This is a genomic window from Pseudarthrobacter sp. PH31-O2 (genome assembly GCF_030063265.1).
In the GTDB taxonomy this organism is placed as follows: domain Bacteria; phylum Actinomycetota; class Actinomycetes; order Actinomycetales; family Micrococcaceae; genus Arthrobacter.
In genome coordinates, this window is record NZ_JASIST010000005.1 from 226,479 (window position 1) to 307,565 (window position 81,087).

At 66.1% G+C, this 81,087-nt stretch carries 66 protein-coding genes, 4 tRNA genes, 2 pseudogenes and 1 riboswitch (1 of these 73 cut by a window edge); of the genes and pseudogenes, 37 read left to right on the plus strand and 35 right to left on the minus strand.

Annotated elements, in window-relative coordinates; translation table 11 throughout:
• On the minus strand, positions 1-257 hold the 5' portion of the coding sequence (locus tag QMG72_RS10185; protein WP_226773685.1) for a nucleoside deaminase. It extends 247 nt beyond the left edge of the window; the window shows 257 of its 504 coding nt (coding positions 1-257); its start codon is at positions 255-257; the stop codon falls past the left edge of the window.
• A gap of 71 nt (positions 258-328) precedes the next feature.
• Here QMG72_RS10185 and QMG72_RS10190 point away from each other — a divergent pair, with 71 nt between their 5' ends.
• From QMG72_RS10190 to QMG72_RS10200, 4 genes and pseudogenes are all read left to right on the plus strand, one after another.
• Complete coding sequence (locus QMG72_RS10190) at positions 329-1,171, plus strand: phosphatase PAP2 family protein (RefSeq protein ID WP_396021225.1); 843 nt, start codon at positions 329-331, stop codon at positions 1,169-1,171.
• 12 nt (positions 1,172-1,183) lie between these two features.
• On the plus strand, positions 1,184-1,819 hold the full coding sequence (gene upp, locus QMG72_RS10195; RefSeq protein ID WP_226773684.1) for a uracil phosphoribosyltransferase: 636 nt from the start codon (positions 1,184-1,186) through the stop codon (positions 1,817-1,819).
• Between the two features lie 93 nt (positions 1,820-1,912).
• A pseudogene (locus QMG72_RS17770) lies at positions 1,913-2,189 on the plus strand (VOC family protein); the annotation flags it as partial.
• Positions 2,190-2,243: 54 nt separating this feature from the next.
• The gene (locus QMG72_RS10200) at positions 2,244-2,927 is read left to right on the plus strand and encodes an HAD-IA family hydrolase (protein WP_226773703.1); all 684 of its coding nucleotides are present in this window, start codon (positions 2,244-2,246) and stop codon (positions 2,925-2,927) included.
• Positions 2,928-2,969: 42 nt separating this feature from the next.
• Here QMG72_RS10200 and QMG72_RS10205 read toward each other — a convergent pair whose 3' ends face one another.
• The 3 genes from QMG72_RS10205 to QMG72_RS10215 all read right to left on the minus strand — a co-directional run bounded on the left by QMG72_RS10205 (position 2,970) and on the right by QMG72_RS10215 (position 6,376).
• Positions 2,970-3,704 (minus strand): aggregation-promoting factor C-terminal-like domain-containing protein, encoded by a 735-nt coding sequence (locus tag QMG72_RS10205; protein WP_283480404.1) that lies wholly within the window; start codon positions 3,702-3,704, stop codon positions 2,970-2,972.
• A riboswitch (cyclic di-AMP (ydaO/yuaA leader) is annotated at positions 3,703-3,863 on the minus strand. It overlaps the preceding gene by 2 nt.
• A gap of 137 nt (positions 3,864-4,000) precedes the next feature.
• Positions 4,001-5,632: a sensor histidine kinase gene (locus tag QMG72_RS10210; protein WP_283480405.1), complete on the minus strand. Its 1,632-nt coding sequence runs from the start codon at positions 5,630-5,632 to the stop codon at positions 4,001-4,003.
• 3 nt (positions 5,633-5,635) lie between these two features.
• On the minus strand, positions 5,636-6,376 hold the full coding sequence (locus QMG72_RS10215) for a response regulator transcription factor (RefSeq protein ID WP_283480406.1): 741 nt from the start codon (positions 6,374-6,376) through the stop codon (positions 5,636-5,638).
• A gap of 683 nt (positions 6,377-7,059) precedes the next feature.
• Between QMG72_RS10215 and QMG72_RS10220 the strand changes: the two genes are divergently transcribed.
• The 5 genes from QMG72_RS10220 (at position 7,060) to QMG72_RS10240 (ending at position 11,303) form a co-directional block, all read left to right on the plus strand.
• Positions 7,060-7,923, plus strand: a complete 864-nt coding sequence (locus tag QMG72_RS10220; protein ID WP_226773680.1) for a winged helix-turn-helix domain-containing protein — start codon at positions 7,060-7,062, stop codon at positions 7,921-7,923.
• Between the two features lie 110 nt (positions 7,924-8,033).
• Positions 8,034-8,561 carry a SixA phosphatase family protein gene (locus QMG72_RS10225; protein WP_226773679.1) on the plus strand — a complete coding sequence of 176 codons (528 nt, stop codon included), beginning with the start codon at positions 8,034-8,036 and terminating at the stop codon, positions 8,559-8,561.
• A 168-nt stretch (positions 8,562-8,729) separates the two neighbouring features.
• A complete protein-coding gene (gene heR, locus QMG72_RS10230; protein ID WP_226773678.1) occupies positions 8,730-9,530 on the plus strand; it encodes a heliorhodopsin HeR in 801 nt (266 codons plus the stop codon).
• A gap of 239 nt (positions 9,531-9,769) precedes the next feature.
• Positions 9,770-10,882, plus strand: a complete 1,113-nt coding sequence (locus QMG72_RS10235) for a TerC family protein (protein WP_282468075.1) — start codon at positions 9,770-9,772, stop codon at positions 10,880-10,882.
• 73 nt (positions 10,883-10,955) lie between these two features.
• Complete coding sequence (locus QMG72_RS10240; protein ID WP_396021224.1) at positions 10,956-11,303, plus strand: winged helix-turn-helix domain-containing protein; 348 nt, start codon at positions 10,956-10,958, stop codon at positions 11,301-11,303.
• A 169-nt stretch (positions 11,304-11,472) separates the two neighbouring features.
• Here QMG72_RS10240 and QMG72_RS10245 read toward each other — a convergent pair whose 3' ends face one another.
• The 6 genes from QMG72_RS10245 to QMG72_RS10270 all read right to left on the minus strand — a co-directional run bounded on the left by QMG72_RS10245 (position 11,473) and on the right by QMG72_RS10270 (position 17,350).
• Positions 11,473-12,141 (minus strand): hypothetical protein, encoded by a 669-nt coding sequence (locus QMG72_RS10245; protein ID WP_226773676.1) that lies wholly within the window; start codon positions 12,139-12,141, stop codon positions 11,473-11,475.
• A 33-nt stretch (positions 12,142-12,174) separates the two neighbouring features.
• Positions 12,175-12,792, minus strand: a complete 618-nt coding sequence (locus QMG72_RS10250; protein WP_226773675.1) for a TetR/AcrR family transcriptional regulator — start codon at positions 12,790-12,792, stop codon at positions 12,175-12,177.
• Entirely contained in the window at positions 12,789-14,837 is a 2,049-nt protein-coding gene (locus QMG72_RS10255; protein ID WP_226773674.1) for a YhgE/Pip domain-containing protein, read from the minus strand. Before QMG72_RS10255 ends, QMG72_RS10250 begins: the two co-directional genes overlap by 4 nt.
• Positions 14,834-15,610, minus strand: coding sequence for an ATP-binding cassette domain-containing protein (locus tag QMG72_RS10260; protein WP_226773673.1), 777 nt, complete (start codon positions 15,608-15,610; stop codon positions 14,834-14,836). Before QMG72_RS10260 ends, QMG72_RS10255 begins: the two co-directional genes overlap by 4 nt.
• 85 nt (positions 15,611-15,695) lie before the next feature.
• On the minus strand, positions 15,696-17,153 hold the full coding sequence (locus tag QMG72_RS10265) for a dihydrolipoyl dehydrogenase family protein (RefSeq protein WP_283480407.1): 1,458 nt from the start codon (positions 17,151-17,153) through the stop codon (positions 15,696-15,698).
• Positions 17,154-17,276: 123 nt separating this feature from the next.
• Positions 17,277-17,350, minus strand: a tRNA-Arg gene (locus tag QMG72_RS10270).
• Between the two features lie 275 nt (positions 17,351-17,625).
• Here QMG72_RS10270 and QMG72_RS10275 point away from each other — a divergent pair.
• Complete coding sequence (locus QMG72_RS10275) at positions 17,626-19,458, plus strand: phosphoenolpyruvate carboxykinase (GTP) (protein ID WP_226773671.1); 1,833 nt, start codon at positions 17,626-17,628, stop codon at positions 19,456-19,458.
• A 99-nt stretch (positions 19,459-19,557) separates the two neighbouring features.
• Here the strand turns inward: QMG72_RS10275 and QMG72_RS10280 are convergent, their stop codons facing one another.
• The 4 genes from QMG72_RS10280 to QMG72_RS10295 all read right to left on the minus strand — a co-directional run bounded on the left by QMG72_RS10280 (position 19,558) and on the right by QMG72_RS10295 (position 23,277).
• Positions 19,558-20,718, minus strand: a complete 1,161-nt coding sequence (locus tag QMG72_RS10280; protein WP_226773670.1) for a globin domain-containing protein — start codon at positions 20,716-20,718, stop codon at positions 19,558-19,560.
• Between the two features lie 171 nt (positions 20,719-20,889).
• The gene (locus tag QMG72_RS10285) at positions 20,890-21,339 is read right to left on the minus strand and encodes an RrF2 family transcriptional regulator (RefSeq protein WP_226773715.1); all 450 of its coding nucleotides are present in this window, start codon (positions 21,337-21,339) and stop codon (positions 20,890-20,892) included.
• A 20-nt stretch (positions 21,340-21,359) separates the two neighbouring features.
• A complete protein-coding gene (locus tag QMG72_RS10290) occupies positions 21,360-21,854 on the minus strand; it encodes a hypothetical protein (RefSeq protein WP_226773716.1) in 495 nt (164 codons plus the stop codon).
• Between the two features lie 4 nt (positions 21,855-21,858).
• Positions 21,859-23,277, minus strand: a complete 1,419-nt coding sequence (locus tag QMG72_RS10295; protein WP_226773717.1) for a phosphomannomutase/phosphoglucomutase — start codon at positions 23,275-23,277, stop codon at positions 21,859-21,861.
• 149 nt (positions 23,278-23,426) lie between these two features.
• On the opposite strand from QMG72_RS10295, the gene QMG72_RS10300 reads away from it, so the two are divergent.
• Complete coding sequence (locus tag QMG72_RS10300; protein ID WP_283480409.1) at positions 23,427-25,616, plus strand: RecQ family ATP-dependent DNA helicase; 2,190 nt, start codon at positions 23,427-23,429, stop codon at positions 25,614-25,616.
• On the opposite strand, the pseudogene QMG72_RS10305 reads toward QMG72_RS10300, so the two are convergent.
• From QMG72_RS10305 to QMG72_RS10320, 4 genes and pseudogenes are all read right to left on the minus strand, one after another.
• A pseudogene (locus QMG72_RS10305) lies at positions 25,561-26,840 on the minus strand (MFS transporter). The gene QMG72_RS10300 and the pseudogene QMG72_RS10305 overlap by 56 nt on opposite strands.
• On the minus strand, positions 26,837-28,549 hold the full coding sequence (locus tag QMG72_RS10310; RefSeq protein WP_283480410.1) for a phytoene desaturase family protein: 1,713 nt from the start codon (positions 28,547-28,549) through the stop codon (positions 26,837-26,839). The pseudogene QMG72_RS10305 and the gene QMG72_RS10310 overlap by 4 nt, the downstream one beginning before the upstream one ends.
• A 149-nt stretch (positions 28,550-28,698) precedes the next feature.
• Positions 28,699-28,786 (minus strand) — tRNA-Ser (locus tag QMG72_RS10315).
• A gap of 85 nt (positions 28,787-28,871) precedes the next feature.
• On the minus strand, positions 28,872-31,112 hold the full coding sequence (locus QMG72_RS10320; protein WP_283480411.1) for a prolyl oligopeptidase family serine peptidase: 2,241 nt from the start codon (positions 31,110-31,112) through the stop codon (positions 28,872-28,874).
• A gap of 132 nt (positions 31,113-31,244) precedes the next feature.
• On the opposite strand from QMG72_RS10320, the gene QMG72_RS10325 reads away from it, so the two are divergent.
• Complete coding sequence (locus tag QMG72_RS10325; protein ID WP_283480412.1) at positions 31,245-33,224, plus strand: FAD/NAD(P)-binding protein; 1,980 nt, start codon at positions 31,245-31,247, stop codon at positions 33,222-33,224.
• A 147-nt stretch (positions 33,225-33,371) separates the two neighbouring features.
• On the opposite strand, the gene QMG72_RS10330 is transcribed toward QMG72_RS10325, so the two are convergent.
• The 3 genes from QMG72_RS10330 to QMG72_RS10340 all read right to left on the minus strand — a co-directional run bounded on the left by QMG72_RS10330 (position 33,372) and on the right by QMG72_RS10340 (position 39,484).
• Positions 33,372-37,937: an ExeM/NucH family extracellular endonuclease gene (locus tag QMG72_RS10330; protein ID WP_283480413.1), complete on the minus strand. Its 4,566-nt coding sequence runs from the start codon at positions 37,935-37,937 to the stop codon at positions 33,372-33,374.
• A 424-nt stretch (positions 37,938-38,361) separates the two neighbouring features.
• Positions 38,362-39,141, minus strand: coding sequence for a VOC family protein (locus QMG72_RS10335; RefSeq protein ID WP_283480415.1), 780 nt, complete (start codon positions 39,139-39,141; stop codon positions 38,362-38,364).
• 255 nt (positions 39,142-39,396) lie between these two features.
• Positions 39,397-39,484 (minus strand) — tRNA-Ser (locus QMG72_RS10340).
• A 169-nt stretch (positions 39,485-39,653) separates the two neighbouring features.
• On the opposite strand from QMG72_RS10340, the gene QMG72_RS10345 reads away from it, so the two are divergent.
• The 4 genes from QMG72_RS10345 to QMG72_RS10360 all read left to right on the plus strand — a co-directional run bounded on the left by QMG72_RS10345 (position 39,654) and on the right by QMG72_RS10360 (position 43,996).
• Positions 39,654-40,637: an NAD(P)H-quinone oxidoreductase gene (locus tag QMG72_RS10345; protein ID WP_226773725.1), complete on the plus strand. Its 984-nt coding sequence runs from the start codon at positions 39,654-39,656 to the stop codon at positions 40,635-40,637.
• A 166-nt stretch (positions 40,638-40,803) separates the two neighbouring features.
• Positions 40,804-41,340: a PadR family transcriptional regulator gene (locus tag QMG72_RS10350; protein ID WP_226773726.1), complete on the plus strand. Its 537-nt coding sequence runs from the start codon at positions 40,804-40,806 to the stop codon at positions 41,338-41,340.
• Positions 41,341-41,490: 150 nt separating this feature from the next.
• On the plus strand, positions 41,491-43,791 hold the full coding sequence (locus QMG72_RS10355; RefSeq protein ID WP_502934656.1) for a carbon starvation CstA family protein: 2,301 nt from the start codon (positions 41,491-41,493) through the stop codon (positions 43,789-43,791).
• A gap of 13 nt (positions 43,792-43,804) precedes the next feature.
• Entirely contained in the window at positions 43,805-43,996 is a 192-nt protein-coding gene (locus QMG72_RS10360; protein WP_226773727.1) for a YbdD/YjiX family protein, read from the plus strand.
• 104 nt (positions 43,997-44,100) lie between these two features.
• Here the strand turns inward: QMG72_RS10360 and QMG72_RS10365 are convergent, their stop codons facing one another.
• Together QMG72_RS10365 and QMG72_RS10370 are read right to left on the minus strand one after the other, a co-directional pair.
• Positions 44,101-44,568, minus strand: a complete 468-nt coding sequence (locus tag QMG72_RS10365; protein ID WP_283480418.1) for a hypothetical protein — start codon at positions 44,566-44,568, stop codon at positions 44,101-44,103.
• On the minus strand, positions 44,561-44,719 hold the full coding sequence (locus QMG72_RS10370) for a hypothetical protein (RefSeq protein ID WP_226773729.1): 159 nt from the start codon (positions 44,717-44,719) through the stop codon (positions 44,561-44,563). Before QMG72_RS10370 ends, QMG72_RS10365 begins: the two co-directional genes overlap by 8 nt.
• On the opposite strand from QMG72_RS10370, the gene QMG72_RS10375 reads away from it, so the two are divergent.
• The 3 genes from QMG72_RS10375 (at position 44,718) to QMG72_RS10385 (ending at position 46,824) form a co-directional block, all read left to right on the plus strand.
• On the plus strand, positions 44,718-45,410 hold the full coding sequence (locus QMG72_RS10375) for a bacterial proteasome activator family protein (RefSeq protein ID WP_283480420.1): 693 nt from the start codon (positions 44,718-44,720) through the stop codon (positions 45,408-45,410). The two genes, QMG72_RS10370 and QMG72_RS10375, sit on opposite strands and share 2 nt — an antisense overlap.
• A 6-nt stretch (positions 45,411-45,416) precedes the next feature.
• Complete coding sequence (locus tag QMG72_RS10380) at positions 45,417-45,872, plus strand: hypothetical protein (RefSeq protein WP_226773731.1); 456 nt, start codon at positions 45,417-45,419, stop codon at positions 45,870-45,872.
• Positions 45,873-45,978: 106 nt separating this feature from the next.
• On the plus strand, positions 45,979-46,824 hold the full coding sequence (locus QMG72_RS10385; protein WP_226773732.1) for an aldo/keto reductase: 846 nt from the start codon (positions 45,979-45,981) through the stop codon (positions 46,822-46,824).
• A 98-nt stretch (positions 46,825-46,922) separates the two neighbouring features.
• Here QMG72_RS10385 and QMG72_RS10390 read toward each other — a convergent pair whose 3' ends face one another.
• The gene (locus QMG72_RS10390) at positions 46,923-47,102 is read right to left on the minus strand and encodes a hypothetical protein (protein ID WP_226773733.1); all 180 of its coding nucleotides are present in this window, start codon (positions 47,100-47,102) and stop codon (positions 46,923-46,925) included.
• A gap of 39 nt (positions 47,103-47,141) precedes the next feature.
• The gene (locus tag QMG72_RS10395; RefSeq protein ID WP_283480423.1) at positions 47,142-48,137 is read right to left on the minus strand and encodes an NADH-quinone oxidoreductase subunit E; all 996 of its coding nucleotides are present in this window, start codon (positions 48,135-48,137) and stop codon (positions 47,142-47,144) included.
• A 72-nt stretch (positions 48,138-48,209) separates the two neighbouring features.
• Here QMG72_RS10395 and QMG72_RS10400 point away from each other — a divergent pair, with 72 nt between their 5' ends.
• The gene (locus QMG72_RS10400) at positions 48,210-48,683 is read left to right on the plus strand and encodes a hypothetical protein (RefSeq protein ID WP_226773735.1); all 474 of its coding nucleotides are present in this window, start codon (positions 48,210-48,212) and stop codon (positions 48,681-48,683) included.
• 34 nt (positions 48,684-48,717) lie between these two features.
• Here QMG72_RS10400 and QMG72_RS10405 read toward each other — a convergent pair whose 3' ends face one another.
• The 5 genes from QMG72_RS10405 to tmk form a co-directional block, all read right to left on the minus strand.
• A complete protein-coding gene (locus QMG72_RS10405; protein ID WP_283480425.1) occupies positions 48,718-49,989 on the minus strand; it encodes an MFS transporter in 1,272 nt (423 codons plus the stop codon).
• A 150-nt stretch (positions 49,990-50,139) separates the two neighbouring features.
• A tRNA-Thr gene (locus QMG72_RS10410) sits at positions 50,140-50,212 on the minus strand.
• A gap of 83 nt (positions 50,213-50,295) precedes the next feature.
• Positions 50,296-51,876 (minus strand): alpha/beta hydrolase, encoded by a 1,581-nt coding sequence (locus QMG72_RS10415; protein ID WP_283480426.1) that lies wholly within the window; start codon positions 51,874-51,876, stop codon positions 50,296-50,298.
• A gap of 64 nt (positions 51,877-51,940) precedes the next feature.
• Positions 51,941-53,083, minus strand: a complete 1,143-nt coding sequence (locus QMG72_RS10420; RefSeq protein ID WP_283480428.1) for a DNA polymerase III subunit delta' — start codon at positions 53,081-53,083, stop codon at positions 51,941-51,943.
• Positions 53,080-53,736: a dTMP kinase gene (tmk, locus tag QMG72_RS10425; RefSeq protein ID WP_283480430.1), complete on the minus strand. Its 657-nt coding sequence runs from the start codon at positions 53,734-53,736 to the stop codon at positions 53,080-53,082. Before tmk ends, QMG72_RS10420 begins: the two co-directional genes overlap by 4 nt.
• Positions 53,737-53,824: 88 nt before the next feature.
• Between tmk and QMG72_RS10430 the strand changes: the two genes are divergently transcribed.
• Entirely contained in the window at positions 53,825-55,021 is a 1,197-nt protein-coding gene (locus tag QMG72_RS10430) for a trans-sulfuration enzyme family protein (protein ID WP_226773740.1), read from the plus strand.
• Positions 55,022-55,030: 9 nt separating this feature from the next.
• Entirely contained in the window at positions 55,031-55,387 is a 357-nt protein-coding gene (locus tag QMG72_RS10435; RefSeq protein ID WP_226773741.1) for a DUF2516 family protein, read from the plus strand.
• Between the two features lie 21 nt (positions 55,388-55,408).
• Here QMG72_RS10435 and QMG72_RS10440 read toward each other — a convergent pair whose 3' ends face one another.
• A complete protein-coding gene (locus QMG72_RS10440; protein ID WP_226773742.1) occupies positions 55,409-56,257 on the minus strand; it encodes a class I SAM-dependent methyltransferase in 849 nt (282 codons plus the stop codon).
• 148 nt (positions 56,258-56,405) lie between these two features.
• Here QMG72_RS10440 and QMG72_RS10445 point away from each other — a divergent pair, with 148 nt between their 5' ends.
• The gene (locus tag QMG72_RS10445) at positions 56,406-57,152 is read left to right on the plus strand and encodes a phosphoglyceromutase (RefSeq protein WP_226773743.1); all 747 of its coding nucleotides are present in this window, start codon (positions 56,406-56,408) and stop codon (positions 57,150-57,152) included.
• Between the two features lie 95 nt (positions 57,153-57,247).
• Here the strand turns inward: QMG72_RS10445 and phoU are convergent, their stop codons facing one another.
• Entirely contained in the window at positions 57,248-57,910 is a 663-nt protein-coding gene (phoU, locus tag QMG72_RS10450; protein WP_226773744.1) for a phosphate signaling complex protein PhoU, read from the minus strand.
• 207 nt (positions 57,911-58,117) lie between these two features.
• Here phoU and QMG72_RS10455 point away from each other — a divergent pair, with 207 nt between their 5' ends.
• Complete coding sequence (locus tag QMG72_RS10455; RefSeq protein ID WP_226773762.1) at positions 58,118-59,374, plus strand: sensor histidine kinase; 1,257 nt, start codon at positions 58,118-58,120, stop codon at positions 59,372-59,374.
• Positions 59,371-60,051 carry a response regulator gene (locus QMG72_RS10460; protein ID WP_226773745.1) on the plus strand — a complete coding sequence of 227 codons (681 nt, stop codon included), beginning with the start codon at positions 59,371-59,373 and terminating at the stop codon, positions 60,049-60,051. Before QMG72_RS10455 ends, QMG72_RS10460 begins: the two co-directional genes overlap by 4 nt.
• A 91-nt stretch (positions 60,052-60,142) precedes the next feature.
• Here the strand turns inward: QMG72_RS10460 and QMG72_RS10465 are convergent, their stop codons facing one another.
• Positions 60,143-60,730, minus strand: a complete 588-nt coding sequence (locus tag QMG72_RS10465) for a hypothetical protein (RefSeq protein ID WP_226773746.1) — start codon at positions 60,728-60,730, stop codon at positions 60,143-60,145.
• Positions 60,731-61,030: 300 nt separating this feature from the next.
• Between QMG72_RS10465 and QMG72_RS10470 the strand changes: the two genes are divergently transcribed.
• The 6 genes from QMG72_RS10470 (at position 61,031) to rlmB (ending at position 65,991) form a co-directional block, all read left to right on the plus strand.
• Entirely contained in the window at positions 61,031-61,513 is a 483-nt protein-coding gene (locus tag QMG72_RS10470; protein WP_024367191.1) for a CarD family transcriptional regulator, read from the plus strand.
• Between the two features lie 116 nt (positions 61,514-61,629).
• Positions 61,630-62,448 carry a 2-C-methyl-D-erythritol 4-phosphate cytidylyltransferase gene (ispD, locus tag QMG72_RS10475; RefSeq protein WP_282360565.1) on the plus strand — a complete coding sequence of 273 codons (819 nt, stop codon included), beginning with the start codon at positions 61,630-61,632 and terminating at the stop codon, positions 62,446-62,448.
• Between the two features lie 2 nt (positions 62,449-62,450).
• Positions 62,451-62,987, plus strand: coding sequence for a 2-C-methyl-D-erythritol 2,4-cyclodiphosphate synthase (ispF, locus tag QMG72_RS10480; protein WP_226773748.1), 537 nt, complete (start codon positions 62,451-62,453; stop codon positions 62,985-62,987).
• Positions 62,988-63,029: 42 nt separating this feature from the next.
• Positions 63,030-63,359, plus strand: a complete 330-nt coding sequence (locus QMG72_RS10485) for a hypothetical protein (RefSeq protein WP_226773749.1) — start codon at positions 63,030-63,032, stop codon at positions 63,357-63,359.
• A gap of 56 nt (positions 63,360-63,415) precedes the next feature.
• Entirely contained in the window at positions 63,416-64,870 is a 1,455-nt protein-coding gene (gene cysS / locus QMG72_RS10490; RefSeq protein ID WP_283480440.1) for a cysteine--tRNA ligase, read from the plus strand.
• Positions 64,871-65,004: 134 nt separating this feature from the next.
• Entirely contained in the window at positions 65,005-65,991 is a 987-nt protein-coding gene (rlmB, locus tag QMG72_RS10495) for a 23S rRNA (guanosine(2251)-2'-O)-methyltransferase RlmB (RefSeq protein ID WP_283480442.1), read from the plus strand.
• A gap of 264 nt (positions 65,992-66,255) precedes the next feature.
• Here the strand turns inward: rlmB and QMG72_RS10500 are convergent, their stop codons facing one another.
• Positions 66,256-67,059, minus strand: a complete 804-nt coding sequence (locus QMG72_RS10500; RefSeq protein WP_283480444.1) for a carbon-nitrogen hydrolase family protein — start codon at positions 67,057-67,059, stop codon at positions 66,256-66,258.
• Positions 67,060-67,174: 115 nt separating this feature from the next.
• Here QMG72_RS10500 and glgX point away from each other — a divergent pair, with 115 nt between their 5' ends.
• Genes glgX through QMG72_RS10515 form a run of 3 tightly spaced genes read left to right on the plus strand, consistent with a single transcriptional unit; the run spans position 67,175 to position 70,184 of the window.
• Complete coding sequence (gene glgX, locus QMG72_RS10505) at positions 67,175-69,289, plus strand: glycogen debranching protein GlgX (protein ID WP_226773753.1); 2,115 nt, start codon at positions 67,175-67,177, stop codon at positions 69,287-69,289.
• Positions 69,290-69,323: 34 nt separating this feature from the next.
• Positions 69,324-69,821, plus strand: a complete 498-nt coding sequence (locus QMG72_RS10510; RefSeq protein WP_282468076.1) for a guanyl-specific ribonuclease — start codon at positions 69,324-69,326, stop codon at positions 69,819-69,821.
• Between the two features lie 6 nt (positions 69,822-69,827).
• On the plus strand, positions 69,828-70,184 hold the full coding sequence (locus QMG72_RS10515) for a barstar family protein (RefSeq protein WP_283480447.1): 357 nt from the start codon (positions 69,828-69,830) through the stop codon (positions 70,182-70,184).
• A 46-nt stretch (positions 70,185-70,230) separates the two neighbouring features.
• Here the strand turns inward: QMG72_RS10515 and glgP are convergent, their stop codons facing one another.
• Positions 70,231-72,849 (minus strand): alpha-glucan family phosphorylase, encoded by a 2,619-nt coding sequence (gene glgP / locus QMG72_RS10520; RefSeq protein WP_283480449.1) that lies wholly within the window; start codon positions 72,847-72,849, stop codon positions 70,231-70,233.
• Positions 72,850-73,019: 170 nt separating this feature from the next.
• Between glgP and QMG72_RS10525 the strand changes: the two genes are divergently transcribed.
• From QMG72_RS10525 to QMG72_RS10535, 3 genes are read left to right on the plus strand one after another with little or no spacing between them, the layout of a single operon-like run.
• Positions 73,020-75,074: an alpha-1,4-glucan--maltose-1-phosphate maltosyltransferase gene (locus QMG72_RS10525; RefSeq protein WP_283480450.1), complete on the plus strand. Its 2,055-nt coding sequence runs from the start codon at positions 73,020-73,022 to the stop codon at positions 75,072-75,074.
• Positions 75,071-76,867: a maltose alpha-D-glucosyltransferase gene (gene treS / locus QMG72_RS10530; RefSeq protein ID WP_226773758.1), complete on the plus strand. Its 1,797-nt coding sequence runs from the start codon at positions 75,071-75,073 to the stop codon at positions 76,865-76,867. The genes QMG72_RS10525 and treS overlap by 4 nt, the downstream gene beginning before the upstream one ends.
• A 1-nt stretch (position 76,868) precedes the next feature.
• Positions 76,869-80,567 carry a 1,4-alpha-glucan branching enzyme gene (locus QMG72_RS10535; RefSeq protein WP_283480451.1) on the plus strand — a complete coding sequence of 1,233 codons (3,699 nt, stop codon included), beginning with the start codon at positions 76,869-76,871 and terminating at the stop codon, positions 80,565-80,567.
• The last annotated feature ends 520 nt before the right edge of the window (positions 80,568-81,087 follow it).

Genomic DNA, 81,087 nt, shown 5'->3' on the forward strand with positions numbered 1-81,087 from the left:
CGCCAGCCGTCCCCGCCGTTCCGGCCCCGCGAATCAGGCTCCTGCAGCCGCGCGGCAGCCGCCCGGATGGCTACCATCTCGGCGTGCGCCGTCGGGTCCCCGAGGGCCTCGCGTTCATTGCGGCCGCGGCCGAGCACCGTACCGTCCGGACCGATGACAACGGCGCCGATCGGTACGTCCGCAGTGGCCAGTGCGGCACGAGCGTCCTCAAGGGCCAGGCCCATCCAATCGGCATGGCGGGGGTGCGGGGAAGTCATGGCTCAATGATAGTTTCGACAGTAAGCAAGCTGTGCAGCCCGGCTGCCCGGCACGACATTCGGGAGAAACCGTGAAGACCGGGACAGAGCGCTGGTTGACCCGCCGTTGGGGTAAATGGGTGGTGCCCTACGCGGCGCTGTGGGCCACGATGCTGATCGGCGGTGTGGTGGTGCTGGTCCTGGCCCTGCTAAGCGCCGAGGTCTACGACAACGTGGTGGACGACGCCGGCCTGGCCAACCTGGACAAGCCCACCCTCGGGATGATGGAACAGTTGCGCAGTCCCGCCCTCGACTCGTTCGTCACGGGATTCACCAATATCGGCGGCGGGATCGGGATGCCCATCCTGGCCAGCCTGCTTACGGCGGCGCTCATCTGGGCCAGCCGGACCTGGCGGCCGCTGATCCTGATCGGAGGCGCCGCCGCGGTCTCTGTGACGGCAACCGCCATCGGCAAGAAACTGATCGGCCGGACCCGCCCGGACCACACCGACGCCGTGCCGCCTTATGAGTCATCGCCGTCGTTCCCCAGCGGCCACACGCTCAATACCACTGTGGTGATCGGCCTGGTGGTGTACCTCGCATGCCTGCAGATCACACGCACCATCGCCCGGGTGGGCCTGATAGCGGCCGGCGCGGTCTTCATCTTCGCGATGGGAATGAGCCGGGTCTATCTGGGCCACCACTGGATGACCGATGTAATCTTCGGCTGGATTCTGGGCCTGGCATGGGTCGGGATAGTGATCCTGGCCCACCGGCTCTTCCACGTCCTGCGGCACCGCGAACAGGCCGGTCCAGCCCCGACGTTTGACAACGAGGTCCACCTTAACGCCGACGCCACCGGCGGCAGCACTGCGGGTGAGGAGCGCGACGCCGGCGCCCCCGGTCCCACGGGCAGGACCCCATCCGCCGGGTGATAGTTTTGACCCATGCGCACTTTCGTTGTGGACCACCCGCTGGTCGCCCATAAACTCACCGTTCTGCGGGACAAAAACACCCCGTCCCCGGTCTTCCGCCAGCTCACCGAGGAGCTCGTCACGCTCCTGGCGTATGAGGCCACCCGCGATGTCCGCACCCAACCGGTGACCATCGAGACGCCGGTCAGCACCACAGTTGGCACCGCCTTCACCAAACCGACTCCGTTGGTTGTCCCCATCCTGCGAGCCGGCCTCGGCATGCTCGAGGGCATGACCAAGCTGGTCCCCACCGCTGAGGTCGGTTTCCTGGGCATGGCCCGCGACGAAGAAACCCTGGACATCATCACGTACGCCGAGCGCCTCCCCGAGGACCTCACGGACCGGCAGATCTTCGTCCTGGACCCCATGCTTGCCACCGGCGGGACGTTGCGCGAGGCCATCAAGTTCCTCTTCAAACGCGGCGCCTCCGATGTCACCTGCATCTGCCTGCTGGCCGCGCCGGAAGGCCTGGCGAAGCTGGAAGAAGAGCTGGCTGACGCCAACGTCACGATCGTGCTTGCTTCGATCGACGAGAAGCTCAACGAGAAGTCCTATATCGTCCCGGGTCTGGGCGACGCCGGCGACCGTCTCTACGGTGTGGCCGGCTGAGCCAGCGCCCGGCAGCAACACCGGCGCGGCGGACCTTCCCACCAGTGGGGGCCCGGCCTGCCGGGAAACTCAACACGGGACTGGCCTGAGCCCATGGACTGGAAACTCGAACTCATTTTAATTCCCGTATCCGATGCCGGGCTCGGGCTGCTCGATCGCGTTCGGTGAGGGCCCCAGCGATGCACCGCCGGGTACGGCACCGACCCTGCAACTCGTGGTCAGCGACATTCAGGCCGCCCACAAGCAGCTCAAGGACAACGGCGTGGACGGCAGCGGCGTCGATGTCCAGGACTGGGGACATTTCCTCTACTTTGCCGATCCCGACGGCAACAAGTGGGCGGTGCAACAGCTCACGGCACGGTCAACCGGCTCCGGACAGCCAAGGGATCCGGAACATCCGGTTGGTACGCGGCAAGATGGGACGATGACTTCAGTTACCGGCACCGCGCTTCCGACCGCCTTCACCGTCCGGGCGGTGCTTTTTGACATGGACGGGACTCTCGTTGATTCCACCGCAGCGGTGGAACAGGTCTGGGGGGAGTTTGCTGCCCGCTATGGTCTGGACCTTGCCGAGATCCTGCGCACCTCCCATGGCGTTCAGGCAGCGGACACGGTGCGGCGCTTCGCGCCGGCGGGAGCCGACGTCGCGGCCCTCACCGCGGAACTGGGTGCCATGGAACGCGCCAGGACTGCCGGCATCGTGGCATTGCCGGGCGCTGCCGGGTTGCTGCGCCTGCTGCCGGCGGACGCCGTCGCCCTGGTGACATCGGCGGACCGGCTGCTGGCAGACATTCGGATGGCCGCCGCCGGTCTTGCCTTGCCCGCCACCGCCGTGACAGCAGATCTCGTCGGCCGCGGTAAGCCACACCCGGAAGGCTACCTGCGCGCGGCCGAACTGCTCGGAGTGGACCCGGCGGACGCCGTGGTTTTCGAGGACGCGCCGGCCGGCATCGCCGCCGGCCTGGCTGCCGGGATGCGGACGGTGGCGGTAGGCCCGAACCCCGGCGAACTGCCCGACGGCGTTCTGCGCATCGCCGATTACTCAGCCGTCTTGTGCGAGGTCGGGGTCGACGACGCCGGCCGCAGCATCATCTCTTTCCGGCTGTGAAACCGTGGCCCCGTTTCGAAGGGCCGGTGCCTCCGCCGCAGCTCAGTACCAGTTGTTCGCGTAGTGGAAGTTCAGCGCCCCGCACGGTGAGCCGTAGCGTTCCTGGACGTAGTTCAGTCCCCAGTTGATCTGCGTCCGGTAATTCGTGAGGTAGTCGGCGCCTGCGCTGGCCATCTTCTCGGCCGGGAGGGACTGAACCACGCCGTAGGCGCCGCTGCTCGGGTTGGTGGCAGTAGTCTTCCAGTCAGACTCCTTGGTCCAGAGTTTGACCAGGCACTGCATCTGGCCGGCGTCCCAGCCGTGGGCACCCAGTTGGCTGGCCGCATAAGCCTGCGCTCCGGCGGGATCGTCAACGGCAACAGGAACCGGCGCGGGCTCCGGCGCCGGTGCGGCGGCGGGGGCCGGTAACTCGGCAGGCTTAACCTCGGCGACCGGGGCCGGGGCATCGGCCGGCGGGCTAACGGTCTGGTTCGCCACCAGGACGCGTTCAAAGTCGAGGTGCTGCAGCGGATCCGCGCTGACTGCCGATTTTGTGGCGCTGCTGGCGCTGCTGGCGTTGCGGGTGGCTGTCTCCGACGCCTGGCCGGCGGCGCCGGCTCCCACGAGCACTGCACACGCCGCTGCGACAACTGCCGCCCGGCGGCCGGTGGAGCCCAGGCCGGTGGTGAACCGGGACAGGGCCGACGCCGGTTTGGCGGGCTCGGCGCGGTGTCGCGACGGCTTGGAGCGCCTCTTTACATCGCCCTCAGGGCGTGTTTGTACCGTGAATTCAGTCATGGTCGCCTCTCAACGCCTGCGGAGTTAGCTGTCGGGTTCGGATGAGGTCACCCGGCCGCACGGAATCTCACGTGACGGCTTCACCCCAAGGGCGCAATGTGCAGAAATGCCCGGGAACTCTGGGTCCCCCGCCTCTGCCTAATCCAGCGGAATCCGGGAGGCGGCAGAGTTTGGCGTGCATCCGGATATGCGGTCCGAGTGATGACCGCACGCTAAAAACGGTACAGGACCGGAACGCCAATGTCACATTTCGATAACAGGAGCGGCGGGTTCGGCGCGGCGGATTGCTTCGCGGATTAGCTGGAGCGGCGGGGTGTCCGGTCCTCGGCCGGAGCGTCCGGCAGCCGAACGGTGAACTCGGTCCGGCCCGGCACCGACGTTACGCTGACAGTGCCGCCATGGGCTTCCACAATCGACTGCACAATTGACAATCCCAGCCCGCTGGTGCCCTCAGACGACGCGGCAGTTCGGGCCGGGCCGGCAGCCGCGGCGGCGAGGGGTGAGTCCGCACCCGGTGCGGACGGCAGCCGGTGTGCGCGCAGCGGCACGAGCGGGCGAGGCCGGCCGGACACCGGCGTTGTACCGGTTGCAGGATTCCTGCGCGACGCATCCGCGCGCGTAAACCTCGAAAAGACCCGGTCCACGAACTCCGGGGCGATCCCGGGGCCGTTGTCCGTTACGGTCATCACGGCGGTGCCGTCGGGAGCCCGCTGCACAGCTGTCACCACGGTGGTGCCGGTTCCAGTGTGCTTGCGTGCGTTGGAGAGCAGGTTGGCCAGAACCTGGTGGAGCTGGGTCGTGTCGCCGCGGACCACCACCGGCTCCGCCGGGAGCTCCAAGTGCCATACCCGGTCCGGTGCCATCACTTTTTCGTCGCTCACCGTCTCGATGGCCAGCTGGGTGAGGTCCACGTCGCTGAGGCGGAGCGGCCGGCCCTCGTCCAGCCGGGCAAGCAGGAGCAGATCCTCCACCAGGGTGGTCATCCGCTCGGACTGGCTCTGCACCCGGGCCAGGGACTTCTCGCCGTCTGGGGTGAAGTGTTCGGTCATCCGCATCAGATCGGTGTACCCGCGGATCGCCGTCAGGGGTGTGCGCAGCTCGTGCGAGGCGTCTGCGACAAACTGGCGGACCTTCATTTCGCTCTTCTGCCGGGCTTCGAGTGCGCTGGACACATTGTCCAGCATCAGGTTCAGGGCGTGGCCAACACTGCCCACCTCGGTGCCGGGATGTGCTGCGGATGCGGGCACCCGCATGGCAAGTCCGACTTCTCCGGCGTCGAGGGGAAGGCGGGACACTTTCGTGGCCACCTCGGAGAGCTGATCGAGCGGCTTCATGGTGCGGCGAATCAACGCCGTGCCGGCGAGGCCAATGACAACAAGGCCGCCCGCAGAGACAAGCACCATAGTCCAAACCAAAGAGGCCAGCGTGTTCAATTTCTCGGCGAGCGGCAGCCCGGTCACGATCACGCCGCCGTCCGGGGCCGTGAAAGCTACCAGCCGATAGGCCCCGGCGGAAAGAGACCGGTTGACCGGCTCGCTGCTCGCAGGGAGCGACAGGAGAGCTGCGTTGTCCTCCCTGGTCAGGGACTTTCGGGTGGCGTCTTCGGCGAGGAAACCGGCGCCGCGTACCGAGCCGGCCACGATCCTGGCGTTAAGGGTCCCGATTCCCTGGCCCCGGGCCTCAAGGGGGTCGGCGCGGCCGCCGGTGCGGCCAAACTCGCGGGCACGGTCCGCGGCTTGCTCGAGTTGTGTGTCGAGCTGCCTGGTCAGGAAGGAATCCATCGAGGCGTAACTGACTAGGCCGACAGCACCGCAGATCGCCACCAGAAGGGCCATGGCAACCAGAACAAGCCGGGTGCGCAGGTGCCAGCTGGAAGGGGTGTGCCACACGGGTCCGGCGGGGCCGGCCCTGCCGGAACGGACAGGCACGATTCAGTCCGCCGGCTTCAGGACATAGCCGGCGCCGCGGACCGTGTGGATCATCGGCGGGTGGACGGCGTCGACCTTCTTGCGGAGGTAGGAGATGTAGAGCTCCACGATGTTGGCCTGCCCGCCAAAGTCGTAGTCCCAGACACGGTCCAGGATTTGGGCTTTGCTGACGACCCGTTTCGGGTTCTCCATGAGGTAGCGCAGCAGCTCGAACTGGGTGGCCGTGAGGTGGAGCTCGTCACCTGCGCGCCGCACTTCCCGTGTGTCGATGTTCAAGACAAGGTCCCCGACGACGAGTTCGGCCGTATCCATTGCTGCCACCCCGGACCGCTGGACCAGCCGGTGCAGGCGGAGCAACACTTCCTCCATGCTGAACGGCTTAGTCACGTAGTCGTCGCCGCCGGCAGCCAGCCCGGTGATGCGGTCCTGGACGTCGTCCTTTGCCGTCAGGAACAATGCCGGTACCTCCGGCGCGAAGGCCCGGATCCTGCCGAGGAGCTCGACGCCGTCGAACCCGGGCAGCATCACGTCGAGCACCAGGACGTCGGGCCGGAATTCCCGGGCGAGCTTCATGGCCTCCGGTCCGTCGGCGGCGACAGCCACCGACCAGCCCGCCATTCGCAGGCCCATGCTCATCAGCTCGGAGAGGCTCGGTTCATCGTCCACTACCAGGGCGCGGATGGGGGAGCCGTCCGGATGGCTCAGCTGCGGGAGGTTGTTGGTCATGGAGTGCGAGGTGGCCATGGGACAACTCTCCGATCTGCCGGTTAGCTACGCCTTTGGTGATCCTGTGCGGCACCTGTGAATCCCACCCTAGCGAGCTGGAGAGGAGACTGCCCACGGCAGCGTCCTGCTGATGCGGTCGCCAAGATAAGCCGCTGGGCGGTCGCCAAGCTGCGTGATCCCGGGTCCGGGCGCTTCCCGGCAGCAGGATGACCACCAGGTGGGACGGCAGCCCCGCGTGGAGTGGCGGCCCAGTAGTCACTCAACTCGCCAGCAAAGAATTATGCATGCTCGTTGTCTCGATTTGCCGAATAGGATTCGCAAAAGGCGGCATTTGCTTGCTGATCGTAAAATCTGTTGCTCGACTCGCCCTCTTGGCCGAAGCGTGATCCGCACCACATTGTGAATATTCGTCTCAGAATGTGGAATCCAGGAGCCTTTGTTACTTGCAAGTTTTCATTGTTACGTTGCACACTTCAATTGTGAACAAGAACTCAACAGCACCTGCAGCCGCAGTTTCCTGGATCAGCGCACCCGCTGACGCAGGGAAGCGCTGTTGTCGAATGCACGCCTAACCTTTACACCCCAAAGGTTTCTAGGCATTCGCCCCAGCCCAGTGTCGGGCGCCCCTCCCCAGTATTCATTGCGGGGAAAAGTAGCATTCGAGCCGCGATGACGGCCATTCACATTGAGGTAAGCAATCCATGTCAGTTGCATCCGGATACGTCCACATCTCCGTCCGTAACGCCGGCAAAGCCGGCCAGACCTCCGGTATTCGCCAAGGCTTCGGCGACAGGGCATCCTTCGCGCCCGCCGGCTCCGGAAACAGCTTCCCCACTCCGGGTTTTGCACCCCAGGGCTACAACCCCAACTCCTATGGACAGCTCCGGGCTGTTCCGCCGGCACCGGCCACTGCGCCGACGCCCGTGATTGCCCCTGCCGGCGGCAGCCCCCTCCGCCCCGTCCCGGTTGACAACGTCGCCCGGGGTTTTGTGCTCTACATGGGTATCGATGAGGAGACAGCAGCGGCTGCCGGCACCTCCATTGCCAAGCTGGCCCAGGAAATCCGGGCCTACGCCCAGTCGCTGGTATCCGGTGCCGAAAGCTACGCCGCCGTCGCCGTCGCACCGGCCAGCGCGCCGGGCTCCGCCCTCGACGTCGTCCGTTCCACCTTCGGCGACCCCACAGTGGGCTCCCGCCAGCGGTCCGAGAGCGCCCGCCTGCAGCAGCCGCAGGATCCCCGCCCGTCCGGTGTGCTGATCGACCTTGCCCGCCGTGAAGTGGCACTCGACGGCGAATCCCTGAACCTTACGTTCAAGGAGTTCGAGCTGCTCAACTACCTCGTTGAGAACGGCACCCGTACCGTAGGCCGTGATGAATTGCTGGAGGGCCTGTGGCGCAATGCCGAAGAAGTGCCCAACGAGCGGACCATCGACGTCCACATCCGCCGCCTGCGCTCCAAGCTCGGCCGCCTCGCCAACACGGTGCGGACGGTCCGCGGCCAGGGTTACCGGTTCTATGAGCACCCGGAAGTTGTGGTCTGGGCCGCACCGGAGTACTCGATCTAGCGTTGGGCCCACACGCCCCACGCGAAAGCGTCCGTCCTTTGAACCGGGGCGGGCGCTTTTGCGTTTCCGGATTGCGCGGACCGGGTGATACCCCGCACTAGGATTGATCCATGAGCGCGCATCACATCAAACGGCTGGTGATCATGCGCCATGCCAAGGCGGATTGGCCCGGCGGCGTAGCGGACCATGACCGGCCGCTGGAAGAGCGCGGTCACCGTGATGCTCCGCAGGCCGGTAAGTGGCTGCTGAAACATGGTGTGGTCCCGGACTTTATTCTTTGCTCCAGCGCCCTGCGCACGCGGCAGACCTGCACTTGGGTTTGCAGCGAATTAGGCGACAAGGCACCGACGCCGAAACTTGAGCACGGACTTTACGCCGCCTCGGCGTCGCGGATGCTGACAGTCATCAACCACGTCCCGGATACCGTTACCACCCTGATGGTGATCTCGCACATGCCCGGAGTGCAGGACCTCGCGATGCACCTCGCGTCCCGGGACTCGAGCCACGATGCCTATATGGATGCCGCCACGCGATACCCCACCAGTGCGCTGACCGTTATGGAGACGGAGAAGTCCTGGGCCGAACTGGACGGCCAGGACGCGAGGCTCACGCACTTTAAGGTTCCCAGGGCTACATAATCCCCGGCCGACGTCGTCTCAGCGGTCCGGCAGCCTGGAAACAGGCCCGAACTGCCGGCCGGATCGATGCCGGCGCAGCCCATCAGCGGTGTGTGCTTCAGCTCGACGGGTTCCTCTGCGCCTGCGTCCCTGCTAGTGTCTGCCTCATCCACTCTGAAGGAGTTCCTGATGGCACGGAAAGTACGCACTGCCGATCAGAAGATCTCCCGGCTGAGGGCATACAACATCGTGGCCGGCTCCCTGCATCTGGTGCAGGCCCTCGGCTTCGCCTACGTACTGACCCTGCTGGGCAGCCAGGTCACCTTCGCGGTCACGGCCGACTACCTCAGCGGTCCTCCAGGTGTTCCGCTGCCGCCTGAGCGGGTAACTTTGTTCGATGTGAACGTGGGTCTGGGAGTAGTGGCGTTCCTGGCGTTGTCTGCCGTGTTCCATTTCCTCATCTCATCGCCGTGGTTCTTTCCCCGCTACGCGGCCGGCTTGAAGGCGAATCACAACTACTTCCGCTGGGTCGAGTACTCGCTAAGTTCGTCGATCATGATCTGGCTGATCGCCCAGATTACCGGCATCACGGATATCGCGGCGCTGTTCTCGATCTTCGCCGTCAACGCGGCGATGATTATGTTCGGGGCCCTGCAGGAAAAGTACGAAACACCCGGCAACGGAAGGTTCCTGCCGTTTGTCTTTGGCTCGATCGCGGGCGTGGTGCCGTGGATCGTGATCATCATTTACTTCTTGGCTCCGGGCTCCACCACGGAGGCCTCCCCGCCGGCCTTTGTCTACGGGATCATCATTTCGCTGTTCCTGTTCTTCAACACGTTCGCAATAAACCAGCTGCTGCAGTACCGGCAGGTCGGCGGCTGGCGGGACTATCTGCGCGGCGAGCGGGCCTACATTACGCTGAGCCTTGTCGCCAAGACCGCGCTGGCCTGGCAGGTTTTTTCGGGCGCGATTATCCCGGCACTCACCTAGCCGAGCGGCCGAGGGAACGCCCGGCGGGCCACCAGCGGGCGGCGGTCACTTCCGGATACCGGGAAATCCACCGGCCATTGCCGCAACAGGTGAAATGTGTTTCACTGTTCGTGGAGGGGAGTATCCCCTGGATGTTTCGTCGTCAGCCCGGCCGCCCCTGAGCGGCCCGGCGGAGCAGGCCCCCTTTGGGCCGGGAAAGACCTCCGGTTGGTTAGAGCTGACTGGAAGCGGGTATCCCCATGAATGTTCCCTTTTGGGCTTGGCTGGCTGTGCTTGGCGGCATCGTCCTGATGCTTGCGGTCGACCTGTTTGCCCACCGCCGCGCACACGTGATCCGTGTCCGGGAAGCGGCCCTATGGTCCGCGGTCTGGGTTGTTGTCGGGGTTGGTTTCGGCGCCCTGATCTGGCAGATTTACGGCCAGGAGTTTGGCCAGCAATACTTCGCCGGCTACCTGATCGAGAAATCCCTCGCCGTCGATAACGTGTTCATCTGGGCAATTATCTTCACGTACTTCGCGGTACCCCGCGAATACCAGCACCGGGTCCTGTTCTTCGGGGTCCTCGGCGCGCTGGTCTTCCGTGGCGTTTTCATCGCCGCGGGCGCGGTAATCATCGCCAGTGCCGAATGGGTGCTGTACCTCTTTGCAGCGTTCCTGCTCATCACCGGCTACCGGATGATCCGCCACCGCAACGACGTGCTTGACCCGGAAAAGTCCCGGGCACTGAAACTTTTCCGCCGGCGTGTGCCCATGACGGACGACTTCCACGGCCAGCGCTTCCTGATCCGCAAGGACGGCGTCCTGCTGGCCACCCCGCTGCTCGCGGTGCTGGCCCTCATTGAGGTCACCGACATCATTTTCGCCGTGGACTCCATCCCCGCGATCTTCGCCGTCACCGACGAAGTGTTCCTGGTCTTCACCGCCAACGCGTTCGCCATCCTGGGCCTGCGGGCAATGTACTTCCTACTCTCTGACATGATCCACCGCTTCATCTACCTCAAAATCGGACTCGCGCTCGTCCTGATCTGGGTAGGCATCAAAATGTTCCTTAAGATCGACCTCTACTACATCCCCACACCGCTGTCTCTGGCCGTCATCGCCACTATCCTGGCGGTGTCCATCGGAATCAGCCTCTGGGCCACCCGGGGCCAAGAACGCACGGTTCCCGAGGCGCCGGCATCCTCCCCGTTCGGAACCGCCTCGGCTGCGGAGATCGCCGAGCTGGAACCACTGTGGGGACGCGCGCGCCAGCGCACGGAAGCAACAACCACGGCCACCGCCGATGCCCCCGGCAACGGTGACACCGGCGGTTCCGCGGACGCGCCGGGTCCGGGTCCGGGTGAACGCAGATGAGCGGACACGAACTATTGCTTATGCCGCATCCGCAATCCGATCCCGCCAGCGCACACGTCAGCCAGGAGCAACCATGACCGTTCCGCCCAGCAGACCAGTCACGATCCTGAATCAAATGATCCGCGCCGAGCCGGCCGCATCCCCACGCCCGGCCTGGACCTTCCTCACGAACCACGGACATGTCCTTTTGGCCGTGGCGACGGATCCGCGGCTGCGGGTCACTGACATCGCCGAACGAGTCGGCATAACGCCACGTGCAGCCCTGCAGATCCTCAAGGACCTGGAAACCGGAGGGTACCTGCACCGCACCCGCGTCGGACGGCGCACCCAGTACGCCATCGAACCCCATCAGCACTTCCGCCACCCCACCACCGCGGCCCGGGAAATCGACGGACTCATCGAGCTATTCTCCGAACCGTGAGCCGCGACCCGGGCCAAGCCATCCCACAATTCTTCCGGACGGGATGGTCACGAGCCGGGCAGACGATCCCGCCGGGCATGCCCGGCGGCCGGCGCTGAGCCGGGGTATGCCCGCCCGGGGGCCGGCGCTGAGCCGGGGTATGCCCGGCGGGGGGCCGGCGCACCGAAGTTCAGCGGCGCGTCGACGACCGTGCCGGGGTGCGTTCCACTGATTTGGCGGGGCCTTTGGCAACGGACTTTGTGCCGGTGGTTCGCCCGGCGGACGGGGCCGGACGCCTGGCTCCCGGGGCTGCAGGCCGCGGGGCAGGAGCGCGTGCCGGCGGCGCTGCGGACCGTGGTGCCGGCCGCTGGCTGGCAGTCCGGGAGGGTGCGCGGCGGCCGGCCGGGGCTTTGGAAGCGGTGCCCCGCGCGGCCGTCGGACGGCGGCCGGGAACGGAACCGCGGGGCCGCGGTTGCCTGCCCCGCCCCGGGAGGACGGTTCCGGCAACCAGCAGCAGCAGGGTAGCTGCGCCGGCCGCGGCGGCGAGGTAGAAGTACAGGTCCGGGTGGTCCGAATCCACCGGAGCCGACATCGCATCCGGATCAGCGTTGAAGGCCAATCCCCACTGTCGCAGGAACGCTATGCCGAAGGCGATAAACAGCATGCTCCCGATCCCGCTGGCTGCCAGCGTCCGGTGCCGCCGGCGGATGACCACCTCGGAAACGCAGGCCACATAGGCTGCCCCGGCGGCCGCCAGGAACCACAGGAACACCGTTTCGTGGAGTGTGATGCCAGCCAACGCCAGAAGCGCCAGGGCGGCGAGGAACGCACCGATGGCAAACTTGCCGCTGTTACTCATGTGGCCCATGTGAATCATCATCCCCGAGCGGGGCTACTTTGCAACGTAGCCGCGCATGGAGGTCATAATGGCGCCGACGCTTTGCTCGCGGGTCCGCTCCGGGTTGTAGGCCTGCCGGTCCAGGCCAACTACGAAGCAGGCCCCCAGGATGGCGGTCTCCAGGCTGCCGCGGGACACGGCAGGATCCACCGGGTAGACGGCCGCCACCGCATCGATCGCCGCTCCGACTACTTCCAGCAGCCGTCCGCGGAGCTCGGCGAACGTCTCCTGCCATTCACTTGGGGTACGCCAGTTCTCGCTGACCCACAGCCTCGCGAAGGAGGGGTATTCAGCCATAAAGTCCATGGCCCGGCCGATCATAACGTCCATTTGTTCCAACGGATCCCCGGATTCATCCCGAACGCTGAGCAGCCCGGTCAGCAGGATGTCCACGCCGTAGCGGAGCAACTGGGCAATCAGATCGGACTTGCTGCCGAAGTTGTAGTACACGGTTCCTTTGGAAACGCCGGCCGCCGCAGCAATCTCATCCACCGTGACGCCGGCGGCCCCGCGTTCACCGATCAGCTCCATCGAGGCCTCGAACAGCTTCTGCTTGGTGGCGTTGGTCCGTCCGGGGCGGAGCTTCTTGTCGCCGGACTCCACTTCGCTCATACTGTGATCTCCGGTTTCAGGGTCTTGAGGGTCCAGAACTTGTGCTTGTGAACGGCCAGCGTGGACAGCGCCGCCCCCAGCACGGTGTAACCAAGCAGGCCCGCCGCCGTGGGCACGATCATTGACAGGTCGGCGCCGTAGATCAGGTGCCGCATTCCGGACACCACGTATCCCATTGGCAGGACCTCGTGGACAACGTGCAGCGGCGGGGGAGTGGTCTGCCAGGGGAAAGTTCCGCCGGAGGAGACCAGCTGCAGGACCAGAAGGACAAGAACCACAAATTTCCCCGGAGTTCCCAGCAGTGCCACCACACCCTGGATGATGGCGGTGAAGGCCATCGCGGCAGCCAGCATAAACAACCACATCAGGACGGGGTGAACGGGGTTGAGGCCCAGCGCTACGTCGACCACGAGGGTGAGCAGGCTTGCCTGGACCACCGCGACGGCCAGGAAGGGCAGCCAGCCGCCTACGGCGATCTTCCACGACGGGGCGTTGGATGCCAGCGCCCGCTGCGTGATCGGCCGCATTGCCTGGACCAGCATAAATATCCCGATCCATAGTGCCAGCGTCAGGAAGAACGGGGCCAGGCCCGCACCATAGGAAGCGGCCTTGGCCTGCGAGACGTTGCTGACCGCCACTGGGTCAGCGATCACCTTGGACAGGCTGCTTTTTTGGGAGTCGTTGGGGTTCGGGACCTGGCCGGCACCCTTGGCGAGTTCGGCGGCGAGGGTGCCCGCGCCGTCGGCTGCCGTCGCCGTTCCACTTTCCAGCTGCGCGGCACCGTCGTCGAGTGTTTGCGCACCTCCGGAGAGTTTTGCGGCACCGTCCAGGGCGCTTTGCTCACCGGCGGCGAGGCCGGACGCGCCGGCGGCCAGCTGGTCCGCGCCGGTGGATGACTGGCTAATGGCGCTGCCGAGGGCCGGGGTTGCTTCCGCAAGCCGGGACGCTCCTGCGCTGACAGCCGCTGAGCCGTCCGCCAGCTGCTGGATCTGCCCTGCGGCTGACTTGAGCGCGGCCGCAGGTCCCGGGGAGGCCGGCGGGGCGGCATTTGCGTCGAAGTCCGCGAGGATGAGACCGGCCTGGGCCGGGGTGATGCTGCCGGCCGCGACGAGCCGGTCATTGGACGCGAGGACGCGGCCGCGCTGGGCCTGGGCGGTCGCCTGCTCGGTGGCTGCCAGCTGCCCTGCGAGTCCCTGTACCTTCGTGTTCAGCGCCGCGTTTCCGGCGGCGATCTGCGCGGCGCCGTCGGCCAGGGTCCGGGAATCGGCAGGCAAGGTGGCGGTTTTGTCCTTGAGCTGGGACAGTCCGCTGCTGAGCTGGTCCGCCCCGGTGTTGAGGGCGGTGGCCCCGTCCCGGAGTTTGAGCTGGCCGGCGTAGAGCTCGGCGGCGCCGCTCTTGAGATCGCCGGTGCCCTGGTGGAGGGCGAACGCCCCCTCGCGGAGCTTGGCGACTCCGCCGGCGAGTTGCCCGGCGCCGTCGGACGCCTTGACCATCTGGGTGTGGATGGTGCCAAAGCCGGTCAGCAGTTCGTTGGCCGTTTCCTCGCCCACCTCCTTGGCCACCGTTGAGTGCACGGCGGTGGTCAGCTTGTCCACAACGGTGCTGAGCACATAGCTGTTGGCATCGTTGGTGGTGACATTCAGCATCGCCTGGTTTGCGGCGTCAAAGCTGCCCGGCGAGACGAGATTGGCCGAGAAGTCCCTGGGAATCTTGAGCGCGAACGAGTACTTGCCGCTGTTCACGCCCTGGTCTGCTTCTTCGGCAGTGGCTACGGTCTGCCAGTTGAAGACGTGGGCCTCGACCAGGCTGTCTGCGACCGTCTTTCCGGTTTCCAGCCGGGTTCCGTCGCTGGCGGCCGCCCCCGTGTCCTCGACCACCAGGGCGGCGTCGATCTGGTCCAGGTTCCCGTAGGGATCCCAGTTGGCGTAGAGATACACCGCGCCATAGAGCAACGGCACCAGGGTCAGGGCAAGGATGGTCAGCTTCGGCAGGAGTCCGCCGGTCATACGCTTGAGTTCGGAGCGGGCCAGCCGCAGAACAGTCACTGTGAGTCCTCGGTTTCGAGCAGGATTGATGGGTGGTCCCGGTGCTTTCCGGGAGGGATGTCCATTTTCCGAGTGTCGGACGTGCCGGACGTGCCGGACGTGTCGGCGTCAGCGGGTGCCACCGCCGCCGGTGCAGCTGCGGGCGCAGCCTCAACGGCGTTCCCAATGGCGGCGAAGGGTCCGGTCCAGCCGACCGGAAGCGCTGCGACCGTCGCGACGACGGCGAGCGGCCGTCCGCCGTCGTACGCCAGTTCCTGCAGCCGGGGCAGCCAGTCGCCGGAATCCGCGCTGTGCCGGTCCGGGGAGTCGATGACCAGGAGATCCGTGCGGGGATTCGCCAAGGCCAGTGCGGTGAGCAGTTCGACGCGCCGCCGGGCCGGAATCTCCTCGGTCCACAGATCGGCAATGTCCTCGAAGCGGTTGACCTTGAGCCAGGGTTTGCTGAGCAGCGCTCCGCGATAACGCCGGGGGACAAGCGCCAGGTCCTCGGTGACCAGATCGCCCACGCTGAGATGCTGTTCGGGCTCGTTGACACCCGGGGAGTCCACCAGGGAGCTGGCCAGGCGGAGGCGCTTGATCTTGGGGTTGCCGTCCCAGCTGATCACTCCGCCGGAGGGCCTCATCCGGCCGCTGAGTGTGAGCGCGAGTGCGGTCCGCTGGTCCTGGCCGTCGCCTTCCACCAGAAGCAGCTCCCCGGGGAGCACCTCAAGGGAGGTGGGCGGAAGCAGGTCATTCCGGCGGCCGTTCACCTGGAGGTGTTGCGCGGAGAGCATATAAGCCTTTCGGGTCGGGTCTCCTCCAAGGCTAACTGAACTGACTGGTCAGTTCAAATAAGAATCCTCCCGTGTGATCAACTGATCACAGGCCGTACGCTTCGAGCAGCCGGAGCCACACCTCACTGATGGTGGGGTAGGACGGGACGGCATGCCAGAGCCGGTCCAGCGGAACTTCTCCGACGATGGCAATGGTCGCGGCGTGCAGCAGTTCGGCCACGTCCGGTCCCGCGAACGTGGCGCCGAGCAGGACCGTGCGCTCTTCATCGATCACCAGCTGGGCCCAGCCCTCATAGTGCTCGGCGTGGAGCGCGGAACCGGCCACCTGGATGGGCAGCTGCACGGAAGTGGCGCGGTAGCCGTCCTTGTGGGCCTGGTCCACACTCCGGCCCACACTCGCCAGTTCGGGATCCGTGAAAACGACATTGGGGACGGCGTGCTCGTCTGCTGTCTGGGCGAAGCGGCTCCACGGGGCCGGATCGCCTGAGAGCTCGCCCTTGGCGCGGGCGGCAATCGCATCGCCGGTGGCCCGGGCCTCATACTTGCCTTGATGAGTCAGCATGACCTTGCCCGCTGCATCGCCGACGGCGTAGAGCCACGGGTCCCCGCCGTTCCCGGCCAAACCCGTGACCAGGCCGGTGGAGTCGGTGCTCAGCCGGAGACCTTTGCCGTCCGCGGCGACAAGGCCAACACTTTCCAGTCCAATCCCCGCCAGGGCAGGATGCCGGCCGGTGGTGACCAGGACTTTGTCGGCTGTCACGGAGCTGCCGCCCGCCAGCTCGAGGGTGAGCGAGCCGTCGCTGTTTTCCCGGACGCTTTTGGTTCCGGTGTGCAGGCGGAGATCGACGCCGTCCGCACGCAGTCCGGCGGCGACCAGGGAGCTTGCCTCCGCCGGGAAAGAGCCGAGCAGGCTGCTGCGGGCCACCACTGTCACGGCGGAGCCCAGCCGGGCGAAGGCCTGGGCGAGTTCGGTGCCTGCCACGCCGCCGCCGAGCACCGCCAGCCGCTCCGGGATGACCTTCGCGGACGTTGCTTCGCGGGTGGTCCAGTAATCCACCTGGGACAGGCCTTCGAGCGGCGGCACGGTTGGTGCGGACCCGGTTGCCACCACCACTGCGTGCCGCGCCGTGAGCGTGTATCCGTTGCCGTCCAGTCCCGCGACCTCGACGCTGCGGCTGCCGGTGATCCAGCCATGGCCGCGGATGAGTTCGATCCCGGCGTCCGCTACCCAGGTGACCTGGCCGTCGTCCTGCCAGTTGGACGTAAAGGAGTCGCGGCGCTTCAGGACTGCGGCTACGTCCAGGGTCCGGGTGACTGCTTCCGCTGCGCCGGGAACGGTCTGGGTGCCGTGCAGGGCGGTACCCGGCCGCAGCAGCGCCTTGGAAGGCATGCAAGCCCAGTAGGAGCATTCGCCGCCGACGAGTTCCGCCTCGATCAGCACTGCGGTCAGCCCGCCCCGGACCACACGTTCCGCCACGTTCTCGCCCACGGCACCGGCGCCGATCACAATGACATCGAATTCCTGTTTTTGCTGTGCCGTCATGGCAAAAGCCTAACCCCCGCGAGGTCCGGCCGGGCCGTCCGCAGCGGGCACGCCGGGGCTGGGCCCGCCGGTGGGTTAAACAGAAGATCCGCACCGGCAGGCCGGTGCGGATCTTCTTCTCTGTGCGCCCAAAGGGATTCGAACCCCTGACCTTCTGTTCCGTAGACAGACGCTCTATCCAGCTGAGCTATGGGCGCATTTTCTGTTCCTGGAACTTCTCGCTCCCTGAACCTCGAATTACTTTACGCGAGAGGGGGCCGCGGTGACAAATCGAAACAGGTGTAATATAGCTGACTAGACCGGTCTACGTGACCTTAGTCACAAAATAGCATCGGTCCGCAGTGTTGATTCCTTGAATTTCCGGGCTTTTTGAAATCCCTTCCCCCATTCACCCCACATACTGCCCCATTTTCGGGGGGTGATCTAGCCCTACATTTAGGACACACGACTGAACCCGAGGAAGGGAACCGTAATGGGAGATTTGGCGCGACTGCCGTTGCTTGAAAAGGCACCCACCACACATGCCGGGCTGCTGGCATGGGTTGAAGAGGTAGCTGAACTGACCCAGCCGGACCGGATCCACTGGGTAGACGGCTCCGAAGAAGAGAATACCCGGCTCACGGATGAACTCGTTGCCGCGGGCACACTGACCCGCCTGAACGAAAAGCTGTTCCCCAAATCTTTCGCGGCATTCTCCGATCCCGCCGATGTGGCCCGGGTCGAGGAGCAGACCTTCATCTGCTCGGAAAACGAACGTGATGCAGGCTTTACCAACAACTGGATGGCTCCGGTGGAGATGAAGGAGAAGCTGCGCGGCCTGTTCAGCGGCTCCATGCACGGCCGCACCATGTACGTCATCCCGTTTGTTATGGGCCACCTTGACGCCGAGGATCCCAAGTTTGGTGTGGAGATTACGGACAGCGCGTACGTTGTCGCCTCCATGCGCATCATGGCCACGATCGGCACCGAGGTGCTGGAGAAGATCACCGCGACCAATGCCTTCTTCGTCCCGGCACTGCACTCCCTGGGCGCACCGCTGGCCGCCGGCCAGGAAGACGTTGCCTGGCCCTGCAATCCGGACAAGTGGATCGTGCACTTCCCGGAGGAGCGCTCGATCTGGTCCTTCGGCTCCGGCTACGGCGGCAACGCCCTGCTGGGCAAAAAGTGCTACGCCCTGCGCATCGCCTCCGTGATGGCCCGCGATGAGGGGTGGCTTGCTGAGCACATGCTCATCCTCAAGCTGACCTCGCCGGAGAAAAAGAACTACTACATCTCTGCCGCGTTCCCGTCGGCCTGCGGCAAAACCAACCTCGCCCTGCTGGATCCGACCATCGAGGGTTGGGGCGTCGAAACCCTTGGTGACGACATCACCTGGATGCGGATCGGCAAGGAAGGTGAATTGCGGGCCACCAACCCGGAGGCCGGGCTGTTCGGCGTCGCCCCCGGCACCGGCTGGGGTACCAACCCCAACGCCATGCGCGCCATCGCCAAGGGCCACAGCATCTTCACCAACGTGGCCCTGACGGACGACGGCGGCGTCTGGTGGGAGGGGATGACGGACGAGGTTCCCGCGCACCTGACCGACTGGCAGGGCAACTCCTGGACTCCTGGTTCGGACCAGCCTGCAGCCCACCCGAACTCCCGCTTCTGCACCCCGATATCACAGGTCGACATGCTGGCCGAGGAGTACTACAGCCCCGATGGTGTGGAGCTTTCCGCGATCCTCTTTGGCGGCCGGCGCAAGACCACTGTGCCCCTGGTTACCCAGGCCCGGAGCTGGACCAATGGCATTTTTATGGGCTCCACCCTGTCCTCGGAAACGACCGCCGCGGCGGCCGGCAAGGTCGGTGTGCTGCGGCGCGACCCGATGGCCATGCTCCCGTTCATCGGCTACGACGCGGGGGACTACCTCAAGCACTGGATCAGCGTCTCCGGGAAGGCTGATCCCGAACGCCTGCCGCACATCTTCCTGGTCAACTGGTTCCGGCGCACCGCCGAGGGCGGCTTCGCCTGGCCCGGCTTCGGCGACAACGCTCGGGTCCTCAAATGGGCCATCGAGCGGATCGAAGGCAAGGCGGAGGCCGTGGAAACCCCCATCGGCTTCGTCCCGGCCGGGCACTCCCTGGATCTGACCGGACTGGACCTCACGCACGCTCATGTCGAAGACGCCGTCCGCGTGGACCGCGAGGAGTGGGACACCGAACTCGCCTCGATCGAAGAGTGGTACGCGAGGTTCGGTGACTCCCTGCCTGAGGCCCTGCGCTCCGAACTCGAAGGCCTGAAGGAACGCATGGCCGCCCACTAGCAGCGGGCTGATCTGACGACGGCGGCCCCGCACCTTGCGAAAAGGTGCGGGGCCGCCGTCGTTCCCTCGCCGGGGTCTACGAAGCCAGGGCGGTGGGATCTAGCTTGCGAGCCAGATGTCCGGACCAAATACCTCGTAGTGGATCTTGGTCGCCGGGATACCAGCGTTGATGGCCTCGTTGCGGATGCTCTTCATAAAGGGCAGCGGGCCGCACAGGTACAGCGAGGCGTTGGCCGGAAGGTCCACTTCGCGCAGCGACATAAAGCCGTTCTTGGCACCGGCTGCCGGGCTCTCGAGCCAGAGCTGGAGGTCGGCACCGTCGAGGCGTTCGACGTCGTCGGTCATCTGGCTGCGCAAAGCCCAGGACTCCAGGTCGCTTTCCGCGTGCAGGACCAGGACCTGGCGGTCCGAGCCGGCGTCCGCGAGGGAGCGCAGGATCGAGGCAGTCGGTGTGCAGCCGATGCCTGCGGAGGCCAGCACAACGGGGCCTTCGCCTTCCTTGAGGGTGATTTCACCATAGGGGTTGGAGATCTCGAGTATGTCGCCCACCCGGACGTTGTTGTGCAGGACGGGGGAGACTTCGCCGCCGTCGTCCTTTTTGGTGGTGAAGGTGCGGCTGGTGCCGGCGCTGCCGGACAGCGAGTACTGGCGGACCTGGCGCAGCCCGTCCGGCAGTTGGACCTTGACGCTCACGTACTGCCCGGCGAGGGCCTCAGTGACAGGGGTGTCGTCGGCCGGTTCCAGGGTGAAGGTCGTGGAGCCGGTCCCGGCAGCGGCCTTGGCGGCGACCCGCCACGGGCTCCACATCGTGCCGTTGGCCTGTGCGGCATAGAGGCCCTTTTCGAGCTTGATCAGCGCATCCGCCATGAGCCAGTAGACCTCGGTCCATGCATCGGCGATCTCCGGGGTGATCACCTCGGCAAGGTCCTCGGCGATGGCGGCAAAGAGGTGCTCGTAGACCACCTGGTACTGGGGTTCGGTGATGCCGAGGGAAGCGTGGCGGTGGGCGATGCGGGCGAGCACCGTCTCGGGCAGGGTGCCGGGGTTGTTCACCAGGTGGGTGGCGAACGCGGCGATGCTCCCGGCCAGCGCCTGCTGCTGGTTGCCGTTGCGCTGGTTGGAGCGGCTGAAGAGTCCGTCCAGCAGTTCCGGGTGTGCTGCGAAGAGTCGGGCGTAGAACTTGGGCGTGATTTCACCGATCCGGGAACCGACCAGGGGAAGGGTGGCCTCGATCACGGGGAAGGATTTGTCCGAGAGCATTGGGACTCCTGAGATAGTGGCCCGGGTCTGTAACCGGACCGATGAAAATACATGTATTTGAAATGCAAGTATTTATACTTCAGTTTTACAGCGTGTAGAAAACAACTTCAAATCGGGTGGATTCCCGGGCGCGGCGACTGGGTGCTGGGGTGGGGCGGGCGAAGCGGGGGTTCAGAGGCCCGGGCGCAGGCCAATCACCTGGAACACCGGCGCCATCTGCCGGGAGGTGGGCAGCGATGCGACCACCAGATCGTCAAGTTCGAGGTAGAAGGCCTCGCGGGCCCGTGCGAGGGCGCCGCGGAGGCGGCATTCGTTAATCAGCGGGCACACTCCGCCGGTAGAGACGCAGTCGGCAGGGTCAAGGCGTGTGTCCAGCTGGCGCAGGAGCGCCCCGACGGTGGCGGTCCGGCCGGCGCTGCTGAGCCGGGCACCGCCGTGCCGGCCGCGTTCGACGTCGATCATGCCCAGTTCGCGCAGCTTCGCCATCGCCTTACTGACATGGTTGTACGGCGTGGCGACGGCGTCGGCGACGCTCTGGGTGGTGAGGAGTCCGCCGTCGGGAGCCGCGGCGAGCACCATCATGGCCCGCAGGCTCACATCCGCGAAGGCGTTAATCTTCATAACACCAGTTTACCGGCGGTCTAGTCCACCCAAACGACGGGCTCGTTGGTGTCGGCGGAGAGCTCGCCGAATTCCAGCTCACGGGTCGCAGGGTTGGCGGCGTAGGGCAGGACCGCGGCAAACAGCGAGCCGTCACGATGCTCAGCGGCCACGTGGATGGCGTCCGAAGCTTCTTCCAGCAGGGTGATGTCACAAACGATTGCCGCGGCACGGAACTCGTCCCGGTGCTGCCTCAGCAGTTCCGTGAGGTCGCTGATCATCGAGTCCGCGTCAAAATCGGCGTCGGTACCCTCGTCTGCGTCGGCGGGGGTGACGGCGACGAGCCGGACCTCGCCGTCGTTCTCCACCACCAGGGCGAATGGCAGGAAGCCGCCGTTGCGCTCAAGCTGCTCCTGGGCGGCACCGACCCCGGTGCCGAGCAGGTTCTCCAGATCGGTGGCGCTGGCTTCCGGGACAGTGCCGCGCCAGGAATTAGGAGCGGAGGGGGCAGATGTCTCCGAGGGCAGTTCCGACACGCGCCTAGCCCCGGACCAGTGCCAGGACGCGGTCGCGGACCCGCTCCATTGTGGCCTTGTCCGTCGCCTCGACGTTCAAGCGGAGGAAAGGCTCGGTGTTGGAAGGGCGGAGATTGAACCAGTAGCTGCCGTCGGTGGCAATGAAGGTGCTGCCGTCGAGGTAGTCGATCTCGACGTCCTCGGAATGGAAGTCGTGGCGGACCCGTTCCACGGCGCCGGCCTTGTCTTCGATTTCCGAGTTAATCTCGCCGGAGGACCGGTATGGCTCGTACTCGCGGCCGAGCTCGGACAGCGGGCCGGCCTGCTCCCCGAGGGCCGCGAGGACATGCATCGCGGCGAGCATGCCGGTGTCCGCGTTCCAGAAGTCGCGGAAGTAGAAGTGCGCGGAGTGTTCGCCGCCGAAGACGGCCCCTTCTGCTGCCATCTCGGCCTTGATGAACGAGTGGCCGACGCGGGTGCGCACTGCCCGGCCGCCGTGGCGCGCCACCAGCTCGGGGACGGCGCGGGAGGTCAGCAGGTTATGGATGACAGTGGGGTTCTCCTCGCCGAGTCCCTGCGCGCGGGCAATTTCGCGGCGGGCCACCATGCCGGTGATCGCGGACGGCGAGACCGGTTCGCCGTTCTCATCGATGACAAAGCAACGGTCGGCGTCGCCGTCGAAGGCCAGCCCGATGTCTGCCCCGTGTTCGAGGACGGCAGCCTGCAGGTCACGCAGGTTCTCGGGCTCCAGCGGGTTGGCGGGGTGGTTCGGGAACGATCCGTCGAGCTCGAAGTACAGCGGAATGATTTCGAGGGGGAGCGCGGGCAGCAGGGTGTCCCCGAGCACCGCGGGCGTGGTGAGGCCGGCCATGCCGTTGCCGGCATCGACGACGACTTTCAGCGGGCGGTTGCCGGCAAGCTCCACCAGGCTGCGGAGGTACTCGGCGTAGTCCTTCAGCACGTCATGGACGCCGATCAGGCCGCGGGCGGCGGCGGCGGGGATCGAACCGGCGTTAAGGTATTCCTCGGCGCGGGCCTGGATTTCCTTGAGTCCGGATTCGGAGGAGATCGGCTCGGCGCCGGCCTTGGCCATTTTGATGCCGTTGTACGCGGCGGGGTTGTGGCTGGCGGTGAAGGTGGCGCCGGCTGCATTGAGCGCGCCGCAGGCGTAGTAGAGCTCATCGGTGGAGATCAGGTCGAGCAGCTGGACGTTGGCCCCGCGCCGGGCGGCGCCGTTGGCGAAGGCCTTGCTGAATTCGGGGGAGGAGGGGCGCATATCGCCGCCGACCAGGACCATTTCGCCTTCCAGCTGCAGGACGTCAACGAACGCTGCGCCCACAGCCTCGACGATCTCCGCGGTGATTGACTCGCCGACAATGCCGCGCACGTCGTAGGCCTTGAAGGAGGCCGAAAGGTCAAAAGTCTTCGTCTTTTCCGTAGTCACGCGTCTTATCTTACGTTGCAGCCGTTCACCGCTGTGGAGGAGTGCCGGCGAAGTCGGTCCGCGGCGGATCTGCCGGCGGACGCTGTGATTGTCCACATAGCGGCCCCTGCGGCTTCGCGGCTCTCGGCGGCGGCTGGGATACTGAAGCAATGGCCACTAACCAGAACGCTGCACTGCTGTCCGCCGCCCCCGATGCTGCCGCCGGGCCCGGCGGAACCCGGGAACAGGCCCAGACGGTGTTGCGCGAGCTGGTCGGCCACCCGGCTGCGGAGTTCCATGACGGCCAGTTTGAGGCGATTGAGGCCCTCGTCGACGGCGGCCGGCGGGCCCTTGTGGTGCAGCGCACCGGCTGGGGCAAATCGGCGGTGTATTTTGTTGCCTCACTGCTGCTCCGGCGCCGCGGCGCCGGGCCCACGCTGATTGTCTCCCCGCTGCTGGCCCTGATGCGTGACCAGGTGGCCGCCGCGGCCCGCGCCGGTGTGCGGGCGGTGGCCATTAACTCCGCCAACCAGCTGGATTGGGACAGCGTCCGTGAACAGCTCGCGGCGGATGAAGTCGATGTCCTGCTGGTCTCGCCGGAGCGGCTCACCAATCCCTCGTTCCGGGAGAACCAGCTGCCGGAACTAATCCGCCGCACCGGGCTCCTGGTCATCGATGAGGCCCACTGCATCTCTGACTGGGGCCACGATTTCCGTCCCGACTACCGGCGTATCGCGGACCTGATCACCCAGCTGCCGGACTCCGTCCCGGTGCTGGCCACCACCGCCACCGCCAACTCCCGGGTGGTTCATGACATCGAGGAGCAGCTGGGCGCCGGTGTGCTGACCATCCGCGGCGCCCTCGGCCGTGATTCCCTCCGGCTGGGCGTGCTGAGCCTGCGGGACTCCCGGGACCGGCTTGGCTGGCTGCTCACGCACCTGACAGACCTGCCCGGCAGTGGAATTATCTACACGCTGACGGTCTCCGCTGCCGAGGATACCGCCCGGCTTCTCGCCGAAGCCGGACACGAAGTGCTCGCCTACACCGGACGGACAGACCCTGCGGACCGGGAACGCGCGGAGCAGCTCCTGAAGGACAACCAGGTCAAGGCGCTCGTGGCCACCTCTGCCCTTGGCATGGGCTTTGACAAGCCCGATCTCGGGTTTGTGGTGCACCTCGGCGCGCCGTCCTCGCCGGTGGCCTACTACCAGCAGGTCGGCCGTGCGGGCCGTGGGGCCGCGAACGCCGACGTGCTGCTGCTCCCCGGTTCCGAGGACCGCGATATCTGGCAGTATTTCGCCACCGCATCCATGCCCTCGGAGGAGAAAGCCGGCGCCGTACTGACCGCTCTTGCCGAAGCCGGGGCTGCTGTGTCAACGGTGGCGCTGGAGGCGCGGGTGGACCTGCGCCGGACCCCTTTGGAGCTGCTGTTGAAGGTGCTGGCAGTTGACGGTGCGGTGGAGCGTGTGGGCGGCGGCTGGCGGGCCACCGGACGGCCGTGGACCTACGATGCCGAGCGTTACGGCCGGATCGCGGAAGCCCGGGTGGACGAACAGGACTCGATGGTGATCTACCAGGACACCGCCGGTTGCCGGATGGAATACATCACGTCGGTCCTCGACGACGAGACAGCCCGCCCCTGCGGCCGCTGCGATAACTGCGCCGGTCAGTGGTTCCCCGCAGACATTGCCGCCGCGGCCACCGAAGCAGCGGGCCAGACGCTGAGCCGCGCCGGTGTACCGCTGGAACCCCGGCTGCAATGGCCCAGCGGCATGGACAGGCTGGGCGTGCCGGTGAAGGGCAAAATAAAACCCGAAGAAAGCGTCGCCAGCGGCCGGGCGCTGGCCAGGCTTACGGACCTGGGCTGGGGCGGCGCCCTGCGCGAAGCGTTCGCCGCCGGAGCCCCCGACCGCACGGTGGACGCCGGCATGCTTCAGGCATGCGTTCAGGTACTGCGTGAATGGGGTGCCGGTGACTCCCGCACGCCCGGCTGGAGTGGTGCCGGCCGGCCCGCCGCGATCATCAGTATCCCGTCCCGCAGCAAGCCCGCGCTGGTCGACTCGCTGGCCCGCGGCATCTCGGAGATCGGCCGGCTCCCCTATCTGGGCCAGCTGCAACTGGGGCACGGCGGACCGACCGGCGGCCGTGGAGGCAACAGCGCCTACCGGCTTGCGGGGGTCTGGGACCGGCTTGTGGTGGGCCCTGAACTGGAGGCGGCCCTTGCCGGGATCCAGGGCCAGAGTGTGATGCTGATTGACGATCTGGTTGACAGCCGCTGGAGCCTGACCGTCGCAGGCAGGGCCCTTAGGCTCGCGGGTGCCGGGGCGGTACTTCCGCTGGTGCTTGGCCAGGCCGGCTGACTTCCGCCCCGGCATGGCGGGGCAGCGTCAGGCTGTCCAGTGCGCTCAGGAGCATCAGCGCAGCAATCGCAAAAAACGCTGCACGGTAGGCTGCCACCGGATCGCCGGCGGCGGCTGCCGCACCAGCCCCGCCCGGCAGGGGGCCGCCGGCTTCGAAGGTGCGGATCAGCAGTGCCCCAATCGCTATCCCGGCCGCCGCAGCGAGCTGCACGAGGGTCGCGGACACGTGGCCGGTTTGATCCCGATATTGCCCACGAATACCGCAGCGACGAGCACCCCGGCGTGCAGCGGATCCCAGCCGAAGCCGTTTTGGAACATCAGCGGCAAGAGGAAGGGCACGGCACTGATCGTCAGGCGGTAGATAAAACCGCCGGTCGCCGTGGCGCGGAATGTACGGGCGGAAAAGACGACCAGATCGAACAAGGGGTACCGGGCCCGCCGCAGCCACCAGACGGCAGCACCGAGCAACAGTGCCCCAGCGGTGCAGGTGAGGGCCGCCGGGGCGCCGGCACCGCGGCCGCCGGCCAGCTCCAGGCCCACCACGACGGTCCCCACGCCCAGGGTCGTAAGCGCCAGTCCCACCCAGTCCAGGCGTCGGCTACGGTCGCCCGGGACGGCCGGAACCAGCCGCAGCGCCGTGAGGAGTGCCGCGAGGCCCAGCGGGAGGTTGACCAGAAATATCCAGTGCCATGACAGGAACGTTGTGAGTGCGCCTCCGACGAGCGGGGCCAGGACAGGTGCCAGCAATCCCGGCCACACCAGGTAGGCAGTGGCGCGAAGCAGATCCTTCTTTGCTGAGCCGCGGAGCACCAGGAGGGTGCCCACCGGGACCATCATCGCGCCGCCCGCGCCCTGCAACACCCGGCTCAGGGTCAGCATCGTCAGGTCCTGGCTCAGTGCGCACAGGAGGGAGGCCGCCGTGAACGTCGCGATGGCCAGGCAGAAAACACGGCGCGCGCCGACGCGTTCGGCCAGCCAGGCACTGAGCGGAATCCCCATCGCCACGGTCATCAGATAGGCGGTCATTGTGATGTTGACGTCAGCGGACGGCACCGAGAAGTCCGCCGCGATACTGGGGATCGCCGTGGTCAGGACGGTGCCGTCCAGGAACTCCATAAAAAACGTCGCGGCGACGAGCAAGGCCAGCCGGGGGCTCCAGCCGTCCGACGGCGTGCTGCCGGGACCGCGGGGGGTCGTGGCGTCAGCGGGCGGGTCCCCACTCATTCGGGGACTGCTTCGGCGCCACCCTCAGCCTCATCGGACACGGGCGGAGTACGCCGGCCGGATTCGAGCTTTTCGGCCTCCAGTACAGCCATCGCCGCGTTGTGCCCGCCGATGGCGCTGACGGCTCCGCCGCGCCGGGCGCCGGAGCCGCAGAGCAGGATCCGCGCGTCGTCCGTCGCGACACCCCAGCGCCTCGCCGGGGTGTCCAACGGGGCGTTATCCTCCACGAAGGGCCAGTCGAGGCCGCCGTGGAAGATGTTGCCCCGCGGCATACCGAGCGCGCGTCCAATGTCCAGGGTGGTTTTGGTTTCGATGCAGGGCTGACCGTCCGGGCCGCTCAGCAGCAGGTCCTCGATGGGCTCGGCCAGGACAGAGTTCAGGGATTTCAGCACCGCTGCCTGAAGTTCGGCCCGACGCCGGTCATTGTTGCCTGCCGAAACCAGCCGGTCCGGGACGTGGAGACCGAATACCGTGAGAGTCTGCGCGCCGGATGCTTGCAATGCCGGGGAAAGGATACTGGGGTCGGTAAGCGAATGGCAGTAGATCTCGCACGGCAGCGGATCCGGGATGGTTCCCGCGGCGGCGGCGCGGTAGGCGGCGTCGAGCTGCGGGAAGGTCTCGTTGACGTGGAAGGTTCCGCCGAACGCCGCTGCCGGGCTGACCTGCGGATCCAACAGCCGGGGGAGGCGCTTCAGGAGCAGGTTCACCTTGACCTGTGCGCCCTCCCGGAGGTGGTTCGGGTTCGAGGGGGTATTCGGTGCCACCCAGCCGGTCCTGAGCCGGTCCAGGACCGCCGGGGCCACATTGGCGAGGATCCAGGACCCGGCGGCCGTATGCTCCGCCCCGTGCTGGCGGTAGTTAACCACACCTCCCGGGCGGACGGCGGTAACCTCCGCGGAGGTCACAATGGTCGCCCCGGCGTCGCGGGCGGCGCGTTCGAGCTCTCCGGAGACGGCGCCCATTCCGCCGACGGGCACATCCCAGTCACCCGTCCCGCCGCCGACCAGGTGGTACAGGAAACAGATGTTTTGCTGCAGGTCCTCGTCGAAGGCCCGGGCAAAGGTGCCGATCAAGGCGTCCGTCAGCACCACACCACGGACCAGTTCGTGCTGCAGAGAGCGGGTGATGGCTTCCCCGATTGGCCGTTCAACGATGGCATCCCACGCTTCCAGGGCACCGGCGCGGACTGCGAGCTCCCTTGCCTCCGAGCGCGTCGGCAGTGGCGCCGTCATCGTGGGCCAAAGGGCACCGGTGAGCCGTCGGCAATCGTCGTAGAAGCCGGTAAATGCGCGGAATTCGCTCTCCGGCGCCCCGACAGTGGTGAACGATGCAGCGCTGGCCGCCGCATCTGCGTTGTCGATCAGCAGCGCGCGGCGCCCGTCGTGGGGGTCGGGGGTGTAGGACGAATACCGCCGCCGGGCCAGCCGGATGTGCAGCCCAAGGTCGTCGATGACTTGCTGCGGGAGCAGGCTCACCAGGTACGAGTACCGCGAGAGGTTGGCGTCGACGCCCTCGAACGCCCGGGCGGATACCGCGGCGCCGCCGGGCTGCTCAAGCTTCTCCAGCAACAGGACCGCCTTGCCGGCCTTGGCGAGGTACGCAGCCGCGGCCAGGCCATTGTGGCCGCCACCGACAATGATCGCGTCAAACGCGCTGGCGTCCGGCGCGGTGTTGTCCGTGCTGCTGTTCGACCTGGGGGTGCTCGACATGGGCCCATCCTGCCATCCGGGCGACTGCGGGGCCTCAGGTGTCCGGCAGCCGGACGTGCCGCGCCGGGCACCGGTCCTGTAACCCTGCAACCGGGGGTTAGCGGGTTCGGATACGCAAAAGGCCCCGGTCCAAGGACCGGGGCCAAACGCGGAGACGGGGGGATTTGAACCCCCGGTGGAGTTGTGCCCCACACTTCATTAGCAGTGAAGCCCATTCGGCCGCTCTGGCACGTCTCCAAATGCTATTAACTAGCCAACCAAGGATACGCAGAAGGGGCCACGCAGTGCAAAACGGCCACAACTGCCGCAGCGGCTCAACGGCTCAGGCCCCGCGGCCGGCCAGTGACCGCCAGAGGAAGTGCTGGCTGCGGCTCTGCAGCGCCGCGGCCTGGCGGTTGTCCGAGGCGCCCGCATGGCCGCCCTCCAGCGCCTCGTGGAACCAGATGTTGGGGATGCCCATCGCCTGCATGCGGGCTGCCATCTTCCGTGCCTGCACCGGGCCTACCCGGTCATCCGAGGTGGCCGTCCAGATGAACGTCTCAGGGTAGTCCACCCCGTCCTTGAGGAGGTGGTACGGGGAAAACGTCTTGATAAATTCCCACTGCTCCGGAACGTCCGGATCACCGTATTCAGCAATCCAGGAGTAGCCGGCGGACAGTTTTGTATAGCGGCGCATATCCAGCAGCGGGACACCGCAGGAGGCGGCCCCGAAGAGCTCCGGATACCGCGTGAGCATGTTTCCCACCAGCAGTCCGCCGTTGGATCCGCCCACGCAGCCGAGCCGCTCGCGGGAGGTCACACCGCGGGAGATCAGGTCCGCCGCCACGGCCGCGAAGTCCTCGTAGGCGCGGTGCCGCTTCTCCTGCAGGGCAGCGCGGTGCCAGGCGGGACCGTATTCGCCGCCGCCGCGGATGTTGGCCACAACGTAGACGCCGCCGCGGGTGTGCGGGGCGCCCCCCTCGTGCCCGGCCGATTCCTCGGTGCGGCGTTCCAGCCAGGCACGGCCGACCGTGCCGCTGTAGGCCGGAGTCCGTGAGATTTCGAAGCCGCCGTAGCCTGAGAGCTGCGTGGGGTTCTGGCCGTCCAGCACCAGATCCTTGGATGCCACCTGGAAATAGGGCACCCGGGTGCCGTCCTGGGAGACCGCAAAGTGCTGCTGGACCTCGTACGCCCCTTCGTTGAAGAACGACGGCGAGGACCGCAGAGCCTCGTGCGTGCTGAGCACGCCGGCGCCGTCGGGTCCGCGCTTGAGGCTTCCGCGGGTGAGGGTGCTCGGCGTCGTGAAGCCGGTAGCCACCAGCCAAAAGTCGTTCCCGGCGCCGGAAGCGTCCGAGCCGCCGTCCTCATCTTCGTCGTCGACGGCGTAAGCGTTGACGTCATGCAACGGCGGACACGCGTCCAGCACGGTGGATGCCCAGGCGGAGTCCTCCCCGGGCCGCTGCGGATCGAGGACCCGGATTTCCGAAGACACGTCGCGGAGCAGGTTCAGCAGCAGGAAGTCCCGCGTCCAGCTCCACGACTGCAGCGAGGTGTGCTCATCAGGGGTGAACAGCACGGACAGTTCCCGGCTGCCGGCCAGGAACGCATCGAACCCCACTGCGAGGAGGGACCCGGCCGGATACCTGGCTGCGCCGATGGTCCAGTCTGTTTGCGGACGGAACAGCAGCCATTCGCGGTGGGTGCTGAGGTTTACGTCCGCCGGGACATCGAACTGCACCCACTGCCCGTCGCGCAGCACCGAGGTGGTCTTCTCGAAGAAGCTGATCCAGTCCACGGCAAAAGTCCGCTCGAAACCAGGGGTCGAGTCGTGCGCCACGAGGGCCATCATGTGGTCCTCGGGGATGTCAAAAACCCGCTCGGCGGTGACCAGGGATTCGCCGCGGCGCAGTTTGACGCCGGTCCGGGCGTAGGAGGATGTGGTCTTTGGCATTCCCTCGGCAGTGGAGGCGACCAACAGGGTGTCCGCGTCCAGCCAGGAAGCGTTGCCCTTTGCCGTCGGCAGATCAAAGCCGCCGGCCGCCGGGTCCACGAAGCTGCGGGACCCGACGTCGAACTCCCGGTAGCGGTTGGCGTCGCCGCCGTCGGGGGACAGCGCGAGCAGCGCCCGCCGGTGCGGTTCGCCCTCGGCCGGGCGCAGGAAGGCGGCTCCATGGAACACCCACTCCTCACCTTCGGCGGCGGCCAGTGCGTCCACATCCAGCAGGACGTCCCACTCCGGTGATCCGCCGCGATAGCTTTCCCAGCGGGTTCGGCGCCACACGCCCTTGGGGTTCTCCCGGTCCTTCCAGAAGTTGTAGTACCACTCGCCGTGCTTGCCCACCATGGCGATCCGGTCGGTGGAGTCGAGTACCTCCAGGATGCTGTTTTCCAGCTCGGCGTAGTCCGTGTCTTCCAGCAACTCCTCGGTGCGGGCGTTCTGCTCCCGGACCCAGGCGAGCTGTTCCTCGCCGTAGATTTCCTCAAGCCAAATGTTCTCGTCGACCGGTTCGGGGGCGGTGCCCGCCGCGGCGGGGTCGGTGGGCAGGGCGGACTCGGGCGGGTGAGCAGCTTCAGCGGTGGTCATTTTCCCATCCAAGCAACATCGGAGCTCCGGTAGCAAGTCACACCGTTTCCGCGGTGTCCGGCCCGGCGGTGTCCGGCCCGGACGTACCGGGACGGTCCGGCCGGCCAGCCGGTTACGGATACGCTGGATGCCGTGGGCATATCGCAGAGCATCCGGACGGCAGTGATTGGCGCCGGTCCCCGCGGCACCAGCGTGCTGGAGCGGTTGCTGGCCAACTGGGGTGCCGCCGCACCGGGTTCCACCCTGCACATTGACGTCATTGACCCCTATCCCGCGGGGCCGGGTCACGTTTGGCAGACCGGCCAGTCCAGGCTCTACCTGATGAACACCCAGTCGTTTTACCCTTCAGTCATCCCCGAGGACACGGACCTCGCACGGCCGCTTGCCGGTCACACTTTTGACCGGTGGCGCGAACTGCAACGCAGGCAGCCCCACCCGGACCTCACCGCCGAAGAGCGCGCCGAGCTGTCAGCGCTGGGCCCGGCGGACTTTCCCAGCCGGGCACTGTACGGGCGCTACCTGCGCTCGACGGTGCAAGAGCTGCTGACCCGGTTACCATCCGGGGCCACAGTAGATTTCCACCGCACGAGGGCAACATCCGTCCGGCACGCCGCCGCCAGCGCCGCCGGCGACGAAAACCGTGTCAGCTTCGACGTCGCGCTGGCCAGCGGCGGGGTCCTCACCGTTGATTCCGTGGTGCTGGCTCTCGGCCACCTCGAATCGCGGCTTAACCCGGAACAGCGCGAACTCCAGGCCGCGGCCGCGGAGCTCGGGCTGCTCTACCTGCCGCCGGCTGCCCCGGCCGACGTCGACTGGTCCCGTGTGCCGGCCGCCAAACCGGTCCTGGTACGCGGTATGGGCCTGAACTTCTTCGACGTTATGGGTCAGCTGACCGAAGGCCGTGGCGGACAGTTCCTGCCCGGCGGCGACGGCAGGATGACATACCTGCCCTCCGGCCGCGAACCGCTGATGATCGCCGGGTCCCGGCGCGGCACCCCGTACCGGGCTAAGGCAACCCTCGCCGGGTACTACCCCGGCGCCGTCACGCTGAGGTACTGCACCGAAGGCGCCCTGGCGAAATTCGCGGCAGCGGGAATCCGGCCTGCCTTTGACCACGACTTCTGGCCGCTCCTGCACCGCGACGCGCTCTGGGCTTACTACTCCACGCTGGCGCGCTCGCAGCCGGGTGCCATCCTGACGGACCCTGACGACTTCCTGGCGGTCCTTGCGGAAGCTCTGCGCCCGCACGCGCACTCTGCCGCCAAATGGGAGGACCAGGTGGACTCCGTGCTGGAGGTGCACGTCCGCCCGGCCCACCGGCTGGATCTCCTGGGGCTGGCGGCACCGCTGGCCGGGAGGTCGTTCGCCGCCAGGGCCGAACTCGATAATGCCGTCGTCGACTACCTGCTCGACGACGCCCGGCGGTCCGCCCTGGCGGAGGATGATCCGGTGAAGATGACCATCGGGGCCCTGCACCACGGCCGCGCGGTACTGAAGACCGCCGTCGCGGACGGCGGTATCACCGATGAGTCCTGGGTCGCGGGACTCCGCGGCTGGTTCGAATCGTTTGTGGAAGGGCTGGCGAGCGGACCTCCCGCGCAGCGGGCCGAACAGCTCGCGGCCCTGGCCCGGGCCGGCGTCGTCCGGTTCGTCGGACCGGACCCCAAGTTCGGGGTGGACCGCCGGGCGGGGTCCTTCACGGCCGTCTCGCCCTGGGTGGGACCGGGCACCGGCGACGGCGGCGGGGACGTGGTGACAGCCGCCGCCATGATCGAGGCACTGGCGCCGGCCAACAAGGTCGCGGTGAACGTCTCAGCCCTGCTGGAACAACTGATGGCCGAAGGGTTGGTCCGGCCGCGGCTTATGATGACCGTCGAAGGAACGCCGGTGCCGACCTCGGGGCTGGACGTGGTGCCGCATCCGTACCGGCCGCTGGGTGCCAACGGCTCGGTGACCGACGGCCTGTACGTGCTGGGACTGCAACTGTCCGCCGTGCAGTGGGGAACCGCGATCGCGGCCGAAGCGCAGCAGAAAACCGGGCCCGTTTACCGCAGCGGCCAGCGCACGCTGCGGGACGCCGACGAGATCGCCCGGGCCATCCTGGGGTCCTGACCCGCGCCGTCCGAATGAGCATGCCCTCCGTCCGGTGGGCCAAAAAATGAGCATGCCCTCCGTCCGTGCTGAGCGCTGGACATATTGGCTATATGTCCAGCGCTGCAGCCCGGGGGAGGGCATGCTCAGGGGCTCGGAGCCGGGAGGCTAGCCGCGGAGGCAGTTCCGGTACTTGATCCACGCGATCGAGTACTTGATCCAGCCCTTGAAGTCATACCACTTCGTCGGCGGAACCGGTGCGGTGCAGGCCGGCGGGACCGGTACGTTGGCTGCGACCACAACGCTTGCCTTCACCACTGTGCCGGATTCGACGGCGGTGAGCGTCAGGGTACCGGTGCCCGTTGCGGCGCCGGCGGGTACCTTCAGATCAACTGTGGCGGTTCCGGCGGAAACCGGTGTTGTGCCCAGCGCGGTGAGGGTGCCTCTGGCATCGGTGAACTCGGCGCGCAGCGAGGTGTTCACCGGGCTGCCCAGCGAGGTGAGATCCAGCTTGGAGACGGCCAGGGTGATGGCCTCCCCGCCCTTGACCTGCGCGGCGGTGGTGTTCACCACGGCAACGGAGCGGCGTGCGAAGTCCGGTGCGACCGGGCTGTGCACCTGCAGGTACTTGATCCACGCGTCGCGGTCCACGAGTCCGGAGTCCTTGGTGTTGGTGCCGGACTTGAAGATGCGGAAGTTGTCTCCTCCTGTTGCCAGGAAGTTGAACGTTCCGATCCGGTAGGACTTCGCGGGGTCGATCAGTGCGCCGTTGACCCGGATCGAGGTGATCCGGTCACCGGCGGCGCGGGCGGCGTCGTAGGTGTAGTTGACGTTCTTGGACAATCCGAGCTGCTGGTAGGCGCGGCTGGGTACCGTGCCGTCCGGGTTGGTCTGCCACTGCTGCTCCAGGAGCGTCTTGAACTGCTCACCGGTCAGCGAGGTGGTCCAGAGGTTGTTCACGAACGGCAGGACCGCGTTGGCCTCGGCGTAGGTGACGGTCCCGTCCGGGGCGTAGTAGAGCTCGTTGCGCAGCCCGCCGGGGTTGACGACGCCGATCTCGGCAGCACCGAGGTCAGCCGGCTTGAGCGAGTCAACCAGCGCATCCGCGACCAGGTTGCCCAGGGTGGACTCACTGCCGCGGTCATCGCGTGAGGCCGGAGTCGTGGTGGTGGCAGGCGTGAACGCCGTGGTGATGTCCGCGGTCACCGAGCCGACCGGCTGGTTGCCAACCACTGCAGCGTCGGCGAGTGCCTTGTCAACGATCGTCTTGACGGTGGCGACCCGCGGGTACGCGGCCACGAGATCGGCTGCCGGCTGGTCAGCGGAGGTGGTGCGCTTGACGTTGCCGGCCTTGTAGCCGGTCACCGACATGGTCTTCGTGTCGATGGTCAGCTGGATCTGGCCGATGTACTCGCCGTAGTTGCCGGTCTGGACGATCGGGCGGGTTTTGCCCTCAGCGCCGGGGACCGGGGCATCCCAGGAGTACTGCTTGTGGGTGTGGCCGTTGAAGATCGCGGCAACGTCCGGCGTGACCTCGGTGACCATCCTGGCGAACGGTCCGCCGGCGGCGACCTCCTGCGCCAGGGTGGCGCCTTCGGGCGCCCCGGAACCGGCGCCGTCGTGGTTTTCCACCACGATCACGTCGGCAAGTTTGTCCGCCTTGATCTTCGCGGCGACGCGGTTGATCGCATCGACCGGGTCGCCGAAGTCAAGATCGGCGATGCCCGCCGGGGTAACCAAGGAGGGCACTTCCTGCGTAACGGTTCCGATCACGGCGACCTTGACGCCGTTCAGGTTGAGCACCGTGTACTCCGGCAGAACCGGCTCGGTGGTGCCCTTTTTGTAAACGTTGGCACCGAGATACGGGAACTTGGCGTTGGCCCCGCCCGCAATGACGCGGTCGCGCAGATCGGCCCAGCCGCCGTCAAACTCGTGGTTGCCGACGGCGGAGGTCCGCAGTTCAAGGGCGTTCAGCACATCGATCGTCGGCTGGTCCTTGGCAACGGCCGAGGCGAACAGCGAGGCGCCGATGTTGTCCCCCGCGGAGAGGAACGCCGTGGCACCGGGGGCAGCCGCGGCCCGCAGCTTCTCGATGGTTCCGGCAAAGAACAGGGTGTTGGAATCGATGCGGCCGTGGAAGTCGTTGATGTTAAGCAGGTTCAGCTCAACGCTGGCAGGGGTGACGGGCAGGTTCAGGCCCACCACCACCGGATCGTGGTCGCTCGCCCGGAACTGGTCCGCAGCGTAGTAGTCAGTCACGTTGTTGTTGTAGCGGCTGTATTCCAGGGCCACAGACTCCACGGAGTTGATGTTCCAGATGTCGGCGCCGGTGACAACGGCGTTGGCTCCCGGTGAGGCGAGGATGTGGTCCAGCGAGCCCACCAGGCCACCGAAGAGGTAGGAGTGCTTGGCGGAACCGTCGGCGTTTTTGGCCTTCTCGTCCTGGTTGATGTAGCCCGCGGCCGTGAGGACGTTGATCGGGTCTTCCTTGGCGTAGGAGTTGAAGTCACCGATCAGGAAGACTTTGTCCGTCCCCTTGGACTTCTGCAGTTCGTCGGAGAACGCCAGCAGCGACCGGGCCTGCGCGGTGCGGGCGAGGTTTGAGTTGCCCTGGCCCTTGTCCGTGTCGTCCGGGGTGGCGGCTGAGCCCTTGGATTTGAAGTGGTTTGCGATCGCGATGAACTTCTTGTCATCGGACGCGCCCACCGGCTTGAAGACCTGTGCCAGCGGCTTGCGGGCACTTGCGAAGGCAACGGTGTCGTTGAGGATGATGGACTCGCCCACCGGCTCGGCTGTGGCCTTCTTGAAGATAAAGGCGGTGCGGATCATGTCCTCATCGGCCAGCGGGGGTGCGTTGGCGGGAGTCCGGACGTAGTCCCAGATCCCCGGCGTGGCGATGTTCAGTGCGTCAACCAGCTTGGCGAGGGCATCGTCACGGTTCTTGCCGAACTGTGCGGAGTTCTCGACCTCCATAAGCGATACAACGTCGGCGCCGGACTTGGAGATGGCGGCGACGATCTTGTCCTGCTGGCGCTGGAGGTTTTCGGCGTTCGCCGCGCCGCGGGCATCGCAGCCGCCGCGGACGGTGATCGGGTTCCCGGCACGGTCGGTGTAGTAGGTGCACCCGGTGAGCTGATCGCCAGTGGTGGGGAAGTAGTTGAGCACGTTGAACGAGGCAATCTTGAGGTTGCCGCCGACGGCCGCCGGAGCGTCCGCGCGGGTGCTGCCGCCAAAACTTACCGGCTGGACCGCGTCCGCGGTGGCGGGGGTCAGCTGCGTCAGCGGCTGGAACTTCCAGGCGTTGTTGGCGAAGCTGAGCACCACGTTGGTTTTGAAGCTCACCGGGGTGCCGACACGGACGTGCTCGGTAGTGGTCAGGTACGGCAGCTCCAGGGCCTTGGTGGTGGCGTCCTTGAGGAAGTTGGTGGTGGCGCCGTCGTCGAGCCGGATGCCGTTGGCGGCGTTGGCGGCGACGGTAGCGGTGTACTCTGCCGATCCGTAGGGGGCGACGGCGGTGGGCTGCTCCAGCGGAGCAGACCCGCCGGCCAGGCCGATTTCACCGTACTGGTTCAGCGAGAAGTTGTCGGTGACAGTGACCGGTCCCTGCGGGGCCAGCAGCATTCCTTCCAGCGACTCGCGGAAGGTTTCCTCGGCTGGGAGCGAAAAGCCGGTGGCTTTGACCTCCGGGGCCGCTTCCGTGAGCTTCTTGAGGTCAGCTTCTGCGGCAACGGTCATTTGGGTCATGCCGAAGAATTCGCTGACGGCGCCCGTCACCTCGACGTAGTCGCCGATCTGGACGGCGCCGGCCGTGGCGGACGAGAAGACGAAGATGGCGTCCGACGCCGAGTGGCTGGCCGGGGTCAGGTCGCCGCCGGTGCCTGGGGTCTGGATGTAGTAGCCGGCGAACCCTCCGGTCGGGAAGGCTGCGGTGACTTTGCCGCGGGTGGTGACGGAGCTTCCGACGAGCGGGCTCGCAGTACCGTTGCCCTGGATCTCGGCAATCGTCTTGACGGCCGGGGGCGTGACGGGGCCGGGATCGACCGGCGGATCCACGGGAGCGGCCACACCGTTGGCAGCCTTGGGAGTGATGGTCGCGTTCAGGGTGAAGTCAGCAGCGTTGTTGTTGCTGTCCGCGCCGTTGCCGCGGTTCAGGCTCTTGACGTCGGTGTTGCCCGACGGCGCCGTCGCCGCCTGGGTTTCGAAGGTGTTGGAGGTCCCGTAGCCGAGCAGATCGGCGACATTGGCAGGTTCAACGACTGAGCCGGTGGCAAGGGGGTCCAGAGCGGTTGCCTGTTTGGCCAGGACGATGGTGCCGGTTGTGCCGCTCGGGTTGAAACCAGCGGCTGACACGTCGGCGGCCGGCAGTTCAGGGGCCGTAGACGCGCTGGAGTTCGTCCCGCCCTTGACCAGGAAGTAGCCCTTGGCCGGGATGCTTCCGGTGAGCGAGGCGGTTGCACTGGGTGCCGCGGTGCCGGTTCCCGGGCGGTACTGGACGGACCAGCCGTCCAGCGAGACTGCCGCATCGGAGGTGTTGTACAGCTCAACGAACTTGTTCTTGTAGGCGCTGCCGGCGCTGCCGCCGCTGAGGTACGCCTCGTTGATGATCACTGGCGAGCTGCCAGCCGCTGCCGGGGAGACTTCCACGGCAAACGCCGGCACAGCGGCCAGCGGGGCTGCGATGAGCCCTGCCGACAGCGCCGTGCAGAGCGCGGTTTTCCAAGGTAAGTGTTTCATCCGCTCTAACTCTCATGAGGTGCCCGGGTAAGGGCTGGGTGGAGGTGTCCGCGTAACGCCGCAGACCGCCGGTAGGTGCTCCTGGTCAAGCAGTTCCCGGCACATCAAAACAGAGGTGGGTGAACACGACATGTCTTGCATGTGCATTCGGCGAAACGTCCCCCAGCGGAACGCGTCACAGTCGGCACCGGGCCAGCAACGATGCGCCCCGGCGACGGAGTGGGTTGCCCCGAGCTGTGTCGGGTGAACCATGCCGGCCGGCTGGGGCCGCGCATGCCAAAAGAATACCGGCCGGTGGCCGAAGTGGAGCGGCTGGCCGGTTATTCCCGGGGCATTTTTGCGGCAGGATTTCCTGAAGTTCTTGCTCAAGATTCCTTGAGCTTTGCCCTGACGCCCAGCTGCCCTGCGGACCGATGTCCGCGCTCTACTGCGCCGTCGGGGCCGTGATCTTGAATCTGGCGCCGGTGGGGTCAGCGAGCGTGGCAAGGCGCCCGAACGGCGTATCGTCGGGCCCCTCGATCAGCTGGGCGCCCATGGCGACGGCTTTTTCGGTGGCGGCGTCCGTGTCCGCAACCGCGAAGTACACCTGCCAATGGGAGGGGACCTCGGCGGGGAGGTATCCCGAGGCGTCCATGATTCCTGCCTTGGCGGTGTCTCCGGCCCCCATCGTGGTGTAGCGGAATTCCGGGGTGTCGCTCATAACGTCGGTGTTCCAGCCAAAAACGTCCTGGTAAAACTTGACCGCCGTGGCGTAGTCCTTGGTGTGGAGTTCGTGCCACGCAGGGGTACCGTCTTCGGCGGCGAGCTCATAGCCCGTCATCTCCCCGGTCTGCCAGATGCCGATGGCCGCGCCGGTGGCGTCGCCCACCATGGCCATAGTGCCTTGTTCTGGCACATCCATGGCTTCCAGGTAGACGGCTCCGCCGTGCTCCGCCGCGCTCTTGACAGCCGCGCGGGCATCGTCCGTGCGCAGGTACGTGGACCAGGCGTCAGGGAAACCGGCCCGGTCCGGTTGCTTTTGCATGATTCCGGCGACCGACTTGCCGTTCTTCAGCGCAGTGATGTAACCGCCGTATTTCTCCTGGTCGCCAGTTTCGAACGTCCAACCGAAAAGGTCACCGTAAAACGCCTGGGCCTTTCCGGTGTCGGAGGTCATCAGGTCGATCCAGCACGGTGCTCCGTTGGAGTGCTCGGGTGTTGGCATTGTGGACTCCTGTACTTTCTGCGGCGGTGAAAGGTACTGGCGGGGCGCCTTATCTTGGGACGGCGAAGCAGACACTGTGAGGGTATGCCTGAGCGCAGACGGTTTCAACGGGTTCCGGGTGCCCGCCCCGCGGGCGGCTGGTACCGGTGACGGGTGGGCGGGGCATCTGCAGGCCGGCGATACGAGTGAGGCCGGTTGGGGCAACCTCTCGATTGCCCCAACCGGCCCCTAAGCCGCGCAAACTCTGCGCTCCCGCGGAAGGTAAGAGATTCGAACTCTTGGTACGGGGTCACCGCACACTGGTTTTCAAGACCAGCTCCATCGGCCGCTCGGACAACCTTCCCTAACGAGTAGTGTTTCATAGGCAGTCGGCAGCAACAAAAACGCGGTTGCGCTCGCGGGCGCCGGTATCTCCTCCGCATATTCTGGGAGGAAGCGCTTCGGACATAATGTCCCGGCGGCGCAGCCGGGCCACACGGCCGCAATACGTTCGTTAGAAATCGGAGTTCTCCATGAAGGCTGTCTATATCTTAAGGCCGGGCGGACCCGAGGCCCTGGAGGTCCGCGAGGTCCCGTCCCCGGTGCCGGGTCCCGGTGAGGTGCTGATCGACGTCGTCGCCGCCGGACTAAACCGCGCCGACGTCCAGCAGCGCAAGGGCCTGTACCCGCCGCCGCCCGGAGCCTCGGAGGTTCCCGGGCTGGAAGTCTCCGGCCGGATCGCTGGCTTTGGTCCCGGAGTCACCAAACCGTTCTCCGTGGGCGACAAAGTCGTTGCGCTGCTGGCCGGCGGCGGCTATGCCCAGCAGGTTGCTGTACACGCGGGGCAGGTCCTGCGGGTCCCCGAGGGGATCGACCTTGTCACCGCAGCATCTTTGCCCGAAGTAGCGGCGACGGTCTATTCCAACCTGATCATGACAGCGCAGCTGCAGCCGGGTGAGACCGTCCTCATCCACGGGGCGACCGGCGGCATCGGCACTATGGCCATCCAGCTCGCGAAGGCGTTCGGTGCCGTGGTCGCCACGACGGCCGGCACCGCGGAGAAAGTCGGCACCGCCAAGGCGTTTCTTGGCGCAGACATCGCGATCAACTATGCGGAAGAAGACTTCCCGGAGAGCCTGCGCGCGCAAAATGGCGGCAAGGGCGCCGATGTTATTCTCGACGTCGTCGGAGCCAAGTACCTGGGACAGAACGTGGACGCGCTGGCGGAGTACGGGCGGCTGGTGGTGATCGGGCTGCAGGGCGGTGCCAAAGGCGAGCTGGATCTTGGCAAACTGCTGGGTAAGCGTGCTGCGATTATCGCGACGGCGTTGCGCCCGCGGCCCGTAGCGGAGAAGACCGTGATTATGGACGCCGTCCGCGACGGTGTCTGGCCGATGCTCGCCGATGGCCGGATCCGGCCGCTGGTGGCAAAGACCTTCCCGCTGGACCAGGTCGCTGAGGCGCACCGGTACTTCGACTCCGGTGACCATGTGGGCAAGATTCTGCTCCTCCTGTAAGCCGGGCCCGAGTCTCGGCCCGGCCGGCGGCGCCTCAAACACATTCTCTGGCGGGCATATCCGAATTGCTTGCGGAGAAGAAATGACTGTAATGTAATTCCATACGCGGTATACACGCGTCTTGGGGCGCGTGTATGCTGTCGTCCCGCTACCCTCCGGGAGCAACATGTCCATCCGTCACAGTCTCCTCGCCCTCCTGCAGGACCGGCCACACTATGGCTACCAGCTCAGGATCGAGTTCGAAGAGCGCACAGGGTCCTCCTGGCCCCTGAATATCGGGCAGGTCTACACGACTCTTGACCGCCTGGAGCGCGACGGGCTCGTCCGCAAGGATGGTGCCGACGGTGAGGGCCACATTGTTTACAGCATCACCGCGGACGGGCTTGCTGAAGTTACCCGCTGGTTCAGCTCCCCGGTGCAGCGGAGCAGTCCGCCGCGGAACGAACTGGCCATCAAGCTCGCGCTGGGGCTGACCTTGCCCGGTGTCAACGTCGGTGCCGCCATTCATGCCCAGCGTGCCGTGTCAGTCCGGGCCCTGCAGGACTACACCAAAGCCCGGCGTGAGACGGCATCCCAGCAACGCTCCATGGATACCGCCCGGCTGCTGGTACTCGATTCCTTGATCTTCCAGACCGAGGCCGAAGTGCGCTGGCTTGACCTTTGTGAGGCGCGGCTGATGCAGTTGACCGGCCCGTCCGCCTGAGTTCGGCCGTTCGACGCGTTTGCCGCACCGTTCACCGCTTCCGCCGAACCGGTTGGCGCGGAAGCCATACCCATGCACCACCTACGTTGGTAGGGTGCCTTGGGGCACCTCTGTCGGGGATTTGCCCAGTTGGTTTCTCAAGGAGGAGACATGGGCACAATGCCAGATGGCACGCCAAAGAACGTACTGGTCGACGACGGCATCACGCCGGACCCGTTGCTGCCGCCCACCGCGGTGGACGCCGGCGTAACCGAAGCCGAAGAGCGCAACTGGACGCCGGCCAAGATCGCCCTCTGGGCCGCGATCTCCCTGCTGGGTGCGGTGGCCTGGTTTATGCTCGCGATAGTGCGCGGCGAAACAGTCAACGCCATCTGGTTCGTGTTCGCCGCAGTGTGCACCTACCTGATCGGCTACCGCTTCTACTCCAAGGTCATCGAGCGCTACCTGACCAAACCGAACGACCGCCGCGCCACCCCGGCCGAGTACAAGGCCGACGGCAAAGACTACGTCCGTACGGACCGCAACGTGCTGTTCGGCCACCACTTTGCCGCTATCGCCGGTGCCGGCCCGCTCGTCGGTCCGATCATTGCCGCCCAGATGGGCTACCTTCCGGGCACCATTTGGATCATCCTCGGCGTCGTCCTGGCCGGTGCCGTCCAGGACTACCTCGTGCTGTTCTTCTCCATGCGCCGCGGCGGTCGCTCGCTGGGCCAGATGGCTCGCGAAGAGCTCGGGGTGATCGGCGGCACCGCTGCCCTGATCGCGACGCTCCTGATTATGGTGATCATCGTAGCGATCCTGGCCCTCGTCGTTGTGAACGCCCTCGGCGAGAGCCCCTGGGGCGTCTTTTCCGTGGGTATGACCATTCCGATCGCACTCTTTATGGGCGTGTACCTGCGCTACCTTCGGCCCGGCAAGGTTATGGAAGTCTCCCTCATCGGCTTCGTGCTGCTTATGGCGGCCATCATCGGCGGCGGCGCCGTCGCCGGCACCGAGTGGGGAGCGGCCTTCTTCCATCTGGACAAGGTCACCATCGCCTGGGGACTCATCATCTACGGCTTCATTGCCGCGATCCTGCCCGTCTGGCTGCTGCTTGCACCGCGCGACTACCTGTCCACGTTTATGAAGATCGGTGTGATCGCCATGCTGGCTGTGGCCGTCATCGTGGTCCGTCCGGAAGTCAACGTACCGGCGTTTAGCGAGTTCGCCAGCCGGGACAACGGACCGGTCCTGTCCGGGTCCCTGTTCCCGTTCCTGTTTGTCACAATCGCCTGCGGCGCGTTGTCCGGCTTCCATGCCCTGATCGCCTCCGGCACCACGCCGAAACTGATCGAGAAGGAACGCCAGACCCGGTTTATTGGCTACGGCGGCATGCTGATGGAATCCTTCGTCGCCATCATGGCCCTCGTTGCAGCGATCTCCATTGACCGCGGCCTGTACTTTGCCATGAACGCCCCGGCGGCGTTGACCGGCGGCACCGTGGAGACCGCCGCGCAGTGGGTCAACAGCCTGGGGCTGGCCGGCGTGAACATCAGCCCGGATTTCCTGGCCCAGACGGCCAAGGATGTGGGCGAGGAGAGCATTATTTCCCGCACCGGCGGCGCCCCCACCCTGGCCGTGGGTCTGGCCCACATCATGCAGCAGTTCATCGGCGGTACGGCCATGATGGCGTTCTGGTACCACTTCGCCATTATGTTCGAGGCCTTGTTCATTCTCACCGCCGTCGACGCCGGTACCCGGGTTGCGCGCTTTATGCTGCAGGACTCGATTGGCAACTTTGTCCCTAAGTTCAAGGAGCACTCCTGGCGCCCCGGCGCCTGGCTCTGCACCGCGATTATGGTCGCGGCCTGGGGCGCGGTGTTGCTGATGGGCGTCACCGATCCGCTGGGCGGCATTAACACCTTGTTCCCGCTGTTCGGCATAGCCAACCAACTGCTGGCAGCCATTGCCCTCTCGGTTTGTATGGCCATTGCGGCTAGGCGCGGATCCTTCAAGTACCTCTGGATTGTGGCGCTTCCCCTGGCTTTCGCAGCCGTTGTGACCATCACTGCCAGCTTCTACAAGATCTTCTCGCCGGTGCCCGCCGTGGGCTACTTCGCAAACAACGCAGCCTTCACCAAGGCCCTCGCGGACGGCAAGACCTCCTTCGGCACGGCCAAGACCCAGCTGGCCATGGAGGCCGTGGTCCGCAACACCATGATCCAGGGCTGGCTGTCGGTGATCTTTGTGGTGCTGAGCATCATCGTTATTATCACCGCGATCCTGGCCAGCGTGAAGGCGTTCCGCAATGCAACGCGCGGTTTGCCGAACCCGAATCATGAGGACCCAGCAGTCGCCTCGCGCGTTTTCGCTCCGGCCGGAGTGATCCCCACCCCGTCGGAGCGCGAGCTGATGGCCGAGTGGAACAAACTTCCGGCCGATCAGCGGTTCGAAAAGGCCGGCCAGCACTGATGCGGGCACGGAAATGAACGCCGTCGTTGTGGGGTTGCGGGGTTTCGCCCGCTACCTGGGCAGCGTTATGGGCGCGGATGCCTATTCGAAGTACTCGGCGCATCATGCGGCCTTGGGCCACGGCACGACGCCGATGACTGAGCGGGAGTTTTGGCGGGACCAGACGGACCGCCAGGACGCCAACCCGCAGGGCCGATGCTGCTGACCGGTTCGCACCGGCCGGCGTAGCTGAACTCAGCCGGCAGGGGACGGGCGACGCCGGGCACACAGGTGCCCGGCGTCGCCCTTCGCCGCAGCTGTGCGGGCTAGTTAAACACCCTCCGTGGACACTCCGCTGAGGGTTTCGATGTAGTCCAGGGTTTTGGGGCTGACATGCCGCACGGACGCAAGGGCCTGCCGGAGACCGGTCCTCCTGGCCGGGTCACCGAGTGCGCCGCGGAGATCCATGACGGTTTCGATGTCCTGATCCTCGAAAACGCCCGTTATGTCCTCGACCTGGGCGAGACGGCCAGGCGAGGGCCAGCTGATGACTTCAGCGAGCGTTCCCGTGTCGAGGTGCCGGCGGAATCCGCTGGTTGTGTCGGCATCCGGCCAGGTGTCGACCAGGGCGACAACGCGCGGCTTGACTGTCGAGTGGTAGTTCTGCCGGCGCTGCAGGGTGGCGTCGACAATGATGGCCCCGATATGGGCCCACCTGCGGCTGGATTCGGTCGCGGCGTCCGGGCCCTGGGGGTCCGTAAACGCCGGGCGGGTGGCCTCGTTGTGCTCGTTAGTCATAGGTGAATACTTCCACGTGCGGCAGCGGGCGTTGAGCTGCCTCAGCCCGGACCGGAGGGTGCAGCGCCGGAGGGGTGCGGGTGAGCGACTGCGTGGGCCCGGCCGGGTACGCCCGCAGCCGGGCACCCGGCTCGTGAGAGTATGAAGCCATGAGCGATCCGCACGACACTCAGACCGACGCCGTGGTACCTGTCGAGGGCACTGCCCTGGACTCCAGCCCGGACGGCGACGGCGTCCAGCCGGGAGACAAACAGCTGCCGGAACCGCTGCGCCCCTCGGACCCGAAGGACCCGGCACGGTCGCGGCGTGCCGCGGATACCCGGGAAAGGACTGGCCAGCTCCAGGACCTCGTCGATGAACCGGCGAAAGTGATGCGGATCGGCACCATGATGAAGCAGCTCCTGGACGAAGTGAAGTCTGCCCCGCTCGATGACGCCGCCCGCGCCCGGTTGGCCGAAATCCATCAGCGGTCCCTCAAGGAACTGGAAGACGGGCTCGCCCCGGAACTGGTCGAGGAACTGGAACGGATCACCCTTCCCTTTCCGGCGGAGGGGACCCCGTCGGACGCAGAACTGCGGATCGCCCAGGCCCAGCTGGTCGGCTGGCTGGAGGGCCTCTTCCACGGAATCCAAACCGCCCTCGCGGCCAAACACGCTGCCCGGGAGCAGGCCGTGGCGCAGGCGCAGCTCCGCCAGTTGCCGCCCGGCACCATGATCGCCCCCGGCGTGATTATCGGTGCGAACGGCGAGCCCCAGCGGGCGGCGGCGCCGGCACCGGGCGCGGAACCCTCCCGGCTTCCCGGGCCCGCAGACCCGGACCACGGTCCCGGCCAGTACCTGTAGGCGCCCGTGGGTTTTTTCAGCGCCGCCCGGCAGGGGCGGAAAGACGACGCCGAGCTTGGCAAGGGGCTCTGGCGGCGGGCCCACGACCGCTTCATCCGGGGCTTGGACCGCTACCACCAAATCCTCGAGGGGGTCGAGGACGAGGCCCTCTACGCCGAGCTCCTGGCGGTCGGCAACGAACTCTCGGCGCTCTCGGGACGGGTCCGGCAAATCTGTGTGGAGGCCCAGCGCCGGGCGCCGAGCGAGGGACTCGACATCCCGGGGACCATGACGGGAGTCCACCGGGCACTGTCAACGGCAGGAAATTCCCTGGCGACCACAGCCGAAGCAGCGGCGATGGTCCGCCTCGCAGTCCACCCGGTCCCCGCAGGAGCGGAGTCGGTTCGACGCCGCGCCCAGATGGTCCTGGAGCACGTCATCGACGCCGAACGCCGCCTTGCCCAGGCGTCGGCTTCGAGCTGACGGACGGGACGTGCGCCGGATACGCGGGAAAATTCCCGGTTAAGCGCCTAGCTTAGCTGCGCGGTTTCCACTGGCGCAGCGGCGTGGACGTTGGCACGATAGCCAGATGACTTCTTCACCGGTAATGACTTTTAATGACGGCAATACCATCCCCCAGCTCGGCTACGGCGTGTGGCAGGTTGAGGATGACGTCGCTGAGAAGGTTGTCGTCCAGGCCTTCGAGGCGGGCTTCCGCCACATCGATACCGCCAAGATCTACGGCAACGAAGCAGGCGTGGGCAGGGCCATCGCACGTTCAGGGCTCACGCCCGAGGAAATCTTCATCACCACCAAGCTGTGGAACGCGGACCAGGGCTACGAGTCCACGCTGAAGGCCTTCGAGGAATCCATGGAGCGCCTGGGCCTGAAGACCCTGGACATGTACCTGATCCACTGGATGCAGCCCAAGCAGGACAAGTATGTGGATACCTGGAAGGCCCTCATTGAACTGCAGAAGCAGGGGCGGGTGAAGACCATCGGTGTTTCCAACTTCACCAAGGAAGGTCTGCAGCGGCTGATCGACGAGACCGGTGTGGTGCCGGCCATTAACCAGATCGAACTGCACCCGTTCTTCAGCCAGGCCGAGTTGCGCGAATTCAACTCCTCCCACGGCATCCTCACCCAGGCCTGGTCGCCGCTGGGCCAGGGCGGCGAGCTGTTGGAGAGCCCTGTCATCGCTCAGATTGCGGCAAAGCACAACGCCACTCCGGCGCAGGTCGTTATCGCCTGGCACCTGGCCATCGGCAACGTCGTTATCCCCAAGTCGGTGACCGAATCCCGTATCCGCGAGAACTACGCGGCACTGGAGGTCACCTTGGACGAGACCGATGTTCAGGCCATCAACGGAATGGACAACTCTGCCGAGGGCGCCGGCCGCATTGGCGCGGACCCGGCAGTCTCGGACTTCGCCTAAAGCCACGCCGGCCAAGCCGCCGGCGAAGCGTGCAGCTGGGCCTTCACCCGAACCGGGTGGGGCCCATTCTGCTGTCCCGGGAGCGGAAGGCAACCCAGCTAGGCAGCCTTCCGGGCTTCCTCGACCGGAACGGCGTCAACCATTGCCCAGCCACGCTCGTCCGCGATCTGGCGGGCGGCGAAGCGTTCGGCGGCGTGGACGTCATCAAACGTCTCGGTGCGGATCCGGCCGCAGTCCGTGTCCAGGTACGTGACTTCGAAGTACTGGGTGCTTTCCATGGACTAAGTGTGCCGCCGGGCACTGACACTAAGTGGCCATCAGTCCGGCGTGTTGCCAATCCGCAGCACCCGTTCCCGTGCCAGGTCCTCGGCTCGCCGGGCCCTACCCGCCGCCCGATCAGCCTGCTGCGCTTGGGCAGCGGCCAGATCGCGCCGTTTCCTGGCCGCTTTGAGCTCCGGTTCGCACCGGGCCAGCTGCTCGCGCAGGTCCCGGGCCGTGTCGGAGAGTTCCGTTACCAGGGCAGTGGATTGGGCCAGCTCCGCATCACGCTGGCGGGCTTCATCGGCCGCCACGCTGGCTGTGTTTTCGGCTTCCTTCAGTGCGGCCCGTGCGCGTTCCTGCGCTGAGGGACTGGGCCGGCGCGGTTCCTCTCGGACGGCCTGCAGGCGGGGTCGCCCTGCAGCCTGCGGCGCAGTGGCTCCCGCCGGGGCGGCGTCGGAAGTCAGCACTCCGGTCCTGCTGGACTCACCGCCAGGGGCCGGCGCGGAATCCGGTGCCGGCGTTGCTGGTGGGACCAGCCCCGGGAGTGCTACCGCGTCCGAAAGGTCCACCGCGTCGACACCGTCGGCGGACAGGCCCCGGAGGAGGCGACCGGACTGCACGGCCGCAGCTGCTCCCTCGTCCGCAGTCGCCGCCCGCAGCGTCCCTTCGACGTCCGCAGCGGTCGCCCCGCTGATCGTCCTGCCCTGCTGCTGGGCCACGTCCCGTGCTGCCTGGACTGCGCCGGCGAGAAGCCGGCGCCGTGTCTGTCCCAGCCGGCGCAGTGTCGTGGCATCAAGGGAGGACTGTGCAGCACGCATCGACTCTCCCAGCTCGGCGAGTTGCCGAAGGGTCTCCGGTCGCCGGGTCGCGAGCATGTTCACGGACCATGCGGCCAAGGACGGCTTGGGCAGGGCACGCACGTCCGCGGCGAGGGAATTCTTCGTGTTTGTGGCGCCGGCCGCTTTGGCAGCGGCGGTCCGGGCGGGGACAAAGTCGTCTAACGGGAGGGCATAGAGCCGCGCCGCAACGTCCGCCAGTCCGCGCTCTGCCATGCAAGAATCATAGAAGCCCGGCCCGGGAATGCGGCCGCAAAGGGGCAGTTCTGCTGGAGATAAAGGGCGCACATGATTGAAATAGCGGGGCTTCCAGCCCACATTCTGCTCGTCCACGCGGTGGTCGTGCTGGCGCCGATCGCCGGTCTCGGCGCGATCGTATATGCCGTCGCACCACGCTGGCGGAACTACCTGGCCTGGCCGCTGGGAGTGCTTTCGCTGGGCCTGGTTCCCGTGTCCCTGCTCACCGCGCAGGCCGGGGAGCAGCTGCAGAACGCCCGGCCCTCATCTGCCTTGATCCGCGAGCATGTGGAGCAAGGGGACGTACTCAAGGCCGTCTCCGTGGTGTTCTTTGTGGTTATCGCGGCGACCCTGGTGGTCAGTTACGAGCCCATCGGCCGGTGGTTTGCCTTCCTGGGGCCCCTGCGGAGCAACCGTGCGGTCCGGCTGGCCCTCCTTGTCATCGCGGCGGCGGCGGGGGCCGTTTTCGTCTACCAAAGCATCGTAACCGGCCATTCCGGCTCGGCCTCGGTCTGGAGCACCTAAGCAGGACCCCACAGCCGGGCCGGGGCTGCAGCGATCAGTCCTGCCGCAGGGTCCGCGCCGAACGGCCCCGTTGCGGTTCGCGGATCCGGAACAACGCCACCACCAAGACCGAGAAGGCGATCAGCTGCAGGACGGCCACGGCCAGGATCAGCAGCGGACGGCTGCTATACAGCGAGCCGTACAGCCCACCGCCCGCCAGCGCCCCGGCACCTTCAAACGCCGCGAAGACTCCGTACGCCGTGCCCTGGCGCCCTTCCGGGACGAGGTCCGCGATAAGCGCCTTGACGGTGGAATCCTGGATACCTGTGGCCGTCCCCCAGACCAGGACTCCGGCAAATGCCAGGCCTGCGGCGGGCGCCAGCGCCAGCGGCGGGACTGCTGCGATCAGCAGGGGAAGCGCGAGGAGCGCCGCCGCCCCGGAACGGTCGTAAATGACGCCGCTCGCGAGGGCGCCGAGGGCTGCGGCTGCCATCGCCCCGGCGTACAGCAGCGGTACCACCGCCACTGGAACTCCCGCCGTCGTCGTGAGGTGGAAGGCGATAACACCGAACGCCACCAGGCCGGCGCTCCAGAAGAATGCGGCGACGGCGAACAGCAGAAAACCACGGGTGAAGACCGTCGCCGGTCGGTCGGCACCGGGCGGGGGTAAGGCGTCGACGGCGGCAGGAACGGATGACGGTACCCGGAGGCGCAGCCAGAACAGCATAAACATCGCTGCAGCTGCCGGCAGGGCCAGGACGGCGAAGGCCACCGACATGCTGCCGGTGGCGGCAAGTACTGCCGCGATCAGCACCGGCCCGAGGACCGCGCCGAGAAGGTCAAGTGATTTATGGACGGCGAAGCCGCGGCCCCGGCCGACTTGTTTGGTGACCGCTGCCAGCAGAACTGTCTTGGCCGGGCTGCGGATGGCCTTGCCAACGCGGTCTCCGATAATCAGAACGGACGCCAGCACCAATCCGGCTTCCCCGGCGAGCGGCGCCAAAGCGAGCAGGGGCACACAAACCGCGGTGAGCCCGTATCCGGCCAGCGTGAACGTCCAGTACCGGCGGGTGCGGTCCGCCCAGGGTCCGAACAGCAGCCGCAGTCCCTGCGCCGCGGCCTCGGCTGCGCCGGTCACAAGGCCAACGACCAGTGCAGAGGCGCCCAGCTGGGCCAGCAGCGGACCAGCCAGCGGCCGGGCGCCGTCGGAGACAATGTCGGCTGCCAGGCTCACCAGGCCAAAGCCGATCACCGGACCCCAGAGGCGGCGCCGGTTCGCGCCGGGCACGGCAGTGCCGGCCGCCGTCCTCTGACTCCGCTGTTCCATCTGCCAATGGTCGGCTGCTGACCGGCGCCAGGACAAGAGGCAGCCGGCCCGGGCCCGGAAGCGGGGCGCCGTCGGGGACCCGTCAGCCGTACCTGGGGGACAAAAAAGATCGGCCCCGGCGAAATCGCCGGGGCCGATCTTTGCAACTCGAGCTTCCTGCCAGAATCGAACTGGCGACCTTCTCATTACGAGTGAGACGCTCTACCAACTGAGCTAAGGAAGCATCCGCGTGAACCGCCCGGGTGGCCCGAACGCCTCATGCCAGAGATAACTGTAGTAGAGGCCTCCGGCCCGGTCAAAATGGGCTCAGCAGACCATGTTGTCCGCGGGGGTCTTTCCATCGACAAAGTAGCCGTCCACGGCGTTGCCGATGCAGTCGTTGGAGCGGCCGTAGGCCGTGTGGCCTTCACCCTTCCAGGTCAGCAGCGAGGCCGTGCCGAGTTGCTTGCGCAGGGAGCCGGCCCACTCCACCGGGGTCGCAGGGTCGCCGGTGGTGCCAACCACAACGATGTCGGTGGAACCCGTATATTCCACCGGGGCGGGCGTCCTGATGTTTTGGTACGGCCAGTCCGCGCAGCTTGTGCCGCCGTAGGCGAAGTAGGAGCCCAGCGTGGGCGAGAGTTCCCGCAGCTTTTGTTCTTCGGCACGCATCGAGGCTGTGTCCGCTGCCATCGGATAGTCGAGGCAGTTGATGGCATTAAAGGCGAAGGCCGAGTTGGAGGAGTAACTGCCGTCCGGTTCACGGTCGGCGCCGAAATCGGCGAGCCGGAGCATCGGGGTCATGTCGCCCTTGATGGCGCTGCCGAGGGCCTGCGTTAGGGCAGGCCAGTTGTCGTCGTTGTAGAACGGCAGGATAAAGCCGCTGACAAACATCGAAGCGTTGACGACCCGGCCGTCCTTGGCTGCCCTCGGATTCACCTCAACGCCCTTGATGATGTCCTGGATCTGGCCGATGGCCTGATCCGGGGTGCCGCTGAGCGGACAGCCGCTGTTATCGAGGCAGTCCGTTACGTAGGCCCGGATGGCCTTCTCGAATGCCTTCGCCTGCCCGCTGGTCAGGTCCTCGAAGCTGAGGGAGGGATCCATCGCGCCGTCAAGGACCATACGGCCAATGTTGTCCGGGAACAGGGAGGCATAGGTGGAACCTAAGAAGGTTCCGTAGGAGTAGCCGAGGTAGTTCAGCTTGCTGTCATTAAGCACACCGCGCAGGACGTCAAGGTCCTTGGCGGCGCTGACGGTGTCGACGTGGCCGAGCACCGGTCCGGTCTTTTCCGCACATTTGGCCGCGATGGCCTGGTTGTCCGCCATGGCTTCAGCGAGCCCCGCGTCGGTGTCCAAGGCGTAGACCTTGGCGCGGGAGGCGTCGCGTTCCTGGTCGGTGAGGCAGGTGACTGGGGCGGATCGTTTCACCCCGCGCGGATCGAAGCCGACGATGTCGTAGCTGGCCCGCACTTTCTCCGAGATATTGGTGGCGCCGGCGTCCCGCACGAAGTCGTAGCCGGAGCCGCCGGGGCCGCCGGGGTTGACCAGCAGGCTGCCTTTTTTGCTGTTGCCCGTCGTTGCCAGCTTCAGGGCCGCGATTTCGATGGTATCGCCGTCGGGCTTGCTGTAGTCCAAGGGCACTTTCACCTTGGTGCACTGGAAGTCGCCCTCGCAGCGGGTCCAGTTGAGCTGCTGGGAGTAGAAGCTGCGCAGTCCCTCCGGCGCTGCCGCGGCGATCGAGGGGTCGGCCGTCTGCTGGGCGTCCTTCGCGCCGCCGTCGCCAGTCCCGAAAAGACTGCAAGAAGACAGGATAAGTGCCATCACCAAGCCGAGCGCCAGAGCGCCGACCCCCCGCGCCCAGGCCGCGGGGGGTCGGCTTCTGGCGGGCAAAGATGGTTGCGTCATGCGGTTCTCCTTGGGAATGGAACGGGCAACTCGGAGCGGATGGAGCAGATCGAGCCGTGCAGGGTCAGATGAGGCTGGCGGCCATGGCCTCGATGGTCAGCAGCGGCGCCACGTTCGATGTGGTGATGCGGTTGCGGGCCTTGTTGATGGCGTCCATGCGGGCAAGAGTCGTTTCCGCGGTGGAATGCCCGGCGAACGCCACCAGTTCGGCCCTCAGCTCAATGTTGACCAGCTCCACGGCGTTCCCCAGCTGGATGATCAGCACATCCCGGTAAAAGGACAACAGATCGGTCAGGGTGCGGTCGAGGGAGTCTGTCACCGAACGCTTGGCGCGGCGTTTCTGATCGTCCTCAAGCTGTTTGACCTGGCCGCGCATGGCCGGCGGCAGCGTGCCGCTTTCGGGTGCTCCGAGGGTGGCCAGCAGGGCGGCTCTTTCGGCGGCGTCGCGCTCATCGTTGGAGCTGTTCGCCTCCTCGGTGGCGATCTTAACAAGCTTTTCCGCCATCAGGACGGCGGCGGTAACTCCCCGCAGGGCGAGGGGGAACCGCACTGTTTCGAGGCGGCGCTCACGGGCCTCGGGATCCCGGGCCAGCCGGCGCGCGATCCCAACATGGCTTTGAGCTGCCCGGGCCGCCCGTTCGGCGACGGCCGGGTCGACTCCGTCGCGCCTGACCAGCAGGGCAGCGACATCGGCAGCAGGCGGAAGCCGCAAGGCCACTGCCCGGCAGCGGGAGCGGATAGTAACCAGGACATCGGCAGGGGACGGCGCACACAGCATCCAAATGGTGCGCGGGGTGGGTTCCTCGATGGCCTTGAGCAGTACGTTGGTGGTGCGTTCCGCCATCCGGTCCGCGTCCTCGACGACGATGATCCGCCACCGGGCCGAGGACGGCCGGTTCCCTGCCGTGGAAACCAGCTCCCGGGCCTCATCGATGGTGATGGTGACCTTTTCGGTGCGCACAAAGGCCACATCCGAGTGGGTTTCACCCAGGATGGTCAGGCACGCCGCGCACTCGCCGCAGCCGCGCAGGCGGACATCGTCCTGATCGCAGTTCAACGCTGCAGCGAAAGCCTTCGCAGCGTTGGACCGGCCGGACCCGGGCGGTCCGGTGAAAAGCCACGCATGGCTCAGCCCCGCACCTTGGGTCGCCTGGCGCAGTTGGGCCACAACAGCGGGCTGGCCCTGCAGATCATCCCAGACACTCATACGCCCGCACCCAGGTGCCGGGACAGCAGGGTTTCGACCCTGTCGAGGATCCGTGCCGCCAGCTGCTCGACCGGGAGGCCGGCCGGGAGCACCAGATACTGCCCGGGCCGGGCCTCTGCCAGGTCCAGGAAGGAGGCGCGGATCCGGGCGTGGAACTCGTCCGCTTCGGATTCCAGCCGGTCCTCGGCCGCGTCGCCGGCGGTCCGGCGGCGGCGGCCCACTGCAGGGTCGACGTCGAGCAGAACCGTCAGATCCGGTTGCAGGCCCGAGGTGGCCCACTCGTTGATGCGTCGGACCGCATCGGTGCCAAGGTCCCGGCCGGCGCCCTGGTAGGCGACCGAGGAGTCGATATAGCGGTCGCTGAGGACGATTTCACCGCGTTCGAGGGCTGGGCGGATGACCTGGCCCGCGTGGGCGGCGCGGGACGCCGCGAAGATCAACGCTTCGGTGTGCGCGTCGATGTGGCCGTGGCCGTGGTCCAGGACCAGGGAACGAAGTTTTTCCCCGATCGGGGTGCCACCGGGCTCCCGGGTCCGCAGCACCGTGCGGCCGCGCGATTCAAGGGCCGCTGCCAGCTCGGCTGCCTGCGTGGACTTGCCGGCGCCGTCGCCGCCCTCAAAGGCGATAAACAGTCCGGGGTTCTGGGTAGTCACCGCTCTAGACTACCGACAATCCCTGACAGCAGCGCGCTCCGGCGTCACACCTTGGCCGCCCCGCAACGCGCCAAAGTACGCTGTGACCATGAGTCTTTCCGAAGAACAGGCAGCGGCCCTCTCCGCAGAAACACTGGTTGTGGCGGCGGGCCGCCCGCCGCGTGAACGCGATGAACCGGTCAACCCTCCGCTGGTGCTCTCATCGACCTATTTTGGCACGGGACCCCTGGGCGACGGCGACCGCGGCTACGGCCGCTATTCCAATCCCACCTGGGATCCCTTCGAGCAAGCCCTCGGTCAGTTGGAGGGAGCCGAACTCCCGGGCCTGCTTTATGCGTCCGGCCTCGCTGCCGTCAGCTCCGCCCTGTCCCTGGTACCGGCCGGCGGGGTCCTGGTTATGCCCTCGCACAGCTACGCCGGATCCCTGGTGATGGCCACGGAACTTGCCGGGAAGGGTTTCCTGGACCTGCGCACCGTGGACATCGCGGACACCGACGCGGTCCTGGCGCAGCTTTCGCCGGCGGACGGGCGGCCCGCCAGCATGCTCTGGCTGGAGAGCCCCACCAACCCCATGCTCGGTGTCGCGGACATCCGGGCGCTCACGGCCGCCGCCCACGCCGCGGGCGCGGTGGTTGTCACGGACAACACCTTCTCCACCCCGCTGGTGCAGCAGCCACTGGCGCTGGGCTCCGACGTTGTGCTGCATTCGGTGACGAAGTACCTCTCCGGCCACTCCGATGTTGTGCTGGGCGCCCTGGTGACGTCCGACGCCGGGCTCCGCGCCGCGCTGCTGCACCACCGCACCATCCACGGCGGCATTGCAGGGCCCTTCGAGGCCTGGCTGGCGCTGCGCGGGCTGCGCACGCTGGCCCTGCGGGTGGAGCGGTCGCAGGCTTCGGCAGCGGTCCTCGCGGAGCGGCTCAGCACCCACCCCAGGGTCGGTGGCATCCGTTTCCCCGGCCTTGCCTCCGATCCCGGCCACAGCCGGGCCAAGAGCCAAATGAAGGGCTTCGGCTCCGTGCTGTGTATTGAAGTGGCTCCCGTGGCCGGTCCCGCGGGCACCCTGAGCGGTGCCGATGCCGCGGACCGGATGATCCGTGCACTGCGGCTGTGGCTGCCGGCCACCTCTCTGGGCGGCGTGGAGTCCCTGATCGAACGGCGGCGCCGGCACACCGCCGAGCCGGCCAGTGTGCCGGACAACCTGGTCCGTATGAGCGTAGGAATAGAAAACGTCGAGGACCTTTGGGCCGATTTGGAGCAGGCCCTGGCGGGCTTGGCCAGCTAGGCTGGGGTCATGGACGGAAGAGCGCTTATTTACTATGTTGAAACAGGGATCTATTTTCTCTTGGCCCTGGTAGCACTTGCCCTTGAGGTGTGGGCGTTCTTCGATTGCCTGCGGCACAAAGCGAACGTCTTTGAGGCCGTCTCCAAGCGCACCAAGACGTTCTGGCTCGCCCTCACCGGCGGTGCCATGGCCGTGGGCCTGCTTTCCCTGGTGGGCGGCGGCGGCGGAGGCCTTTTGGGCCCGCTGGGGTTGTTCGGGCTCGTCGCCGTAACGGCGGCCTCCGTGTACCTGGCCGACGTCCGGCCTGCAGTCAAGGACGCCGGCCGCGGCGGCAGCCGCAACATGGGCCCTTACGGACCCTGGTAGTCCCCAGCCACCGGCAACCATTCAGGGCCCGGGCGCAACCGCGTTCCAGGCCACTGTTAGCTCGCCCAGCCGCCACCGGCCGGGTCCGTCCCGGACCGGCCAGCCGCCATCGAGCAGTGAACGGCACATGGAAGTCCACCGCTGCCGGTTCCCGAACGACGCAAGGGGCGCAGCGTCCAGCCAGGCCTTGTCCATTGCCTGCAGGAAGGCCTGAATCCTTTCGCCCGGAACGTTACGGTGGATCAGGGCTTTCGGCAGTCGCTCGGCCACTTCCGAGGGCAGTACAAAACTCCCGAACCGCATGGACAGGCTCAAGCTCAGCGGTTGCCGGGCGTCCAGTGCTACCCAGGTCACCCGGCGGCCGATCTCGTCGCAGGTCCCGTCGATGAACAGCCCGTCCGGGGCCAGACGCCCCTGCACCAGCCGCCAGATCGCGGCGACGTCCGTTTCCTCATATTGCCGCAGCACATTAAACGCCCGCACCAGGACCGGCCGGCCGGCCACCGGCAGTTCGAAGCCGCCGAGCTGGAAGCTAAGCCCCGGCCGTTCCAGTTCCTTGGCCAGGCGGACCCGTTCCGGCTCGATTTCGATGCCGACCACACGCACATCGGGACGGATCACGGACAGCCGTTCAAAGAGTTCGACGGCGGTCGCCGGGGAAGCCCCGTAACCCAGGTCCACCACGAGGGGATCGTCCGCCGCGCGCAGCCGCCAGGCCTGCGGACCGGTCAGCCAGCGGTCCAGCCGCCGCATCCGGTTGGGGTTGGTGGTGCCCCGGGTAATGTTGCCCACCGGCCTGCCCGTTCGGGGTCCGTTCCTGGCCACGCCCTGGTTCCGCGGGGGCGATACCCGCTCTGCCTTTTGCACCACACGCCAACCATATCTTCCAGTGCCGTGCCGGTCCGGAACGGCAGTTGATGCCGGCCCGGAACGGCACCGAATGAATCCGGCGGTGCCGCACTGTCCGGTCGATGTAACGCTGAGCCACTGCCGGGACCGCTCGGCTAGGATGAAAACCATGACATATCAGCTGATTCTGCTGCGCCACGGCCACAGCGAATGGAACGCCAAGAACCTGTTCACCGGCTGGGTGGACGTTGACCTCAACGACCAGGGCCGGGCCGAAGCGGTTCGCGGCGGCGAGCTTCTTGTGGAGAACAACATCCTCCCGGACGTCCTGTACACCTCACTGCTGAAGCGGGCCATCAACACCGCCAACATCACCCTCGACAAAGCCGACCGGGGCTGGATCCCGGTCAAGCGGGACTGGCGGCTCAATGAGCGCCACTATGGCGCGCTGCAGGGCAAGGACAAAGCCCAGACCCTCGCCGAATACGGCGAAGAGCAGTTTATGACCTGGCGCCGGTCCTATGACACCCCGCCGCCGCCCCTGCCCGACGACTCCGAGTTCTCCCAGGCGCATGATCCGCGCTACGCGGACCTCGGCGCCGCGCTGCCCCGCACCGAGTGCCTCAAAGACGTCCTGGTCCGCCTGCTGCCCTACTGGGAATCCGACATCAGGGAAGACCTCAAGGCCGGTAAAACAGTACTGGTCACGGCCCACGGCAACTCGCTGCGTGCCCTCGTCAAGCACCTTGACGGCATCAGCGACGAAGCCATCGCCGGACTGAACATCCCCACCGGAATCCCGTTGGTCTACGAACTGGACGAGGACTTCAAGCCGCTCAACCCGGGCGGCACCTACCTCGATCCCGAGGCCGCGGCCGCAGCCATCCAGGCCGTCGCGAACCAGGGCAAGAAGTAGCGCCTGCGGCATAATCGCCGATTCAACGACGACGGCCGGTCACCCCAAGGTGACCGGCCGTCGTCGTACTCTTCGCCGTTCAAACGGCCGAGTGGTTAGCTGTGTTCGATGCCGTTCGGCTGCCAGGCGCCGGTGACCAGGTAAGTGACCTTTTGCGCGACGGACACGCCGTGGTCCGCGAAGCGCTCGAAGTAGCGGCTGGCGAGGGCGACGTCGACAGTCGTCGCGGGGGACTCGTGCCAGTCACTGCGGGCGATAGCTTTGAAGACGCTCAGGTGCAGATCATTGACGGCGCTGTTGGCTTTCATGATGTCCCGGGCGAATTCAAGGTCGCGGGTTTCCAGCAGTGAGGTGAGCTTGCGTGCGATCAGAAGGTCGTGCTCGGCGAAGCTCATAAACGTGTCGCGCAGCTGTGCGGGGACCACTGTGGCGGGGTAGCGGAGCCGGGCAAGCTGGGCAAGGTGACGGGCGAGGTCGCCCATTCGCTCCAGCGAGGCACTCATGCGGAGGGAGCCTACGATCATCCGCAGGTCGCTTGCCACCGGGCCCTGCAGGGCGAGAATGTCGATGGCGCGCTCGTCCAGGCTGTTCTGCAGGAAGTCGATCCGGGCATCGGCCGCGATGACGTCCTCGGCCAGATCGATGTCGGCGCCATCGAAGGCAGCGGTGGCCTTCTCCACAGCCTCACTGACCAGCATTGAGATTTCTACGAGCTGTTCCCCGACTTGGGTGAGTTCTTCCTGAAAAACCTTGCGCACGTGTGCGTCCTTTCCCTTGAAACATCGTCGGCCGTCGCGGCGGTCGACCCATTTCGTTTCACCTATCGGCGCTTCAACTGTTCAGTCTTCCAGCGCCTGGTGAACTGTTGCGCCCCTAAAGGTGAACGTTAGCTGAACCACGCCGGGAATGGCGGGAGATTAGCCGTTCCGACGCGGGCCAGCGCATAAGCTGGGGCCGTGGACCCTATGCTTATCGGCGTGATCGCCGGCCTGATCGGCCTCTCGCTTGGCGTCTTCGGCGTGCTCGCCTTCCGGGTCAGCGAGCAGCAGCGCAAGCTGGTGGACGTGGAGTCTGAGGAGCCGGCGCTTCCGCAGGGCGCCGCCGAGGTGCTGGCCGCCGTCGGCAGGGCTTTTGTTGTGGTGGACGCGATCGACGGCGTCGTCCGCGCCAGCCCGGCCGCCTACGCCTACGGGCTGGTTCGCGGCCACACCCTGGTCCATGACCAGCTTCTGGAGATGACTGCCAAAGTGCGTCGCGACGGCGTCATCCTTGAACGGATCCTCGAACTTCCCCGGGGCCCGCTGGGGCAGGGAACCATGGTGGTCCAGGTGCGCGCGGCAGTGATCGCTGAGGACTACATCCTCCTGCTGGCCGACGACCGGACCGAGTTCACCCGCACCGAGGAAGTTCGCAATGACTTTGTTGCCAACGTGTCCCATGAATTGAAGACACCCGTCGGCGCCATTTCGCTGCTGGCGGAGGCGCTGGAGTCCTCCGCGGACGACCCCGACGCCGTACGCCGCTTCGCCAGGCGTACCCACAAGGAATCCATGCGCCTGGCAGCCCTGGTCCAGGACATCATCGAGCTGTCCCGGCTGCAGGGCTCAAATGTTGCAAAGCAGGGCCGTGCGGTGGATATCAATACCGTCGTCGCCGAGGCAGTGGACCGCTCCCAGCTGCCGGCCGAGAGTAAGAACATCGATCTGGTAGTGGCCGGCCGCACCGAGGCGATGGTTTACGGCGACCAGGACCAGCTGGTGACCGCCCTGCGCAACCTGATCGATAACGCGATCCGGTACTCCCCGGAAAACACCAGGGTCGGAGTCGGGATCCGGGTCAAGGACGGCCTCGTGGCCGTTTCCGTGACGGACCAGGGCGGGGGCCTCAGCCCCGAGGACCAGGAACGGGTCTTTGAGCGCTTTTACCGGGTGGACGCGGCACGGTCGCGCCACACCGGCGGTACCGGACTGGGCCTGAGCATCGTCAAGCACGTTGTCGCCAACCACGGCGGCGAGGTGACGCTCTGGTCCAAGCCCGGGCAGGGCTCCACGTTCACGATCCGGCTTCCGGAGCTGGAGGGGCAGGACGTCGGCGACGGTTCGGACGCGCAGGCGCCTGCGGACCGGGCAGCCGAGCAGTCCACTGCCCGCGGTCCGTCCGAGCATCCCAGACCACCACGACGGGACGCCGCCGGCGCCCATGAGCAAGGAGCTACCGCTTGAGCAGAATTCTTATTGTCGAGGACGAAGAGTCATTCAGCGACCCGCTGTCATATCTCTTGGGCAAGGAAGGGTTCGAGGTGGCGATTGTAGACAACGGTCTGGACGCCATCACCGAATTCGACCGGAACGGTGCCGACCTGGTGCTGCTGGACCTGCAGCTGCCCGGGCAGTCAGGCACCGAAGTCTGCCGGCAGCTGAGGCAGCGCTCATCGGTCCCGGTCATCATGCTGACCGCGAAGGACGCAGAGATTGACAAGGTTGTTGGGCTGGAACTCGGCGCCGACGACTACGTCACCAAGCCCTACTCTTCCCGGGAGCTGGTGGCACGGGTCCGGGCTGTGCTGCGCCGCCAGGGTGAGCCTGAGGAACTGGTGTCCAGCACAGTACAGGCCGGGCCGGTCCGGATGGACATTGAGCGGCACGTGGTCACGGTAAGCAGTGAGCAAGTGTCCTTGCCGCTCAAGGAATTTGAACTGCTGGAAATGCTGCTGCGGAACTCCGGCCGCGTCCTGACCCGGGGGCAGCTGATTGACCGGGTTTGGGGGTCTGATTACGTGGGGGACACCAAGACCCTGGATGTCCACGTTAAGCGGCTTCGCAGCAAGATCGAGCCGGATCCTTCGGCGCCGCGGCACCTGATCACGGTTCGCGGCCTGGGTTATAAGTTCGAGCCGTAAGCCCTGACCGGTCCAAATAACTAAAGCGAGGGGCGCCGGGTCTGGATATTTCACACCCGGCGCCCCTCGCTTTAGTAAAAAGCTCTTGGTTCTAGCTTCCCGACGGCGTCGGCGTCGAGGTAGGCGTCGTCGCGGCAGAGTCGGTCGGAGTGGCGGACGACGTCGGAGTGGCCGACTCGGTCGGCGTGGCGGTTGGCAGGTACTGCTTGTAGTCGGAGATCGTGGCGTCCAGTACCGGGACCTTGAATGTGGTGCTCTGGTTAGTGCCGTCCTCGCGGAGGCTAACCTCGACGAGGGAGCCCGGGGCGCCGCCGGTGGTGCTCAGGATCGCCTCGTCGGTGGATTCGTTCAGCAGTGTGTACGAGTTCTTTTTGACCGGGACCTGGGTCTGGGAGCCGGCCGAACCCCGGATGGTCAGGGTCACGTCGGTGGAGGACGAGTTGTAGACAGCGCCGACGACGCGGCCGGGCTTGTCTTCAGCGGAGGAGATGATCATCATGTTGCGCAACTGCAACGGCCCAACGTTGGCCTGGGTTCCATCTGACGCAGCATACTGCTGGGAGGTCTGCTGGGGGTTGATGTAGCCGCAGCCCGTTACGGACAGCAGGCTGATGGCCAGAGCAGCCGTCGCGATTGCCAGCTTGCCGCGCTGGCCCCGGTTGGAAGCAGAGAAACCCACGTCACGCACTCCTTGAGAGTCTTGGAACATTATTCAGCCATAGCCTATCGGCAATCCTGGTCAAACCATGATTCGGGCGGGACGCAATCCTGCAGACTCGTGGGCCTGCCCGCCACGCACGCGGTGTCCCGGCACTCTTGGCAAAGGACTTTCAATACACTAATATCCGCTTTCGTCAAGAGGTCTAACGGGGTCGATTAAGGCCATTTTCCCCGTATTCATGCGGTTCTTGGGCGGGTTCCATGGCAGTTGTATGCCTTAAACGTGATAAACTGGTCTGCGGGAAAGGGGAATGTCCACATGGTTTTTGAGGTCGGCGAGACAGTAGTTTACCCTCACCACGGTGCAGCAAAAATTGAAGAAATCAAGATGCGCACTGTCAAGGGCGAAGAGAAGATGTATCTCAAGCTCAAGGTGGCTCAGGGTGATCTGACCATTGAAGTTCCAGCAGAAAACGTTGACCTAGTTGGGGTCCGGGACGTAGTGGGCAAAGAAGGTCTGGAGCACGTATTTGAAGTGCTGCGGGCCGAGTTCACTGAAGAACCCACCAACTGGTCACGTCGATACAAGGCAAACCTGGAGAAGCTTGCTTCCGGTGACGTCATCAAAGTGGCAGAGGTCGTTCGTGACCTGTGGCGCCGCGATCACGACCGGGGTCTCTCCGCAGGGGAGAAGCGCATGCTGGCCAAGGCACGCCAGATTCTGATTTCAGAACTGGCGCTGGCCGAGAAGACCGACGAAGAGAAGGCTGCAAGCGTTCTCGACGAGGTTTTGGCTTCCTAAACAAGAGTTGAACAGAAAAGAACTAAACCCCGGTAGCCTAGCGGCTGCCGGGGTTTCTTGTGCCCGCCTGATAGCGCAGTGGGATGCCGCTCGCGCCGCGACGTAGTCTTGTGCGCATGGACTCTGCACCAAAAACCCCCGTCACCGCGGTCATCGTTGTGGCTGCCGGCTCCGGCCAGCGCCTGGGCTACGGGATGCCCAAAGCCAAGGTCCCGTTGGGCGGGGACAGCATCCTCACCCACGCCCTGCGGGGCGTCGCCGGATCCGGCATTGCGCAGCAGATTTGCGTCGCCATCCCGCCCGGCGACCCGGAGCTCCTCGCCCTCTGCGAGGCCTTCACCCGGGAGCTCAAGGCCGAGCGGCCGGACACGCCCGGTGACGGCGAAGCCGGAGATGTCCCGGTGGTGACAATTGTCGACGGCGGTGCCACCCGTGCCGAGTCGGTCCGCGCCGGGCTGGCAGCGCTCTTGCCGGCCACCGAAGCTGTCCTGGTGCACGACGCCGCCCGAGCACTGACGCCGGAAGCTGTTTTCCACCGGGTGTCCCGCGCCCTTACGGCCGGCGCGCTGGCCGTCATTCCCGTTATGCCCGTGGTGGACACGGTCAAAACCGTGCAGCCGACGTCCGGCGACGGCGCCGCGATCGCCCCGGAACTTGTCACCGGCACCGCTGCCCGGGAAACCCTGCGGGCGGTGCAGACCCCGCAGGGCTTTGAGCTTGCGACCCTGCGGCGCGCCCACGCGGCGGCAGCCGCCTTCGACGCCGGACAGGCCGCGGCCGTCACCGATGACGCCATGCTGGTGGAACTGTTGGGCGTCCCGGTCCACGCGGTGCGCGGCGCCAGCCAATCGCTGAAGATCACCACCCCGCTGGACCTGATCATCGCCGAGGGGCTACTGGAAGGCCCGCTGGGCGTCCGCTGGGTGGAAGGCTGAGCATGTCCGGAACGCAGAAACCGCCGTTGCCCCTCATCCCGCGGACCGGAATCGGCATCGACGTCCACGCCTACGCCCCAGCGGACGCGCCCCAGCCGCTCTGGCTTGGCGGCCTGTTCTGGGACCGGGAACGGGGACTGTCCGGCCACTCGGACGGCGACCCCGTCGCCCACGCTGCCGCCGACGCCCTGTTCTCTGCCTGCGGTATCGGTGACCTGGGCACCCATTTCGGTACCGACCGCCCGGAGTACGCCGGCGCCTCAGGGGTGACCCTGCTGGCCGAGGCTGCCCGGATCGTCCGCGCCGCAGGCTTCGAAATCGGCAACATCGCCGTGCAGTTCGTCGCCAACAGGCCCAAGTTCGGCCCCCGCCGGGAGGAATCCCAACGGGTTCTCAGCAAAGCAGCAGGCGCGCCGGTCAGCGTCTCGGCAACCACAAGCGACGGACTTGGATTTACCGGCCGCGGCGAAGGGATTTCAGCCATGGCGACCGCCCTCGTTTACCCTGCCAAGCCCGCGCCCCAGGAATCGGTCGCCTAGGCTTGACGGAAGATCCCTTCCCGCAAGACCAGGAGACCTCCCGTGAAAAAGCTGCTGCCCGCCGTCGTCGTTCTGGCCGGACTGCTGCTGACCGGCTGCACCGCGACACCGAAGATGGGACTCCCGGAGAGCTGCGCGTTCCTCAACAAGGACACCTTCGTCCCCACCGGCAACCAGCAGCAAAAGGCTGAGCAGATCTCCAAGCACTACCAGGAGGTCGCGGACAAGGTGGCGTCCGAGGTGGCCGACCCGATCCAGAAGATGGCGGACATCATGACGGCGGTGGCGGGCACCTCGCTCGGGGCCACGAGCGCCGAGCAGACCAAGCAGTTGACGGAACAGAACAACAGGATCGGCGAGTACTGCAAGTAGTCGCCCGGGGTGCTCCGCACGCCGGGGCTTGGATCCCCATCGGCTAATCTGGAGCGGTGACCCTGCGCTTCTATGACACTGCATCCGCCGAAGTCCGTGACTTCGTCCCCCTGGTTCCGGGCAAAGTGAGCCTCTACTACTGCGGCGCCACGGTGCAGGGCATGCCGCACGTCGGCCACATCCGCTCTGCCATCGCCTTTGACCAGCTCACCCGCTGGCTGCAGTACCGTGGCTTCCGCGTTACCGCGGTCCGCAACGTCACCGACATCGACGACAAGATTCTGGCCAAGTCGGCGGATTCGTTCGCCCCTGACTTTGAGGACGAACCGGGCGCCGTCCGGAATGAGGAATGGTGGGCACTGGCCTACCGTTACGAGCAGGAATTCCTCAAGGCCTATGACACCCTTGGCGTCGCCCGCCCCACGTACGAACCTCGGGCCACCGGCCACATCCCGGAAATGCATGCACTGATCGCCCGATTGATCGACCGCGGCCACGCCTACCCGGCCCTGGATAACTCCGGGGATGTCTACTTCGATGTCCGCTCCTGGCCCAAGTACGGCTCCCTGACGCGGCAGAACATCGATGACATGCAGGGCGCGGCCGACGCCGACCAGCGCGGGAAAAAGGACGCCCGCGACTTCGCGCTCTGGAAGGGCCACAAAGACGGGGAACCGACGACGGCGGGCTGGGACTCGCCGTGGGGCACCGGCCGGCCCGGCTGGCACCTGGAATGCTCCGCGATGGCGGGCAAGTACCTCGGAAACGGGTTCGACATCCACGGCGGCGGGCTGGACCTGCGCTTCCCGCACCATGAAAACGAGATGGCCCAGTCCCAGGCCGCCGGCCACGGCTTCGCGAACTTCTGGATGCACAACGGCATGGTCACCTACGCCGGCGAGAAAATGTCCAAGTCCATCGGCAACACCATCAGCCCCGCCGAAATGCTGGATTTGGCCCCGGCACGGGTTGTCCGCTATTACCTCGGGCAGGCGCAGTACCGCTCCGTGCTGGATTACCAGCCAACGTCGCTGCAGGAAGCCGCAGCCGCCGTCGAGCGCATCGAAGGGTTCATCAGCCGCGCCGTCCGGGCCCTCGCCGACGGCGGAAGCTACGGCTTCGCCACCTACGGGAAAGTACCCGAAGCCTTCGAACGCGCCATGGACGATGACCTCAACGTGCCCCAGGCCCTCGCCGTCCTGCACGAGACCGTTCGGGCCGGCAACACCGCCCTGACCGCCGGCCGGCCCGACGAGGCCCGGCAGGCGCTGGACAGTGTCACGGATATGCTGCGTGTCCTTGGTCTCCATAACACCGCGCGGCCCGCTGTGGACGAGGAAGGCAACGAGGCCCTCGCCGTGCTGGTCGAGGCACAGCTCGCGGCCAGGGCGCAGGCCCGCGGCAGCAAGGACTGGGCCGCCTCCGACGCCATCCGCGATACCCTCTCCGCCGCCGGCGTTGTGGTCGAGGACGGCCCGGACGGCGCCAGCTGGAGCCTCAAGCGCGGCTGATGCCCGGCCGGCGGGTGGCCTCCGGCCAGGCGGAATGCCGACCCCGGATCTCCCTGCCGGTCGAGGATTTAACTCGAGTCAGTAGACTGGAGTTCAGACTTGTCAACTAATCGCGTATTTAAAGGGTGAAACTCATGGCCAATAACGGTCGCCGCTCGGTCAAAATGAAGAAGGGCCCCACTGTCGGAACCGGCGGTCACGGCCGCAAGGCACTTGAAGGCAAGGGGCCCACCCCCAAGGCCGAGGACCGCCCCTACCACAAAGCGCACAAGAACAAGCAGCTTGCTGACCGGTCCGCGGCCAAACGACCGGGAGCTCCGCGCAACGCCGGCGCCCGCTACGGCCCCAAGGGCCGTGCCACTGAAGAAGTCGTCACCGGACGCAACTCGGTTGTGGAGGCGCTGCGCGCCGGGATCCCGGCCAAGGCCCTGCACGTGGCAATCCGCATCGAGATGGATGACCGCGTCAAGGAGTCCCTCAAGCTCGCTGCTGAGCGCGGCATCCCGCTGCTCGAAACCGGCAAGCCCGAGCTGGACCGAATGACCGACGACGCCATCCACCAGGGCCTTGTCCTGCAGATCCCGCCCTATGAATACCAGGACGCCTACGAGCTTGCCGAGGAGACTCTCGGAAGCTGGAAGAAGGGCCACGTAGCCAACGCGCCGCTTTTCGTCGCGCTCGACGGCATCACCGACCCCCGTAACCTCGGCGCGATCATCCGCTCGGTTTCGGCTTTCAGCGGCCACGGCGTCATCGTTCCCGAGCGCCGCTCCGTCGGCGTCACGGCCTCGGCTTGGAAGACCAGCGCCGGTGCCGCCGTCCGCGTTCCCGTTGCACGTGCGGCCAACCTGAACAACACACTGAAGGCCTTCAAGAGCATGGGCATTTATGTTCTCGGGCTCGACGGCGACGGCGACGTCTCACTCCCGGACCTCGCCCTGGCCACGGAGCCGGTCTGCATCGTCGTTGGTTCCGAGGGCAAGGGCCTCAGCCGCCTGGTCCGCGAAAACTGCGACCAGATCGTTTCCATCCCGATTGACTCGGCGATGGAATCGCTCAACGCCTCCATGGCGGTCGGCATCTCCCTCTACGAGATCTCCCGTCAGCGGGCCGCTAAGTAACGACCGCTCGTTGCTGCGGCTCTGACGCTCTCTCACGTTTGGCGACGCTTTTGGGGACGCTCTCTCACGTTTGGTGCCGGTTTTGGGGACGCTCTCTCACCTTTGACGCAGCTTTTGGGGACGCTCTCTCCCCTTTGGTGCGGGAGCGTTTCCTGATGAGTCGCGAAAGGTGCGGGAGCGTTTCCTGATGAGTCGCGAAAGGTGCGGGAGCGTCGGTTCTCCCACCGCTGTCCGCGGCAGGGACCCGAAATCCCCGCGCCAAGCCTAGAACCTGTGGCGGTTGGTGAGCACCGGGAGTTTGGCCCGGGCGTCCTTGACAACGCCGGGATCCAGCTCGGTGAACAACAGGCCGGGTGCGGCGTCGAGCTCGGCCAGGACGTTTCCGAAGGGGGACACCACAACCGAGTGCCCGACGCCGGTGGGCGCCGCGCCCTTGGGCTCGATGCCCTGGCTGGCCGGGTCGCCCTGGCCGCAGGCGAGGACCAGGGTGGTGGAATCCAGCGCGCGGGCACGGGCCAGGAGCTTCCATTGCTCGGCCTTGCCGGGGCCGGATCCCCAGGAAGCGCAGACGATGTTCACGTCGGCGCCGCGGTCCGCATTCTCGGTGAACAGATCCGGGAAACGGAGGTCATAGCAGGTGGTCAGGCCGAAGGTCATGCCTTCGAATTCGAAAGTGACCGGTTCGTCCCCGGCGTCGACGGTGTCTGATTCCGCGAAGCCGAAGGCATCGAAGAGGTGGATCTTGTCGTAGCTGGCTTCGATTCCCCGGCCGGTGACCAAGAGCGTGTTGCGTACCTTGGCGCCGTCGTCGGCAGCCCCCGGCGTGAACATCCCTGCGATGATAAGGATCTCCTGTTCGTCCGCAATGGCGCGCACTCGTGTTGCCCACGGGCCGTCCAGCGGCTCGGCGATGTCCAGCAGCGAGTTGCCGAAGGCACGCATCGTGGCCTCGGGAAACACAACGAGTTCGGCGCCGCCGGCCTTGGCCCGAATGGAGTAGTCCTCCACGAGGGCCAGATTTTCGGCAAGGTCGCGTCCGGTAATGATTTGAGCAAGTGCAATTCGCACTGTTACCTCCGATTGGGAGCCTGTTCCAGTATGGAACGCTGCTATTCCGTAGACTTCATATCGTCAGGAAATCAGAAACCGGGGCTAGTCGACTGGCCCCGCTAAACTTTGAGCAATGGTAATGACCTACGTAGATACAGCTTCCACCGTAGACGCTTCGCGTGCGTTTCCGCTGGGAATCAGTGTTCCGAGCACCGGTTCACCGGCCGCGGACGACCCCCGGGGGGCCGTCGCGAATGTGGCTGTCTACGCGCCCGGCGTGGCCACTCTGGAGATCTGCTACCAGGCGCCAGGCGGTACCTGGCAGCTAAAAACGCTGCCAAATCTGACCGACGGTGTGCACCACGGCATCGTCGAAGGCATTCCGGTCGGTTCCCGGTACGGTTTCCGGGCCACGCCGGACCACGAGGCGCTGCCGCTGCCCATGCCTGCCGCGGATTTCGACGCCGACGGCGTGCAGCCCCTGCTGCTGGACCCTTACGGCCGTGCCGTGGACGAGCGCGAGGACTTCATCACCAGCGTCCGGATGGACAGCGCTTTCGATTGGGGTGATAACCGCGGCCCCAGGGTGCCGTGGCGCAACACCATCATTTACGAGGCGCATGTCCGCGGCCAGACCAAGCTGCACCCAGACATCCCCGAAGAGCTCCAGGGCACCTACGCGGGGCTGGCACACCCGGCCATGATCGAACACCTGATCGCGCTGGGAATCACCGCGGTCCAGCTCCTCCCGGTGCATTTCCACGTGGACGAACCGCACCTGCAGAACCTTGGTATGACGAACTACTGGGGCTACAACACGGCTGCTTTCTTCGCCCCGCATCCCCGCTACGCCACACAGGCCGCGCAGGCCGCCGGCGCGCAGGCCGTCCAGGATGAGTTCAAGGGCATGGTGAAGCTGCTTCATGGCGCCGGACTGGAGGTCATCCTCGATGTCGTCTATAACCACACTGCCGAGGGCGGCCGGGACGGACGGACCCTCAGCTTCCGCGGGCTGGGCGAGATGACTTACTACCGCAACGACGGCAACGGCAAGTACGTGGACACCACCGGCTGCGGCAACAGCCTGAACTTCGGCGAGCCACGGGTTGTCCAGCTGGTCCTGGACTCCTTGCGTTACTGGGTGACAGAGTTCCACATCGACGGGTTCCGGTTCGACCTTGCGGTGACGCTGGCGCGCAATGCCGCCAACGAATTCGATCCCCGGCATCCTTTCCTGGTTGCGATCGGCGCCGACCCGGTGCTGTCCGCCACCAAGCTCATCGCGGAGCCGTGGGACGTCGGCTACGGGGGCTGGCAGACCGGCCGCTTCCCGGCCGGCTGGGTGGACTGGAATGATCACTTCCGCGATGCCGTCCGCAGCTTTTGGCTCGCCGACCGTGCCGCGATCGACGCCGGCGGGCAAGGCAGCCCCGTGGCCAGCCTCGCGGACGCGCTTTCCGGCTCCGCGAGCCTGTTCGAGCCCTCCGGCCGGTCCCGGCTCGCTTCGGTCAACCTCGTCACGGCCCACGACGGTTTCACCCTCGCCGACCTTGTCGCCTACGACCGCAAGCACAACGAGGCCAACGGCGAGCAGAACCGCGACGGCCACGGCGATAACCGCAGCTACAACCACGGCTTCGAGGGACCCACGGAGGACGAGGACATCCTGGCCAAGCGTGCCCAGTCCAGCCGCAACCTGATGGCCTCGCTGATGATCTCCCAGGGCGTGCCCATGATCACCGCCGGCGACGAGGTGGGCCGCACCCAGCAGGGCAACAACAACGCCTACTGCCAGGACAACCCCATCACGTGGATCGATTGGACCAGCAATCCCGAGTCACACTCGATGCTGCGGACCACCAAGCGTGTCATTCGGCTCCGCAAGGAATTCCTGGCCGGCCAGCCGCACGATTACCCGACGCGGGAAAAGCAGTCGTACTTCCATTGGTTCGACGAGCACGGCGAGCCCATGGCCGGGGACCGCTGGCAGGACCCCGGACACCGGGTTGTTCAGCTCCTGCTTGGCTCCGACGACGGTCACGTTGACGGGCTTGTGGTGGTCAACGGCGGCGCCCGGGACGTCAAAGTCACGCTGCCGCTGCTCAGCAATGAGGACGGGACCGGTAACAGGCTCTTTGAATTGCGCCTGACCACCTCCGAGCTCCACGACCGGCGCCAGGGCGTCCGGGTCGCTTCCGGCGAACGGGACGTTGTCCAGGCCAATTCCATCAACATCTACCGCACTTAGTCCGGCGCCGGATCCAGACCAAAGGAAATCACAAATGAAGGCCCAGCGGCTGACAGCCCTGCTTGCCGTGCTGGTGGGACTGGCGGTGCTGGCCTTCGTCCTGGCAGGGGTCCCGCAGACCGGCGACGCTCCGCCCGGGGCCGCCACAACGGCCACCGAAACGGCCACCGAACCGGCCGCCGGGAACGCCACAATGGCCGCCGGGGCCGCCACAACGGCCGCGGGGCCCGCCGTTACCAACCCGTCCGGGCTGCCGGAAGTGAAGGTCGCCGAACTTCCGGCCGAGGCACGTCAGACGCTGTCGCTGATCGCCAGCGGCGGTCCGTATCCGTACGCCAGGGACAACATCGCATTCGGCAACTTCGAACGTATCCTTCCCCGGAAACCCGCCGGCTACTACAAGGAATACACTGTCGGGACGCCGGGCGAATCCGACCGCGGTGCCCGCCGGATCGTGGCCGGTAGGGACGGCGAAAAATACTACACGCCGGACCATTACAACTCGTTCACATTCATCAGCGAAAGCAAGTAGGGAACCGTGAAGATTTACTCCGCAGACACTTGGACCATCGAGGAACTGCAGGCATTGGTAGCCAACGCCGGACGCCGCGCCGTGCTGATTCCCGCCGCCGACACCAAAAGGGCCGTCCTTGAGTCGTTCGCGGCGACGCTGGACTTCCCGGCGGACTACGGAGTGAACCTGGACGCGCTCAACGACTCGCTGCACGAGTTCGCCGATGCCGTCGCCGACGACGCCCAGCGACCCGTCAGCTTCATTTGGGAAGTGCCGGCCGCCTTCCGCGCGGACCGATCCTTCGGAGTCATCTGTGAGATCCTGCAGGACGCCGAAAGCTACGCCGGAAAGAACCTGGCCGTCATCGCCGTCTTCCGGTAACCGCCAAGGAACTGCGGCAGGAAGACGGCGACGCCGCTCGCAGGGATCAGGCGTTGACGATCAGGCCCAGTTCGGCCCTGGACGCCAGCGCCGAGTGCTTCGGGAGCACACGAACGGTGTAACCAAAGGACCCGGACCGGTCGATCACCAAGGTGCCGCTGAAGAGGTGACGGCCCCTGCCAAGATCTTCGACCGCCTTGAGTTCGGCCACCGTGACGTCGGCCAGCTCGTCGCTGTCCTCGGCCTTGCCGTAGGCCACCTCGACGGACACATCATCCGGTGTCAGCTCGTGCAGGGCCACGTAGGCGTTAACTTGGAGAATATCGCCGATCTGCGGGTCTTCCGAGACGCCCACCGAGTCAACGTGCTCTACCTGGATCTGCGGCCAGGCGGCCCGGACCCGGGAAACCCAGGCCGCAAGGGCCTTGGCCTCTGCGAAATTGTCTGCCACTGCCCGGCGGCCCGCAACGGCAGCCGGCCGGTACAGGACATTGACGTAGTCCCGGAGCATCCGGTCCGCGGAAACAGCGGGGCCCAGATGGGACATCGTGTGTTTGATCATCGAGACCCAATGCGTGGGAACAGCCTGCGGGCCGGACACTGAGGGTCCTGCGGCCCCCGCACCGTCGGCCACCGTGAGTCCGTAGAAACGGGGTGCCACCTGCGTCTCCAGCAGCTCGTACAAGGCCGCCGCTTCGATGTCGTCGCGTTCCTCGGGGGACGCGTCATTGTTGGCGGTCGGAATCGCCCAGCCGTTCTCGCCGTCGTACATCTCGTCCCACCAGCCGTCCAGGACGGAGAGGTTCAGCGAGCCGTTCAAGGCGGCCTTCATCCCGGAGGTGCCGCATGCCTCGAGCGGACGCAACGGGTTGTTCAGCCAGACGTCGCACCCCGGAAACAGGGTCCGGGCCATGGCGATGTCGTAGTTGGGCAGGAACGCGATCCGGTGCCGCACCGCCGGGTCGTCGGTGAACCGGACGAGGTCCTGGATCATCTTCTTTCCCGCGTCGTCGGCCGGGTGCGACTTGCCGGCAATGACCAGCTGGATCGGGTGCGTTTTGTGCAGCAGCAGGGCCTTGAGCCGTTCGGGCTCGCGCAGCATCAGGGTGAGCCGCTTATAGGTGGGCACCCGCCGGGCGAAGCCGATGGTCAGGATGTCCGGGTCCAGCACGGAGTCCGTCCACGCCAGCTCGGCGTCGGCCGCCCCGCGCTTCTTCCAGGCCGCACGCAGCCGCCGTCGGACATCCTCGACAAGGGACACCCGCATTTCGCGGCGGAGGGCCCAGACGTCCTCGTCACTGACGTTGTAGGCGAGGTCCCAGCGGCCCTGCGTTTCCGCGTCGGGGCCGAACTGTTCGCGTGCCAGTTCTGAGACCCTCGGGTCCACCCATGTGGGTACGTGCACACCATTGGTGACCGAGGTGATGGGCACCTCGGAGTGGTCGAATCCGGGCCACAGGGCGGCAAACATCCCGCGGGACACCACGCCGTGCAGCTTGGCCACGCCGTTGGCACGCTGGGCCAGCCGCAGGCCCATGACGGCCATGTTGAACACGAACGGATTGCCGTCGCTGTAATCCTCGCGGCCGAGGTTCAGGATCTTGGCCACCGGTACGTCGGGAGCCAGCCCGGCTTCGAAGAAGTGCTGGATCTGCGAGATTTCGAAGCGGTCAATGCCGGCCGGGACCGGGGTGTGGGTGGTGAAGACCGTTGACGCGCGGCCGGCAGCGAGCGCCTCTTCCCAGCTCAGCGGTTGTTCCGCGGACATCATTTCCTGGATTCGCTCCACGCCCAGGAACCCGGCATGGCCCTCGTTGGTGTGGAACACCTCCGGTGCGGGGCTGCCGGAGAGCTTCTGGTAGGCGCGGAGCGCCTTGACCCCGCCCATGCCGAGCAGGAGTTCCTGCTGGAGGCGGTGGTCGCCGCCGCCGCCGTAGAGGCGGTCGGTGATGCCGCGGGCGGCGTCGTCGTTGCCCGGAACGTTGGAATCCAGCAGCAGCAGCGGGACACGTCCGACGTCGGCACGCCAGACATGTGCCAGCAGCCGGCGGCCGTCGGGGAGCGGGAGGGAAATCTGAAGCGGCTTGCCGTTGCCGTCCGTGGAGGCCTCCCGCAGCAGCGTCAAAGGCAGCCCGTCCGGATCCAGCACCGGATACGTTTCCTGCTGCCAAGCGTCGCGGGACAGTGACTGCTTGAAATAGCCGGCCTGGTAGAGCAGGCCGACGCCGATCAACGGCACGCCAAGGTCCGAGGCCGCCTTCAGGTGGTCGCCGGCGAGGATGCCGAGGCCGCCGGAGTACTGCGGCAGCACTTCGGTGATGCCGAATTCAGGGGAGAAGTAGGCGATGCACGCTGGCGCACCGTCGCCGAGGCTCTGGTACCAGCGGGGCTGCTCAAGGTACCGGTCGAGGTCTTCCGCCGCAGCATGGACCCGGCGCACCACGTCCTGGTCAGCGGCGAGCCGCTGCAGCTCTTCCCTGCTGACGAGACCGAGGAAAGTCACCGGATCGTGCCCGCTCTCGGCCCAAATCTTGGGGTTCAAGCCCTCGAACAGCGCCCGCGTAGGGCGGTGCCAGGACCAGCGCAAGTTGGTTGCCAGCCGGGCCAGCGGGCGGATCGACTCGGGGAGTACGGTTCGGACGGTAAATCTGCGGATTGCCTTCACCTGCGAAACACTAACGGACAAGTCGGAAGCCCGGAACCGGTTTAAGTTTCTTTTGCGTAAATGACGGACAACGTTCCGGAAAACCTCCCGAAAAAAGTGCGCTGCCTTAGCAATCTGGCCGATTTGTCGATAACGTCGACGCTGTGACGACAAATTCGCGAACGAGTGCCGTGTCCAAGCAAAAGCCGAAGGCCCTGATCACGGAGGGCCTTCGCTTTGGCCGTTTTCCAATCACCGCCGTACAGCCGGTGGTCGACGGCGGGAACTTCCCTGCCAAAGCCATTGTGGGAGAAACCCTGGTGGTAGGTGCCACTGCCTTCCGCGAAGGCCACGACCAGCTCGGCGTCAGCGCCGTCCTGGTCGATCCCCGCGGGAAGGAGCGCCAGCGGGTGCGTCTCGCCCGCCCCCGCGGCCCCCGCGGCCAAGGAACCGACCGCTGGGAAGGTCTCCTGACCCCGCCCGCCACCGGCGCCTGGTCCTTTGTGATCGAAGCCTGGCATGACCGCTACGGCACATGGCACCACAACGCCGAGGTCAAGGTGGAAGCCGGCATCGACGTGGAGCTTATGCTGGCCGAGGGCGCTGCGCTGCTCGCCGAAGCGTCCGAGGACTCGTCCCGCCCGTCCGCGGACCGGCGGACGTTCCGGATGGCCGTCGTCGGACTTAACGACCCGAGCAAGACCGCCGAGGAACGCCTCGCCGCCGGGTTCAGCCCGGAGGTTTTCGCCGTCATCGAACGCCAGCCGATCCGTGAGCAGATCACCGTCTCCCAGCGCTACCCCTTGCTGGTGGAGCGCGAACTTGCCGGCCGCGGCGCCTGGTACGAGTTTTTCCCCCGCTCAGAGGGTGCTGTCCGCAACCACGAAACCGGTGAGTGGACCTCCGGGAACTTCCGCACCGCGGCGGCCCGACTCGACGCCGTTGCGGATATGGGCTTCGACGTCATCTACATGCCGCCCATCCACCCGATCGGGGTCCAACACCGCAAGGGCCCGAACAACACGTTGCTGGCAGGACCCCATGATCCCGGGTCGCCCTGGGCCATCGGGGCCGCGGAGGGCGGACACGACGCCATCCACCCCGAGCTGGGCACGTTTGCGGACTTCGACGCTTTTGTGGCCCGCGCCGGCGAACTGGGCCTGGAGGTGGCCTTGGACTTGGCGCTGCAGGCCGCACCGGACCACCCCTGGGTTGCCAGCAACCCGGAGTGGTTCACCACCCGCGTTGATGGCAGCATCGCCTACGCCGAGAACCCGCCGAAGAAGTACCAGGATATTTTTCCGCTGAACTTCGACAACGATCCGGCCGGGCTCTCCAACGAGATCCTGCGGATCGTTTTCCTCTGGATCAGCCACGGCGTCAAGATCTTCCGGGTCGATAACCCGCACACCAAACCGGTGTGGTTCTGGGAATGGCTGATCGGCAAGGTCAACAAGAAGCACCCGGACGTGGTGTTCCTCGCCGAAGCGTTCACCCGCCCTGCGATGATGCACGCGCTGGGGCGGGCCGGCTTCCAGCAGTCCTACTCGTACTTCACCTGGCGCAACACCAAGGAGGAGCTGGAGGAATACTTCCAGGAGGTCAGCCACGAATCCCCGGCCTACTTCCGGCCGAACTTCTTCGTCAACACCCCGGACATCCTGACCGAGTTCCTGCAGTACGGCGGTCCGCCTGCCTTCAAGATCAGGGCTGCCCTGGCCGCTACCGCGAGCCCGATCTGGGGCGTTTACGCCGGATTCGAGCTCTACGAGCACGTGGCCCGGCCCGGCGCCGAGGAGTACATCGACAACGAGAAGTTCGAGTACAAGGCACGCGACTGGGATGCCATGGCGGACTCGGGCCGGACGTTGGCTCCCTACCTGAGCCGGCTCAATGCGATCCGCCGCGCCCACCCCGCGCTGGGCGACCTGCAGAATCTGACCGTGCACCAGAGCACCGACAACGCCACTGTTGTCTACTCGAAGCACAAGACGCTCCCCGACGGCAGTAAAGACACCCTGATCATCGTTGTCAACGTGGATCCGCACGGGATCCGGGAGAGTACCGTGACGCTGGATCTGGCGGCGCTGGAGCTCCATCCGGACGATCTGGCGCACACCGGCCGCTTTTTGGTCGACGATCTGGTGACCGGCGAGAGCTGGGAATGGGGCGAGTACAACTATGTCCGGTTGGACGCCCATGTTGAACCCGCCCACATTCTCAGCATCCGGAGGTCAAACGCGTGAGCTTCAGCCCAACGAACCCAGGCCAGCACTTCAGCCCGAAGGGGAACTTCGAACTGAATGCCCCCGGCCTCCAGCACGATCCGCACTGGTACCGCAAAGCAGTCTTCTACGAAGTGCTGGTCCGGGGCTTCGCCGACGGGAACGGTGACGGTTCCGGCGACTTCCATGGTCTGATCGAGAAGCTGGACTACCTGCAGTGGCTCGGCGTCGACTGCCTGTGGTTGCCGCCCTTCTTCCAGTCCCCGCTCCGCGACGGCGGCTACGATATCTCGGACTACAACTCCGTGCTTGATGAATTCGGCACCATCAGCGACTTTAAGCGCCTTGTCGCGGAAGCCCATGCCCGCGGCGTGCGCGTGATCATCGACCTCCCGCTGAACCACACTTCCGACCAGCACCCGTGGTTCCAGGAATCGCGAAAGGATCCGGACGGTCCCTTCGGCGACTTCTATGTCTGGAGCGATACGGACGAGAAGTACGAAGACGCCCGCATCATCTTTGTGGACACCGAGGAATCGAACTGGACGTTCGACCCGATCCGACGGCAGTTCTTCTGGCACCGCTTCTTCAGCCACCAGCCGGACCTCAACTTCGAAAACCCCAAAGTCATCGACGCCCTGTTCGACGTTGTGCGGTTCTGGCTGGACCAGGGCATTGACGGCTTCCGCGCAGACGCCATCCCGTATCTCTTCGAAGAAGAGGGCACCAATTGCGAGAACCTGCCGCAGACCCACGAATTCCTGCGCACCTTGCGCAAAATGGTCGATGAAAGCTACCCCGGCCGGGTGATCATCGCCGAGGCCAACCAGCCGCCGGCCGAAGTGGTCGAGTACTTCGGTACGGAAGAGGAACCGGAATGCCACATGGCGTTCCACTTCCCGATCATGCCGCGGCTGTACTACGCACTCCGGGACCAGAAGGCTGCCCCCATCATCGAGACGATGAAGGAAACCCCAAACATTCCCGAAGGCGCGCAGTGGGGCACCTTCCTGCGCAATCACGACGAGCTGACCCTGGAAATGGTCACCGCCGATGAACGTGCCGCCATGCTCGGCTGGTACGCCCCTGACCCGCGGATGCGGGCCAACATTGGCATCCGGCGGCGGTTGGCACCGCTGCTGGACAATTCCCGCTCCGAGATCGAGCTCATCAACGCCCTGCTGCTGTCCCTGCCGGGAAGCCCGTTCCTGTATTACGGTGACGAGATCGGGATGGGCGACAACATCTGGCTCGAGGACCGCGACGCCGTCCGCACGCCCATGCAATGGAACCCGGACCGCAACGCCGGTTTCTCCAGCGCGGACCCCGGGAAGCTGTACCTGCCGGTGATCCAGTCACTGGTGTACAACTACAGCATGGCCAACGTCGAGGCCGAAGCTGCGCACTCCGGGTCGCTGCTGCGCTGGACGCGCCAGATCCTCAGCGTCCGGAAGAACCACCCCGCATTCGGGCTGGGCACCTTTGAACATGTCGAAGCGGACCACGACGTCGTCCTCGCCTACCTGCGTGAGCTCCCGGAAGGCAACTCCGCAGGTGAGGACAGCGAAACCATCCTGTGCGCCTTTAACCTCTCCCAGCACCCGGTGGCCACCACGCTGCGGGTCCCCAGGTTCGCCGGCCGCGGCCTCCGGGACGTGTTTGGCGGCCAAGCGTTCCCGGCGATCTCCGAGGACGGAACCCTGACGCTCACCCTGGGCAGCCACGACTTCTTCTGGCTGCGGATCCGATCGGCGGCCTCCAACCCGGCGTCGCCGTACACCCAGGCCATGCCGATCCTGTCCATCGAGGGTTGAGATGACCCGGCCCACTTTTACGCCCGCACTGAGCGGACTGCTTGGCGACTGGCTTCCGCGCCAGCGCTGGTTCCCCGTGAAAAGCCCGGCTTTCAGCTTCGAACCCGCGGGGGGACTGAACCTCGCCGGTCCGGGCGACGGGACCGGCGAGGCCGGACTCCAAGTGCTGATGCTGGCCGTGGACTATCAGACTCCGGACGGCTCCCGCACCGACGTCGTCCAGGTCCCGCTCAGTATCCGGACTGCGCCGCTGGCCGGAGCCGAGGCAGCGCTGATCGGGCAGATTTCGGGCTCCGGCCTCGCCGACGGCGCTGCCGGTGCCAGCGTTGACCGGTGGGTTTACGACGGCGTTCACGACCCGGCGTTCATTTCCGCCTGGCTGGAGCTAATGCGCGACCGCGGCACCACCGCGGCCGGGAACGCCACCGGCCACCTCGTGGACTCCGGTTACCGCCTGCCCAGGGCTAACGGCTTCGTCAAAGTGCTCTCCGGAGAGCAATCCAACACTTCCGTAGTCGTCGACGACGGCGAATCGGCCGCGATCCTGAAGTTCTTCCGGGTGCTCTCCGAGGGCCAGAACCCGGAAGTGGAAATCGGCGCCGCCCTGACCGCAGGACGCGCCGCCGAAGTCCCGGCCACCCTCGGCTGGGTGAGCGGGGAATGGGCGCGGCCTTCCGGGCGGCCGGGAGCCGGGCCGGCGCTCGGCGAACTGGCCGTGGCACACGAGTTCCTTGCCGGCGGGCTCGATGCCTGGCGGCTTGCCGTCGACGCAGCGGCCGGCGGCCGGGACTTCAGCGCCGAGGCGCACGCGCTTGGCGCCGCCACCGCCGCGGTCCACCGGCGGTTGGCCGAGGCGCTCGGCGTCGCTGTCGAATCCGGGCCCGGACGCGACATAGCGCCAGTCGTCGCCGAGCGGGTGCGTCAATCCTGGGCGCAGGCCGGTCCCGCCGTCGGCCCCTACGATGATGCGCTGGACCGGCTGTTGGGGTTCCTCGAAGGCAGCAGCGCCGGGGCCCTGCAACGGATCCACGGCGATCTCCACCTGGGCCAGATCCTGCACGTTCCGGGCGATGGAAGCCGGGCACCGCGCTGGACCATCCTTGATTTCGAGGGTGAGCCGCTCCGGCCGATTTCCGAACGCAATTTCCCGGACGTCCCGCTACGCGACGTTGTGGGCATGCTGCGCTCCTTCGATTACGCCGCCGGCGCGGCAGTCCGCGAGCACCCGGACGCCAACGTCCCGGGAGGCTGGGTCGACGACTGCGCCGAGGCTTTCCTGGCCGGCTACGCGGAAGTCATCCCGGGCGGCATCGACCGGGACTCGCCTCTTTTCGTGGCGCTTTGGCTCGACAAAGCCCTCTACGAAGTCATCTACGAACTACGTAACAGGCCGGACTGGCTCTCCATTCCGGTTCACGCATCACGTCGTCTCCTCGGCAGTACAGGCTCCGGCGTCCCTGCCGAAGCCGCAGCGGAAGGTACCAACATGACAGGTTCAGCACGTATCGATCGTCCCGGAAGTCCACTGCCGGTGGACGCGGACACCCTGGCAAGGGTGGCCGCCGGCGAGCACCACGCGCCGCACTCGGTCCTCGGCGCGCACCTCGACGACCACGGACACGTCACCATCCGCACGGTCAAGCATCTTGCCGAAGCCGTCTCCATTGTGACCCCGGCCGGCACCTTCCCGATGACGCACGAGTCGGGCGGAATCTGGGTTGCCGTGCTGGAGCCGCAGGAGCCCGGCCACGTGCCCGACTACCGGCTGGAAGTGACCTATCCGGGCCAGGCGCAGCAGCCGGCTGACGACCCCTACCGGTTTTTGCCCACGGTCGGCGAAATCGACCTGCACCTGATCGGTGAAGGACGGCACGAGCGCCTCTGGGACGTGCTCGGCGCGCATGTCCAGCACTACAAGTCCGTTCTCGGGGATGTCGACGGCGTGTCCTTCGCCGTGTGGGCGCCCAACGCCCAGGCGGTCCGGGTCAAGGGCGACTTCAATGGCTGGGACGGCCGGCAGCACTCGATGCGCTCGCTTGGCTCCTCCGGAGTCTGGGAAGTCTTTATCCCAGGCGTTGTAGCAGGGGCGTGCTACAAGTTCGAGATCCGAACCAAGCAAGGGTACTGGCTGGAGAAGGCGGATCCGATGGCCTTCGGCACGGAGGTTCCGCCGCTGACGGCGTCGCGTGTGGTCGAGCCCTCCTACGCCTTCAAGGACGCGGAGTGGATGAAGGCCCGAGCCGGGCGGGATCCGCACAATTCGCCCATGAGTGTCTACGAGGTGCACCTCGGATCCTGGCGGGTTGGACTCGGCTACCGCGAGTTGGCCAAGGAACTCGTCGAATACGTCAAGTGGCTCGGCTTCACCCATGTGGAGTTTATGCCGGTGGCAGAACACCCCTTCGGCGGATCCTGGGGCTACCAGGTCACGTCCTACTTTGCTCCGACGTCGCGGTTCGGCCATCCCGATGAATTCCGCCACCTCGTGGACGAACTGCACCAGGCCGGCATCGGCGTTCTGCTGGACTGGGTACCGGCGCACTTCCCCAAGGATGAATGGGCCCTGGCACGGTTCGACGGCGAGGCGCTGTACGAACATGCCGACCCGAACCTCGGCGAACACCCCGACTGGGGAACACTCATTTTCGACTTCGGCCGCAGCGAAGTCCGCAACTTCCTGGTCGCGAACGCGCTTTATTGGCTCGATGAATTCCACATTGACGGCCTCCGCGTGGACGCCGTGGCCTCCATGCTCTACCTGGACTACTCCCGTGAGGAGGGGCAGTGGAAACCGAACCGGTTCGGCGGGCGGGAGAACCTTGAGGCAATGTCGTTCCTGCAGGAGGTCAACGCCACGGTCTACAAAACGCATCCCGGTGCCGTTATGATCGCCGAAGAATCCACCGCGTTCCCCGGCGTAACGGCGCCGACAAGCCAGGGTGGGCTGGGCTTCGGCATCAAATGGAACATGGGCTGGATGCACGACACGCTCAAGTACATGGCTGAGGATCCCTTCAACCGCCGGTGGCACCACGGCACCATCACCTTTTCGCTGGTCTATGCGTACACGGAAAACTTCCTGCTGCCGATCAGCCATGACGAAGTGGTCCACGGCAAGGGTTCGATGCTGCGTAAGATGCCGGGGGATCGCTGGCAGCAGTTGGCGAACCTGCGTGCTTTCCTTGGCTACCAGTGGGCGCATCCGGGCAAGCAGCTGATCTTTATGGGAACGGAATTCGGCCAGGAAGCGGAATGGTCTGAACAGCACGGGTTGGACTGGTGGCTGGCTGAAAGTCCGGGGCATCAGGGTGTCCAGCGCCTGACCAAGGACCTTAACGAGCTCTACAGCTCGACGCCGGCGCTCTACGAACAGGACAACGACCCCGCCGGCTTCCAGTGGATCAACGGCGGGGATGCCAACCGCAACGTCCTGACCTTCCTTCGCCGCGACGCCGCGGGCAACCCAGTTGCCTGCGCGTTCAACTTCTCGGGCTCCCCGCATGAGGATTTCCAGCTCGGTGTCCCCATGGCGGGGGAGTGGCGCGAAGTGCTGAACACCGATGCCGACGCCTACGGCGGGTCCGGTGTGCTGAATGAAGGCACCCTCACTGCCACCGCGGTGGACATCGACGGCCAGCCGGCAGGCCTGACCGTGACGCTGCCTCCCCTGGGTGCCGCCTTCTTCAAGCCTGTGAGCTGACAGGCACGCCGGACACGCACTGGAGAAGCTTCGGCAAAAAGCCCGGAATCCGCATGATTCCGGGCTTTTTGCTGCCCTGTAGGTAGTGGCCTGCGGCCGCCTTTGGCACCAGAGAAAAGTGGTGGTACAGTTGTTTTCCGCGCTGCTCCCCGGAGTTGATCCGCCACCAAGACCCAGATGCTTCACGGTAAAACTGAGTCGGACTGGCGATTTGACAAGGGTGAAGTGGCCCGGTAACTTTGAAAAGTTGCTCCGGAGCGATCCATGGCTGTTTTGGTTGTGGTGGTGCCGGGTGTGTCTGTTGTTTGAGAACTCAATAGTGTGCCAAGTTTGTTGATACCAATTTATTGTATTGAATTGGTTGAATTGATCAGGTCCGCCACCCCGTGGTGTGGTCTGGTTTTTACAGCTGGTTTCAAATTTTGTGCAGCTGATGCGTCCCGTTTTCCCGGGGGTGTTGGTTGTGTCTGTTTTACTTCAACGGAGAGTTTGATCCTGGCTCAGGATGAACGCTGGCGGC

Coding starts and splice junctions, on each gene's coding strand:
- QMG72_RS10320 (WP_283480411.1), bottom strand. CDS start 31,112: ATGACCACCGCTGAAGCTGCTCACCCGCCCGAGTCCGCCCTGCCCACC.
- QMG72_RS10330 (WP_283480413.1), bottom strand. CDS start 37,937: ATGAAACACTTACCTTGGAAAACCGCGCTCTGCACGGCGCTGTCGGCA.
- QMG72_RS10215 (WP_283480406.1), bottom strand. CDS start 6,376: ATGGCCACCTCGCACTCCATGACCAACAACCTCCCGCAGCTGAGCCAT.
- QMG72_RS10420 (WP_283480428.1), bottom strand. CDS start 53,083: ATGAGTGTCTGGGATGATCTGCAGGGCCAGCCCGCTGTTGTGGCCCAA.
- QMG72_RS10355 (WP_502934656.1), top strand. CDS start 41,491: ATGGGCACAATGCCAGATGGCACGCCAAAGAACGTACTGGTCGACGAC.
- QMG72_RS10350 (WP_226773726.1), top strand. CDS start 40,804: ATGTCCATCCGTCACAGTCTCCTCGCCCTCCTGCAGGACCGGCCACAC.
- QMG72_RS10310 (WP_283480410.1), bottom strand. CDS start 28,549: ATGTCGAGCACCCCCAGGTCGAACAGCAGCACGGACAACACCGCGCCG.
- QMG72_RS10510 (WP_282468076.1), top strand. CDS start 69,324: ATGAAGGCCCAGCGGCTGACAGCCCTGCTTGCCGTGCTGGTGGGACTG.
- QMG72_RS10365 (WP_283480418.1), bottom strand. CDS start 44,568: ATGACTAACGAGCACAACGAGGCCACCCGCCCGGCGTTTACGGACCCC.
- QMG72_RS10235 (WP_282468075.1), top strand. CDS start 9,770: ATGAATGTTCCCTTTTGGGCTTGGCTGGCTGTGCTTGGCGGCATCGTC.
- QMG72_RS10400 (WP_226773735.1), top strand. CDS start 48,210: ATGATTGAAATAGCGGGGCTTCCAGCCCACATTCTGCTCGTCCACGCG.
- QMG72_RS10345 (WP_226773725.1), top strand. CDS start 39,654: ATGAAGGCTGTCTATATCTTAAGGCCGGGCGGACCCGAGGCCCTGGAG.
- glgX (WP_226773753.1), top strand. CDS start 67,175: ATGGTAATGACCTACGTAGATACAGCTTCCACCGTAGACGCTTCGCGT.
- QMG72_RS10455 (WP_226773762.1), top strand. CDS start 58,118: ATGCTTATCGGCGTGATCGCCGGCCTGATCGGCCTCTCGCTTGGCGTC.
- heR (WP_226773678.1), top strand. CDS start 8,730: ATGGCACGGAAAGTACGCACTGCCGATCAGAAGATCTCCCGGCTGAGG.
- QMG72_RS10370 (WP_226773729.1), bottom strand. CDS start 44,719: ATGGCTTCATACTCTCACGAGCCGGGTGCCCGGCTGCGGGCGTACCCG.
- QMG72_RS10275 (WP_226773671.1), top strand. CDS start 17,626: ATGGGAGATTTGGCGCGACTGCCGTTGCTTGAAAAGGCACCCACCACA.
- QMG72_RS10375 (WP_283480420.1), top strand. CDS start 44,718: ATGAGCGATCCGCACGACACTCAGACCGACGCCGTGGTACCTGTCGAG.
- QMG72_RS10415 (WP_283480426.1), bottom strand. CDS start 51,876: ATGACGCAACCATCTTTGCCCGCCAGAAGCCGACCCCCCGCGGCCTGG.
- QMG72_RS10435 (WP_226773741.1), top strand. CDS start 55,031: ATGGACGGAAGAGCGCTTATTTACTATGTTGAAACAGGGATCTATTTT.
- QMG72_RS10445 (WP_226773743.1), top strand. CDS start 56,406: ATGACATATCAGCTGATTCTGCTGCGCCACGGCCACAGCGAATGGAAC.
- QMG72_RS10280 (WP_226773670.1), bottom strand. CDS start 20,718: ATGCTCTCGGACAAATCCTTCCCCGTGATCGAGGCCACCCTTCCCCTG.
- QMG72_RS10245 (WP_226773676.1), bottom strand. CDS start 12,141: ATGAGTAACAGCGGCAAGTTTGCCATCGGTGCGTTCCTCGCCGCCCTG.
- QMG72_RS10390 (WP_226773733.1), bottom strand. CDS start 47,102: ATGGAAAGCACCCAGTACTTCGAAGTCACGTACCTGGACACGGACTGC.
- QMG72_RS10265 (WP_283480407.1), bottom strand. CDS start 17,153: ATGACGGCACAGCAAAAACAGGAATTCGATGTCATTGTGATCGGCGCC.
- QMG72_RS10220 (WP_226773680.1), top strand. CDS start 7,060: ATGTCAGTTGCATCCGGATACGTCCACATCTCCGTCCGTAACGCCGGC.
- upp (WP_226773684.1), top strand. CDS start 1,184: ATGCGCACTTTCGTTGTGGACCACCCGCTGGTCGCCCATAAACTCACC.
- QMG72_RS10300 (WP_283480409.1), top strand. CDS start 23,427: ATGGCCACTAACCAGAACGCTGCACTGCTGTCCGCCGCCCCCGATGCT.
- QMG72_RS10535 (WP_283480451.1), top strand. CDS start 76,869: ATGACCCGGCCCACTTTTACGCCCGCACTGAGCGGACTGCTTGGCGAC.
- QMG72_RS10250 (WP_226773675.1), bottom strand. CDS start 12,792: ATGAGCGAAGTGGAGTCCGGCGACAAGAAGCTCCGCCCCGGACGGACC.
- QMG72_RS10470 (WP_024367191.1), top strand. CDS start 61,031: ATGGTTTTTGAGGTCGGCGAGACAGTAGTTTACCCTCACCACGGTGCA.
- QMG72_RS10200 (WP_226773703.1), top strand. CDS start 2,244: ATGACTTCAGTTACCGGCACCGCGCTTCCGACCGCCTTCACCGTCCGG.
- QMG72_RS10385 (WP_226773732.1), top strand. CDS start 45,979: ATGACTTCTTCACCGGTAATGACTTTTAATGACGGCAATACCATCCCC.
- rlmB (WP_283480442.1), top strand. CDS start 65,005: ATGGCCAATAACGGTCGCCGCTCGGTCAAAATGAAGAAGGGCCCCACT.
- QMG72_RS10285 (WP_226773715.1), bottom strand. CDS start 21,339: ATGAAGATTAACGCCTTCGCGGATGTGAGCCTGCGGGCCATGATGGTG.
- QMG72_RS10335 (WP_283480415.1), bottom strand. CDS start 39,141: ATGCCAACACCCGAGCACTCCAACGGAGCACCGTGCTGGATCGACCTG.
- ispD (WP_282360565.1), top strand. CDS start 61,630: ATGGACTCTGCACCAAAAACCCCCGTCACCGCGGTCATCGTTGTGGCT.
- QMG72_RS10395 (WP_283480423.1), bottom strand. CDS start 48,137: ATGGCAGAGCGCGGACTGGCGGACGTTGCGGCGCGGCTCTATGCCCTC.
- QMG72_RS10360 (WP_226773727.1), top strand. CDS start 43,805: ATGAACGCCGTCGTTGTGGGGTTGCGGGGTTTCGCCCGCTACCTGGGC.
- ispF (WP_226773748.1), top strand. CDS start 62,451: ATGTCCGGAACGCAGAAACCGCCGTTGCCCCTCATCCCGCGGACCGGA.
- QMG72_RS10430 (WP_226773740.1), top strand. CDS start 53,825: ATGAGTCTTTCCGAAGAACAGGCAGCGGCCCTCTCCGCAGAAACACTG.
- QMG72_RS10260 (WP_226773673.1), bottom strand. CDS start 15,610: ATGCTCTCCGCGCAACACCTCCAGGTGAACGGCCGCCGGAATGACCTG.
- QMG72_RS10205 (WP_283480404.1), bottom strand. CDS start 3,704: ATGACTGAATTCACGGTACAAACACGCCCTGAGGGCGATGTAAAGAGG.
- QMG72_RS10240 (WP_396021224.1), top strand. CDS start 10,956: ATGACCGTTCCGCCCAGCAGACCAGTCACGATCCTGAATCAAATGATC.
- QMG72_RS10225 (WP_226773679.1), top strand. CDS start 8,034: ATGAGCGCGCATCACATCAAACGGCTGGTGATCATGCGCCATGCCAAG.
- QMG72_RS10405 (WP_283480425.1), bottom strand. CDS start 49,989: ATGGAACAGCGGAGTCAGAGGACGGCGGCCGGCACTGCCGTGCCCGGC.